Consider the following 111,358-nt stretch of genomic DNA (forward strand, 5'->3'; position numbering starts at 1 on the left):
GAAGGCCGATGAGCGAAACCGGTGATGCCGACCAGACGAACGTCATCGAAGGGACGGAGGGTGGCCCGGAGAACCTCTCCGAGATCGACCCCGACACCGAATCCGACGTCGAACGCGCCGCCCGTCGAACGCCGCCGGGCAAACCCCTCCGGGTCCGCGACCTCAGAAAGGAGTTCGGCGGGCTGACCGCGGTCGACGGCGTGAGCTTCGACATCGAGGAAGGGTCGCTGACGGGGCTCATCGGGCCGAACGGCGCGGGGAAGTCGACGACCTTCGACTGCATCACGGGTGTCCATCGTCCCACCGGTGGCTCGGTCCACCTTCGCGACGAGGAGATCACGGGTCTCAGACCACATCGGATCGCGAACCGTGGGCTGGTTCGAACGTTCCAGATCACCCGCGAACTCACCGAGATGACGGTGCTCGAGAACATGCTGCTCGCGCCGCGGGGACAGCGGGGCGAATCGCTCTGGCGGTCGGTGCTGCCGGGCGCGCGGGGCGGCGTCCGCACCCAGGAACGCGAACTCCGGGATCGGGCTTGGGAGACGCTCGAACGCTTCGAGATCGACCACCTCGCCGAGGAGTACGCGGGCAACCTCTCGGGTGGCCAGCGCAAACTCCTCGAGATGGCGCGGGCGCTCCTCACCGACCCCGACGTCGTCCTGCTCGACGAACCGCTCGCGGGGGTGAACCCCACGCTCGAACGGAAACTCCTCGCGCAGGTCCACGAGCTTCGCGAGGAGGGCTACACCTTCCTCCTCGTCGAACACGACATGGACGTGATCATGGAACACTGCGAGCGCGTCATCGTGATGCACCAGGGTCGCGTGCTCGCCGACGACGACCCCGAAACCGTTCGGGCGGACGAACGCGTGATCGACGCCTACCTGGGGGCGAACGTATGAGCGCCGACTCGACGGACGAATCCGGGGACGGGGATGGCTCCCCGACGACGGACGAATCCACAGCGGCATCGACGACGGACGAATCGTCCGCACAGTTCCCTGGCGACCTGCTCGCGGTCTCGGCGCTCGACGCGGGCTACGGCGACCTCCAGATCCTCTCGGCCGTCGACCTCGCGGTCCACGACGGCGAGTACGTCACCATCGTCGGGCCGAACGGCGCGGGGAAGTCGACGGTGATGAAGACCGTCTTCGGGCTCACGACCTACATGGGTGGGGAGATACGGTTCGACGACGACGACATCAGCGGGCTCGCCCCCGAGCGGATAATCCACCGGGGCGTGAGCTACGTCCCCCAGAACGAGAACGTCTTCGCGGGGCTGTCGGTGCGCGAGAACCTGGAGATGGGGGCGTACATCCTCGATTCGGTGCCCCAGTACCGGCTCGATTGGGTCTTCGAGCGGTTCCCGATCCTCGAAGAACGGCAGACACAGCGCGCGGGCACGCTCTCGGGCGGCCAGCGCCAGATGCTCGCGATGGGCCGGGCGCTGATGCTCGACCCGGACCTCCTGATGCTCGACGAACCCTCGGCGGGGCTCGCCCCGGACCTCGTCGACGAGATGTTCGACCGGATCGACGCCATCAACGAGTCGGGCACCGCAATCCTGATGGTCGAACAGAACGCGGTCGAGGCGCTCTCGCGGTGTGACCGGGGCTACGTGCTGGTCCAGGGCCAGAACCGCTTCGACGACACCGGCGAAGCGTTGCTCGGTAACGACGAGGTGCGCCAGGAGTTCCTCGGCGGGTAGCCGACTACCCGCTGGTGGCGTTCGCGCTCGAATTGCCGCTGGCACCGCTCCCGCCACCGCCGCCCGCGCTGAACTCGACGGTGTCCTCCTGTTCGATGCTGCCGTCCTCGGCGTAGGCGAAGACCTCGTAGGTGACGGACTCGACGTCACCGTTGTCGTCGAAGTTCACGCTGCTCGATGCGCCCTGATAGTTGATCGCCTCGCCGCTGGCGGCCATCCGAACCCCTTCCGCGAGGTTCTCGGGGCCGACGGCGGTTCCACCGGGGTTGGCGACGGCCGCGACGTGCTCTTGGACCGCCGGACCGCTGTTCTCGCCCGCGGCGGCGTTGGCGAGGATCTGGACCGCGGTGGCGTCGTAGGCTTGTGAGGTGAACACGCCGGGTTCGTTGCCGTACTGTTCCTGAAAGGCGTTGGTGAAGAACTCCTGGGCGGGCCCCGCGGCGAGCGGCGCGGTGCCGATCACGTTCGTCATCGACTGGCCGACGTTGCCCGGGAGTTCCGGGTCGCGCAGGCCGTCGGTCACCATGATGGTCGTGTCGCGGCTGTAGTTCGAGTAGTAATCCCGGAAGAGCTGATTGCCGCTCTCGGGGTAGCCGATCACGAGGAGTCCATCGGGACTCGACGACATCGCCTGCTGGAGCTTCGAGGTGTAGGAGGACTGGGCCTTCTCGAAGGAGACCTGCGCTGGCACGTTCCCCTCCCCGAAGGCCTGCACGAAGCTATCCGCGAGCGCCTGGCCGTAGGAGTTGTTGACGTACATGACCGACACCGTCGAGGCGCTGACGCGCTCGTTGGCCACCTGCGCCAGTACCTGCCCCTGGAGCGCGTCCGAGGGCGGCGTCCGGTAGACGTAGCCGTTGTCCTGAAGGTCGGTGATGTCGGGCGAGGTGCTCGCGGGCGAGACCAGCACGACCTGGTTCGGGATCGTGACCTCCTGGGCGACCTGGATCGTGGTCTCGGAGGAGGCCGCACCGGTTATCGAGGGATAGCCGCCGTCGACCAGCGACTGCGCCGCGGTGATACCGGCCTGGGGGTCGGTCTGGGTGTCCTCGGTCTGGGTGTCGATCGGAAAGCCGAGGTCGGAGTCGCTCAGCTGGCGGGCCGGCAACAACGCCGCCTGCTGGATCGGCTGGCCGACCGAGGCGAGGTCGCCCGTCGTCGGCTGGAGGACGCCGACCTTGATCGACCGACCCCCGCTTCCACCACCGCCGCCACCGCTTCCACTGCTCGTACCCCCCTCACCGCCGCTGGTTCCAGATCCACCACCGCCGGTTTCGCCTCCGCCACCGCCGGTCCCTTCGCCGCCGCTTCCGCTGCCTCCACCACTGGTTCCGTTGCCCCCACTCCCGCCGTCGTCGCTCGCACACCCGGCGACGCCAGCGATACCGGCCACGCCGAGAGCCGCGAGAAATTCACGCCGTTTGTGATCACGTGACATGATACCGAAACACTTCGTTGACGAGGTCATAAGTCTTCCCCATCGTTTCGGCTGCTCACGGCCGGTTTCAACCGAAATTACGGCCGTCGGGTCCTACGGTTCGTCGAAGACCACGTCGCGGCCGTCGTGCCGACAGACTTCGAGGGCGTGTTTCGCGGCCATTCCGGCCGGTTGGGCGGTCCGTGCCCGCCCGACCCCGACCTTGAGGTCGACGTCGACCACCTCGCGGACGTGCGCGATGGCGTCGTGGTAGGCCGTCTCGTCGAGGCTCGAACAGACCGCGATGATGTTGTCGCCGCCGACGAAGAAGGCGAGCGAGTCGTGGGCCTCGCGGAGGTAGCGCATGAGTTCGGCGTAGCCCTGCTCGATGTGGATGAAGGTGTCGAAGGCCCCGATCCGGTCGGTGTACTTCTCGGTCGCGTCGTTGACGTCGAAGTGGGCGACCTGGACGTCCTCGGCCGTTCGACGGTCCTCGGCTACCGGCTCGCCGCGCAGGATCTCCCGGCGGTCCTTCGCCTGGGCGCTGCCCGCGTCCTGTAACTGCGTACTCGCCGTGTCGAGCGCCGCGGCGGGGGTCCCACCGGTCGCGACGCTCAGGCTCAGCGTCACGGGATACCGGTTCGCCACCGACTCCTGGACCAGCGCGTGGGCGTCCATCCCGATGCCGTTGGTGACCGCGATCATGTTGTCGAACCGCGAGAAGAAGACGTAGCCGTCGCGGTTGCCGAACAGCTGCGAGAGGTCGGCATAGAGGCGCGACTGGAGCGTCTGGAGGTCGACTTCGCGACGCGGTTCGGGGGTGACGGTCCAGGGCCCGTAGTTGTCGATCTGGATGAGCGTTACCTGCGTGTTCGTCACGGTGGTCGGGCTATGGAAGCCGCCAGTATGCGTCTTTGGATATCGAGGCTCGGCTCAGTCCGCTCTCGAACGCGACTCGGTTCGCAACGGCGGAGCGGACGGCTCCCCCGCCCCGGTGTCAGCCGATCCACCGGCGAGCACCGCGAGGATCACCACGAGTTCGTTCGCCGCGCCGACGAGCGCGAGGTACTGGATGGCGGGGAGCGACACCGACTCGACGCTGCCGGCGAGCGAGGGGAGCACCACGAGCGCACCCGCGATGCCCGCGAGCCCCGCCAGCGCCGCGAAGCCACAGAACGCGAGCCGTAGCCGGCGCGAGAGGGACTCGATACCGAGCAGCGCGGTCGGGATCACGACCGGGAAGGCGATGAACAGCACCCGGGTGATGTTGCGCGCGATGAGCGGCTGGAGGAAGGCGAGCGGCACGACGGCGATCCCGGCGGCGAGGAACGCGGTTCGGCGGTCCACGGACCGCTCGCGAACGACTTTCGGGAGCGTGACGACCCCGTAGAGCGCCGCGAGCACCCAGAGCGTGCCGAAGGCGCTGTAGACCTCGTAGGGGATGTAGAAGACGCTCATCGCGAACTTATCGAGCTGTGCGCCGACCCCGCGGGCGACGATCGCGCCCAGGGTGTCGCCCGAGAAGCCGTAGAACACCCGCAAGCCGAGGTACATTACGCCGGCGGGTATCGCCGCGGCGATGGGACGGACCACGCCACGGACTCCCCGTCGCTGGAGGCAGTAGAGCCCGTAGATCGGGAGGGCGAACAGCACGCTCTCCTTGGTGGCGACGCCGAGCGCGAGGAGGAGCGCGAAGACGAGGAGTCGGTCGCGGTAGGCCGCCCAGAACACGCATGCCAGCATGAACATCGTCACGCCGTCGACCAGCACGAGGTTGGTCGAGAGGTACGCGACCGCCGGCGAGACCACGAACAGCGCGAGGCCGAACGCCGCTCGCCGAACCCCGAACCCGAGGTCGCGGAGGTAGGCGTAGCCCACGACCCCGGCCGCGGTCAGCGCCGAGAGGTTCACGACCGCGAACCCGGTCAGTCGGGAGGTCGGGAGCAACCAGGCGAGGGTCGGCGTCACCACGCGATAGCGAAACGGCGCGGACGGCACGTCCGTCGCGTCGAACGGTGCCCGTGCGATCTGGAAGTACTTCGGCGCGTCGCCGGGTCGCACGACGAGGAGCGGATCGACGAGCAGCGACGCGCCGGCCACCACGAGGCCGACGAGCGTCGCGCTCGCGAGGATGGCGGCGGGGAGTTCGTGGTCGCGCCACACGTTGGCGACGGACTGGCGGGAACTCATCGATGACGCGCCACGAGCGGCGTTAGATCCGTTTGAAGACGCCCTTCACCAGCGTGAGNTCAGAGATGTGTATAAGAGACAGGTCTCGGGGTCGTCGTAGTTGTCGAGATACCATTCGTAGGTCTCGACGAGCGCCTCCTTGTTGGAGTAGCGGGGTTCCCAGCCGAGGGATTTCAGCTTCTCGACGGAGACGTACGAGTCCTCGTGGGCGGTCTCGTAGACCCAGGGGTAGAGCGGGGAGAGGTTGAGTTTGTCGAGCGTGCGGAGCGCGAACACCGTGAGCGGGGTCGGGGTGCCCACGGTGCGCTTGCCGGTGCCCGCGTAGTCGATCGGGGCCTGGAAGTCCTCCTTCATCGTGCCGAACTCCTCGGCACCCACGTTGAACGTGGTGTTGACCTCCTCGTCCTCCTTCGCGAACATGAACTCCATCGCGCGGACGAGGTCGTAGACGTGCATCAGCTGGTACTTGTTGTTGCCCCAGCCGACCATCGGGACGTTCGCGCCGGATTCGATCCAGTCGAACAGGACCTGGAAGACCCCGAGGCGCTTCGGGCCGATGAAGGTCTTCGGTCGGAGGATCGGAACGCACATGCCCTGCCGGCGGAAGTCCCGGCAGATCTGCTCGGCCTCGATCTTGGCTTCGCCGTAGGGACCAACGCCGTCGAGCGGGGACTCCTCGGTGATGGGGTGGTGGTCGTGGGTGCCGTAGACCGCGGTCGAGGAGATGTAGACCACGCGGTCGACGCCCGCGTCCTTCGCGGCCCAGAGCACGTTGCGAGTGCCGTTGATGGTGGTGTCGCGGATGCGCTCGTCGTCCCAGAGCGGGAGCGCCGCGGCGGTGTGGACGACCGAGTCCGCACCCGACTCTTCGAGCGCGGCGGCGATGGACTCCTCGTCGCGGACGTCGCCCTCGATGAACTCGACGCCCTCGATCTCGTCTTCGGGTTTGAAAGGTTTGAGGTCGAGCGCCACGACGTCCCAGCCGCGTTCCTTGAAGTATTCGCAGGTGTGAAGCCCGAGAAATCCGGTGCCGCCGGTGACGAGCAGCGTCCCGGGCTCGGTGAGCCGTTCGTCCGCTTGCTGTTGTGCTTGCATTGCCCCGTGATTCACGATGGGGTTTGAACTATCTACCGATACGGGTCGCGTTTCGGCGCGGGATTTCGGGGATGAAACGTGCTGAAACGTGTCCCGGACGCCGGAAACGATGCGGAACGGTCCGCACCGATCGGCCGTTTTATGGGAGCCCATCCCGCAGAAGGGTGCAATGGGCGAGGCGCAGACACAGCGGAGCAGCATCGTCGACACAGTCGTCGGTCTCGCCTACGAGATCCGTCCGTGGCAGTGGTACAAGCAGTCGGTCCTCCTCATCGGGATCGTCTTCTCGCGGGAGCTGTTCAACCCCGCGGCGTGGAGTCAGGTGGTCCTCGGCGTGCTGGCCTTCTGTGCGATCGCCGGCGCGACCTACATCTTCAACGACATCAGCGACGTCGAGGCCGACCGCAAACACCCCACGAAGCGCAACCGACCGATCGCCTCCGGTCAGGTGAGCGTCACGACCGCGGGCGCGTTCGCGGTCGCGCTGCTGGCCGGCGGGTTCGTGCTGTCGTACGCCCTCGGACGGCTCTTCCTCATCGTCGTTCTGACGTACATCGCACAGAACGTGCTCTACTCGCTCTATCTCAAGGACGTCGTGCTGGTCGACGTGATGCTGATCGCGATCGGGTTCGTACTTCGGGCGGTGGCGGGCGTGGTCGCCATCGGCGTCGCGCTCAGTCCCTGGCTCGTGGTCTGTACGTTCCTCGCCGCCCTCCTGCTCGCGATCGGCAAGCGCCGCAACGAGTTCGAGGCCAGCGACCTGCCCGGCGAGACCCGGGCGACCCTCGAGGAGTACACCCCCGAGACCCTCGACCAGCTCCTCGGGATCGTGACCTCCACCCTCCTGATCTCCTACTCCATCTACACCTTCACCGGCGCGAAGCTCGCGATGATGCTCACGCTCCCGTTCGCCTTCTTCGGGGTCTTCCGGTATCACCACCTGGTTCACACCACCGACTCCGGCGTCTCGCCGGAGGTGCTGTTGATCGACCGTCAGTTCATCCTCAACCTCGCGCTCTGGGGGCTGATCGCGGTGATAGTGCTCTACGGCCGCCCCCGGGCCTGGCTGGTCGGGGCCGGGGTGGTCTGATGGACCGCTACGACCTCCAGGTCCACACCGACGCCTCGCCGTGTTCGGCGACCCCGCCCGAGGACGTGGCTGCGGCCGCGACGGACGCGGGCCTCGACGGCATCGTGGTGACCGACCACGACACCCTCGCGAACGTCGAGCGGGTTCGTGCGGCGGCTCCCGAGGGGCTGGACGTGATATCGGGCGTCGAAGTCACCACGACGCAGGGGCACCTCCTGGGGATCGACGTCGCCGAAACGCCACCGAAGACGGATCCGCTGAGCGTCGTCGACCGGATCCACGACCAGGGCGGGCTCGCGGTGCTCTCGCACCCGTTCGACTCGCTCCGGCAGTACTACGACCGCGACCTCGACGACCTCGCGGCGGCCGTCGACGGGGTCGAGGTCGAGAACTCCCGGTGTGTCCGGGAGTCGTTCAACCGGCAGGCACGCGCGTACGCGAACCATCATGGACTGTCGATGACGGGCGGCAGCGACGCCCACTTCCCGCGGGAGGTCGGTCGGGCGTACACGGCGGTCGAGGGCTCCCTTACGGACGCGATCCGCGAGGGCTCGACCACGCCTCGCGGGCACGGCCGGTACGCGTCGGGCCACGTTCTCACGAAGGTCCAGCAGGCGCGACGGCTGGTCGGGGGCGCGAGGCCATGAGCGGGCTCCCCGACGAAGGTCGACCGGGCGGGGAACCGGCGGGCGAGCCGGACGGGCTCACCGGCCGCGTTCGGCGGGTGGTGAGCGAGCACGGGATCTGGGTGACGGCGGTGCTCACGGTCGTGGTGTTCGCCGGGCTCTTCCTCTTCGGCGACGCCGGCCAAGTCACGAGCGCGCTCGCACAGTTCGATATGCGGGCGTTCGCGGTCGTGATCGGGCTCACGACGGTCGGCTATCTCGTCCGGTTCGTGAAGTGGGAGCTCTACCTCGACGAACTCGACATCGACGTGCCCCGGACGACGAGCCTCACGGTGTTCTTCAGCGGGTTGATGATGGTCGTCACGCCGGGGAAGGCGGGCGAGGTCTGGAAGGCGTGGCTCCTGCGCGACATGGAGGACGTCCCGGCGAGCAAGACGACCCCCGTCGTCGGGGCCGAACGGATCACCGATGTGGTCTCGCTCGCGGTGCTCGCGTCGGTCGGCGTGGTGGCCTACGGTCGGTCGCCCGCGATCCTCGCGGCGGTCGTGGTGGCCTTCGTCGCCGGGCTGGGGTTGCTCCAGTGGCGTGCGGGCTGTCTTCGGATCCTCTCGTGGGCCGAAGGCCTGCCCGTCGTCGGCGAGTACGCCGACGAGTTCGAGACGTTCTACGAGAGCACCTACGTCCTCTTCCGACTCCGGCCGCTGGCGCTCGCCACGGTCCTCAGCGTCGTCGCGTGGGCGCTCGAAGGCATCGCGCTCTGGGTCACCCTCGCCGGGTTCGGGGTCGAGGTCTCGATCCTCGCCGCGGTGTTCGTCTTCGCACTGGGCTCGGTGATCGGCGCGGTGAGCCTCCTCCCGGGCGGGCTCGGTGCGGCCGAGGCCAGCATGACCGGACTCCTGCTCACGTTCTCGGTCGCGGAGCCGATCGCCGTCGCCGCGACGCTTGTGGTCCGGGTGGGGACGCTCTGGTACGCCGCCGTCCTCGGATTCGCCGTGTTCAGCGTCCACAAACTCCTCGGCGGCGAACCGAATCCCGAGGCGTAACCGGATCGCGCGGAGCGGACACCTGATTTATTTCACATGGCCGGAGCGGTTGGCGCGCACTCGCGACCGGTCCGAACGATAGTGAGGGCCGGTCGTGGACACTGTGCGAGGGATGAGCACCGGAGTGAGTGACCAACGGGAGCGAACGAGGAGCGCAGTCGGCTGGGGAGGCGTGTGGCCGGTGCGGGGCGGCGGCGGGAGCGGAGATGCGAGTTGTTGCACCGCGAGCGAGTGAAACGAGCGAGCGGGCGCGAGGGTGACCAACGGGAACCCGATGCGCTTTTGATCCACATTTTGCCAGGGAGCGAGCGAAGCGAGCGACCGCAGCAAAAGGTGGGGGCGTTTTACCACCAGTAGTCGCCGATCAACTGCATGAACAGCGCCTGGCCGAACACCGCGGCGGCGAGCACCGCGCGCCGACGGGTCGTGGCGTCGGCGGCCCTGACCACGGCGGCGACGGGGACGAGCAGGAACGGGTAGACGAACAGCGCGCCGCGGGCGGTCTCGCCGGTGTGGTAGACGCTTCCGAGGAAGAGGCCGCCGAGCGAGAGCACCGCGCCGCCGAACAGGAGCAGCGGCTCGCGGTCCACCCGACCGCCGGCGCGGGCGCTCCGCCAGAGAACGCGCACGCCGCGGACCGCGAGCAGGCAGAGGAAGGGCGTGAAGAACAGCGCGATCTCGGCGACGTTCTCGATCCGGGTGTAGAGGTAGCGGAGGGGCGAGACGAACGGCAGGAAGCCCTCGGTGTTCTGCTGGTCGGACGCCAGCGAGAACGAGTGGAGGTAATCGAAGTCGAAGCCCACTGCGAGGAGGGCGTAGGCGGCCACGAGGCCGACGAGGACCACGACGAACGGGAGCCACTTCTCGCGGCGGGCGAGCGCGAGCACGCCGAGCACGGGCAGGATGAACACGAAGGTGAAGGTCTGGGTGGAGGCGACGAACACGCAGACGAGCGTTCCGAGGGCGGCGACGAGGGGTGAGTCCCTGGTGAAGCAGTAGACCGCCGCGAGCATCACGACCGTGATCATCGCATCGAGGCTGGTGAGGGTGTAGACCTGGACCGCGGGGAGCAGGACGAACAGGAAGGTGGTGTAGTTCGCGACCGACGCGGGGTAGTACGTCCGGAGGAGCCGCGAGAGCAGGAGGGCGGTGAGCGCGAGCGACCCCAGACCGACGACGAGCGAGACCCAGAGCGCCGAGGGGAGTATCGTATCGAGGACGTAGAAGGTGAGCACCGCACCCGGAGGGTGGGTCTGGGCGTGCAGCGGGAGCGAGAGCTGCTGAGACTCGAAGGTTTCGAGGAAGCGAACGGGGTCGGCGACGTCGATCGCGGCGAGGTAGTACCCGCCGGGGTCGAAGATGTCGATCGCCGCCCGTTCGTAGTTGCCGGGGGCCGAGAGCGGTCTGAGGATCCCCGGTCCCACGCCGTGGGTCAGGGTGGTGAGCACGAGCAGCGCCCCGCCGGCGACGACCACCGAGAGGAGGGTGAGGTGGTCGGTCCGGAGAAGAACGACCACGGCGACGGCGAAGACGACGAGCGCGAGCGCGGTGAAGACCGCCGCGTCGGGTAGCGGGAGGCGGGTCACCCGAAGCGCGAACTTGCTGATCGGCCAGTACCTCGGGATCAGCACGTTCTGCGCGTCGAGGAGCTGGCGGTCGAACAGTTTGATGACCAGGTTGCAGAAGACGACCGAGGTGAGCGTCACCCAGCCGATCCCGAGCACCGCACGCACCGAGAACAGTCCGTCCGATCGGCGTGCGGTGTCGGTCCCGGCGGCCATACTCGTCCGTTCAGTCCACGACGCTTAGGTGCTTCCGTCCGTGCCGGCTCAGGCCGAGCTCGATTCGGGACCTTCCGCCTCGGGGTCGTACTCCCAGAGGTCGTTCGTCCGCATGGACTCGCCGACGCGCTGGTGCATCGTTTGGATGTCCTCGATCTCGTCGTCCTCGACGCCGTCGAAGACCGCTTCGAGGCTCACGACCCGCTCGTAGTTGAGCCGGATCGGCTCGTCGCCGTGTTCGGCCACGAACGCGGCGACGTCGAGCGGGAAGTCCTCCCCCTCGTCGACCTTCTTCGCGACGATCGCCTGCCCGTACTTTCGCATTCCCTCGCTGCCCTCCTCGCCATCGGGGTCGTGCGGCCAGTCTGCCATACTTGGTCCTACCGCGCTCGCCGCAAAAGGATTGCCGTCCGTCGGCGCATCGTCGGGAGCGTCGCGCCAGCGTACGGATCGGCCGAACCCCATCCTTTAGCGTCTGTAGCGGATACCATCGACGTGAGACGTTCGTTCGCCAGCAGGGTTCCGCCCGACGACCGCGACCCGGTGGAGGGTCGATGAGCGAGGAGACGCCGTACGACACCAGGACGGTCGTGCTCAGCCTCGTCGTCGGGGTCTTCTTCGGTGGGATGGTCGGCGGGGTGGCGTTCCCGACGCTCCCCCAGCTCGGGAGCATCCTCGGGTTCTCGGCGCTGGTCGTCGGCGTGATCCTCTCGATCAACCGCTTCACCCGAATGGTGCTGAACGCGCCCGCCGGGTCCATACTCGATCGGTTCGGTACTCGCCGTCCGATGCTCGCCGGCTTTCTGCTCGAAGGGCTCGCCCCCGTGGGCTACGTGCTCGGTCTGACGGACGTCTGGACCAACGGCATCGCGACCGCGCTCCCCGTCTCGACCACGGCGGCGAGCGCGGGCACGTTCCTCGTCGCCAGGATCCTCTGGGGGGTCGGCTCGGCGTTCGTGATCGTCGGCGCGTTCAGCACCGTCACCCGCGTCACGACGACCGAGAACCGCGGGAAGTGGACGGGCTACATGCGCGGCGGTCAGACCCTCGGCTTCCCGGCGGGGCTGGTGGCGGGCGGGCTCGTCGCCAACCTCGTGGGGTTTCGGGCGGCGTTCGCGCTCGCCGGCGTCGCCGACGTACTCGCCCTGGTCGTGGCCTACTTCGTCCTGCCCGACCTCCGTGCCGAGGTCGAAGACCGAACGAGACTCCGGGAGGTGCCGCGGCTCGCGCTCGCCGACTTCCGGGTGTTGGCGATCGGACTCACGAACTTCGCCGGTCGATTCCTCTACGCCGGTATCCTGCTCTCGACGATCGTCACCTACGCCGACGCGAACGACATCCGGATCGGCTTCCTCTCGGCGACCGGCGTCAGCGGTGTCGTGATGGCGGTGAGCGCGTTATTCGCCGCGATAGCCACCGTCGTCGTCGGCAACGCTGCCGACCGCCTCCCCGACCGGGCGCTGGCGTCGCTGCCGTCGCTCGTCGTCTTCGGCGCTGGCTTCGCGGTGCTCGCGCTCGTCCCGACGCTGCCCGGTACCCTGGTCGGCGTCGCCGCCATCGGAGCCGGGGTCGAGGGCACGAGTCTGCCGCTACTGGCCTACCTCGGCGACATCAGCCCCGCCGACGACGTCGGCAAACTCGGTGGCGTCTACAACGTCTTCGGCGATTTCGGGGGGACTCTCGGCCCGCTGGTCGCGCTCCCGCTCGCGACACGGTTCGGCTACACCGCCGAGTACCTCCTGTGTGCCGTGATCGTCGTCGTCACCGCCGCGCTCGTTCTGGTCGCTCTGGTCGGCGAGGGCACCTCCACGGTCGACGAGCGGGTCGTCTCGGCCGACGATTGAGGTCGGGTTCGACCGGTGGAATTTTCCTGTATGAACCACGAGTCCGACTCGAAGTGAACAAGGGCTCCAGGTCGAACGCCGTGCGTCGGTAACGTAGCCACACAACGGATTCGACCGGCTCGCCGACGGTGGAAGTTCCGGCGGCCGACCGTGTTCGGTCGCGTTCGCCGGTGCGAGACGCTGTTCGGCACTCGGTTCGCGCGCCGCGTCAGTCGTGCGTGAACCATTCTTCGGTTCCTCTCGACGGGTGCAGCGCGTGGACTGTCCCGTTCTCAGATCCCCATGACCCCCAGCATCCACGCCAATGCCGAACACGCCGCTGACCCGACCGCATCGCTCCTCACAGCACCGCCTCGGCCACCGCCACCGTCTCAGCCACCGCCAACAACACCGCCACCGCTTCCACGACTTCGAACCTGACCCGATTTCGAGAGAGCATCCGGTCGATCCACCCGATGCCCGGCCCGCGCGCACGCTGTGGGGGTGGCGAAAGTGACGGGCGATCCTCGCGTTCTCGAACTCGAATCGCGGGTTTCGGCGTCACGTTCCGTCTATCGGTTTCGTACCACGGACGGGGTTCACTCGAAGCGCTCGTTTCGCACGGCCGAACTCCTGCTTCTCGACGCGCTCTGGGATTCGGCCCTCGGGGACTGCTGCTGTCTCGAAGCCACCTACGGGGTCGTCGGTTGCGTGCTCGCCGGCCGGGTGAGGTCGGTCCGGATGACCGAATCGAGCGCCCGTGCCGCGCGTCTCTGCGAGCGAAACGCGAGCGCGAACGGCGTCGAAGCGGTGACCACGCTCACCGCCGACCCGCGAACCCTCGACGAGCGATTCGACGCGGTGACGTACGCACCGAAACCCTACACACCGCTCTCGATGGGCCGCCAGCGCATCGCGAACGGTCTCGCCGTCCTCCGTCCCGGCGGGTCGTTCTCCCTCGCGGCGGCGAAACACACCGGCCTCACGCGGTACGAGGCCTGTCTTCGCGACCTCGCGGCGAGCGTCGAACGGGTCGCCGAGCGCGACGAGTTCGTGGTGCTCCGCGCCACCCGTCCCCCGACGTTCGATCCGCCACCGTTCGTCTCGCCGCGAACGACCCGCACGATGGTGGACGACACCGAACTGTCGCTTGTCACCCTTCCCGGGGTGTTCTCGGCGGCCGGGCTCGACGATGGGACGCGACTGCTGCTCGAAACCACGACCGTCGAGGACGGCGACCGCGTGCTCGACCTCTGTTGTGGCTCCGGCGCTATCGGGACTTACGCCGCCCGGGTCGCCGACTGCGACGTCCGCCTCACCGACGACGACTGCGTCGCGACGTGCTGTGCGGAGCGCACCCTCGCCGCATCCGGTGTGACGGGATCCGTCGTGACCGCCGACTGTACCGACGGCGTTGCCGGTCCGTTCGACCGCGTTCTCTGTAACCCACCGACCCACGCCGGCTGGGGCGTACTCACGGACCTCTTCGCGGGTGCTCGCGAAGTTCTCGCGCCCGGTGGTGCGTTCGTCCTGGTCCACCATCGCGACCTCGACCTCCGAGCGCATCTCTCGGGATTTGAGACGGTGGAGATACTACGAACGAGTGAGGAACACGTCGTCCTGCGAGCCAGCAGATGAGGGCAGGCTACCCCGCTCTCGTTAGTCGTTCCTAACGATGTTGCGTCCCGCGAAGAACGCGACGACACCGACCACGAGGGCGATGACGCCACCGATGTCGAAGAAGAGATCGGCGAACCCACCACCGAATACGGGGCCCGCCGTCCCGAAGAGCGCCATCGCGAACACACCGAGGAACGGAGCGACCGAGAGGGTGACGACGAATCCCCACGCTCGGCGGTCCCGTCGAGCGTGATATCCCAGCCCGAAGAACAGCGCTGTCGGTACGAACAGTGAGAGAGCCATCCGGGACCCGTCGGTGAGGTTTCGACCGGCGAACACGACCGTGAGAAACGCGACCGCCGCACCCAGCGCCACGACGAGGGAGACCCGCTCGTTGCGTTGCGCTGTCCCGTCTAACCGGCGTGTCAGGAACCCAGCAGTCCCACCGAGCACGAGCACCGTGAAGAACACTATCGACAGGGACTCCGCGGCGAGTTCTGGACCGACGGCGAGCGCGGTGGCGAACAGTCCAACGATACCCGGAGCGAGCGCGTCCGTTGATACGAACGCTAGGTGGGTGGGTTCGAAACCGATCTCATCGGATCCACCGCTCCAGACCACCGCCGAACCGCTCGTCGTGGCCTCGCCGGTCGGTCGGTTCGCGGGGCGATATCCCGGTGGGGCGTGGACCACGATTGTGTCGGCCCGGGTAGTGAGAGATGGACTGGTGAGCGAATCGACGACCACGGCACCGGCCGAGCGACGGGCGAAGTCGGATTCCCGGTAGGTCACGACGAGCGTATCGTTCTCGACGGCGCTTCGAACGCCCGGGCCCTCCATGGCCGAGCGATCGACCGAGTCCCGAACGATGTTCCGTCTGCGCTGGTCGTCTCTCCGGAGGGCGTCCGCACCCGAGCGGAGTTCGACGCGAGCGTGCCAGCGCGCGGAACCGTTCTCCGCGACCCGTATCGAGAGGTGACTCTCTTCGGTCGAGAGCCCTACACCGTGGTCGGCCGCCGAGTCGGTGAGCGAGTCGTCACAAACGCCACACAGCGGCTCCGGTGGCGGGCTCGCTGCAGTCGCGCCGACGACGGCGAGGGAGAGAACGAGGAGAACGACGACGAAAACGGATCGAGAGGACATCGACCTCTCAAATTGCAGAGTGGTTTGGCTTAACTATTTTGGAGACGAGTTCGTGATTCGCGTCGCTCGGCGTCGGTGTTCGTGAGGAACGCGGTGGGGATGGGATTCGAACCCATGAGGCCATAGGCCACCTGTTTTCAAGACAGGCGCAATTGTCCACTCTGCCACCCCACCGCGACCCCGACTACCGCCGCGCGTGTCTAAGACCTGTCGGTATCCGGTCTCGAAATCGTCGGCTCGCCGTCGTCCGTCGTGAGCGTGATCCCGAGGTCAGTGAGACACGCCACGGTCTGCTCGGGAACTCGCCGCCCGGCGCGTTCGCGGGCCTCGACGAGCGCGAGCGCGCCCGCGAGGTCGCCCGGGGATTCGACCACCGGGAGCATCGGCGCGTAGTCCACATCGAGGCCCGCGTCGAGCGCGCGGTCGGTGAGCGTCGTGACGGCGGGGGCGGTGTAGGCGTCCGCGAAGTCGATGGGGGCCCCGAACGCCGCGGCGTAGACCCGGCCGTTGGACGCGGGCCCGAGAATCACGTCGTTTCGGCGGAGCTTCATCGCCAACCCGTCGAGGTCGCCGCGGGCGAGGAACGGCGCGGTCGGCTCGACGGCGACCACGGCGCTCTCGTCCTCGGTTTCGAGCAGGTGCGTGAGGGTGTTGCCGACGCGCCCCGAGAACGTCGACCCGACCTGCGGCTCGAAGCGTGCCTCGTCCGGATCGTCGAGTGCGTCCCTCACGACCGTTCGGAGGTCCTCCGGAGGGCCCTCGTCGTCGGCCCGGTAGTTGACGAGGAGGTCGGCGGCGCTGGCCTCGACCGCACGGACGGTGTCGGCACACATCGCCGCGTAGAGCGCCGAACAGTCCGTTTGCGAGAGCGGCGATCGGTCGAGGTCGGGCAGGACGCCCGTTCGCGGCGGGTCACAGAGCACGGCGACGGTGGTCATGGCGGCCGTCGGCGCGCGGCGGCCTTGAACGACGTGGGTCGGAAAGGGGGCTCCTGTGACCGACCTGACGGACCGCGAGTCTTATTTGCAGCGACGGAGTGATCCACGCAACGACAATGGTCTCCGACAACGCGGCCGGGTCGTCCTCGGGAGCGCCCGGGTGGGTCGTCGGTGGGACGGCCGACGACGATGTCGAGCACCCCGGCGGATCGATACCGCTCTCGACCGGGACCGTCTGCGAACTCATCAGCAACGCCCGCCGACGGGCGGTCATCGAACACGTCGCGACGCTCGACGCCGACGAGGACGTCGGGATGGGCGACCTCGCGCGGACGATCGCGGGCGAGGAACACGACATCCCGCCCGCGACGGTCTCGGCCGAACAGCGAAAGACCGTCTACGTCTCGCTCCTCCAGAACCACCTCCCGAAGCTCGACGCCGCGAACGTGGTCGCCTGGAACGACCGTTCGGGGATGGTGGCCCACGGCGAGTGCGTCGGCAGCCTCGCGGCCCTCGTCGAGAGCATCGACCGCGCGTGCGACCCCGATGGCGGCTGAAATGCGTCCCTCACAACCGCTCGCCGTTCTCGCCCTGTTCCTCACCGCCGTCGTTCTCCTCGCCACGACCGTGACGTTCGTCCTGAGTGGCCCCTCGGTCGCGACGGTCGTGGTCCTCGCGGTGGCGCTCCTCACGCTCGCCGGGGCGTGCGTCGTCGGTGCGGGCTCGGCACGGTGGCGCTCGAACCCGTACTGGTAGACCGGCGAATACGTTTTCGTTGCCCCGGTGCGGAGCGATGACATGACGTTTCTCCCCGGCGACGAGGTCGACCTGGTTCCACTCGACCCCGAAGACGAAGCCCACGTCGCGGCCTACCGTCGGTCACGCAACGAACCAACGATGCGCGCCACCGGATCGTACGGCCGTGGACTCACCGACGGCCATGCCAGCGCTCGCGTTCAGGAACTCCAGAGCGGCGACGAGGACCACGCGCTGTGCGCGATCCGGGCCGAAAACGAGACGGTCGGCTGGGGAACCATCCACACGGTGGACGGACGTTCACGAACCACGGCTGTAGCCTACTACGTCCTTCCCGAGCACCAGGGCAACGGCTACGCCAGCGAGGCCGCTCGGCTGCTCGTCGCGTACGCTTTCGACGAACTCAACGCCCACCGCGTCGAGGCCACGGTCCAGGGTGACAACCCCGCGAGCAAGCACGTACTCGAAAAGCTGGGCTTCGTCCACGAGGGCACGAAACGCGACGCCTACTACAAAGAAGGCGAGTACAAGGACCTCACGCTGTGGGCGGTGTTCGACGACGGATTCGTTCGGGAGACTTTCGATAAGTAGTCGTCAGTCGTCCGTGGGTTCGGTGCTCGTCGCCGCGTCTTCCGGGTCGTTCTCCGGGCTCGATGGGTGGTAGTCGGTGTCGTACTCGCCGACCTCCCCGTCGAGTCGGTCCGGGTTGATCCGTCCACCGAGCAGCATGAAGTCGACCATCGTGAGCGCCGCCATCGCCTCCACGACGGGCACGCCGCGTGGGGGGAGCACAGGGTCGTGGCGACCGATGACCTGGGCCTCCTTCTCCTCGCCCGTCTCCCAGTCGACGGTGGTCTGTTTCTTCGGGATCGAGGTCGGCGCGTGGAGGGTGACTTCCCCGCAGATCGGCTGGCCGGTCGTGATCCCGCCCTGGATCCCGCCGTGGTCGTTGCCCACCGGGATCGGGTCCCCGTCTTCTCCGAATTTCCAATCCTCGTTGCGCTCGCTCCCCCGGTAGCGCCGGGCCTCCCGTCCCAGGCCGAACTCGAAACTCGACGTGGCGGGCACGCTCATCATCGCTTGGCCGAGCCGCGCCGGGACCGAGTCGAATCGGGGGGCACCGAGACCGCGCGGCGCACCCCGGATCTCGAAGTAGATCGACCCGCCGATCGAGTCGCCCTCGCGCTGGTAGTCGTCGATGGCCTCGCGCATCCGCTCGGCCGTCTCGGGGTGGGCACACCGGACGGGGTTCTCCTCGGCGTGCTCGCGGATCGCCTCGAAGCTCACCTCGGGGGCCTCGATGTCCCCGATCTGGTTGACGTGCGCGCGGATCTCGACTCCCTCGCTCGCGAGGATCTTCCGGGCGACCGCGCCCGCGGCGACCCAGTTCGCGGTCTCGCGGGCCGACGACCGCCCGCCGCCGCCCCAGTTTCTCGTCCCGAACTTCGCGGAGTAGGTGAAATCGCCGTGGGAGGGCCGCGGGGCCGTGATGAACGGCTCGTACTTCCCCGACCGTGCGTCCTTGTTCTGGATCACCATCCCGATCGGCGTCCCGGTGGTGTAGCCGTCCTGGAGCCCGCTCTTTATCGACACCGCGTCGGGTTCGCCGCGGCTGGTCGTGATCTGTGACTGACCGGGTTTGCGTCGGTCGAGTTCCCGCTGGACGTCCGCTTCGTCGAGTTCCAGTCCCGCCGGACAGCCCGACACCGTGACCCCCATCGCCTCGCCGTGGCTCTCACCGAACGTCGTGACCCGGAAGAGCCGTCCGAACTCGTTGCCGTTCATGTCCGGTGATGGATCCACGGGGATTTGAAGGTTGCACACGGCGTTCGCTGCTCCGTCGACGACACCGGTGCGACATCGGTGATAGTGATGTGACATCGGTGACGCCGGTGGCGCTCTTCCGTACTACCCCCGAAGCCCTCGACCGGACGACTCGCGCCGCTCGCTGCGCTCCTCGCCTCACTCGCTTCGCTCGTTCGGCTCCGGTGCTTGCGTCGCGGTGCTTCGTCCTCCGGCCTCGCCCTTCGAGTCCACCAGGACTGCACCGCCCACACGCCTCCCCAGCCGACTCCTTCACTCGGGCCGCCGGCCCTCGCTCAGTCGTCCACCGCCAGAGCTCTGCTCTGACGAGCCTGCGCTCGCAGTGCTCGCGCAGACCTCGCACGGCGTTCGCGGTCGGCGCTCGTCGTTGCTCGCACCGACCGCTGCCGCGCGCCGACCGCACTGTGGACCGTGGCGATGCCGATTCGGCCGAATCGACCCTTGCTCACCACGCGTCTTCGAGGGTTTCCTCTATATCCTCCACGGACGGGTCGAATCCCTCGGGACCGTTGTCGAGCGTCGCGTCGTCATAGATGTACTCGGCGACACCCGGGAGTGCGTCGCGCTCGACCGCGTCGAGGTCGCGGAGTTCCGTGGGGAGGTCCATCGAATCCCGCACCTCGGCGACACGCTCGACGACCGCCGCGGCCGTGGCATCGTCGTCCTCCCCGTCTACACCGAGCGCGTCGGCCAGCGCGTCCCGCCGGCCGTCGACCGCCGAAAAGAGGAGTTCGAGCACCGGCGGGGCCAGCACGGCGTGGGCGATCCCCTGCTGGACGCCCTCCTCGCGCAGGCCGTGACCGAAGGCGTGGATCACGGACAGCAGTCCTGGCCCGCGATTCCCCTGCCCGTACTGGACGAGCACGACCCCCGCGACGGCGGCGTCCATCGCGTCGGATGCGGGGAGGTCGGGCAACGCTTCGGCCATCAGTCCCAATCCACGCAGCGCGGTCGCGTCGGTCAGCGGGCTCGCGTGCCGGGCGTAGGGCAGTTCGAGCCCCTTGTCGAAGCCGTTCATCGCCGAGCCGAACAGTACCCCCTCGGGTGTGGTCTCGAACAGCTCCGGGTCGTAGACCAGCGCGTCGGGCATCAATCTCGGGTCGCTGAACCCGGCGACGATGTCGCCGTCCTCCTCGTCGTCGAACGTCACCGATCCGCCCGCCGAGAGGTCGGCCCCCGCGAGCGTCGTCGGCACCGCCACCAGAGAGGCGAGGTCGCCATCGGGAATCGACAGTCGCCCCGTCTCGGCGGCGTGCTCGCGGAGTTCGTCCGCGTCGCGCTCGCCGGCCCCGATCGCCCGCATCGCCCGCGCGAGGTCGATCGAACTCCCGCCGCCGACCGCGACGAGCGCGTCGGCATCGTGTTCGTCCATCGCCGCGACCCCATCGAACGCGCCCGCGGCTGACTTGTCGGGTGTCGTCCCGTCGAAGGTCCCCGCGTACCGCTCGCCGAGCCCGTCCTCGATCGGGTCCATCAGCTCGCGGTTCGCGCCGACGTGCTCGCCACAGACCACGAGCGCGCGCTCGCCGCCCGCCTCGCGCACGAGGTACCCGAGGTCGGCGGCGGTCCCGCACCCGAACGCGATCCGGCCGGCGGCGTTGTCGTACTCGAACGGTTCGATAGGGTCCATACCCCGTCTGCGGCTGGCCGCCGGATAACGATTCTCGTGCCGTGAACTACGGTCGGAGGGCATCGACCCGCGCTGCTGCGAACGGCACCAGCATCTCGTCGGGGGCCATCCCCCCGTGCATTCCGACGTTCGCGAGGGTACCTTCCTCCTCGTCGGCGAATCCCTTCCGTGGCACGACCAGCAGGTCGGGACACCGTTCGAGGAATCGACTCGATGGCTCGCGGTCGCCGAACAGTCCCTCGTCCACGATCGCTTCGCGGTCGAGGATAAGGGGATCGAGCGATGTGAGGCCGTCTTCGAGCGTCGCGCGAAGCGCGTCGCGGTGTCCCTCGCGCGCGTGAAACTGGAGGTTTCGCGGGCCGCCGAGCGCCGGGATCGGCTCGCCGTTCGTGTCCCGGGCGAGATGGGATTCGAGGTCGACCCTTCCGAGGTCGACCCGGTTTTCGGGAACCGTATCCACCTCGCCGTGGTCAGCCGTGAGAAGGAATAGCGTGCGCTCAGCCACGTTCGAGTCGAGCTTTTCGACCAGTTCGCGCTCGATGGCGTGACAGACCGCCCCGACCTGAGCATCGGTCTCGGGGTGGGCGGCCCCGCTCGCGTGCGAGAGCTTGTCGACGGTCGGGAAGTAGCAGTAACAGTAGGTCGGCTCCGTGGCGCGCTCCAGCGTCTCGCGTGCCCGGTAGGCGGCCTGTGCCGGGTTCGTGTAGTTCACCACGCTCGCGCCGCGGTTCGCCTGTGAATCGTACAGCGACGGACCGAAATCGGGCTGAACCAGCACCGAAGCGGCATTGAGGCGTTCGTAGAGCGTCGTCCCATCCAGAAGTGCCGCCGGGTCGGGGTCGTCGCGAACCTCGGTGAGGGGTGTGCGGTCGCGGTCGGCGAACGGGAGGGTTTGAACTGTTCCACCCAGTGCCTCGACATACGCGTTCCAGCCGAGCACGCCGTGTTCGGCGGGCTGACGACCGGTGTGGATGGTCGAGACCGCGGCCGCCGTCTCGGAGGGGTAGCCGCTGGTCAGCGGTGTCACAGTCGCGCGGTCGACGAGGCGTGCGAGCAACGGATGGTCGTCACGGACGCGCTGGAAGTGATTCCAGCCGAATCCGTCGACGAATGCGAGCACCACGTGGTCGATGTCGGTCGCCACGCCCTCGAACACGTCGTCCGGGAGCGGGCCGGTCGCCTCGGGCTCGTCGCCGAGGACCGACAGTACGGTGTCCGGAACGTTGGCGAAGCAGTAATCGTCCCACGCGGGCCGGACGAAGCCCGGCGCGAGCTCGTCGTCCGCGAGGTCGGCGGCGAGGCGGTCGCGAAGCACGGCAGCACTCCAGACGCGACCGGCTAAACGCTGTGGGTGGGGGAGGGCTCAGTCGAGGTCCACGTCGACGCCGATCCCGCGGAGCGCGTCGAAGAAATCGGGGAAGGAGACGTCGACGTGCTCGGCTCCCTCGATGGTGGTCGTGCCATCGGCGACCAGGCCCGCGACCGCGAGCGCCATCACGATCCGGTGGTCGCCGCGACCGTCGACCCGCGCGCCGCGCAGGGTCGAGTCGCCGCCGTGGACCGTGAGCGAATCCCGGTGTTCGGTGACCGCTGCTCCCATCTTTTCGAGTTCGTCGGCCATCGCGCTCACGCGGTCGGTCTCCTTGTATCGGACGTGCTCGGCGTTCACGATCCGCGTCTCGCCGTCGGCGGCGGCCCCGAGCGTCGCGAGCGTCGGGAGGAGGTCGGGCGTGTCGCCGACGTCGACCTCGACGCCCCGAAGGTCGCTCCGCTCGACCGAGACCGTCCCCGAGTCGCGGTCCCACGAGAGCGCCGCACCCATCCGTTCGAGGTGGTCGACGATGGCGGTATCGCCCTGGGCGGTCGGGTAGGCTCCCTCCACGCCGAGCCCGTCGTCGGCGGCGAGCGCACCGGCCGCGAGGAGGTACGACGCCGACGAGAAGTCACCGGGGACGCGATAGCTGCCGCCCGGATCGTAGGACTGGTCTCCGGCGACCGCGAACCCCTCGTCCGTCCGTTCGGCCTCCACACCGAAGTCGGCGAGTAGCTCGCGGGTTATCTCGACGTACGGCGCGGACTTGAGTTCGGTTTCGAGGTCGACGGCGAGCCCGGATTCGGTGCGCGCGCCAGCCATCAGGAGCGCGGTGACGAACTGCGAGGAGACGTCGCCGGGGATCGAGACCCGCTCGCCCGCGACGGGGCCGCCGACCACGAGCGGTGCTCGTCCGTTGTCCCGGGTGCTCTCGGCGCGCCCCTCCAGATCCTCGATGGCGTCGAGCAGGGGGCCGTGGGGGCGCGAGCGCAGCGATCCGTCGCCGGTGAGCACGGTGAGGCCATCGGCGAGCGCCGCCGTCCCGGTCACCAGCCGCATCGTGGTGCCGGAGTTGCCACAGTCGATGACGTCGTCGGGGGTCTCGGGGTTTCCGAACCCCCGTACGACGAACGTGCCGTCGTCGAGGTCGACCCCGCCACCGAAGGCGCGGACCGCGCGTGCGGTCGCCCGCGTGTCGGCGCTCACGAGCGGCGCTTCGACCCTGGTTTCGCCCTCGCCGTAGCCCGCGGCGAGGATGGCCCGGTGGGTGTAGCTCTTCGACGGCGGGGCGGTCACCCGGCCGGCGACCGACGACGGCGCGATCTCGGCGTCCATGCCCGCTCGACGACTGGGGGTGGTATCAGCGTGGCGACCGTCGGCCACAACATTAATGATAGTACGTGATAGAATATCGATCGAGGATGTACAAGATCACCTGCGAAACGTGTGGCGACGTCGGGTTTCACCCGTCGCGGATCGGCGCGGAGTCACGCGCCGAAGCACACGACAACGAGACCGGCCACGACTCGCGCATCGAACCAATGACCGAACCCAACCTCTCGACGTGACGGCGGCGGGGACCACGGGTCGTCCCCGGATCGAACACCGTCGGTGAGCGAAACAGCATCGTTTTGGTCGGAGCCCCGGAACCGACCCCATGGATCCCGACCTCTCGGCGCTCGATACGGCGCTCGACGATGCCGACGCCGACGGCTACCTTCTCAACGCCGACGCCGACGACCCCGACCAGCGCTATCTCTCGGGGTTCACCGCCCCCGACCCGTTCGTGACGCTCTACGACGGCGGGACCCACCTCCTCGTCTCGGCGCTCGAATACGGCCGGGCGAGGGGCGAGAGCCGCGCGGAGACGGTCTCGCGTCACGCCGAGTACACCGACGGCGCGGGGAGCCGCGAGGCGGGCCACGTCGTTCTCGCGGCATTCCTCGACGACCACGACGTCGCCTCGGTGCTCGTCCCGCCCCGGTTCCCGGTCGGGACCGCCGACGGCCTCCGCGAGGAGGGGATCGAGGTGACGGCCGAGGAGGGAAGCGTCGTCACNTGGGCCACGTCGTTCTCGCGGCATTCCTCGACGACCACGACGTCGCCTCGGTGCTCGTCCCGCCCCGGTTCCCGGTCGGGACCGCCGACGGCCTCCGCGAGGAGGGGATCGAGGTGACGGCCGAGGAGGGAAGCGTCGTCACCGACATCCGGGCCGTGAAGGCCGACGAGGAGATCGACCACATCAGGGAGGCCCAGCGCGTCAACGAGCAGGGAATGGCCGCCGCCGAGGACCTCCTTCGGGAGGCCGACATCGAGGACGGCACCCTCGTACTCGACGGCGAACCGCTCACGTCCGAGCGGGTCAAGACCGCGATCGAGACGACGTTCCTCGAGAACGGATTCTCCTCCGGGGAGTCGATCGTGGCCTGCGGGAGCGATGCCGCCGACCCCCACAACCGCGGGAGCGGCCCGCTCACCGCCGACGAGTCGATCATCGTCGACATCTTCCCGGGGAGCGATTCGACCGGCTACCACGCCGACATGACCCGGACGTTCGTGAAGGGCGAGCCGAGCGAGACGATCGGGGAGTGGTACGACCTCACCGAAGACGCGTTCGACGCCGCGATGGACGCGATCGAACCCGGCGTGACGGGCGCGGCGGTCCACGACGCGGTCTGTGACGTCTACGAGGATGCCGGCGAACCGACCCTCCGCGCGGACCCCGAAACCGAGACGGGCTTTATTCATGGAACTGGCCACGGCATCGGCCTCGCGGTCCACGAGATGCCGAGCCTGAGCTTCAACGGCGAGGAACTCGAACCCGGCAACGTCGTCACCGTCGAACCCGGGCTCTACGACCCCGACGTCGGCGGGGTCCGGATCGAGGACTTCGTGGTCGTCACCGAGGACGGCTGTGAGAACATCGCCGAGTACCCGAAATCGCTCCGGGTCGAGTAGCTCCCCGAGAAACCGCCGGCGGGGGTGGTCGTGATCGATCCCTCACCCGTTCTCGAGCCGGCGGATCCGTCGTCTCGGAACGTTTTTCAGGTCCGGTCACACACCGTTTATATGGTAACCAACGGTTCGGAACCCTTCTCGGAGAAGCTTCGTGTCCCGGAAGCGCTCACGTTCGACGACGTGTTGCTCCGGCCGAAGGAGAGCCGGGTCGAACCCGACGAGGCCGACACCACGACCCGCGTCTCACGGTCGGTCGAACTCACCGTCCCAGTGCTCTCGGCGGCGATGGACACCGTCACCGAGAGCGACCTGGCGATCGCGATGGCACGTCAGGGTGGGCTCGGGGTGCTCCATCGGAACATGGACGTCGAGGAAGTCGCCGCGGAGGTCGAACGTGTCAAGCGCGCCGACGAACTCGTGATCCGCGAGGTCGTGACCGCGAGCCCCGACCAGACCGTACGGGAGGTCGACGAGATGATGGAGGCCGAAGGGGTGAGCGGCGCGCCCGTCGTGAACGACGCGGACGAGGTCCTCGGGATCATCTCCGCGACCGACATCCGGCCCTATCTCGAGGTCCGCGACCGCGACGAGGTCCGCGAGGCGATGACCGACGAGGTGATCACGGCTCCCGCGAACGTCGACGCACGCGAGGCGCTCGAACTCATGTACGAGCACAAGATCGAGCGCGTGCCGGTGGTCGACGAGGAGAACCGGTTGAGCGGGCTGGTGACGATGCAGGGTATCCTCCAGCGTCGGGAGTACGACTCGGCCGCCCGCGACGATACGGGTCGACTCCGGGTGGGAGTCGCCGTCGGGCCGTTCGAGACCGACCGCGCGGCGGCGGTCGACGAGGCGGGCGCGGACGTGCTCTTCATCGACTGCGCGCACGCCCACAACCGCAACGTCATCGATTCGGCACGGGAGTTGGCGGCGGGCGTCGAGGCCGACGTGGTGGTCGGCAACGTCGGCACCCGCGAGGCCGCAGCGGAACTCGTGGAGTTCGCCGACGGGATCAAGGTCGGGATCGGTCCGGGCTCGATCTGCACCACGCGCGTGGTCACTGGCTCGGGAATGCCCCAGATCACCGCCGTCGCGCAGGTCGCGGACGTCGCCAGCGAGCACGACATCCCCGTCATCGCCGACGGCGGGATCCGCTACTCGGGCGACGCCATCAAGGCCATCGCGGCGGGTGCGGACGCAGTCATGTTGGGGTCGTACTTCGCCGGCACCGACGAGGCACCGGGTCGCGTGGTCACGATGAACGGCAAGCGTTACAAACAATATCGCGGGATGGGCTCGGTCGGCGCGATGCAGTCGGGCGACGACGGCAACCGCTACATGAAGGACGTCGAAGCGGACGAGGAGTTCATCCCCGAAGGCGTCGAGGCCGCGACACCGTACAAGGGCAGCGTCGAGAGCGAACTCTTCCAACTGGTGGGCGGGATGCAGAGCGGCATGGGCTACGTCGGGGCCGGCACCATCCCCGAGTTCAAGCAGCGCGCGGAGTTCGTCCGGGTCTCCTCGGCGGGCCAGACCGAGGGCCACGCCCACGACGTGGTGATCACCGACGAAGCGCCGAACTACAGTCCGGATAGCTAGCGACGCCGGGTCGAGGTATTCGCTCCTTTTCGGTTGTAGTGACCATCATTCACCGAACGAGTGAGATTACTTAACCAATAACGGACACACGTCCTTGTGTGTCCGGTGATGGTTCGATGACGGGTTTCGATCGTCTGTTTCGTCGGTTCGTCGGTCTCCTGCGGTCGAATATCGACATCACCCTCACGATTGAAGAGTCAGCAAACAGGGATCGATTCGTGGTCAGTACAGTAGATGAGGAGTGTACGACCGATCCCATCGTTCTCGACGATGCTTGTGCTGAGGCTCGCATAGTGCTCGACCATCAGATCGACCTGAACAACGATATCGACGACAAGTCGATGCGGACCGCGAGGATAATCGTCGTATCACTCTCGATCGTTGCTGGGATCGGTAGCTCGCGTTCCGCCGCTGACCTCACGAACCTGCTGAACGGGCTCATGTCCGCTGGTGTTCTGCTGACTGTTCTTTCACTGGTCGTCTTGGTCATCTCCTATTTCGCATCTGACCCGAAATTGGGTCCCAGTTCAGACTATGTTGAAACGAACATCCTGGGTGACGGATTATCGAGACAACAGTATCAGAGAGAACTGCTGGAAGCGTATTCCGTTTGGATAGACCAGACCGGCGACGCCATAGAGCTCAACGGAGCGGTTCTCAGCCTGGGTGAGTCGTTGTTCGCTCTCGGGATCCTCTGTTTCATGGGAGGACTCCTGGAGCGGGTCTGGGAGGTAAGCTTATTACAGTGGTTGTCCTTCCTGTAGATATGGGTCGAAGCGAACGACAGGAGGACGAGCGCCGAAAGCGGCGGCGCGCAGAACTCTCGGAACAAGGGCAGGGCGGAGCGAAAGGGCCGAGGGCCTTCTCGACGGTAGCCGAACTCATAACGCTGCGCGGTTTCTGGAAGTAACAGCCGACTCTCTCGACACGATATGTGGTTGGCGTCCGGTTGTCCACGGCTTCGATGACGACGTAGCGTACCAGCTACCGGCCGTCACACCGTTTTAGAAGTCGCGTCGCATCGCGATCTCGAACCAGGGACAGAGATCCAACTGTCGGTACCAGCGCGGGTTCTCGTGGAGGTGTTCGTAGGGCACCCAGAGCAGGCCCCCGACCTCCTCCTCGTCCGGCGCGAGCGAGGTGTCCGTGAGGGTGGCTTTGAGCACCGTGCAGACCTCCCACTCGATACCCTCGTCGTAGTAGTAGCGCTTGTACTCGAAGCGGTCGGTCGTCCGGAGGTCGTCGTACTGGTCGGGCGTGACGCCGAGTTCCTCTTCGAGGCGTTTGCGGGTGGCCTCGACCTGGGTTTCGCCCTCGCGGGGGTGGGAGGCGACGGTGCCGTCCCAGCAGGTGTCCCAGAGGCGTTTCTCGGGGCTGCGCTGGGCGAGCAGGAGGTTCCCAGACCCGTCGAACAGCAGGGCGGTGAAGGCCCGGTGGCGCACCCCGTCGCCGGTGTGGGCGTCGAGACGGTTGACGAGTTCGCTCGGTTCGTCGTTCTCGTCCACCGCGATCACGTCCTGGGCGGCGTTGGGGTGGGCTTCCCCGTCGGCAGCGGCAGCTGGGTCGGCGTCGTCGCCTGTGGCGGGCGTGCTCATGCTCCACCCTCGGCGAGCGCCCTCAAAGCGGCTTCGACTGCCGGCCGTCGGTGGTCCGACGTGGTACCGGTCATTCGACGGCGGGCGGCGTGGGGTCGTACGCCTCGCCGACGCACAGCGTGACCGCGTTGGGGCGGGTTTCGAGGTCGAGTTCGCGCGCCGAGAGCATCTCGCCGTCGAGGCTGAAGGTGCCGGGTTCGCCTCCGTTAACGGACACCGCGAGCTCCGGGGCTTCGAGCCTGGTGATGTTTCCCGTGTCGCTCCCGAGCAGCCGCCGGAGGGTGGCCTCGCCGACGAGCTTGCCCGTCGGCCGGTCCTCGATGACCGTGACCTCGAACTGGCCGTCCTCCATGTTCGCCTGCGTCCGGCCCTCGACCGGGAACCGCCGGCCGTTGCCTACGAGCACGAACGCCGCTTTCCCGGTCCAGGCGGCCTCGTCGTCGGGCGTCTCGATCGAGAGGTCGAGCCCCTCGAAGTCGGCGGCGGTTCGGACCGTGTTGACGACGTAGGCCAGCACGCCAAGCGAGTCCTTCTGGTCGGCGTCGGTCTCGGAGCTCGCGTCGGCGGTCAGCCCCGCGATCGCGGAGTTGACGAACGGCTGCCCGTTCGCCACCCCGAGGTCGATCGCGCGTCGCTCGCCCCCGTCGAGAACCTCGAAACCGTCCGCGATGCTCTCGATCCCGACGTTCCCCGCGAAGTTGTTGCCGGTTCCCGTCGGGACCACGGCGACCGTCGTCGAATCGAGCTTTTCGGCCTCGTAGAGCCCCCGAACCACCTCGTGGAGGGTGCCGTCGCCCCCGCCGGCCGCCACGAGGTCGGCGTCGGTCTCGCGGGCGAACGCGATGGCGTCGCCGCCCTTCTTGGTTTCCCGAACCGTCACGTCGTACTCGTCGGCGAGGTCGTAGACCTCGTCGGTGTGGCTCCCGTTCCCGCTGACCGGGTTGTAGACGAGGACGCGCGAACCGTCGCCGCCGTCGGTACGGACCGCCTTCGGGCGGGCGGAAGAGGTCATGACCCGGCTTGTCAGCGGAACAGCAAAGGCCTGCCGGGACCCTTCACTGACGTGTACCGGATCGACCTCCACGCCCACACCCGATTCTTCCACGGCCACCGTCGGCTCGGCGACGCCTACGACCCGCTCGGGGTTCGCCTGCTGGCGGGGACCGCGCGCGCTCGCGGGCTCGACGGCGTCGCGACCACCAACCACGATTACTGTCGACGGTTCGAGGGGGAGGTAGCCGGCGTGGCGATGATCCCCGGTATCGAGGTCTCGACCAGCCGCGGCCACGTGCTCGTGGTGGGGCCCGACCCGCCCACCGAGACCCGTCCCGGCGAACTCACCCCCGGGGAAACCGTCGACCTGGCTCACGACCGAGGGTGTGCCGCGGTCATCGCCCATCCCTACCGGAACTCGACCGTTCGCGAGGTCGACGCCGACTTCGACGCCATCGAGGTCAACGGCAAACACCCCCGCACCCGCGAGTGGGTCGAGCGCCTCGCCGCCGACCACGGCCTCCCGATGACCGGCGGGAGCGACGCCCACTACCCCGTCGAGGTCGGTCGGGCCTACACCGCGGTCGACGTCGAGGAACCGACCCCCGAGAACGTCGTGCGCGCGATCCGCGAGGGACGGATCGAAGCCCGCGTCGACGACTGGCTCCCCTACCAGCTCATCGGCCGGCTCTACCGCTCGATCCATCAGGGCAAGGACCAGCTCGATGCCCCCGACTGGGCCACCCCCGGCGTCGGCGCGCCGCCGAAAGACGAGTGACGTCGTTTCCAGGCCCGAACCGAACCGAAGACCCCGTTCCGGTGTGTCATCGCTTCGTCGTTGGCTTCGAGATCGAGGTATCACTCGATACACGTCGAAATGGCTTCATATCGACGGGAAAACTTATACCGGACGGTCGGGAGGCTCTCTGTAGAACCGAGTGTGGACGTCCGTTGTCGCTGGTTCGGTCACGACAGGTACACGACCTCGACGGTCGACGGCGACTACGTCGTCTATCGGTGCGAACGGTGTGGGCAGGAGGTCCTCAGGGGGGACGACGAACCGCCGTTCGACGTGTGAACGTACCGACGTGGGTCGGCCCACGGCGGATCGCTCGATGGAGCCGAGAAACATCGTCGGAGGACGTGAGAGCTAAAGCTGAACGGTTGCGGGGATGGAGTTCCGGGCGGAAACCGTTTTGCCCCGGCGGGGATGGAGGGACGTATGGTTCGCGCCGCCATCCAGTTGTACACCGTTCGCGAGGTCGAGCAGCCGCTCCCGGAACTCCTCGAAGGGGTTCACGAGGCCGGTTTCGAGGGCGTGGAGTTCGCCGGTCGGGTCACGGACGCCGACGCCGACCGAGTGCGGGAAACGCTCGACGAAACCGGGCTCGAACCCGTCGCCGCACACGTCGACATCGAGCGCCTCGAAGCCGACCCCGACGGGACCATCGAGTTCTACCGCTCGCTCGGGTGTGAGCACCTCGTCGTTCCGTGGCTCGGTCCGGAAGCGTTCGAGGCGGTCGAGGCCATCGAGGCGACCGCCGACCGGCTCCAGTCGGTCGCCGAGACGGTCGCGGACCACGGCATGACGTTCTCCTATCACAACCACGACCACGAGTTCGTGCGGGTCGAGGGCGAGACGGCGTTCGACCGGCTCGCGGCCGCCACCACCGACCCCGTCGGGTTCGAACTCGACTGTGGCTGGGTCACCGTGGGCGGTGTCGACCCCGTCTCGCTGCTCGACCGCCTCGACGACCGCGTGTCGCTCGTCCACATCTCGGATGCCGACGAGACGGGCTCGCCGACCGAGGTGGGCGAGGGCGTCCTCGACCTCACCGGCTGTCTGGAAGCCGCCACCGACCACGGGATCGAGTGGGCGGTCTACGAGCACGACGACCCCGACGACGCGATGGCATCGGCCAGCCACGGAGCCGAGGTTCTGGGTCGGTTCTGATCCGCCGACGACCGACGTACCGTCGTCCGAGCCACCGCATCGAACCCGAACGTTCTTCGGCCGACCCGCTGACTGGCAGCCATGGCGGACCACGACCCGGATCCCGAGACGAACGACGGGGGTACGGATACCGAAGTCATCGCGGCGTACGGTTCGGTCACCGGCGAGGGGCCGCTGTGGCATCCCGACGAACAGCGCCTCTACTGGGTCGACATCCCGGAAGGGAAGCTCTATCGCTACGACCCCGCCACCGACACCCACGAGCAGTGTCACGACGGTCGTCCAATCGGCGGGTTCACGTTCGAGGCCGACGGCGCGTTGCTCCTCTTTCGGGACCGAGGAACGGTGACGCGCTGGGCGGACGGCGAGACGCGAACGGTCGTCGAGGAGATCCCGGCCGAACGCGACACCCGATTCAACGACGTCGTGGCCGACCCGAGAGGCCGTGTGTTTGCGGGCACGATGCCGACCGAGGACCGCCTCGGCCGGCTCTATCGCTTCGACCCCGACGGGAGCTACACTTTGGTCGAGGACGACCTCGACATCCCGAACGGGATGGGCTTCACCCCCGACCGAACCGCGATGTACTTCTCGGTCTCCGAGGAGTACCGCGTCTATCGCTACGACTACGACGAATCCAGTGGGGTGCTGGCGAACCGGACGACGTTCCTCGACCTCGACGGCCCCGCGATATCCGACGGGCTGACGGTGGACAGCGAAGGATTCGTCTGGGTGGCTCGGTGGAACGGGGGTCGGGTCGAGCGCTACACGCCCGATGGCGAGCTCGTACGAACGACCGAGGTGCCCGCCGAGCGCCCGTCGAGCGTGGCGTTCGGCGGCCCGGACTACGAGGACCTCTACATCACCTCCGCCCGCGGCGAGGGCGTCGAGGAGTACGGCGACCTCGCGGGCGCGCTGTTCCGGACCCATCCCGAGATCGGTGGTCGACCGGAGTTCCGCTCGCGGGTCGCGACCGAGGAGTGATCTCGGGGGACCACTCGATCCACCTCACCCGAAGCGGACTCGTGAAACGATACGCGACCGACGTCCGCGACGGTGTGCTGTACGTCGAGACCGACGACGACCGGCTCGACACTGATTCCGAGGAGAGGCTCACGTTCGACGTGCGCGAGACGATACGACGTAGCTCTGTACACCGTCGGCCTCGAATTGGACCTGCACGATGTGTGGGTCGCCGCGGTCGTCGCTCGGCAGTGCGACTACTGTCCCGGCAGCCACGGCCACTCCAACGACGAACACGACGGCGGCGTCGATCCCGACGCGTCCGATCGAGAGGTCGAGAGCGCGTTTCGCCAGCTCGCGAAGGAACTCGCGCCCTCGTCGACGGGTCGGGAGAGGAGTTCGAGCGCAAGGCCCGGAAGGTGATGTGCGGTGGGCGATGCAGGGCCGGCAGATAGCAAGCACGACCGTCTTGCACAGAGTGACCGTATCGACATCCCACGTGACCCTGCTATCCTCCACAGCCTTTGGTGGCGTCGTCGGAGTCATTCTATACACCCTCGTTGGCGGGGTGATCTTCGAGCTCCCAGGAACGCTCACTGCGTTTGCTATCACTCTACTCGTCGGCGTCCTCCTCGGTGCTGTCCATTATTTTTCCGACTAGCCCTTTTCCGACCACGGAACCGGCGACCACCCGCCTGCCCGCGCGGTCGCGGCGGTCGTCCATCGGAGAGGGCTCGACATCAGCGAACTGCATAGTTCGGAAGTGTGCTTTCACGATGGAAGGGTCGAGGTCGTGGTCCGACGGTGCTGAGTTCGCGCGCAGATCCCTCAAGTCCGTGGGGCGAGAGATCCTTTGCATGGACGAAGACGACGACAGACTTCAGACGGAGTTCAAGTGCGATGACTGCGGCGAGACCGTCACTACCGAGGACGACACCCCACCGTTCAGCTGCCCTCATTGCGGTGGAGAACAGGGGTTCACCGCTGTCGAATAACGGGATCGTGGTTCGACGGTAGAACACTCCGACCTCGGCAAGTCGCTCGATTTCGTCCCCGAAGTCGGCGGCGTAGCGCTGGTGGTCGTTGATGTCCACCATCTGCGTGTCCCGTATCGGACAACGGGTTGTGGGATACGGAGACTATATTCGGGCGTCCCAGTACGAGACGGAGGCCACGTGGTCGCCCGCCGGCGACCCCATGATGGAGGTGTCGAAGTCGCGGAGGGCGGTCGCCACCCCGTCGGGGAGCTGTCGATACAGCCCGTACGGGAAGACGAAGTCGTGTTCCTCGTGGGCCAGTCGGAGGCCCGCGCCGTTGAGGAGGCGCTCGACTTCCACCCGGGAGTAGAGCCGCGACCCCATCGGGAGGAGCCAGTTGTAGATGCTCCGGGTGCTGAACCGGCGGAAGGTGTCGAAGACCACCTGGTCGCGCGCGACCCGGCGCATCTCGGCGAGGAAGGACGCCGGGGTGTCGGCGAGGTGGAAGAATCGCATCGCCACCACCGTCTCGAAGTGGTCGTCGGGGAACGGGAGTCGGGCGGCGTCCCCGCGCATGAATTCGAGGTGGTCGGCGACGTCCGCCGCGTGGGCCTTCTTCCGTCCCTCCTGGAGCATCGCGGGCGAGATGTCGAGCCCCACGATGTCGGCACCCCGCCGGGCGAGCATCGTGGTGAACCGACCGGTCCCGCAGGCGATCTCAAGGATGTGTTTTCCCTCGACCGGGCCGACCGCCGAGAGCACGGCCTCCTTTTCGCGCTCGTCGATGAGCTGACCGCCGTCCGAGAACCGCTTGTCCTCGTAGGCTTCGGCGACCTCGGCGGTCTGGTACCATTCCTGTCCCTTCACTATCGACGTATTCGCCCGCCGGGGGATAAAACCGTACTGGATGCGTGTGCCGACTACCCCTCGCCCACCGCGACGTCGTCCGGGCGGATCCGGAGTATCACTCGCGGTGACTCCTCCTCGTCGAGGTCGGGATACTCCTCGACACCCATGTAGCGCTGTGCGAGTTCGTTGATGTGTTCGACCGCCCCCTCCTCGGTGAGTTCGTCGACTTCGCCCTGCACCGAGACGAACCGATACGGGTTGTCCGGGTCGACCATCGACACCCCGACCTTCGGTTCGTTGCGCACGTTTCGCTCCTTGCGCCGCCCGCGTGCGGTGTTCACGAGCACCCGGTCGTCCTCGGGATCGTAGTCGACCCAGACGGGGGTCACTTGTGGGGTGCCATCGGGCATGACCGTCGCGAAGTGCGCGAAGGTCTCCCGGTCGAACAGGTCGTGAAACGCGTCGGGGATCGACGACATACGACCCGTCCGACCCCACGGAAAAAAGCGGTTGCGGCGGCGATGTATTATGGATGCCCGTGAAACATTATGACTTCATACAGTACAGCCACATACATGGGCAAGTTTTACCAGCGGTCTCGGCAGAACTGAACGTATGAGCACCACGTCCAACCGGTCAGACGCCGACGACCCGCTCTCACAGACCGAGTTCCGCGACCGGCTCCGCGAACTCCCCCCGAGCGCGAAGCTGGTCGCGAAGGTCCTCGAAACCGAGACCCCGCTCTCGCAGGGACAGCTCGCCGAGGAGTCGCTGCTTCCGGACCGAACCGTTCGGTACGCGCTCAACCGGCTCGAAGAGGACGACCTCGTCGGCTCGCGCTACAGCTTCCGCGACGCCAGAAAGCAGGTCTACTTCCTCAACCAGTAGTCGAATCCGTTTTCGCTCGTCGTCGTTTTCTACTACGAATGACGGCCCCCACGCGAGTCCCGGTTCCCGTCGAGACCGCCGCCCCCGGCGGCGAAACCAATGCCTACGTTCTCGGCGAAGAACGAACACTCCTCGTCGACCCCGCGGCCGCCACGCCCGCACTCGACGAGGCCCTCGGTGGTCGTGCCCCCCACAATCTCCTCGTCACTCACACCCACCCCGACCACGTGGGTGGCGTCGCCGCCTACGCCGACGACGCGACGGTCTGGGCACGCGCCGGTTACGTCGAGCGCTTCGAGCGCGCGACCGGCGTGACGCCCGACCGCGTCGTCCGGCCGGGAACGACCATCGAGACCGACGCCGGCACGGTCGAGGTGGATTCGATGCCCGGTCACGCCCCCGACCACCTCGTGCTCGCGGTCGACGGCGACCGCCTCGTGGGCGACCTCGCGGTCGCGACGGGAAGCGTCGTGGTGGGCCGCGACGACGGGGACATGCGGGCGTACCTCACCGCGCTTCGACGGCTCCACGCCCGGGATCCGGACCGGCTCTATCCGGGCCACGGCCCGGTCATCGACGACCCACGGACCACCCTCGAACGACTGATCCGCCATCGGCTCCAGCGCGAAAAGCGGGTACAGCAGGCGGTCAGTTCGGGGGCGCGGACGCTCGACGAGGTCACGGACGCCGTCTACGAGAAGGACATCTCGGACGTGCGTCGGCTCGCCGAGGAGACGGTCGGAGCCCACCTCGAAAAGCTCGCGGTCGAAGGAGCCCTCGCGTGGGACGGGGAACGCGCAAACGCGCGATAAGAAGTTGGCACCGGTTCGGAGTCGGTCGGGCGGTCGCTACTTGATGAACTCGTTGTTGCGCCAGTCGACACCCTTGCTCGCCGCCGGGCCCTCGGTCGGGTCCTCGACGACTTCGAGCGAGGCGGGTCGCTCCTCGCCGTCGACGATCCGCGTCGCCTTGAGTTCGCCGTTCCGGGCGGCGATCGCCGTGAGGGTGCCCTTCTCGGCGATCCGCGCGATCTCACAGAGCACCTCGAACATCGGGTACTGGACTGCGGTGTTCTGGAGGACGGTCTCGCGGTCGCCCTTGAAACAGGCGTACTCGACGAGTTCGGAGGGCGGGAGTTCGTCCTCCTCGCCGGGCGCGCTCCCCCATCGGGGGCCGCCGGCGGGCGGTTTCTGCTCTTCGAGCGGCTCCTCGTAGACCCGGTTCTCGGTCACGCTGGCCTTCAACTGGGCCGTCGGGGTGTACTTGCTGATGGTGTCGTCGGCGGCGACGGCGCTGACGATCAGCGTGTTGTTTCGGCGGGTGAAGTCGATGGAGTCGATCTCCTCGGGGAGGTCGGGGTTGTCGAGGAAGTCGTGGACGTCTTCGAGGGGCAGTTCGAGCGTCGAGTGGAGTTGGAATACACAGTCATCGGTCATGCTATCACCGGCAGTCGGGCCTGCTGCCGACGGTGCCCGTCTATCCTTGCATACGCATCCCGCACATATATTCCCTGTCCTTCGCGCCCTCGGCGGGCGCGGGTCACTCGCCGGCCAGCGTGGGTTCGAGCTCGCCACGCTGGTCGAGTTCGGCGAGCACGTCGCTGCCGCCGATGAACTCACCGTCGACATAGGCTTGGGGCGTCGTCGTCCACCCGCTGTGGGCTTCGAGCGCCGTCCGATATTCGTCGATCGATTCGAGCACGTCGACGGTCTCGAACTCGTCGCGGTACTGGCTCATGAGCGTGACCGCGCGGTCGGAGTAGCCACACTGGGGCATGAGCTCGTTGCCTTTCATGAACAGCACCACGTCGTTCTCGTCGATGGCGCTGTCGACCCGTTCGGTGACCTCGTCCTGGCTGAGACCGGTCGGGGGTTGGAACGTCACACGGACGTATAGGGCTCGCGCGGACAAAGATGTTGTGCCGCCCCGCCTGCGACGTCGCGGTCGAAAGTCGCCTACTCGGCCGTCCCGCCGTCCGCGTCGTTACGCTCGCGAAGCGCCTTCTCGTCGGTCTTCCCGGTGTCCGTCTGGGGGACGTTCTCGACGACCTCCACCTCGGCGGGGTCGGCGTCGCGCGCGACCCGGCTATCGAGATACTCGACCACGTCCCCGGGGGCGAGGTCGCCATCGTAGTCGGGATCGGGTTCGATGTAGACCCTCACACGCTCGCTACCCGGCCGTTCGGGGTCCGGTACCCTGGTCGTCGCCGGTCGCGAGTCTCCGGACGGCCGCGGTGGCCCGGTTCAGTCGTCCGCTGGGGTGGTGGTCGTGGTGTCGTCCTCGATGCTCGACGGGTACTGCCCGCGGTCGATCGTGAGGTCCGAGAGCGGCCGCGCCATGCAGGTCAGGGCGTACTCCTCGGCTTCCTCCCCGGTGAGCCCGCGGGCGGCGGGCTGGGTCACCTCGCCCTCGACGATCTTCGCCGAACACGCGAGACACATCCCGACCCGACACGAGTACTCCTGGGCCAGCCCCTCCTCGATGCAGCGGCTCAGGATCGTCTGTTTGTCCGAGACGGTGATGGTTTCGTCGGTGGTCACGAACTCGACGGTGTACTCGGCCATGGCCCCCAAACACGGACCCGGGTGAAATCAGTTGCTGTCGGTCGGCGGTCGCTTTGGAGAAGAGTTTTCCACCCTCCCCGCCACCACCCGGGCATGACCACCTACGAACCCGATGTCGCCGTCGTCGGCGCGGGGACCGGCGGGTGTTACGCCGCGGCGACCATCGCACGGGCTGGCTACGACGTCACCATCGCCGAACGCAAGACCGCGGAGGAAGCCGGCCACATCGCCTGTGGCGACGCTCTGAAGGGCGCGGACGCCTTCCCCGAGGCGATCCCCAAGTCCCAGCTCGAACCCGCGATCACGAACACCGTGGTCGACCACGGTCGATTCGAGATCCCCCAGGAGGACGCCGTCCTCGACATCCCCGTCCCGGGCGAACTCGGTGTCATCGACCGCCTGAAGTTCGGGAAACTCCTCATCGAGGGCGCGGAGGACGCCGGCGTCGAGTTCCACTACGACACGGTCGTGAACGAGGTCCACCAGGACGCCGACGGTCGCGTGACCGGCCTCGCGGGCAGACGGCAGGGTGAGGCGGTCGAGTACGACCCCGAACTCGTGATCGACGCCGCGGGCGCGCTCTCGTTGCTCCAGGACAAGGCCGACCTCTCGGCGGGGACCTTCGATACCGACGTCAACTACTCGCAGTTCTCCTCGGCCTACCGCGAGGTCGTGGAGGTCGACGAACCCGTCGAGTGGGACGACGCGCTGGTGTTCAAACCCACCGAACGCGCCGCGGGCTACCTCTGGTACTTCCCGCGGACGAGCACCGAGATCAACGTCGGGCTCGGTTTCCAGATGACCGAGGAGCCGATGAAACTGGTCGAGTCGCTGAAACGCGACCTCCGCGACCGCCCCGAGTTCAAGGGCGCGACGGTCAAGGACAAACTCGGCGCGGCGCTCCCGACCCGCCGACCCTACGACTCGGCGGTCGCCCCCGGCTTCATCGCGGTCGGCGACGCCGCGGGTCACGTCAACCCCACGACCGGCGGCGGGATCGCGGGCGCGGCCTACGGCGGGGAGTACGCCGCCGAGGCGGCGATCGGGGCCATCGAGGACGGCGACACGAGCGAGGAGGCCCTCTGGGAGTACAACGAGCGCGTCATGGACCACTTCGGCGGCCGCTACGCGGGGCTCGACATCTACAACATCTTCGTCGGCGCGGTGGGGATGAACAACCTGACGGGCCTGCTCGCGTCCCTCCCGGCCGAGAAGCTCTCCGACGCGCTCTACTCCGGGAGCGCCGACATCGGCCTGCCGCTCGCGCTCCGCACGGCGGTCAAGAGCTTCGGTCACTGGGGGACGGTGCTCGACCTCTACAAGACCAAGACCCAGGCCGACCGCCTCCTCGACCACTACGACGACTATCCAGACGACCCGGAGGCGTTCGAGGCCTGGCAGGCCCAGCGCGACGGTCTGATGGACGTCATCTACGCGACGGCGGGTGCCGAGGCGAAGTACTGAGTTATCGCAGGCCACACGGTAGCGGACCGCCGGCCTACCACTCCGTCTCGAACGTCATCGTCTCCCCGCCGCCGGTCGCGGCTTCGTACTCCCCCCGAAGGATCGTGAACCGATGCTGGTCGGTCACGGTGCCGTCGGGTCGTGACGAGTGCTGGCGCAGCAGTCCTTCGTGCCGACCTCCGTACTTGGAGACGTACTTTTCGATCATCCGCCGGGATGGACGGTTGTCGGCGGCACACGTCGTGTAGTAGGCATCGAGGTCGTAGCGCTCGAAGGTGAGTTCGACGAACACCGACGCGCGTTCGAGGCCGTACTCCCGTCCCCAGTAGCGCTCCGCGAGTACGATGCCCGACCCGGCACGGCGTTCCTCCCACTCGGGACCGTACGCGGTAGTTCCAACGATTTCGTGGTCGTCTTTCGTTCGGAGTAGATACCGAGCTCCCTCACGTTCGGCCCGCTGTCGTTCGGCGCGGTCGATGAACGCCATCAGTTGGTCGAGCCGTCGAAAACGGAACCACGGCATATGGTCGGTTGCCGCGCCTTGCCAGTCGTCGCGGGTGACGAACGTGTAGAGCTCGAAGGGGTCGACGGTATCGTGGTCGAACCGTTCGAAGACCAGTCTCTCCGTCTCGATTCGCGTCGGGAAGAGTGTTGGTGTCATGACTACTCGACCGCGTGACATCGGAGACCGTCGACGACGTCAATCGAGCTGTTCGGCCGCGTCGCGCTCGACGAGCGGCGTGGCGTTGACCTCGGGGAGGGTGACGACGTCCTCGGCCGAGAGGTGGTAGGTCTGTTCGTCGACGCCGAAGACCTCGCCGACGTCCTGGGTGATCCGGACGGTCGTCCGGTCGGTGTCCGGGTTCGGCGTCTCCCCGCCGGCATCGTCCGCGCCGGCCGGCGCGCGGTCCGCGGCGGCCGACGTCTCGCCCGATCCGGTAGTGGATTGCGGTGACTGTCCACCCATCGCGTCCGCCACGCTGACGCCTTCTTCCGCCGTCGCGGTCCCTCCACCGATCCCGTCTCCGGCGGGTTCGTTTTCACCCGGTCCGTTCTCGGCTGGCTCGGCCCCCACGTCCACGGAGTCCGTGGCTTCTGCGGGTTTCGCTTGTTCTGTGGGGCCCGTGGACTCCACCGCTCCGGTCGCGTCCGCCGTATCGGGCGTGCCGCTGGCGGTGGGGTCGCCGTCGGGTTCGGTTGTCGAGGCGGTGACGTCGACCGACCCGCCGGTCGCGCGGTCGCCGGCGAGCACGTCGTCGAGGACGTGCTCGCGGTTCGATTCGATCGCGTTCACGAGGGTTCCGAAGAGGTCGCTTTCCTCGTCGGTGAGGCCATCGGTCTCGGCGGGCATCCCGGCGGCCGCGAGGCTCGCGAGCTTGACGAGTTTACCGACCCGGCGCTCGTAGACCGCCTCGACGGTGTTCTCGGCGGCCTTGATGTCGTCGGTCAGCCGACGGACCTCGGGTGCGTCGAACGGGTCGTCCGACGCCGCGGCGGCGCGTTCGCGCTCGGTTCTGAGTTCGGCGACGAACGAGCCGACGTCGGCGTAGAAGTCGTCGTGGAGATGCTGGAGGCTATCGCGTTGGCGTTCCTTGCTCCGTGCCGACTGGAGGTCCCCGAGATCCATGCTATGCTTCCTCGCCCTTTTCGGCGCGACCGCGTGCCATCAGGAACACGCCCGCGTATTCACGAACTCGATGTGTGCCCGCCGGGAGTGTAAAGCTGTCGCCCCCGAGTTCGACCTGTGATTCCTCCTCGACCTCGACCGATATCTCCTGGTTTCGAAAGGTGTCGGGGACCGCCTCGGTCAGGGGGTCGAACGCCTCGATCGCCTCGCGGTCGAGCCGTCTGACACACAGCCCGCTCCCGCCGTGGAGGCTTCCCGGCAGTCGGATCAGGCGGTTGGTGTCCGTCGTGACGGGTTCGTCGATCGGCGCGTTGTCCGCCGCGACCACTTCGGGGACCAGCTGGCGCGAGAGCGAGTAGAACGCCGGATGGACGTCGATGTTGCCGGTCGCGATCTCGTCGTAGTTCGTGCGGGCGGCCCGGAGCGCGGCCGTCGCCTTCCCCTCCCCGATCCCCTCGAACTCCCGGAGGCGCTCGACCGCCGCCTCGTCGTCCATCTCCACGAGGTCGTCGACGAACGACATGAGCTGTCGGTGGGCGCGCGCGCTCCACCCGCCCTCCGTGCGGAGGGTGCGCTTTCTCGCCGGGCTCGTCCGTCCGGCGGTCCCGCCGACGGCCTCCTCGTGGATCACCCCTTCGAGGTCGAGCCCGATGCCACGGACGTAATCGACGACCTCCCGGCGGGCATCGCTTTCGAGCGCCTGCACCGCCGAGTCGCGGACGTGGACGTGGTAGCCCCGTCCACCGGAGAACACGACCGTGAGGTCCTGGAAGCCGAAGTCGTTCTCCAGAAAGTCGAGCAATCGAAGCAGCGCGGCTTTGCACTTCTCGAGCATTTCCCCATAGCTATCGACGCCGAGTTCGACGGCTGGGAGGTGGTCGGCGTCGAGGTCGAAGACCAGATCGGAGCCGACCCAACCCTTCTCGCTCATCGACCCCGCCGCGGGGTCGTCGTACCGGCCCGCGGAGAAGTAGACGTGGCGCGGGCGTTCACGCGCGAGGAACGCACCGAGGTCGCCGAGGTCGAGCGTCGACCGGTGCCGGACCATCGTGGTTCCGGGCCCCGACGTCCACGGGATGTACCCCCACTCGCGCGCGTCGGCGTCGGGCGGGAGCACCGGCTCCGTCCGGCGGTAGTGGTCCCGGAATCGCCCCCGGAGGTAGGCGCGCGTGCGCTCTTCCATCAGACCCTTTGCTTCGAGAAACACCGGCATAATCCTACCGTCTCGTCACCGTCACGACTTCCGGTGTCGACCCCGCCGGTTCCGTTGCGCACACCGAGTACATCGGTTGTCACATCCTTCCGGCCGAACGCAGATTTTGTCCGGAACAACAAAATTTAACACCGGTTGGCAGCACCATCTTCGCAGGAATGGGTGGACCANTTGCGCACACCGAGTACATCGGTTGTCACATCCTTCCGGCCGAACGCAGATTTTGTCCGGAACAACAAAATTTAACACCGGTTGGCAGCACCATCTTCGCAGGAATGGGTGGACCACACGAGGGGCGCGAGCGGGACGGCGAGCCACGAGCGGGAACCGAACCGAACCTTTCGGAGCGACCGGCGCTCTCACGCCGACGGATGTTACAGCTGAGCTCGCTCGGCATCGCCGGCGGGGTTCTGGCGACGCCGGCGGCCGCACAGTCGCTTTCGCGAACGCTCACCATCGCGAGCAACGGCGGTCGGTTCTCGTATACGGTTTCGGTCTCCGGTGAGCTGGAGAAATCGAGTGCGAACGGTGCGAGCATCGACCCCAACGACACGATCTCGGGGAGCACGGCGACCGGGCAGGGTGGCGGCGGAGGTGTCGATAGCTACGAGTTCTCGGGTGAACTCGTCGTTTTGGATGTCGATGGAGATGCGACAGTGACGCTCAACGGCGACCGGATCGACTCGGACGACTACTTCGACAGCGTAGTGACGATCGAAGATGGGGGATCTGGAGGCGAGTATACGCTGGCGTCAAGCGGGCGGATGAACCGAACAGGGGCGAACGGCGCGTCGATCGACGGCAACGACGACTTAGTGGGTTCGACGGCGATCGGGCAAGTCGATGGCGACGCGGACAGCTACAAGTTCTCGGGCGCACTGGTCGTTCTAAATACCGATGGAGACGTAACGGTAAGGCTCGACGGTAATCGGGTCGACCCGGACGACTACTTCGACAATGTAGTGACGGTCGAGGATGGCGGGTCGGGGAGTGAATACACGCTGGCGTCGAGCGGGCGGATGAACCGAACGGGGNGACAATGTAGTGACGGTCGAGGATGGCGGGTCGGGGAGTGAATACACGCTGGCGTCGAGCGGGCGGATGAACCGAACGGGGGCGAACGGTGCATCAGTCGACAATAACGATAAGCTAGTTAGCTCGACGGCGACCGGACAAGTCGATGGCGACGCGGACAGCTACAAGTTCTCGGGTGCACTGGTCGTTCTCGATATCGAGGGGGATGCGGCGGTGAGACTCAATGGTGATCGAGTCGACCCGGACGACTACTTCGACAATGTAGTGACGGTCGAGGATGGCGGGTCGGGGAGTGAATACACGCTGGCGTCGAGCGGGCGGATGAACCGAACGGGGNGACAATGTAGTGACGGTCGAGGATGGCGGGTCGGGGAGTGAATACACGCTGGCGTCGAGCGGGCGGATGAACCGAACGGGGGCGAACGGCGCGTCGATCGACGGCAACGACGACTTAGTGGGTTCGACGGCGACCGGACAAGTCGATGGCGACGCGGACAGCTACAAGTTCTCGGGCGCACTGGTCGTTCTCGATGTTGATGGTGATGCAACAGTAAGGCTCAACGGTAATCAGGTCGACTCGGATGACTACTACGACAACGTCCTCACGATCGGAGGTCCCGATTCCGACGCGAACTACTCGCTCTCGACTAGTGGAAGACTCAATCGAACCGGCGCGAATGGGGCGACCGTCGATCCGAATGACACTATAAGCGGGACCACCGCAACCGGCCAAGTCCACGGTGGTGTGGATAGCTACAAGTTCGTGGGCGAACTCACTACGATCGAACTGAACGGCAATGCAACCACTCTGTTGAACGGCGAGGCGGTCACCGATTCGAGCCAGTCTCCGGTCCTCGGCATCCACAGCGGCATCAGCGACACGAACTTCGCGACCATCGACCGGATCGAGGAGTGGCAGGACGCACAGTATCCCGTCCAGACGATCTTCATCCCGTGGAACTCGGACGAGGGGCACCTGAACTGGCTGTTCGACTACCTCCTCCCGCGGATATGGGACGCGGGGCGGATCCCGCTCATCACGTGGGAGCCGTACACCCCAGGGGTGAGCGCTGCATCGGTCGACACGCAGGCCATCGTCGAGAATCAGGAGTACAGCGCCTATCTCGAGAGCCTCGATACCACCACGCCGGACGACATCGAGGTCCGGATCGCGAACGGGGAGTACGACGGCTATCTCAAGACGTGGGTCCGGCGGCTCCGACAGTGGCTCGCGGGTCCCGACGGCGAGCAGGGCACCGACGACGACCGCCGGGCGTACATCCGCCTCGCACACGAGATGAACGGCGACTGGTATCCGTGGTCGCCGACGGTCGGGAACTCCTCGGCGTCGAGCTACGTCGAGATGTGGCGGCACGTCCACGACCAGTTCCGGTACTCGGGGATCGACACCGCGAACATCGAGTGGATGTGGTGTGTCAACGCCGAGGACCAGGGCTCGTACACCGCCGAGGAGCTCTATCCCGGCGACGACTACGTCGATTGGCTCTCGGTCGACGGCTATCAGTGGGGGACGAGTCAGGACTGGTCGAGCTGGCGCTCGCCCGAGGCCGTCTTCGGGAACATGCTCGGCCGGGTCCGAAACCTCGCGGACAAACCCGTCTGCATCGCCGAGACCGCGAGCAGTTCGGCAACGAGTTCCGGATCCGATCCCGCCCGGAAGGACGACTGGATACGCAGCGCGTTCGAGTACTTCGACGACGAAGGCGTCGACATGTGGTGCTGGTTCAACGAGGACAAGGAGACCGACTGGGCGATGTTCAACGGCAGGCACGGCACCGAGCGCGTGAGCTACGACGGCGACCGGGTCAACGCCTACACGGCCTATCGAGAGGGTGTCGACTCCTACTCGGGGGCTGGGGCGGCAACCTCGGGCGCGACACCGCTCACGACCACGTCGTTCAACGGCGAATAGTCACGGTATCGGTGAGAAGACGGGGCGGCTCGGGAAACGGGTCTCGTCACACGGGGCTCGGTGGGGGTAACCCTCGTCACGGCCGCCCGGTCGGGTTATTCGGGATCCGGACTTGTGTCTTTTGTCCGGTCGGCGAGCGCCGCGAGTTCGTCGGCACGGTTAGCGATATCGTCCGGGGCGAGCGGTCCGTCCTCGGTGACGACGGTGACGGCGTCGGCCGGGGTGCGGTCGAAGGTCGGGTTCGCGACGTCGATCGCTTCCTCGCCGTCGTAGACCGCTTCGCGAGCCCCTTCCTCGAAGTCGGGATCGGCGTCGAGACCGATCTTGTCGCTCGACGTGACGGCGTAGACGGGGATCCCCTCGTGGGCGGCGGCGAGGGCGAGGCCGCGCGTCCCGACCTTGTTCACGACGCTTCCGTCCGGCAGGACCGCGTCCGCACCGACGAGCACACGGTCGATGGAGCGGGTCGCGAGGAGATGCGGGAGGGCCGCATCGACCGCGAGCGTCACCGAGCGGTCGGCGGCGAGCGCCTGGGCGACGCCGACCCCCTCGCGTGCGGGCCGTGACTCGCCGACGATCACCGGGACGTCCGTGGCCGCGCGGAGCGCGTCGAGCACGGTTCCCGACCGGGAGAGGGTGACCACGGTGCCGGAAAGCAGGGCGGCCGCCTCGCGCGCCGCCGCGGCATCCGCTTCGGACGCCCGTTCGATACCGTCGATGGCTGCTCGTTCGAGCGCTTCGGCCGTCCCGTCGGCGCTCGCCGCAGCCATCGCGCGGTTGACCCGGTTCCGGACGACCGCCATGCTCGGGCGCGCGGCGCGAAGCGCCTCTGCGAGCGCCACGAGGTCGTCCCACGCCGGTTCATCGTTCTGGTCGTCGTCTGCCGTGAGTCCGCCGGCGCGGTCCCGGAGGACGGCGAGGGCGCTGACCGAGAGCCACGCCGAGCCGTGGTCGGTGTCCGCCGCGACCGTTTCGACCGTGGGCGCAACGCGTTCGTAGGCCCGCTGGAGACCTGGGGCCGTCTCGCGCTTTCGGACCTGAGTCGGGGAGACCCACTCGGATTCGACGCCCTCGGCACCGAAATCGACGGCACGCGAATCGCACTCGAACAGGAACGGGAACAGCACGCGAGAACCTTCCCGCCCGTCCTCGGCCGAGAACGGCTCGCCGGTTCGAACGAGCGAGTAGCCGTTCCCCGGCCCGACCACCGACCGGACCGCGTTTCGTGCCTCCCGTTCGGGGTCGTCCGTGACGGTGTCCGAGACCCCATCCCACCGTCCGGGTTCCCCGTTCACCCCACGCGTCCGAATCAGCAGGACCTCGCCACGGTTTCGGAGGAAACAGACGGTGGAACGGTTGGTACGGGCCGACATGGCTTTCCTCCTGGTTCGTGCACGGACGGGGTAAAACGGTCGGGTCGTGTCGGGACCGGTTCGGTTCCGGGATGGACGAGCGGTCGTCGGGAGGTCCCGGCGGGGTACCGGAACCCATGTCGTGCATGGACAGCCTCAAGTCACGGTAGGTCCGACTACGAGCAAGGATGTACGAACACGACGTCATCGTGGTCGGCGCGGGCGGGGCCGGCCTCCGGGCGGCGGTCGCGGCGGACGAGGAGGGTGCGGACGTCGCCCTCGTCTCGAAGCTCCACCCGGTGCGCTCGCACACCGGTGCGGCGGAGGGCGGGATCAACGCCGCGCTTCGGGAGGGCGATTCGTGGGAGTCCCACGCCCAGGACACGATGAAGGGCTCGGATTACCTCGGCGACGCGCCCGCCATCGAGACCCTGGTCCACCAGAGCCCGGACGAGGTGATCCAGCTCGAACACTGGGGGATGGCCTTCTCGCGCGAGGACGACGGCCGGATGAGCCAGCGCCCGTTCGGCGGGCTCTCGTTCCCCCGGACGACCTACGCCGGTGCCGAGACCGGCCACCACCTGCTCCACACGATGTACGAGCAGGTCGTGAAGCGAGGCATCACCGTCTACGACGAGTGGTACGTCTCGAACCTCGCCGTCACCGACCACGACGACCCGGAGGAGCGCGAGTGTCACGGCGTCGTCGCCTACGACATTCAGAACGGGACCATCGACGCGTTCAAGGCCCGAAACGGGGTCATCCTCGCGACGGGCGGCCCGGGTCAGGTCTACGACCACACCACGAACGCCATCGCCAACACCGGCGACGGCCAGGCGATGGCCTACCGCGCGGGCGTCCCGCTCGAAGACATGGAGTTCGTCCAGTTCCACCCCACGACGCTCCCCTCGACCGGGGTGCTGATCACCGAAGGCGTCCGCGGCGAGGGTGGCATCCTCTATAACTCGGAGGGCGAGCGCTTCATGTTCGAGGGGGGCTACGCCAAGAACGTCGGCGAGCTCGCGAGCCGTGACGTGGTCGCACGGGCGGAGCTCGACGAGATCAACGCGGGCCGGGGCTTCGAGGACGACTACGTCCACCTCGACATGCGCCACCTCGGCGAGGAACGGATCACCGACCGGCTAGAGAACATCATCCACCTCTCGGAGGACTTCGAGGGCGTGAATCCCCTGGAGGACCCGATGCGGGTCAAACCGGGCCAGCACTACGAGATGGGCGGCATCGAGGTCGACGAGAACGGCGAGACCTGTATCTCGGGCCTCTACGCATCGGGAGAGTGCGCCTGTGTCTCGGTCCACGGCTCGAACAGACTCGGCGGGAACGCGCTACCCGAACTCATCATCTTCGGCGCGCGCGCGGGCCGTCACGCCGCCGGCAAGGAGATGAAGCCCGCGGAGATCCAGACCGGTCCCTCGGCGAGCATCGGTTCCGGCGAGGTCGACACGCCCGTCTCGCCGGGTGCGGTCGACACGGCCGACGACGACGTGGTGGCGGACGGTGGCACTGCCTCCGACGGCGGCGCGGTCGTCGGCATGGACGAGACCGTCGAGCACGCGCTCGAAACCGAGCGCGCCCGCATCGAGCGCCTGCTCGAGAAAGACGAGGGCGTCCAGCACGCCGAGGTCCGCACCGAACTCCAGAAGTCGATGACGGCGAACGTCAACGTCTTCCGGAACGAGGAGGGCCTGAAGCAGGCGCTCCGTGACATCCGACAGGCCCGCGAGGACTACGAGGACGTCTACGTCAACGACCCCTCGCGGACGTTCAACACCGACCTCCAGCACACCATCGAGACCCGAAACCTCATCGACCTCGCCGAGGCCATCACCCTCGGTGCGCTCGCCCGTACCGAGTTCCGCGGCGCGCACTGGCGTGAGGGCTACCAGGAGCGCGACGACGAGAACTGGATCAAACACACCATGCTCTCGTGGAACGAGGGCTCGCCGAACCTCTACTACGCACCGGTGATCCTCGAAGGCGAGGAGGGCGAGTACGAGCCGGTCGAACGACATTACTAGCCCCCACCTTTTGCTGCGGTCGCTCACTTCGTTCGCTCCCTGGCAAAATGTGGATCAAAAGCCTCCTCCTTCCCGATGGTCAGTCGTCGGCCTGCTCACTCGCGCCTGCGGCCTCGTTCGCGGTACAGTTACTACCAACACCGCAACCGCCACGCACAGCACCGCCGAAGCCCTCGCGCCTCCGGCGCTCACGGGTCGTTCCTCCCCGTTCGCTTCGTGGCCTCCCTCCGGTCGGCCACGCTGCGCTCGCCCTTCATCTACCAGGTTCCGCCACCGCAGCCGCCGACCGTAACCCCCTCCGACCGCCCAGCACCGCCACGCGGCCGCACCGCCGCCGGGGCGGCGGCCCGCCCCGTTTCCCGCGGCCACACGTACGAACCTATTTCACCCCGACCGGCGAGAACCGACCAATGTCGCACACCGACGACGTTCTCGCGGGTATCGAACTCACCGACGACGAGTACCGGGTCGTACAGTCGCTGGTTCGGAACAAGTACCGGGCCTACGACTCGACGGGCGACGTGGTCCTCAAGGGCTCACAGAAGATGTTCCGGCTGAAGGAGGAGTTCCCGTTCGTCGGCCCGGACGGCGACCCGGTGTTCACCGTCACGGCGGGCGGCATCCTCGACGTCGCCGGCAACTACACCCTCACCGACGACGTCACCGGCGAACCGGTGGTCGTCCTCGACAGACAGTGGACGATGCTGACCGACAAGTGGACCCTCCGCGACCCGGACGACGAGTCCGTCATCGCGCGGATCGAATCCGGGAGCATGCTCGCGGACCTCCTCAGATACGCCACCGACCTCTTCTCGTTCATCCCCCATTCGTACGAGATCACCGACGCCGGTGGCGGCCACGTGGGGTCGATCGACGGTCGGTTCTCGCTCCGCGACGAGTACACCGTCAGGATCGACGACGCGAGCGACGTTCCGAAGGAGGCCGTGGTCGCGGCCGCGATGGTGATCGACGCCATCGAGGGGAACTGACCGACCGCGAATCCCGCTGGTTTCGCGGTACTTATTCGGGCCAGCGGCGAACCGGGCGTATGAACACCGGCCGCCGTCCGTGGAACGGGTGGGGAACGTCGCGTCACGTTCGATTCGACGAGGGGCGAACGGCGTAACGTGGCGTCCGACATCGACCACGGGGCACGCGCGAAGGAGGTTCTGGGCCGGTCGCGCTGGTGGCAGGTCGTCGCCGCCGCGCTGATGATGGGGCTCATCAGTCCCTACCAGTACGTCTGGTCGTCGATCGAGGGCCCGCTCGCCGCCGACCTCAACGTCCAGCTCTCGGCGCTCGGCGTGGTCTTCACGCTGTTCGTCGCGATCCAGTCGCTCTCGCAGTTCCCGGTGGGGATCTGGCGCGACAACCACGGCCCCCGGACCATCAGCCTCGTCGCGGGCGTGCTCGCCGGCGGGGGCTACCTCGGATTAGCCTACGCGAGCGCGATCTGGCAGGTCTACCTGCTCTACTCGCTCGGCGCGCTCGGGGTCGGTATCGTCTACACGGTGGCGGTGAACACCGCGCTCAAGTGGTTCCCCGACAAGCGTGGGCTCACCACCGGGATCGGCACGATGGCCTTCGCCGCCGGGAGCGCCGCGTTCATCCCCTACGTCCGCGCGAACACGGGTATCGGAGCCTACTCGGAGGTCCTCCGGAACATGGGCCTCCTGATCGGGGTCGGTATCCTCGTCGGCGCGCTCGCGCTCCGCGACCCGCCGGAGGACTGGCTGGTCGACGGGAACGAGGACGATACACGGACCTCCGCCGACGGGGGAGTTTCGAACCCGGACACCCGCCGCCAGTACACCCCGCGCGAGGTGCTCCGGACCTGGCAGTTCTGGGTCCTCTTCGTGACCTTCACGTTCGTCAACGCCGCCGGATTGCTGGTGACCGCGAAGGTGGTCTCGTTCGCCCAGAGCTTCGGCCTCGCCGCCGCGGTCGCCACCACCTCCGCGACGGTGCTCGCCCTGGTCGGCGGCCTGAGTCGGGTCGTCGTCGGCGGGGTTTCGGATCGAGTCTCCCGGAAGTGGGCCATCGTGGTGATGTCGCTGGTCTCGGGGTTCGGGTTGTTCGCGATGGTCTGGCTCGGTCGGCTGGGGTCCGGGGTGGGGTTCATCGCCGCCGTCGTCGTCACCACCTTCTTCTGGAGCCCGCAGTTCACGCTCTATCCCAGTCTCGTCGGCGACTACTACGGCGAAGCCAACTCCTCCAGTAACTACGCGCTGGTCTACATGGGCAAGGTCGGCGGCGGCGTGCTCGGCGGCGCGGTCGCGGGCTGGCTGATCGCGGTCGCGGGCTGGACGCCGACCTTCCTCGCCGGCGGCGTGCTCGCGATCCTCGCCGGCCTCATGTCCATCGCCCTCAGACCGCCCGAATGACCGCTACCAATCGCTACTGCTGGTTCCCTCGTCTCGTCGGCCCGCGTCACCCTTGAGGGAGCCGTCCTCGGGTGGCCGGATCGTCGCTGCGGGTCGACGTCGTGTCGTCGAAGATGCCTCCCACACGGGGTTTCGGCGAGCCTGTATCGGGTGTGGATCCTGTACTGAGTGTGGATCGGTGAGTGCTCGACGTGCGCCCCCATCCGAGGGCTGTTCCGCTTTCGATACGTTGGTTCACTCCGTGTGGGAACCCGAAGCCACCGTCGTGAAGAGCATCTCGGGAGTCGGGGGCGCTCTCGTCGAGTTCGAACCCGGAACCGGGGTGGTTTTCGCGGCGGCCATCGCGCTCGCGGTCGTCCACTTGCTCGCGGGCGGGCTCCGTGCCATCGATCGTGTCCCGCGAAGCGGATGGCTCTCGTTCGGGGGCGGCATCTCGGTCGCGTACGTCTTCGTTCACCTGTTCCCCGAACTCGAAGAACGAGGCGAAATACTCGAAGAGAGCGACGTGTTCGTCGCGGCTTTCTTCGAGCATCACGTCTATCTCGTCGCGCTCGCCGGATTCGCCGTGTTCTACGGTCTCGAACGGCTGGTCACCCGCTCACAACAGGACGACACCTCGTTCGAGATCTCGCTGCCGGATGCTGGGGTCTTCTGGATCCATATCGGTTCGTTCGCGCTCTACAACGGGATCATCGGCTACCTCCTCCACGATCGGGCCGGTCCCACGGCGACCGTGCTGTTCGCCGTCGCCATGGGAGTGCACTTCGTCGTCAACGACTCCAGTCTGCGCGAGGACCACGAACACCGATATCACGACGTCGGTCGGTGGGTGCTCTCGTCCGCGGTCGTCGTCGGGGCGGCCATCGGCGCGTTCTTCGAGGTCGGCGAAGCGCTCGTCGCCGTGTTGGTCGCCTTCCTCGCTGGCGGGATCATTCTCAACGTGATCAAAGAGGAGCTCCCGGAGAACTTCGAGAGCCGATGGTGGGCGTTCGCGGCCGGCGCGGTCGGCTACACTGCCGTCTTGCTTCTCGTCTGAGACGTCGGCCACCGCAACGGACAATGGGGGGGATCCCCCCACATACCAGCGTGCTCGCGGCTCACGACGGACTCGTGCGGGCTCAGTAACCGACGACGGTGCCGTCCTTTCGGGGTTCGGTCGCGCCCGAGAGCACGCCCTCACTGTTCCGCGCGATCTGTGCCCCGCCGAACTGCACGGGTGGAAGCACCCGGACGTCGTGACCCATCCGCGCGAGTTTGGTCGTGAGGTTTCCATCCATCCGTCCCTCGATCGCGAGCGAACCGTCCTCCCGGTAGCGCCATCGTGGCAAGTCGAGCGCGGCCTGGAGCGGGAGGTCGTAGTCCACGACGTTCGAGACCACCTGAACGTGACCCTGGGGCTGCATGAACCCGCCCATCACGCCGAAGGCGGCCCAGTCGTCACGGCTCTCGTCGGGCGCGAAATCCACGAGGCCGGGGATGAGGGTGTGGAACGGTCGCTTGCCCGGTTCGAGGCTGTTCGGGTGGTCGGGGTCGAGCGAGAACGACGCGCCGCGGTTCTGGAGGGCGATCCCGGTGTCGCCGGCGACCAACCCGCTCCCGAAGCCCGCGAAGCGCGAGTTGATGAACGAGACCACGTTGCCCGCGGCGTCGGCGACACACAGGAGGACCGTATCGGCGTCCTCGGCCTGCGAGTCGGGCACCCCGAAGGTCACGTCGCTTGCGGTCGCGTCGATGTCGGCCGCGCGTCGCTCGGCCCAGTCGGTGGATGCGAGCGGCGGCACGTCCTCGTAGGTCGGGTCGGTGATGTAGCGGTGGCCGTCGTGGAACGCGCGTTTCGTGGCCTCCGCGAAGGAGTGGACGCGCTCGGGCGAGTCGAGGGGATGGCTCCCGGCGTCGACCTCGCTCGCGATGTTGAGGGCTTCGAGCGCGACGAGTCCCTGGTTGTTCGGCGGGAGTTCGTAGACCTCGGCCCCGTGATAGCGGGTCGAGACCGGGTCGGGGAAGGTCGGCTCGAAGGCCGCGAGGTCGTCCGTCGTGAGGAATCCACCCTTCGACTGGATCTCGTCGGCGATCGCCTCACCGATCCGGCCCTCGTAGACCACGTCCGCACCCTCGGCGGCGATCGCTTCGAGGCTCTCGCCGAGGCGGGGCAGGCGCATGCGCTCGCCGACCCTCGGCGCGCGCCCGTCGTTCAGGTAGGCTTCGGCGGCGTTGTCGTCGGTGAACAGGGTTTCGGCGGCCTGCCAGCTGTCGGCGATGACCTCCGAGACGGGGTAGCCGTCCATCGCATAGCGGATCGCGGGCTGGAGTGCATCGTTCAGTGAGCCACGGCCGAAGCGCTCGACGGTCGTCTCCCACCCTCGCGCCGTCCCGGGAACGGTGACGGCGTGCGGACCGAGGAACGGCATCCCGCGCTCGCCGCCGCTGTCGACCGCCGCCCCCCGATCGGCGGGATACCAGTCGTCGGCGTCCTCGTGGGTCTCGACCGACTCGCGGACGTTCTCGATCGTCGCCTCGGCGGGCGCGCCGCCACAGGACGACATCGCGCCGACCTCGCCGTCGGCGGTGCGATAGAGCGCGAAGACGTCGCCGCCGAGGCCCGTGCTCGTGGGTTCGACGACGTTGAGCGCCGCGGCGGTGGCGACGGCGGCGTCGAAGGCGTTGCCGCCCTCCCGGAGGCTCTCGACGCCCGCTTCGGCGGCGAGCGGCTGGCTGGTGGCGACGACCCCTTCGGTAGCGTAGACGGTCGAGCGCCGCGAGGTGAATCGGTCCAGGTCGGGTGCTGGCATGCCATCACTCCACCGGCCACCATCGTAAATCCCCTGCCGACCGAGACCCCTCGCCGATGAGGGATCGCTCGTCCGCACGCGACGGTTATCAGCCGCTGATGGAGACCTGGTTGAACTTCTGTTTGTAGTCGCCGGCGACCCCGAACGGCGGGATGTCGACCGCCTCGTACCAGAACCGCGGCGTCGTCTCGTGGTAGACCGGGAGGCTCGCCACCGTCTCCCAGTTCGCCTCCTCCATCGTGACGTAGGCGTCGTTGCGGGCCTGCTGGGCTGCGTCGGTCGGCGCGGGGTTGTTCTGGACCGTCTCCCACGCCGAGATGGCGCGCTGGGCGGTCTCGGTGTCGGTGGGCTGGTTCGAGTACGACTCGGGCGAGGCCGCACTGGTGTCCGAGGTCGCCGGGTTCAGGTGTTTGAGGAAGGCGTCCGGCGCGGCCCACGGCACGATCCACCCGAGGGTGAACGCCTCGACGTTGCCGTTCTGTACCTGTTCGAGCAACGCCGAGAACTGGATCTGCTGGATCGTCATCTCGATGTGGGCGCTCGCGAGCTGGTCGCGGAGGAGCTTCGCGGTCTGGAGCCACGTGTCGGACTGGTAGATCGTGAACCCGAGTTCGAACGGGTCGCTCTGGCTGTAACCCGCCTCCTCCATCATCCGGCGGGCCTCGTCGAGGCGTGTCTCGTTGTAGCCGTAGGGGTACTGCTGTTTCGCGTGGCGCTGGTAGGCCTCCGGCCCGCCGGGGTAGATGCTCGGGACGGTGTAGTGGTACGCCGGCAGCCCACGCCCCTTGAACACCTGGTCGACGATGGTGGACTGGTCGAGGGCGTACGCCATCGCCTTCCGGACGGGCGTCGGCACGTTCGGGACGTTGAAACCGATGTAGTAGACCGACAGCGACGGCACTTCGAGGTAGTTCACGGTCGCGCCGTTCCTGAGCGGGCCGTAGGTGCCGTGGCGTCGGCCCTGGTCGTCGGTGCGTTCGATCGTGGCCTTCTCCTGTTGGTACTGGGCGGTCGGGATGTTGAAGACGTCCGCGTTCCGGCCGACCACGTAGTTGTAGATCGAACTCGAGTCCTCGATTATCTGCCAGTTGACCCCCGAGACCTGTGGGACCTCGCCGTGGTAGTTCTCGAACCGCTCGACGTCGACCGCGGTGCCGGCATCCATGCCCGCGAACCGGAACGGCCCCGCGCCGACGGGGTCGTTCGCGAACGCGCCCTGTTCCATCTCGCCGTCGTAGCCCTCGATGTCGCCGACGATCCCCTCGGGGACCGCCGCGAACTGGTTGTTCGAGAGCACCTGGAGCGCGGCGTGGAACGGCTGTTCGATCTCGAACCGGAAGGTGTAGTCGTCGACCGCCTCGGTGGCGAGCGTTCCGGGTCTGTAGGCGTCGTCGCCGTCGGTCTCGTGGGCGACCCCGACCGAATCGAGGATGTCCGCGACCGCCTGGGAGTTCGGCGACGCCGCGAGGCGCTCGTAGCTGTAGACGAAGTCGTTCGCGGTGACTTCGTCGCCGTTGTGGAACTTCACTCCCTCCTTCAGCGAGAAGGTGTAGGTCGTGTAGTCGTCGGAGACCTCGTAATCGGCTGCGATGAGGTTCGTGACCGGTATCTCGCCGTTCGGATAGGTCATCAGCCCGTCGAAGACCTGCGTGGTCACCGCGCCCGAGGCCGTATCGGACGCCGCGATCGGGTCGAACGACGAGACGCTGGCGCTGACGAGGTCGAGCCGACCGCGCTCGTTCGACCCGCCGCTCGCGCCGGCGGTGGCGTTCCCGCCGCTGGCGTTGCCGGCGGTTCCGTTGGGACTACCACCACTGCCGTTACTCGACCCGTTCGAGCCGCCGTCGCTTCCCCCGCCGGAACAGCCCGCGAGCGCGGCCGCGCCCGCCGCCCCCGTCGCCAGAAGGAATCGTCGCCTCGTCGGCCGTTCACTGCTGTCGTTTGTCACGGTATTCGTTATCGCGGAGACGCCCCACAAACCTCTTTCGATAAATTACGTAGCACGACGTATTCGAAAGGAGTAGCGGGGTGTGAGGCGTCGTCCACCGGTTCCATCGGGCAACGGCGACTTTCGCCAGCGTGAAAGATATTTTCCTTCATCGAAAATCGTTGGGGGTGGATGGAAACCATTATCAGGTTCACGGGCCAACCTACCGGTGATAGGAACATGGCACGGCTACAGCTCAAGAACCTTCACGCGAAGGTCGCGGAGGGCGGGGAGAAGATCCTCGACGGCGTCGACCTCGAAGTGTCGTCGGGCGAGATCCACGCACTGATGGGGCCCAACGGCTCGGGGAAGTCCACGACCGCGAAGGTCATCGCGGGCCACCCGGCCTACGAGGTCACCGAGGGCGAGGTGCTGGTCCACCTCGACGAGGACGAGTTCGAGGGGATGACGATCCCCGAGGAGAAACGGATCTGGAACCTCCTCGACCTCGAACCCAACGAACGCGCAGCGGTCGGGGTCTTCCTCGGCTTCCAGTATCCCGTCGAGATCGAGGGGGTCACGATGGTGAACTTCCTCCGGACGGCGCTGAACGCCAAGCTCGAAGAGCGCGACGACCTCTTCGAGGAGGGCGAGGAGGCCGAGACGGAGGAAGAAGCGGAGGACTCGGGCTACGACACCTCACCGATGGAGGGGAACGCCGACGAAGGCGACGTCGGCGTCGCGGAGTTCCAGGAGCTGATGGCCGAGAAGATGGACCAGCTCGACATGGACACCACGTTCGCCCAGCGCTACCTCAACGCGGGCTTCTCCGGCGGGGAGAAAAAGCAAAACGAGGTGCTCCAGGCCGCGATCCTGGAGCCGTCGATCGCCGTGCTCGACGAGATCGACTCGGGGCTCGACATCGACCGGCTGCAGGACGTCTCGAAGGGGATCAACGCGCTCCGCGACGAGCAGGGCGCGGGCATCCTCCAGATCACCCACTACCAGCGGATCCTCGACTACGTCGAGCCCGACCACGTCCACGTCATGCTCGACGGGAAGATCGCCACCAGCGGCGGGCCCGAGCTCGCCGAACGCCTCGAGAACGAGGGTTACGACTGGGTCCGCGAAGAGGCATACGAGACAGCCTGATAAGGCTACGACCACTACCCAATAACGAAACAAACCATGAGTTCAGACCAAGACCACCTGCGCGAGACCGACTCCGAGAAGCGCTTCGAGTTCAAGAAGGACGAGGCCTCCGCGTTCAGAACCGAGAAAGGCGCACTCGACGAGGAGACCATCCGGGTCATCTCCGAGGACAAGGACGAGCCCGAGTGGATGCTCGAGCGCCGCCTCCGCGCGCTCCGCCAGTTCCACGCGATGCCGATGCCGACCGACTGGCCGGGCCAGCCCGACCTCTCGGAGGTCGACATCGAGGAGATCGTCCCCTACATCCGACCGGACGTCGACGTCCGCGGCGGCGTCGACGACTGGAACGACCTCCCCGAGGACATCAAGGACACCTTCGACCAGCTGGGGATCCCCGAGGCCGAGAAGAACGCGCTCTCGGGCGTCGGTGCCCAGTACGAGTCGGAGGTCGTCTACCAGAACATGCAGGAGCGCTGGGAGGAGAAGGGCGTCATCTTCTGCAACATGGACGAGGCGGTCCAGGAACACCCCGAGCTCGTCAAGGAACACTTCATGACGGAGAACGTCCCGCCGTCGGACAACAAGTTCGCGGCGCTCCACGGCGCGATCTGGTCCGGTGGGAGCTTCGTCTACATCCCCGAAGGTGTCACCGTCGAGATGCCCGTCCAGGCCTACTTCCGCATGAACTCGGAGGGGATGGGCCAGTTCGAGCACACCCTCATCATCGCCGAGGAGGGCTCGGAGGTCCACTACATCGAGGGCTGTTCGGCCCCGCAGTACTCGACGTTCAACCTCCACTCCGGCGGCGTCGAGGTCTTCGTCGGCGAGGACGCCCACGTCCAGTATTCGACCGTCCAGAACTGGTCGAAGAACACCTACAACCTCAACACCAAGCGCGCGATCTGTGAGGCCAACGGCACGATGGAGTGGGTCTCGGGCTCGATGGGCTCGAAGGCCACGATGCTCTACCCCTCGACCATCCTGAAAGGCCGCGGCGCGACCGACAACCACATCACGATCGCCTTCGCGGGCGAGGGCCAGAACATCGACACCGGCGCGAAGGTCTACCACAACGCGCCACGGACCAAGTCCACGATCGAATCGAAGTCGATCTCGAAGGACGGCGGCCGGACCAACTACCGTGGCCTGGTCCACATCTCGGACGGCGCGGAGCACTCCTCGACCTCCGTCGAGTGTGACGCGCTGATGTTCGACAACGAGTCGACCTCCGATACGATGCCGTACATGGAGATCGAGGAGTCGAAAGTCGACGTCGCCCACGAGGCGACGGTCGGGAAGATCGGCGACGAGGACGTCTTCTACCTCCAGTCGCGCGGGCTGGACGACGACGACGCCAAACAGATGATCGTCGCCGGCTTCATCGAACCGATCACCGAAGAGCTCCCGATCGAGTACGCGGTCGAGCTCAACCGACTGATCGAACTCGAGATGGAGGGGAGCCTCGGGTAACTCCCGGTCTCGCGACACATGAGTACACAGCTACACGCAAACCTCACCGAGGAGCAGGTACGGGAGATATCGAACCGACTCGACGAGCCCGAGTGGCTGCTACAGCAGCGCCTCGACGCGCTCGGCGCGCTCTCGGAGCTCGACATGCCGGACGTGATCCGGACGCCGGGTCGTAACTGGACCAACCTCTACGACCTCGACTTCGAGTCGCTGGTCGACCCGCTGAACGCGGCCGAGGAGAAGGACCAGGTGGGCCCCGACGAGGTCGAGGTCATGTCGATCGCCGAGGCGCTCGACGACCACGAGGAGCTCGTTCGCGAGCACTTCGGCAGCGTCATCGACCCCCAGGAGAACTACCTCACGGCGCTCCAGACCGCGCTGTTCTCGACCGGAACGGTGGTCGTCGTCCCCGACGGCGTCGACGCCGAGGACATCACGGTGCGGACCCGGATGAACTCCCGGTCGCTGTTCAACTACACCCTCGTCGTTACTGGAAAATCGAGTTCGGCGACGATCCTCGAACGCCAGACGACCGGTGACGAGGTGGACGGCGAGCGCTACTACTCCGGGCTGGTGGAGATCGCGGCGGGCGAGAACTCCAACGTCCAGTACGGCTCGCTCCAGAACCTCGACGAGACGAGCTACGACTACACACTGAAACGGGGTCACGCGGACACCAACGCCACGCTCAACTGGATCGAGGGCAACGTCGGCTCGCGGCTCACGAAGTCCTCGGTCGAGACGCGACTGCTGGGGGAGGGCTCCGAGACCCACATCGTGGGTGCGTTCTTCGGCCACAACGACCAGCACTTCGACGTCGCCTCGCGGGTGTGGCACGAGGCCGAACACACGACCGCCGACCTCGTGACCCGCGGCGTGCTCGACGACCGCGCCCGGTCGGTCTACGAGGGCGTCCAGGACGTCGGCCGGGACGCGTGGAACACGAGTTCCTACCAGCGCGAGAACACCCTGATGCTGAGCGACGAATCGGAGGCCGACGCCTCGCCGAAGCTCATCATCAACAACCACGACACCGAGGCCTCCCACGCCGCGTCGGTGGGGCAGGTCGACGAACTCGACCTGTTCTACATGACCTCGCGCGGGGTCTCGCCGCGGACGGCACGGAACATGCTCGTGGAGGGCTTCTTCGTGCCGGTGCTCGAGGAGATAGCGGTCGAGGAGTTCCGCGACGACCTCTCGGAGCTCGTGGCGGCACGCCTTCGGGAGTAATCGCTTAAGTCCCTGGGGTCCGGAATCGTGCTATGACCGCTTCGGAGGCATCGATTTTCGCGCGCGTTTCGACCGGGTGGTCGGGATGAGCGTCAGCCAACCGGTGGCCTCGGACCACCAGCTCGCACGCCTGCTCCAGATCGCGATGGTGCTGGAGGAGGTCGTGGAGGCACGCGCCAACCAGCACCACCAGTCGTTCGAGGCGGACCTCGACCCCGAGGTCGAGGCGCTGCTCGACCACGCCGCCGCGGAGTCCGCGGACCACCGCGACCGGCTCTCGGCGCTCATCGACGAGCTCGACGCCGAGCAGATCCCGTTCGACCAGATCTCGCCGCTGGTGGCCCAGCACTACGACCACGACCGCGACACCGACGGTGTCCTCTACGACCAGCTCGCGAACGAGGAGACCGCGTACAAGTTCTACGACGACCTCATCGGCGCGATCGAGTCGAGCGAGGCCACGTTCAGCATCGAGCACGACCGACTGGTCGAAACGCTCGCGGGGATCCGCGCCGAGGAGGCCGACGGCGCGGAGAACGTCACGAAACTCATGGAGGCACGCGAATGACGACGTCACAGCACGCACGTAGCTCCGAGATGGGGGATCGATGAACAGCGCAGCGACGTTCCGACCGGCTCACGGCGGCCGCAGGGGGCGGTCGCCGTGAACACCGCCGAACAGTACCTCAAGGCGATCTACCTCGTCCAGCAGGTCGAGAACGGGCCGGCGTCTACCGGTCGGCTGGCCGACTCGCTCGGCGTGAGCCCCGCGAGCGCCAACGAGATGATCGGCAAGCTCGAAGCCCGCGGGCTCGCCGACCACGAGAAGTACAAGGGCGTGACGCTCACCGACGAGGGCATCGAGCGGGCGCGCGACTCGCTCCAGACCTACTGCATCATCGAGCGCTTTCTGGTCTCGGTGCTCGGCGTCGAGGACTACCGAACAGAGGCCAGTCAGCTCGAGAGCGTGATCGACGAGACGGTGGCCGAACGCCTCGACACCATCATCGACCGCGAGTGCGAGTGTCCCGACTGCTTCGCCCCCGACGAGGACGTGTGTGAACTCCTCGACGCCGAACCCAGCGCGGCGGACTGACTTCTCGAAGCGTTCAAGTACGCATCGAGGATAATCGAGATCGAAGTCCCGTGGTGGTGAGCAAATCCGATGGATTTGCGAGGTACACGGGACGAGCGAACGAAGTGAGCGCAGTCCCGTGGTGTAGTGGCCAATCATAACGGCCTTTGGAGCCGTTGACGGCAGTTCGAATCTGCCCGGGACTATCAACTCACTGTCATTAATCCACTTTCGTAGCGATGGGACCGCCGTGGGGGTTGCGTGATGGCGGTCGTCGGGGGTTCACCCCTGGGGACGTGCCCTCGATGTGGGGCTCTCGGCGGTATCGCACTACTCGAAGGGAGCCGTCAGTGTCCCGACTGTGGAAACGTCTGGCGTGACGGCCCGCGCCACGGGGGTCGGCAGTGAGTTCCACTATCCCAGCACCATCGGCGTCTATTTCGCACGTCGACGAGCCCCAGATTCCTGATTACGGTCACCGGACGCCGTGCTCGTGCGGGGCGCTCTCGGTCCGCTGTTACCGGTGTTCGGAGTGTGGTCGCGACCTCGCCGCCGAGGGTGAGCGCAGTAGCCAGCGGACGGGAGGTACGCGATGAGTTCTGAGAATCCACAACACCAAGACAGCGGTGCGTTGGACGTCGAGAGTGGGCAAATCACCTGCGGTAGCAAAGCCCGTCGGAAGCTCTACGAGCTCGAAGGTGTCGACGACCGGGTGACGTTCGTCGGTGACGCTCTCGACGCCGGTCGGCAAGCCGAGGAGAACGAATACCCGCGCGGAGAGTCCGACGACGAGAGCACGGTCGACGTGCCGCGCGGTGAGGTCGACGAGGAAGTCAAGGAGATCGTCGAGCGCGCCCAGGAGGACGGTTCCGATGAGTGAGCGCGAACTCGCGGACCGGGTTTCCGACCTCGAACGCGACGTCTACGGGTACGACACCACCACCTCGCCAGGGAAAGCAGTAGCCGCGAACATCAAGCGTGTGGTCGTGTTCCTCGATGGCGTCGTCGACGAAGACGAGGGCGAAGATGCACCGCGAGGCGTTGCTCTCGAAGACGTCTACGCGGTCGCCGAAGTCCTCAACATCGATCGAGAACTCGCCGAACAGGCCCATGCTCGGCTCCGGCGGATCGGTGAGGTCTACGAGCCCGCTGACGGGAGGACGTGCCCGACATGAGCGAGTCTCCTGCTGCTGTCGAAGAGATGACTCGCGAAGACCTGGAGGACGAGGTCGAGGCCCTCCGAGAGCACACTCGACGGCTCGACGACCGGATCGGCGAGCTCGACCGGAAGAACGCGCTCGTCATCGCGAGTGTTCGGGCTCTCGTTTCGAGTGCCGATGTCGAAGTTGGCGAGGACGATGACCCACTCGTTGCGATGCGAGAGGCGGCTACCCAGGTCAACGATGATTTCGAGGACGTTCAGACAGCGGTGTCGGCGCACGGTGAGCAGCTGAGCGCGATCGCCGACGTCGGCGGTAAGAAGACCTCGAAGGACGAGAAGATCACCGCGATCGCGACGTTCGCGATGCGAAAGAGTGACTCCAACTCCTCGAAGGTGCTCGTCGACGCCGGCGAGATACAGGGCTGTGTCGACTGCTCGCGACGCTACGCCTACGACCTCATCGACGACCTCGCTGAGGACGACCGTGCGGAGTGGGCGTCGCTCCAGAAGGCCGAGAGCGTCCCGACCCACAAAGGACACCGCGAGAAAAAGAAGGCGCTCCGGGTCGACGTCGACGTTCTCCGGGAGAGTTCACAGGACCAGGGGGTTGTGAACAAGTTCACCACACGATCCCCCACAGGAGGGGTCTAAGATGGACCACTATCAGAGAGGTATCCCACCTCCCCTGATCTCCTACGAATCTTAGCTTGTGCTGTGTAGTGTAAGTTAAGGTTCATTACCTGTGGGTGAACTCCCTGTGTGCCGCTATGCGCTTGTCGCATCGCGGTTCACAGACCCCGATTCGTGTGGTGAACCAGTTCACAAGGCTGGCTCATGACACGTCTCCCTGAAATAATCTCGAAATCGCGGCACGACTCCCGAAATGCACGACATCACAACTCACGGCGCGGCGAACCGAACAGGCTTCTACACGTACCTCCTCGCGAAGGGCGGTTCGTGGAAACCGAAGCAGAACACCGAGGATCCCGACCGCATCGAACAAAACGGTCGACGCGCGTCCGGCAAACTCAGCGGTGCCTACCGCGACTCCTACGGATTCGAGGGCGTCCTCATCGACGCGAACTTCGACGGCGGTCTCGACTGCATCACGATCGACGGCACCGACTACACTCCGAAGGAACTCAAGCGAACACTCCCGCTTGATCTCTCCTCGAGCTCGAACGGAAGCGGCGGAACCTCCGGACACGGTGGGAGGTCGGGAACGATTTCGAACCCACCGAGTCGCGGTGACGGCTCCTCGTCGGGTGACTGGGGTGGCACCCCACTCTCACGACGGCGCGAGCTCGCCGGGAACTCGCACGGCCAGAGCACGGTCGAGCTCGCGACGCAAGGCGTGGTCGGCCAGTACAACGAGTTCCTCGAAGAGATGCCGTTCCCGGTCGAACGCGATGCAAGCCTCATCGTCTCGAACGGAGTCTACAACACCGGCGCGGTCCAGGGGACGATCCTCACCTGGGGAGGGAGCCCATCGATCCGCGTGATCGGCAACCCCGAGGATCCCTACGCGGTCGTGATGAAGGGTAACCACAACTTCGTCGACCTCGCGAAGGCCGAGCACTTCATGTGCCGCGGCATGACCTGGGGACGAACGCAGTTCGCAGGCTGTGCGAACCCCTACATGCGGGACATGGTGTTCACCGACCGCTGGGGGAAAGAGCAGTCCTCGATCGGTGGCAAGCCGGCCCGAGGTCGGTTCATCAATTGTGACATCGGTCACAGGAACGCTCCCGACGAGTACGCCGCCTACTACTACGGCGGCGGTGCCGTCCACTTCGACCGCGGCAACACCTTCCGCGCCACTGGTCCGGCCTACATCGGTGTGAACAACACCGTGAAGCTCTACATCGACGGCTCGAATCACTGGGCCTCGGGCGACAAGGAGATCGTCGAGAACTCGGGGATTCGACCCTCGGACCTCCACGGCGGAATGAACATCATCGACGCCGGGGTTAGAGTCGCGTGAACCACCAGACGCTCTTGCGTCGCGCGGGTGGCGCGTTCATCTCGATCGCGCTGGTCAGTGGGGTCTACACGCTGGTCGAGGCGTTCGTCGGCCCGACCGCCGCCGCGATCGCCGCGGTGTTCGTCGTCGGGTTCGCGCTCTACGCCGCCGGCCAGCCGGCCGGGACCGCTCTCGGTGCCGACAACCTGGAGGACCAGTATGACTGACGCGCTCGTGTGCAACCGCTGTGGCGAGGCCGTCCCTCGCGAAGAGTGGAAGCGCAACCTCAACGGCACGATCGAATTCAACTTCCTCGAGGCGGGGACGATGGGGGAGTACGAGCGCGGCCCGAAAACAGCGCATCTGTGTGGTGAGTGCGCGGGTGACTTCGCCGACGAATGTGACATCGAGATCCCGGATAAATGGACTCGTGGGCTCGAAGACGACCAGGAGGGTGACGGTGCCTAACTGCAACAACTGCGAGTCGTTCGTCACCGAGGGCTACGTCCGCGTGTTCGCGCCGAGTCACCTTGATACGGTCCGCGTCTGCCCTCAGTATCCGGACATGGTCCGCGAGGGCGGCGAGGTCCGTGAAGCCCGCTCACCGCGACACCAGGTCGGTGATGACTCGTGAGCAAGACCTGCACCATCTGCGGAAAACCGCTGTCCGCGAACGCGCTCTCGGGACCGGCTCACGGTCGCAAGCACCGCAACGAGTTCGAGCGGAAGGTGGGCCGAGAACCCGAGGACTACAACGAGGTCCGCGCGTTCTTCAGCGGCGAACTCACCATCGGGTACCCGACCGAACAGGCTCAACTGGGGTGCTTCGCATGAGCACCGACTACCCCACTACCGATACCGAGTCCCTCGAGGGCGACCACGTCGCGATCTGCCCGATCTGCGGAACCAGCGCGACCGGTGACACCCACCAGGCGATGTACGAGGCTACCGCCAGGCACAACAAGGAGCGCCACGCCGGCGAGCGCATCGCCCGTCCGGTGAAGCCCTCGCGAAAGCACATCCGGGCGTTCCTGAATAGCATGACTCGGCAGTACGGCAGTGACGTCGCTCGCGAGCTCCGCCGAAAGATGGCTGACGTCGAACCGTGGGGTGCTCTCGATGGTTGAGTGCTATATGAACTTCTACACCATGTGCATTCAGCGATGACCGACGCTCCATCAAAATATGAGCGTTTTAGTCCCGCTACGAAGCGGACTTATGATGCACTTAGTTCTGCAGATACACCATTATCACGGGCAACTCTCCAAAGACGGACTCATCATGCTGAAAGTACTGTTCTTGAATCTCTATCTGTTCTTCGAGAAGCAAACCTAGTTAGTCAGGTTTCAAGGTGGCCTGTCCCGAAGTACGAGATCGTCAGTCAGTAGCACTCCATCACCTCTCGCTTATCTACCAGATTTCGATACTGGGAAGAGCTAGTTATTAGTAGCTGCTATAGTCTCCACATCATACTCCTCTGCAAAATCCATGTTTGAGTACCACGTGTCGAAGTTGTCTTCAAGACTTCTAGAATCCTCATCTCTCAGTTCGTACATCATAGACAAGTTCGAGTCTAGTGAGTTGAACGAGGTGCCTACTGACAATCCACCTTCTGGCGACAGAACAAATCGATCATGGATAGGTGTTGAGTGGTTGCCGGGGACCCATCTTATCGCCAGACTGATTTCTTTCTCCTTGGCTTTAGATACACACTCTTCAAAGCCGGCTCGAGTCGAATCCATATATTTCGGTTTATGTCCGATTAAGATCCAGAACTCTGCATCAGGGCTGGCTTGCTCAACAAAGCTTGAGAGGTCGTCAGGTTGCAGGTATGGGTCCATAATCTTCACTGTAGAGGTGAATCGGCTATATAATTCATCTATTACCTCTTCATAGTCATCATCTGATTCAATAACCCACGTATTTGTGGCAATGGTTGGTCCAAAATTCGTTATTCTTTCTTGCCAAATTGGGGGCCCCACTTTGTGGTCAGATTCCTCAAATATTCTTGTAGGGACCGGTATTTCAGGTTCTGAATCCGTACCCTTCCCTCCTATATTCATGTTAAGGCCAACTCCTCTCACGAGTGGAACAGATGCTTTGTCCAGTGTGAGGCCCCCCTTCTTTACAAGGCAGAACTGTTCCGAGCCTCCTGGAGCAGAGTATTCGGGAACCGGATACCGAACAGTCTCTGTTCCATCATCTACTGCTATAACCGAATTCAAATTTCGACCTCTCGCTAATTCTGCAGCTTCACTATCCGAAATGGCATTCCCAGAACTGACGTCAACAACACTCTCATAGAGAAGGTCGCCGTATTCCTCAGTCCGAATGACTATCTCTATATCCTCTTTTTTCACTTGTTGGAGATCCACTACCCAACTATCAGCTAGATCAAGCAGGGGTTCTTCCTGAGGGATAGAAGGATCGTCATGAAGCTGCTCAATAATCCCATCTTCGGACGACTCTTGAAGATAAACAGTCGCTCGGGGGTCTTCTATCACAATTAGTTGGTTCCCAATCCTTTCCGGATGAACATCAAGTCTAAGACCATACTGGTCAGAGAGAACTTTTATCAATTCAGAGAAATTTTCTGAGTCCCATTGGTTGCCACTCAGACCCTTGGGCCAGTGCTCAAAGCACAATGCAGGAAATTTGGACCCCCATTCACTCATTTCTTCCGACGAACGTCTGGTAACACGTACATCCGTAGTGATTGTGTCACTACCTGATTCAATATGGGGAGGTTCTATCCTCAATTTTGTAGTCCTCCCTAATTCGTCCGGGATGTATTCTAAGAGGTCATCTCTTTCATAGCGAGTGACTACCACTCGCACACCATCGCCTGCATCAAGTTCTCGTTCTTCCAAGTCGCTCGTAGTCACATAAGAAAACACGTTGAGATGCTCACGTCCCATATCCTTCCATACGCTAAGCTCAGAGATCTCGCTCAACGTAGGATGGACCTCGTTGAGTAATCTTTCCGCATTGGATTTCATATTAGAACATACCGAGAGATATTCATAATCTTTTGGCCCCTCCTTACGCAATCCTATAAGGTGAGCCACCTCCCGAACAGTGGTAGCTCCTTATCCTTTGATGTAGCTTCCAGCCTTATTAACGAGTAATTCCCGCCCAGCTGTCGGTCGGGGATGTCCGTTCGACAGCACTCGCTATTCTCTATGAGCCGAACACAAGACTCCGAACAACTGAGCGGCGCGTATCGTTGGGAACCAGAGTTCGACCACGAAACCACGTTCGTCGACGAGAACTGGGACTACCAGCCCGACGACGAACGACTCACCGACGACGACACCCAGAACACCTACACCCCACCCGAACGCGAGTTCGACCAGGACATCCGCGACGGCTCCCTCTTCAAACAGGAGGTCCAGCAGGACGCCGAGATCTGCTCGTCCTGCTTCCTCCCGAACTACGACGTCATCATTCCCCACTCCCCGCGCCCGTCGGTCGACAAGGGGCTCGTCCGGTACTACATCCCGATCGAGAGCACCACCCACTCCGAGAACGGTGCAGCACCGCTCTGCCGAGGCCCACCGAGAGCGTGCCAGTGTGGCCGTATCGGTCCGGCTCGGATCCGCCCACTGGACAAACCCCACGTCGCCGAGTTTGCCCGGAACCTCTCACGTACCCTCACCCGGAAGCAGCGCGATCGAGAGCGCCGCGCTAACGAGGCCGAGGAGTTCGGTGCTCGAGGCAAGGCCCGGAAGCTCCGCGCTGAGGCCACCCGCTTCGAGCACGACCCGCTGCTCCTCGCGTTCCGAGCGCTGCTCCTGAAATCGAAGCACCCGATGAGCGACGACTCGAACCTTGCCACCGCGCTCGACGACGCCCGATTCTCGACGGCCTACTCATGGAGTGACTTACTCCGCGTCGACGGCCAGCAGCGGCGCGCGCTCCCCGCGCCAGCAGGAGATTGATCGATGCTTCATGATACTCACACCCCTGATAGGACTGCAATGGATGGCGAGTAGTGACCCTTCAGACACCGACCCAGTCGAGGCCGTCCGCGAGACAGTCCCGTGGACCAAGCAACTCCGTAAAGTCGTCCTCCTTCTCCTCGGGAGTGCGGCCTTCGGGATCTTCCTCTACATGATGTACCTCAAAACTCAGGGGGCACGGATCCCCTACGAGGACATCTTCATCGTGCTCGGCGTCTCCGGCGCGCTGCTTGGGGTCAACTTCGGGCTCGACCTCTTCGCCGGTCTCACCTCCGAGTACGTCAACGTCAACATCGGCCCCAACACCGATACCGACTCCGACGACCGCGACCGGGGGCGCTAACGTGACCCTCTCCGTCGAGCCGGAGTTCCTCTTGCTCGTCGCGAGTGGGCTGTGGGTGCTGTGCGGTCTCGTCTCCGGCCTCCTCGCCCCGCCGCTCATCCGCCTCGAAGCCGCGTTGCTGTTCGTGCTTCTCGGTGTGATCGGTGGGGGTGCTGGCCTCGCGATTATCCTTCCGTCAGAGGACTCGGGCCTGTTGCTCGTCACCGCCATCTTCGGCTTCGGCCTCCTGCCGTTGCTCGCGACGACCTACCTCATGCTCGTCTTCCCGTCGCGCCTCCAGCGCCGACGGATCGCCAACCAACAGCAGTGATCTAACCCACTATGAAACAGAAACAGTTCGACCGACTCGTACAGCTCGTGATCGCGCTCGTCGTGCTCGTCGGCCTCGGTTGGCTTGTCGCACGCGGCGACATCGCCGGTGAGTCCGCACTGACGTTCGTGGGGATCATCCTTGCCGCATTCGGCTTCGAGGCCGGGCGGCGGGTGCAGTATCGCCGCGAGTGACCGGACCGATCGACACCTGCGAGCGCTGTCATCGAAACTATCTCGTCGCCTATCTCAACGACGACGGGATCTGCTGGCGGTGTGCGGACGAACTCCGCAGCCGCGATCGCGACTAACCACGTGGCCCGCTCGGCCAGGCCGACGCTTCCGGGTTCGACGCTCCGGGGCGGGCACTGAACCACGACATGACAGACGAAGACTTCGACATCTGCGGGAGCACCAACACCTCGACTGGTGAGCCCTGCCAGCGCCCCGCAGGCTGGGGGACCGACCGCGACTACGGACCATGCACCCAGCATCCGCGCGAAGGTCGCCCCTCGAAGTTTACAGACAGCCGCAAGGACCAGGCGATCCAGCGAGCCCGGATAGGGGCCACACTCGAGGGCTGTGCTCGGGCCGCCGGGATCTCCTATCGCACCCTTCGAAACTGGCTCGATCGAGGTGAGGAAAGTGGCGAAGATGGCGACCCGTACTTTCAGTTTTTTCAGGCGTTCAATCGCGCGCGCGGTAGTGGCGAGGGGGACCTCCTGGAGCGCGTCAAAGAACAGAAACCCGAGTTCATCCTGGAGCGCTCGTACGACTACACCAAGACCGAGGAACACGACGTCAACCTCGACGGTGACCTCGAGCACTCCTTCGACGCTACCGAAGGTGTGACGGCTGAGTTCGTGACCTTCGAGAACGAGGACGAAGACGACGATGAGTAGCGCACCGGCCCCCTCCCGTGAACCACTCCTCCCGAAACCTCGCTTCTCGATCTACGACAAACAGCAGGAAGTACTCGAATCGGACGCACGCCATCGGGTTCTCCGGTGGGGCCGACGAGCCGGTAAGAACATCGTCGCCGTCATCGACCTCGAGGAGCGTGGTCGTCACCCCTGGACCTACGAGTGGGGTTCCGACGATCCGGCGAATACGGTCATCTGGTGGGTCGGGCCGTCGTACAATCAGGCGAAGAAATACGGCTTCCAGCCCCTCAAATCGGCGCTCCCCGATAGCTGGATCGAGCGCGTCTCGAATACCGAACCGTTCGAAATCAAACTCACGAACGGCGTTCTCTACGAGTTCCGAACGTTCGACTACCCTGACACGCTTCAGGGTGCGGGCGTCGACCACATCGTCATCGACGAGGGCGACTACATGCCTGACTCGCTGTGGTACAACGACCTCGACCCGATGCTGATGGACTCGATGGGCTCGATGATGGCGATCTCGAAGCCTATCCGACCCCGATCGTGGTTCAACACCTTCTACGAATACGGCCAGTCCGCCGACTACCCGGACTACTTCTCCTCGCACGCCACGAGCTCCGATAACCCGTTCATCGCCGAGAACCCCGAGGACAAGCGCGGTACGGTCCCCAACCACGTCTTCCGGCGTGAGTATCTGGCGCAGCTTCCGGACGACGGCGGCCAGGTGTTCAAGAAACTCGGCGACCGGCTGTTCACAGAGAGCTATCCGCTCAAGGGTGAGGTCGTCGAGGGGATCGGTGAGGTCTCGCGACCGGCTGCCGACTGCACCCCGCCGTTCTCGGTTGGCGTCGACTTCGCTCGCCATCGCGACTACCGCGTGACCACCGCTCTCGATGCCGAGGGCTACGTGGTCTACTTCTCTCGCGACCAGAACGAGGGCTGGGACACCATCCAATCGGACATCGAGGCCGTCCACGCCAGCTATCCAGGGATCGTCGTCCCGGACGCCTCGCGGGACAACAAGATCATCCCCGACCTCGCGATGGAGGGCGTCACGCTGGAGCCGACGTCGTTCTCGCCGAAGACGAAGAAAGAGCTCATCGAGAACCTGATCACGCTGATCGAGACCGGCGAGATCACGGCCTCAAGCACGTCGGCGCTCGACCAGCTCCGCCTTGAACTCCGTCGGATGGAAAAAGAGGTCACGAACAACAGCTACACGCGGTACAACGCGCCGGACAACGGGCACGACGACTGTGTCGACTCGCTCGCACTGGCGGCGTCGAAGCTCGACGACATCCAACTCGCCGCCCGGCGTGGGTGGAACGAACCCGACGCCGCTGAGGACGACGATGGAGGAATCAGCTATGCCTAAAGATACTGACAACGACGACGAGGAGAGCCGCGAAAAGTACGGTATTCAGGGCGGCAAGGAGTTTGTCGACGAGCTCAACGACGACCAGGAGGACGACGACGATGAGTAGCAGCGACTCGGGCTCACAGTTCGACATGGTCGTCAAGACCGAGCTCGGGAACTCCGCCGCGCTCGAAAAGGCCGAGACGTCGACCCAACTCGACGAACGTAACGTCGGCGTCCAGATCGGGGGCGGTATCGATCCGCCGTACGACCCCAGCGTGCTCGCCGCGTTCTCGGAGATCAACGGCACCCATGCCCGTGCCGTCGCGATCAAGGCGAAGTGGGAGGTCGGGTTCGGCTTTAACATCGTCCCGCACCCCCGCGCTGACGACCCTGATCCCGATGGTGACCAGCGAAAGCGCGTCGATGACTTCTGGCACGGCCGCGATTCGACCTGGAAGATTGGACCAGAAGGCACTGCCGCCGCGACGCCTGACGAGGTCCTCGCGATGGGGCGGCGTGACTTCCACTCTCCGGGCTGGGGCTCGATCGAGATCCTCGCTAACGGAGCCGGTGAACTCACTGGCCTCGCTCACGTCCCATCAACCACAACTCGGGTTCGGAAGTCAACCTCCAACGACGGAAAGGAGACGGTCGCCGGGACGGGGTACGTCCAGGTCCGCGGTCGGAACAAACGCTACTTCGGCGAGGCGGGTGCTCGCCATGCTGATAGTGAGGGGGGCGACGGACCGACGTTCGTCGACGCCGATACCGGGAAGACGTACAACCGGGGGTCGAGCGTTCCCAACGACGTCGCGAACGAACTCCTGTTCTTCGTCAACCCCTCGCCGCTCTCGCTCTACTACGGGATCCCTGAGTGGGTGGCCGAGATGCAGACGATGGTCGCCGAGCAGGCGGCGAAGGAGTACAACCGCGACATCTTCGAGCACAAGGCGATCCCCTACCTCGCGGTGATCGTCAAGAACGGCAAACTCTCCGAAAAGTCTCGGAGCGAACTTCGCTCGGTCATCCACGGTTTGAAAGGCGAGAGCCACCGAACGGTGATCCTCGAACCCAAGAAGATCCTCGATGCCGCCGAGAACCCATTGCAAAACAAGGACGGCAGCGAGCCGGAGATCGAACTCCAGCCGCTCGGCCTCACCGAGAACGAGGACATGGCGTTCACCGAGTTCCGCGAGTTCAACGAGCACGACATCGCGAAGGTCCACGGCGTGCCGCCCCAGCTCATCAACCGACTCGGCGACTCCAATCGGGCGAACATCAAGGAGTCCATCCGGACGTTCGCGAATCAGGAGGTCGCCCCTGAGCAGTCACGGTTCGCCGAGCGCCTCTACCGCGTACTCCACGTCGACTACCTCGACGCTCCCGACTGGACGATCGAGTTCGAGCTCCGCGGTGCCGACACTCGACAGCAGGACGCCGAGATCGCGGCGACGAAGCTCAAGAACGCAAAGGAGATCGTGAAGGTCAACGAGGGCCGCGAGATGCTTGGCCTCGACCCGCTTGAGGATCCGATGGGTGAGTGGATGATCGCCGAAGTCGGCGGCATGGGGACCGGCGGCTCGGTCGATCAGGCCATCCAGGACCGCATCGACGAGGGCATGGGTGACACTGAGTCAACGCTCTCGGATAGGTTCGAGCGCCAGTACCTCATGAACCAGGGCGCGAACGCCGACTGATGAGCGCCAGTCCCACCCGGCGTACGCTCGCGAAAGAGGCCGCGGGCTTCCCGCCGGAAGTCGAGCGTGCGCTCCGTGGGTTCTTCGACGACTACACCGACGCGCTCGATCCCATCCAGGGCGACCTCGTCGACGCTCTCGAGGACGGCGACATTGACCCGACCACGATGCGCTCGCTCGACGTCGAGGTCCGCTCAGTGTTCGGCCAGTACACCAACGACATCGAGGTCGTCTACACCAACGGCACCGAGAACGGAGCACACGCCGGGCGGCAGGCGGCCGCGCGGCGCTACCCGATCGACGTCTCGTTCGATGTGGTTCCGCAGAACGTCCTCGATGAGTTCTCGACTTGGTCGTCGGAGATGACCGACCAGGTGATGGAGACGATGACCTCTGATGTGACGAACCTCGTCCGCGGCGCGCACAAAGAGGGGCTGACGATCGACGAGATCACCGAGCAGGTCGACGACGTCTTCGAGAACGACCTGAAGGACTGGCAAGCCGAACGAACCGCGCGGACGGCGACCATCTCCTCGAGCAACGCCGGCCAGCACTCGGCCTATCAGGACGCCAGTTCGGTTGTCGGCACCGAGTGGGTGGCGACCGGCGACGGCCGGACACGCGCCGCACACTCGGCCGCAAATGGGCAGGTCGTCGGCACTGGCGGGACGTTCATCGTCGGTGGTGAAAACCTCCGCTACCCTGGCGACCCGTCCGGGAGCGCGGGGAACGTCATCCACTGTCGGTGTACGACGATTCCATGCTTCACCGACGCGTTCAACCAGTCGGAGCTGGCGACGCTCCAGGCGGGCGGCCGTATTGCTGCATGATGCTCAGGCTAAATTCTCTTTGAAAATAGGCAATCGGTGGGAAACTTTTCCATGTAAGAGGTGGCAGTCCGTATCATGGCGTTCACAATCCAGGAATTCGTCGTCGGCACAGGCGGGCTTCTATCTCGCATAGAGCTTTTCGCTGGAGGGTTGTACGTCTCATTGCTGATGTTTCACTTTTTCGTGATTCTTCTAATGAGCGCGAGAGCAGGAGAAGTCGCTCTCCCTCAGTCAACCGAGATAGTGTATCTCCCCATTATCGCAGTAACATTCATCCTCTCTTGCTGGCTGGGCTTCTCGACTGGCGGATTACTTGCCGCATTAGGTGTAGGAGTGGCTCCAGTTCTTGAGCTGATGACTATCGGGTTGCTGCTGAATGCAGCGGACCTTAACGACCCAGACATTGCTCTCTGGTACCTTGCACTCACATTCCTCGCTGGTGGACTCCTGATAGCGCTTATCGGATTTGTGGTTGGAACTGGCATCCAAATTCTTGGAACTCTCTGAATTTCTGGCAGTATTGATTCGATCTGCGGAGTGCCCGCACTCATTCGGCCAGTAGAACCGTTCCCGATGACCACATGCCCGCCGGGGGCCGCTGTGCGAGGCACTGTCCCCGGCGTTTTGCTCCCATGAGCCCATGAACCACAGCACACCGAGACACTTCTCGAAGACGGTCGCGATCAAGGCGACCGACGACGAGGAGCGCACCGCTACGGGGGTCGTGCTCACCACGAACGAGCTCGATCGCCAGCTGGATTTCCTCGACGCCGATGGCGTCCGGTCGATGTTCAACCCCTCGCCTGATGATGGGGTGATGCACACGAAGTTCCCGGACGGCCACGCCGAGCTCACCCGCAACGAGGTGCTCGACGAGAACGAGGATATCGACGGCCACGCGTTCAAGGCCGACGACTGGGTGATCCAGCGCCACTACACGGACGACGAGCGCTGGGAACTCGTGAAATCGGGTGTGCTGTCGGCCTACTCGATCGGCGGTGACGTCACCGACGCCGAAGAGTACGACGACGTCGACGACCTCCCCGACGAGGTGGAGATTCCCGACGTTGTGGTGCCGGAGTCGGTGCCGGATGACTACTGGCCGATCTCGAAGATCACCAACGGTTCGGTGAGCGAGATCTCCGACGTCGACATCGGCGCGGTGCCGTCGGCTTCGCATGCTGTCGTGAAGTCCATCGGGAAGAACGTCCTCGACCAGACGGACGGCCGCGACGAGTTTCTGGCGCTCATGGAGCAGCGCGGCGCGACGGAGGACGGTGCCAATGACCTCTACGACTACTTGGAGGGCATCGACAAGGACTACGACATGAGCAAATCAGCACCAGACGACGCGACGATCGGCCGCCGAGTCAAACGGATGATCGGCTTCGGTGGCGACGACCCATCCTTCGAGAAGCTCGCGAAGGACCTGACCGACGAACAGGGCCAGCTCGTCCAGCAGGCCATTGACGAGTTCGTCGAGGCTCAGGGCGAGAGCGACGTCGGTACGTTGCGAGACTGGATGTGGAACAAGGGCGACGACCTCGATCCCGACGTACGGACGGCCCTCGAGGCGGCGCTCGACGAGTTCTACGACGACCAGTATCCCAACAATCAGCAGGTCAATAGCGACTTCGCCGAGTGGGTCAGCAGCGAGACGGACATCGAACTCACGATCGACATGACAGACGACGACAACCCTGGGGGCGACGACAAGTCGCTCCCCGAACAGAACGCGGCACAGCTCGAAGAAACGAACCAGAAGCTCGACGACGTCCTCGAGGCCATCGGCAAAGCCGGCGACGGTGACGGCGATGGGGACGGCGACGGCGGCGGGGACGGTGGCGACGACAAGTCGCTCCCCGAGAAGAACGCCGAGCAGATCGAGGACATGACCGAGAAGGTCGGCGAAGTCTCGAAACGCGTCGAGCAGGTCGTCGAGCAGGGCGGCGGCGGTGGCGGCGGTAGCCAGCAGCTCGGCGAGACGAACGAGAACGAGACCACCTCGGAGAAGGCGGACATCCTCGACATCGAACAGGAGATCTTCGGATAATGAGCCAGACTCAGCGACAGCCCCAGCAGGACAACATCGGGTTCCAGAAGACCGTGCGACCCGACGGCCAGCCGGTCGTCAAGACGGCCACCGGCCAGGAACTCAGCAAGGAACAGGCGATCGCCGCTGTTCGCCAGAAGAACAGCGAGATCATCAAGCAGATCACCACCGGCGACTTCGAAAACGGTGGTCGGCTGAACCGCCAGCAGTTCGCTCGCTTCTACCAGGAGGTCATCGCGAACTCGAACATCCTGAACATGGTGCGCGTCGAGCCGGTCGACGGGCCCGACTCCGAGATCGACCGTATCGGTGTGGGCGAGCACCTGCTCCGCCCGGTTGGCGAGAACGAGCGTGTCATCGACCACTCAGTGAACACCGGGAAGGTCGACATCGACGTCTACAAGGCTGGCTTCGGCTGGGACCTCTCTCAGGAGGTCGTCGAGGACTCGATCGAGTACGAGAACACCGCGCAGATCATCCTCTCGATGTTCACCGACCAGTTCGCGTTCGACGTTGCGACGCTGGGCTTCCAGGGCGACGAGGATGCGACGGTCTCCGACGGCAGCGGCGGCACCATGCCCGACCCGTTCTACTCGCAGGTCGACGGCTGGGTAGCCAACGCGACGGACGACGGCGCGGACGTGAAGGGCTACAACGATGCCGTCACGCTCAACGAGGGCGTGATGTTCAACCTCACGCTCCAGATGCCCGACAAGTTCATCGACGCGACCTCGCCAGCGATCATGGCGCACCCGAAGCAGGTCGTCGCCTATCGGCGTTCGCTTTCAGACCGGAACACGTCGCTCGGTGACGAGATGCTCACTTCGGGCCGGATCCCGACGCCGACCGGCTACCCGCTCGTCCCGACCAACGCGATCGGGACGGACACCGTGATGTTCACCGACACGTCGAACCTCATCTACGCGCCACACCGCGATATGAACGTCAAGGTGACGACGGACTCGGAGAAGGTCGTCAAGAACGATCTCTTCGCACAGTACGGCGTGTTCGCCCGCCTCGACTACGCGGTCGAGCAGGGCAACGCGGTCGCGATCGCCGAAGAGCTCGCGGAACCAGAGCCGGTCGACCCGGCGGAGATGTGAGGTGAGCTGATATGAAACTCCAACACAAACCCAACGACTCGCCGAGTACGTACGACGGCCACGGTGTTCGAACCACGCCCGGCGAGACTGTCGACACCGAAGAGATCGACAGTGACCAGGACGCCGACGAGATCGGCGAGACGCTCCTCGAGACGGGCTACTTCCAGCGTGCCGACGAGGGCACGGACGCCAACACCGTCGACGATGGTGCTCCTGACGAGGTCGAGCCACCGTTCGACCCAACTGGGATGACGGTCGCCGAGATCCGCGAACGTCTCACCGACGAGGACTACACCGACGCCCAGCTGGTGGCGATGGCCGACGTCGAACGCGAGGACGGCGACGACCGTGATGGCGCGATCGACCTGCTCTCGGCGTCGCCGGAGAAATGAGTACCACCGGGGGCGATCCCGAGCGCTACCTCGAAGTGAGCGACGTCCAGGAGGAGCTCCCGTTCAACGCGAACGACTTCCCGCTCCAGTCGAGCGACCAGTACGACAACGCCCTCGAACGCGCGCTCGACGCGGCGTCTGGCATGGTCGAGGATTGGACGGACACAGTGTTCGCGACGACCACGCGGACCTCGACGCTCTCGCGGCCCGTCGGCGTCGCCGAACGCGAGCTCCCAATGCCGCATCGGCCTGTTCAGTCGGTGACCTCGGTCACGGTCGGCGGGCTCGTACTCGACAGCGAGGACTACCGCGCCGGCGAGACGTACCTCTACCTCCTGCCGAGCGCGCCGATCTCGGAGTGGCCGACCGACAACCTCGCGATCGACGTGACCTACACGCACGGTCGCGATGGCGTCCCGTCTGAGGTCAAGCGAGCTATCATCCGACTCGTTCGGAACGCGCTCGACCAAATCGAGACCGACGGCATGGAGTCCGACCGTACGGCGAGCGAGTCCTACACCTACCGCCCGCCGGAGGACATCAAGGCCGAGTGCGTGGCGATGGTGAGCGGCTACAGCGCTCCGTCGTACTACGGCGGCGCGCAGGTGATCTGATGGGGCTCTCGAAAGCGGATCGCGAGGCGGTCGAAGAGCTCGTACAGACTCTCGAGGACGCAGGCGCGGATGTCGGGAGCGTCAAGAAAACACGATGGGACGATGACGATCCCATCGATCTCGACATCAGCTGCGAACTCGACCCGGCAGAGTTCCACGAGTGACACCAGCATGACAGGCACAACCTACGAGTGGCGAAGCGACACGCCACGCATCCGACCCGACGGCGAACGCATCGGTGACGGCGACCCCATCGACCCGACCGACCACGAGCTACGGACGTGGCCCGATCGGGTCGTCGCCGTCGAGAGCACCGACACCGAACGCACCGACCGCTCGCTTACACAGACCGCCATCGAAGCCGCGACCGACCGCAAATTGCAGGAAATGGCTAGTCAGATCGACGGCGTGGCTGAGGATCAGAGCGCGGCCGATCTGCGCGCCGAGCTCTACGACCACCCCGACAGTGAAGCCGTCGCCGCGGCGGTCGCGGCGGTCGAAGATCTGGAGACCGACACCGGCACCGAGAACGGAGAGTAACCCGTGCCCCGCCATCGGAATCGCCAGTCGGCCACCCACTACCTCACCGTCGAGCGCGACGGTGAGCAAGAGATCACGTGCTCGGTCGACGACGAGTGTCCACCAGGCTATCACTGCGAAAACGGCATCTGCGTCGACGGCTACGGCGACAAGCCATCGGGCGAGACCACCGTCCTCGACGACGAACCCGTGGAGTACGAGCCCGAAACAACGGCCTACATCCGCACCGGGAGCGGCGAGCGCGTTCAGCGTGCCCCGAAGATCGGCGGTCGCGGGGCGCTCGCCGAGCTCGTCCAGGAGGGCGACGCGCTCACACTCACCCCGATGGCTGATTCGGGTGGTGGCGCGACGCTCACCAACCTTGAGGCGACGGGGATCGACCCCGAGTACGGTCGTCGAGCGCGAGTCGGTCGGACGGCTATCGAACTGGAGCAGAACTAACGATGGTCAAGACCGAGTTCAAATGGAAGCACAACCGCAACATGAAGGATGCGGCGAAGCGCCTGAACGACCTCCAGGATGAGGTCGGCACCTCGCTCAAATCGGCGTGTGAGGAGATCGGTCTGCGAGTCATCGCGACCGCGGTGCGGCTGGTCCACGTCGACACCGGCCGCTTGCGAGCGAGTCTGGAATCGCAGGTCGAAGAGGTCGGAAAGTACGCCGTCAAGGTGTCGATGGGTACGAACGTCCCGTACGGAGCCAACCAGGAGCGGCTGTACCCCTACCTCCGCCCGGCGATCCGCGAGAACGAACAGCAGATCGAGCGGATCGTAAACGACGCGCTCCAAGAGGCCGTTAAACGAGCATCATGACCTCTACATCAGACCGCGCGGCGGGCGGCGTCGCCGACCTCCGACCGGCGATGCTCGGCTGGCTCCGCGACCACCGGCCGCTGACGGAGCGCCTCGAGTGGATCGACTCGGTGGAGGACGGCGCGGATGCCATTCGACCACCGCGATACCTCCAGAGAGCGCGTGATGCGGACGGTGACGCGCCGGACATCGTGCTCACCGTGGAGGTCTGGACGCCGAATGTCACTCGTGCGAACTCGGAGACCCAGCGCACACACTCCGGGCAGGTGGTGCTCTCGCTCCGCTACGGCGTGAGCGAACACCTTCCCGGCCAGTGGGGCGACGAGGTCCGCGCGGAGATCGCGGCCTGCCTCACTCGGTATCGGGAGGGCTGGTATGCGCCCACCGTGACGGGCGGCGATACCGAACTCCAGCCGGTTGATGAGATCAACAGGGAGGAACTCGCTATCACGTACGGTCAAACACATCGCAACTGGGGCTAACGGCCCCGTCGACGACAGTACCGACTGACGACTAACCAGCGGCCAGCGATTTGCGGCGCGACACAACGACAACGAGAGACATCCAATGGCAATCGACGTAACCAGCAAGATCGAAGCGACGGCGAAGAAAGTATCAATCATCCTCGCGGAGTGGAACGAAACCGAGAGCGCCTACGATCGGACGGTAGTCGGGCTCACGATGAAGGACGATCTCACCACCACGATTGACAACGAGGATACAGATTTCACGCCGGGAGACGAGTACCAGACCCGGCGCTACGACGTCTCGGGGACGATGGACCTCGAATTCTCGATGGCGATCGCGAAAGACCTCTCCGGACTCGAAGCACTCGGGATGGTCGACTCGGACGGCAAGATGATCACCTCGGGCACGGAGAAGTGGATCGGGTTTGGCGAGGATCGCCACCTCGAATGGGCGTACTGGAGCGGTGAGCCCGACTACGAGAACGCCGACATCGTGGCGGACTCGGAGATCCTAAATCGCTTTAGCGATGTGAAGCTCGTCGCGCCGGAGTTCGATCCCTCCGAATCCCCCTACTCGGTGTCGATGACTGGGTGGGTAGAGGGCGACTTTTACGTCAACTACCCAGGGTATGATGCGATCAACGGCACTGACGGAGGTACTGGCACATGAGCGACGCTGGTGTGAAGAACCCTGGCGTCGCGAACGAACTCCAGGACCAGCTCGATCAGCAGGTCGCGGACGAGGTGGCGACGATCGGAGCGCTCGACGAGACGCGAAAAGACCTCGAGGGACGCGACCCGCCGCGTGACAACGCACCCGAAACCGCGGCCACGGACGGCGGCGAACTCGAAACCGTCGACGCCGACACCGCCGAGGTTGACGAGACAGCGGGCTACACCATGTCGGTCGACCGCCGCATCGGGAGCACCCATCTCGACGTCGAGTATCACGCACCCGGCGAAGAGGACGCTCGCGAGGCACGCCTACGGTTCGGGAAGCCGAACGGGCTCGCCAGTCGTGAACTGTTCGCGCCGATCGAGGAGGTCGAGGAGAGCGAAGGTCAGTCGGTCAACGAGATGACCGACTACATCTGGGGGACGCTCGCCGAGTGGTGTGCCGAGGAGCACGCCGACGGCGTCGACCAGTCACCCAGTGAGGCCGAGTTCTGGGCGACACGGATGGGGCTCGGCGATGCGATCAGCGTTCTCCAGGACCTCGCCCTCGGCATCGACCCAAACGCGTAGTCACGTACGCACAGTCCGACATCGGCCAGGCCCGCGGGGATCTTTACGAGAAGGCAGGCGTCTCGGGCCCAACGGAGTTCGGGAAGCTCCCTGAACAGGACCGGATCTTCTGGAGCGCCTGGCAAGAAGAACGCCAGGAACGCCAAGAAGAGGAGATGCCGGACGAGAACTGAGTAGCTCTTACTCCCGGCTCGCAGCCCGCTGCGAGAACCCCATTCGATACACACCAAATGGCATTATTCGACAACTTAGAGTCATCTCTCAAACTCGACGCGAGTGACTACGTTCGCGAGGCCGACAAGGCCGAGCGGGCGAGCAAGGACGTCGCCGACGCGACCGAATCGATGGGCGACGCGGCGGGTAATTCTGCCGGCGGTGCCGACCGAGCGAAGCAAGCCGTCGGAGGTTTGGCGGCCGGTGCATCGGCACTCGCGGCGGGTGGTCTCGCGAAGTCCATCCAGGCGGCGACGAGCTTCGAGTCGTCGATGGCCGACGTCGAGAAGGTCACCAGCAAGGGTATCGCCGAGAAGCTGAAGGGGAATTTCCAGTCGCTTGCCGAGGAGATCCCGATCTCCCAGCAAGAGCTCGCCACGCTGGGCGAGCAGGCTGGGAAGTTCGGTGTCAAGGGCGCAAAGAACATCACGAAATTCGTCGAGACGGTCGGCCAGATCTCCTCGGCGACCGATCTCGCGGCTGGCGAGGCCGGGACTCGATTTGCGAAGATCGCTGGCGCGATCGGATTGCCGATGGGCCAGATCGGCAAGCTCGGCAACGCGACCAACTCGCTCGCGGACTCGATGAAGACGGACGCAGGCGAGATCACAGACACCGCAAACCGCGCGGGGATCACGCTCTCGAAGCGCCTGGGGCTCTCGAAACAGTCGGTCCTCGGATTGTCGGCCTCGATGAATGAGGTGTCCCCGAGCGCCCAGCTCGCGGCCTCAGGACTCAAACAGGCTGCCGAGGCACTCCTCGATCCGAAAAAGGTCGGGAAGATCGCCTCGGCGCTGGGGATGACGAAAAGCGAGTTCATCCAACTTCGCGATCAGAGCCCGCAGAAAGCGTTCGATCTCGTCTCGAAGGCGATGGCGAAGGGTGGCGACCGCGCCACCGCGCTCGCCAAAGCAGTTGGAAAGCGCCCTACGCGGGCGTTCTCGGCGCTCGGCCAACAGGTCGGCCGAACTCACCAAGCGATGAAGACGGCCAGCGGGCAGTTCAAGAACGGGACGTCGCTCGCCCGCGAGATGTCGATCCGGACCGGGACGGCTGCCGGGAAGTGGCAACTGTTTAAGAACAAACTCCAGAACGTCGCGATCACGACCGGCGACGCCCTCCTTCCGGTGTTGCTGCGGGTTCTCGACCCGATCTCGAACGCGATCAGTCTGTTCGGCGAGTGGAATTCGAAGCTCGGCGGCATCCCGGCGGTGGTCGCGCTCGTCGCGACGGCGATCGGCGGGCTGGCGGTCGCGGCAGGAGTGTTCATCGGCCCGCTGACGACTGGTGTCACGATGATGGGAGCGCTTGCCGGGGCGGCCTCGGCGCTGCTCTCACCGCTCGCGCTCATCGGAACCGCCCTCGGAGCGCTCCTCTCTCCGATCGGGATCGTTATCGCTGGCGTGGCGGCGCTCGGCGCGGCGTTCGCGACCGACTTCGGAGGGATCCGCACGATGGCGATGCAGCTCGTCGGCATCCTCCGAGGTCAGTTTCTCACGATCTGGACGCAGCTGAAGGCCACTATCCTCCCGATACTCTCACAGATCGCAGCGGCGTGGGACGGCCAGGGCTCGCGCGTCCAGTCCGTCGCGTCGACTCTTATCGAGAATATCGGCGGGAGGCTCGTCCCGATCATCCTCCGATTCGGGGCGATGGCTCGTCGCGCGATCGCGTCGGTGGCCTCTTTTTGGAATACACACGGGTCGACGATCCTCTCGATCGTCCGGCTCCTTTCGACGAACCTCTCGGAGATGCTGATTCAGGCGATGGCGGCCGTTTCGTCGGCTCTTCAGGGCGACTTCGTCCAGATGCGAGGGGCGTTTCAGGAGTTCAAAACGGCCGCACTGAACATCTGGAACGCGATCTGGCCCCGCTTGAAACAGGCGGCGATGGCCGGTCTGCGGATGGCCTGGAACTGGGTGAAGGGGCCGGGCGTCTCGCTGGCGAAGCAGGCACTATCTTTCCTCGCCACCGCGGCCGTCGCGGCGTTCAACTTCGGGAAACAGCATATCCTCCCGGCCGTTCAGTCGGCGCTGCGCTTTGCCTGGAACTGGGTGAAAGGACCAGGCGTTCAGCTCGCGAAGCAAGCCCTCTCGCTGCTGGCGAGGGGTGCGGTAGCGGCCTTCAAGTTTGGAAAGCAGAACTTGCTTCCCGTCGTTCAGCGAGCGATCCGCTTCGCTTGGAACTGGGTCAAAACGTCAGGGGTTTCGCTCGCAAAGCAAGCCCTCGCGTTCCTAGGCCGCCAGGCTATTGCGGCGTTCACCTTCGCGAAAGAGAACATCCTCCCGAAGGTACAGACAGCGCTCACCGCCGCGTGGACTTGGCTCCGTACGTCGGGCGTCCAGCTCGGCCGTCAGGCACTCACGTTCCTCGGAAACCAGGCGATAGCCGCCTTCACGTTCGCGAAAAACAAGATCGTCCCGAAGGTCTCGAAGGCGCTCGGTGCGGCATGGACGTGGCTACGAACGACAGGCCTCCAGAAGGGCAAGCAAGCCCTCATATTCCTCGGAAATCAGACGATAGCGGCGTTCTCGTTTGCGAAGAAGAAGATAGTTCCGAAGGTTTCGAAGGCGATCGGGGCCGGATGGCAGTGGCTTCGGACTAAAGGACTACAGAAGGGCAAACAAGCGCTGATTTTCCTCGGAAATCAGGCCATCAACGCGTTCACGTTCGCGAAAAACAAGATCGTCCCGAAAGTATCCGGGGCGATCGGTGCGGCATGGACCTGGCTCAGAACGACAGGTCTCCAGAAAGGTAAGCAAGCGCTCGGATTCCTCGCAAACCAAGCCGTCAACGCCTTCGACCTCGGCAGTGGTGGCGGTTCCGGCGGTGGTGGCGGTGGCGGTCTACAAGGCAAAGCCGCCTCGGCGCTCTCGGGCGTCGGAGCGTGGCTTCGGAATCAGGGCGTCTCGATCCTGAGAGGTGCGCTCTCGTTCCTCGTCACGCAGGGAGCGAACGCGCTCTCGGCGCTCCAGCAGGCCGGCCGCCGTGTCGTCTCGCAGGCCATCGCCGCGATCTCGACGTACCTCCGAACGCAGGCTACGACGGACGTCAAAAACGCGTTCAAGGCGATCGGCCGCGGGATTAGGGCCGTTCTGGTCGGTCTGTTCAACGTCGGAAAGGGGATCGGGAGGATCGTCAGGCAGGGGATCGGCGCGATCGTCTCCTACCTCCGAAATCAGGCATGGTCCGATCTCAAGGGAGCTGCCGAATTCCTGTTCGGCGCAGCAGTCACGGCCGCGAAGGGACTGTTCGCTCTCGGAAAAGGGATCGGACAAGCGATACGGACCGGTATGGGGGCGATTTTCAGTTACCTCCGAAATCAGGCATGGTCAGACCTGAAAGGGGCTGCCGAATTCCTGTTCGGTGCCGCGAAGGTCGCTGCCGAGGCTCTGTTCAACGTCGGAAAAGGGATCGGAGGGGTCATCAAGGACTTCATGGGGGCGATCGTCTCCTACCTCCGAACCCAAGCGTGGTCTGACCTGAAGGGGGCAGCGGAGTTCCTGTTCGATGCAGTGATGGCCGCCGCAGAGGGCCTCTACCAGGGCCTCATCGGGAATTCACTCATCCCCGAGATGTTCGGGGAGATCGCCTCGTTCATCCGGAACTTCAACCTGTTCGCACCGGTCGACGCGCTGCTCTCGTCGGCCTGGCAACGGTTTGATAAATTCAAAACGGACGCCTTCAACACCGTTTCGAACCTGCTCGGCGAGGTCGTCACGGCGATCCAGAGCTGGTCGCTGCTCCAGAAGGTCAACTCGGCGCTGAAATCCGTCTGGCTACGATTTGACAAGTTCAAAACGGATGCTGTCAACACGATCAAGCAGACCGTATCGGACATCCTGAGCGCTGTCTCGCCGAGGAACCTGAAAAGCAAGCTCAAGTCGAAGATCGGCGGCGCTCTCGATGGGGCGAAAGAGAAGTTCAAATCGCTCTACAACGACGTTGTCGGGAACTCGATCGTGCCAGATATGGCGAGCGATGTGGTCGGCGTCATGGACAAGATGGACATGGCTGGTCCGGCGGGCCGCGAGATGGGACGTGCGTTCGACCAGTTCGCCTGGTTGCAGACGAACGCGAAAAAGCGTACGGACAAGCTCAATCGCGAGACGCTGAACAACATCAAGGCGATGGCGTCGGCGACGTCCTCGCGAGCGAAGTCCTGGGTCGGATCGTTCGTGAAGCCCTTCGGGCAGGCAAAAGACCGCGTCTCGGGGCTGTTCTCCGACTTGCATCACATGGTGGTCGGGGGCTCGATCATCCCCGATATGCTCTCGGATCTGGTCGCCGAGTCGAAGGGCTCCTGGGCAAAGCAGTTCGTGAGCCCGTTCGTCTCCGCTGCGGATCAGGTGGCCGATCGCCTCGGAAGGCTTCGAAAGCAGGCAGCCCGAGCAGCGAAGGACACCGCGAAGCAGGCGAAGAAGGCCGCCGCTGCGGCCTCGGGCGGTGGTGGTGGCAGTAACGTCCGGAAGCGAGCCGAATGGGCTGGCGAGCGCTACAAAACAGTGCGGAAGGGCCGCCTCGCCGGCATCCCGAAGCCGCTCGCGAAGCAGATGCGAGACGTCTACAAGAACCAGGTCAAGGGCAAGCGTTCGTGGGCCTCGTACGTCAAGCGAGCGCGGAACTACGGCGAGAACGCCCGCGGCAAGAAGGGTGTTTGGTACGAGGACACCGCCGTCGCGAAGATGGCGTCCAGTGGGACAGTGCTCTCCGACGGCCTCATCTACGCCCACAAGGGTGAGGACGTCGTCCCGGCGAAGACCAGCCAGCCGTACTCCGGCGGTAGTAGAAACTCGAAGAAAGAGGTTCACTACCACCAGGAGAAGACGATCCTCAAACTCGACGCCGAGGAGACGCGGAAGTTCATGCGTGGCGAGGCGGTCGACGTCGTCGACGAGAAAGAGTCCGAGAAGTCGGAGAGTCTGAACAACGCGAATACGGACAGCACCGACGACGTTTCGCTGTTCTAAGTCACCGATAGTGGACCACACTCATGTCAGCAACCAATAGCACCAGCGACACCGACTCGATCGAACAGTATTGGCGACTCGCGGGCGTCCCGCTCGACCTCCACGACGGTCCCGAGCCCACTATCACACCCGGTACGTCCTACGACTGTACCGCGCTCACGACCCTCCAGTCGGACTCGCCGGAGGGCGAATGGGGGAGCGCCACCGAACGCCATCGGTCGCTGCTGGCGTACGGCGCGCGAGCCGGGAAATATACACTCCACGAGTCGGGCGGACGAGTCGCCTACACCGAACAGCACGATGGCGCGGTGCCGAACGGCACGCTCGCTGTGAGTCTCCGGCCGCCAGTCGACTCGATGTTCGTCCACGGAGGGTGGTTCATCGTCGAGAGCGTCGAGAACGCTTCGCCGAATCCGGAGATGCCTCAGCTCTCGATAGGGTTAGTCTACCTCGCTCCGCTGGACCGCTACCCGACGCGCTCGACGCTCGCCTACGACCTCGAAGCACCCGCGCTGTAAACACAACGGAGAGTTACCACCATGCCCAAATTCAGACAACAGCACCTCAACGACGGATTGTTCACGGCCGACGAGATCGCGAATCGAGACGCCGAGCGTGGCACCTTCGTCCGTTCGGGCGGGGAAATCACGATCGCTGCGTCGTCGTCGGAACCCCTGCTCACTGTCTCGGACATCACGTTTCGCCTCGACGATGTCGAGGACTACTCGATCGCTGAGAGTACGGTCGAGCTCACCCCGAACGCGACGGGCTACCCACGCCGGGACTTGATCATCGCCCGCGGGCCGCCGGATAGCGGTGGGTCGCCGACGTTCGACTCGCTTGAGGGCGACCTCATCGACGGCGACCTGCTCGCCGCTCTCGAAAACGAGAACCAGCTCGGCGGGGCACGCCTCGACGACGAGGGGCTCCCGCTCTGGCCGGCCGAGGCGATGCCGTCGGTCCAACCGCCCGCCGGACGCGATCTCCGTGGCGAGGCCGCTATCATCGGGATGGTCTTCTTGCCTCAGGGGACGGGAACGAGCCAGGACCTCGCAGACGAGTATATCACCGACCTCCGAAAGGAGGGGATCGGTGTCGAGGGGGTTCTCAGGCCGGGCGATGCGCTCGCCGAGCTCGAAGCGGGGGACGACCCTCGAAGCATGAACATCACGGGGACGGCGGGCAACGCCGAGCAGTTCGGCGGGAAGACGCCTGACAAGTACGGCCGCGTCCAGACGGGCGACGCGCTGTATCGCCTTCCCAACGACACCGACCGAACCTCGATCATCAGGATGCAAGCGCCGAACGACCTCGGCTCGACGTGGTCGGTGACCTTCGAGGTGATGCAAGCCGGCGCGACGAGGACGGGGTGGGTTCGAGGAGCCCTGATCAAGGCTCGTGGGAACGCCGAACCCCACATCCGTACCTTCGAGACAGATGTGGATAGCGGCCTCGGAACGCCCTTCTTCGCGTGGACGGACGAAGGCGATAGCGGGCGCGTCCTCGTCCGCCACGATCCAGGGAGCAACGGTAACAACGTCCTCTATCAGCTCTCGTGGGCGAGATACGGCGACATTCGGGGCGGGTTCGTGTCCAGCAACACCGATGAACTCGAAGCGCCGTCGGACCAGCGATGATCACAGAACCAGTCTCGCGGGCGGCAGGATTCGGCCCGCTCAACCCCACGACCTACGGAGGCCCCGAAGCGGGGATCCGTGGCCCTGGGGGACCAGCACCGCCGGCACCGTCGGTCGCGACACGACCGGCAGGTTTCGGGCCCCTCAACGCCACCACGCTCGGCCAGCCCCAGCCCGGGATCCGCGGCGGTGGTGGGAAGTCGGTCGGCCAGCTCCTCGCGAGCGTCGATGGCTACGCGCTCGTGCTCGAACGCGCGACGGGCGAGACGGCGCTTTACGCTGCCGAGGATAGCCCAAGCCGAGCGCTGACGAAGCTCTCGATCACGCTCAACGTGAACGCGCGGTCGTCGTGGAAGGCAGAGATCCCGAGCAACGACGAGCTCTTTCGCTGGAACCTCGCCGACGTGGTAATCGGCCACAACGGTAATCGGCTGTTCCACGGCCAGATGCTCCCCTCGAAGTATTCCTCGTCGAGCGGGAAGGTCTCGGTCGGCGGCTACGGCCGCCTTCGCGAGCTCACCTTCGGCGGCGAGGAGTTCACCGTCGAGAGCGGTGATGGCTGCCAAGCGATCAACGAGTTCTGGCGCTTCATCGCCGGACTCACCGACGGCCGGGTTCGTGGCTACTGCGACCCGCCGCCCGCTGGGACGCGCCGCGAGGTCGGTCCCGACGGCTTCGAGGCGAGCGGCACGCCGATGCAGATCGCGACCGAGCTCCACAACGAGTTCGGCTATGCGTTCGTGATGGACCACTCGGATAGGGCCGGCGTCGTTCACTCGTTCCGTCCCGGAACCGTCGCCCGCGAGCTCGACTACTGGCACAAGGACCACGAGGTGGAGATCGACCCCTCGAAGTATCGCAACCGCGTCGTGATTCGCGGGGCCTGGAACGAGGCGCGAGCCGAGTACTATCGCCACGAGGCGCGTGCGCCACAGGGGGAGATCGACGACCTCGCGGCGGGCAAGCTCATTACCTACCGGCCCGAGCCCGACGACGAGCTCGAGAGCAACGAAGCGTGCGCGGTGCTGGCGCGCTCGAAGCTCGACGAACTCCGCGGCAAGTACTCCATCACGGGGAGTGTGGACGCCGCGCCGGTGCGAGTGGTGCCGGGGTATCTCTACCCCTTCGAGGAGTTCAACGCCGCCGCACCACCCGCTGCGCGCCCCGTCTACACCGGTGTCCAGCAGGTCAAACACACGATGATCAGCGACGCGAAGACGGTGATCGACTGTAGCGAAGAGGGTGGGCTCACACAAGCGATCAACCAGTCGCGCAACCCGCTCGCCGGCGGCATCCAGCGCCAGCAGACCGGGCTGATAGAGGGCGGGATGGCGAGCGAGGCAGTAGACGCCTACACCGACGAATATCCGCACCCCTACCCTGGAGGAAACCAATGACTCTCACACGAACTAACGGCAGCGCCGACTGGGCACTCCTCGTAACGTGCGATGCAAAGGCCGCGCTCGGGACTCACCTTAGCCCAGGCGCTGGTGACGCGGCGCTGTTCGTCTCCCGCGGGACGGGCACGCTCGGCGAGGGCAACGACGCGCTCGACGTCGCCCCTGGCCCAGCCGTCGTGAAAGGAGAATCCGGCAGCCTGAGCCAGGAGCAGTCGGTATCGATCAGCGAGGGTGGCGGCCAGCCCCGCCGAGACGTAGTCTATCTCTCCGAGGAGTTCGAGCTCGCGGTCGAGGAGGGTGCCGAGGGGCCGCTTGACTGGGGCGAGACCGTCTCCGAGAGCCAGGAGAATCTGAGCAACGCTATCCGGCCGGCCCCGCCGGATATGGCCGACATCCCGGGCTTCCCGCTTGCCACGGTCCTGGTGACGGCGAACGCGCCATCGCTCTCGACTGGCGCGCTCGACGACCTCCGCGCCCCCGCACCGCTTGGCAACGTCCGCGAGACGGCCGTCGAGTTCGAGAGCATGGCGACGCCCGGCGGCCGGACGAACCGCGTGTGGGAGATGGACCCCACGACCGAGGACTTCGGGAGTCTGATGAACGACATCCTCGAGTCTGTGGCCGACGGTAGCGTGATCCACGTCCCACCCGCCATCTACGACCAGACGACGGGAGTCGAGGTCAACCTCCCCGACGTGAAGATCGTGGGCGACGGGATCGACGGGGCAGTCCAGCCGGACGCGACCCCGCGAGTCCGCAAGCAGGCCGACGTCGTGGCGTTCGAGGGGTTCGATCGCATGACGATCAAAGGGCTGTTCTTGCGGGCGCAAGTGTCGAATACGACGTCGGGGATCATCGGCCACGAGCGGACGACGGTCCGCGATTGTAACATCCGCTCGATGGGCTCGCACGGTATCCACATCCATCAGGTCACCGAGAGCAACAACCCCACGCAGTCGGTGGTCGACGACGTCGCAGTCCAGTACAACGATGGCTCGGGCGTCTTTCTCGAAGAAAACGCCGGGAACCCGAACACGAACGCGATGAAGGTCTCGCTCCGGTATGCGCGCAAGAACCAGGGCTGGGCCATCGATGCCGACGGGTTCGGGAACCGTTATTTGGTCCAGAACTTCGTCGGTGACGGTGTGGGCGAGGGCGGTATCCGAGTTCGCGAGGGCGGCCACTCGAATAGGGCTGAGGTGACCTACCACGAAGGGAAGACCCGCCCGACCATCCGCCTGGACGGCAACGTGAACGAGGCCGTCGTCTACCGAACCGGCCCGAACAACTACAACCTGTTCGAGGATAACGGGACGGGCAACACCAAACGGCAGTACACACACCTCGATATGCCCGAGGTCCAACGCGGCGGGACGGCGCACGTCGAAGGGCTCTCGGTCGGCATCGGTGCGTGGGAGGACCTACAGAACGAACGGGCCTACGAGACGACCTACCAGAACACCACTGGCGGGATCAAGGAGGTCTTCGTCCGGGCGTACGCCGACGGTTCGTCGGGGAGTCAGGCGATCGCCACGACGCTGAAAGTCGCCCCGACGGAGTCTTTCGGGAGCTTTCCCGCTGGCGTTGCCGACGCGGCCTATCTTCGCGACATCAGCTCGGAGCGGACTATCTCGGTGTCGGCGTTCGTGCCGGACGGGCACTACTATCGAGTTGCGCTCGGTAGTTCCGATGAATCCGAGCTAAACATCTGGAACGAGCGGAGCTGGGTGTGAGCAGATAGTCACCGCCCGCGCTCTCGACTCTTTGGAGAGGCCCGTCACCAGTGGCGACACTACACTCGCGTGCAAAGTGAACAGCAATGTTCAATGCCCGAGATCATACAGGTCGCGTAAGCGCTCTCGTACGCATATACAGAAAGCTTATTACATATCAAAAATCTGCACAAAGCTTATTACAAAAACTCCGAGAGGTGTGAATGGTTATGAAGTCCAACGGCACCTTCCGAAATGCGGATGATTCGCGGTCGGTCGATGTCTCGCGACGCAAATTCCTCGCCGCAAGCGCAGTCGGGATAGCGGGCCTCGGTGCCGTCGGAAGTGCGACAGCGGCTCCGGACAAGCATACACTCGTCATCACGGGGACTGGTCCTTCCACGTCGTACTCGTTTACCGTCGGTGGTAATCTCGAAAAGAGTACGGCCGATGGCGCGAGTATCAACAGTAGCGACGAGATCGTCGGGAACNTCGTACTCGTTTACCGTCGGTGGTAATCTCGAAAAGAGTACGGCCGATGGCGCGAGTATCAACAGTAGCGACGAGATCGTCGGGAACAGCGCCCACGGGGGAGTCGGGAACGGAACGGACGCCTACACGTTCACTGGTCCACTCTACTCGTTCGACTTCGACCAGTCGGGTGCAATCGACGTTGACCTTGATGGTGAGGCCGCTCGAGTTGGGCAGCGGCCCGACCACACCCTCGTCATCGAAGGGACCGCTAATTACTCGTTCGCGACGGAATCGTACCCACTGGTAAGTAGAGCGTATGGGGCAACAATCGACCAGGATGACAGGAGGAACAAGTATGGGGCGGCTGGTTCGGTACAGTCCGGAAAGGATGCTTACAAGTACGATGGAGAGCTGCAAGCTTTCGATCTCGACGGCGAGGCTCGCGTCACCATTGACGGCAAAGCCGCTCACGTCGGGCAGCGCCCCGACCAAGCGGTGATCCTCTTCACCGATGAAGAGTACGCATCTGCGGAGTACGAATTTACCGTCAGCGGCTCGGTTCGAGAGGGGCTTCACGACGACCGGGGCGAGGGGGCTGATGGCTACACCATCGCTGGAAACACGGTCTCCGGTTCCGTGTGGGGTAATACGTATGATAAGGTCGCGTTCGACGGGCAGATCCTGTCGCTCAGTTCCAATCACGATAGCGCCCTCAACGTCTACTCCAACTACGAAAAACTTCAGTAGAGTGAATTAGGGGCCGGCGTAGCTGCGGTGATTCGCGCGTTCGTAGCCCTGTTTTGGAGGTGATGACGCTACGACCTCGGGCGCGACGATCGCGAGCTGGTGGTCCTACTCGACGACGTCCGAGAGCGTGCCGAGTCGGGCGTGGATGATGTGGGTTTCCGTCCCGACCATCGGGTAGCGCACATGGCTGGGGCGGCATGGGCCGCCGTAGAGACGCCCGACCGTCCACTGGCCGTCGTCGGAGTGGCGGTAGACGACCGCCCCGATCGCGCTGCCCTCGTGGAACTCGTCGTTGCAGTCAGCGTTCGTACAGCGGACCAGGCCGTCGTGGCCGACCGCCATCCCGCGAACGGCCTGGAGCGCGGCGCTGGGGTTCATTTGCTACCTCCGAGGAGCTCTGCATGGGTGTCGAGGACGGCCTGGAACCGCTCTTTCGCGGCCTCTCCAACGTGTGCGACCTCGTCGACGTGCCGGCACTCCTCGGGATCGACCCGCAGCGAGCGCGGGATCTCCGAGACCGTGCCGGTCGGCATCGTGATACCGAACTCGCCGTCGTGATGGACGAGTCGTGCGCCCTCGACGTCGCGAGCCAGGTAGGCGTCGCCGGAGCCGACGTACTCCGCGACGACGCGACGTTCGCCGCGTTCGGCGTCGACGTACCCTCGCATCGCGACGAGGTACACCGTCCCGTCAGCGTCGGGGTCGCCCTCCTCGGGAGCGCACGCCTTGATCGTCTCTCGGTCGGGCAGTGAGCCCGCGTGCGTGGGCTCGGCCTGGTTGAGAGCCATCCGGGCAAACGCTCGGTGGAGGTCCGGGCCTGCCTCGGGAGCGTACCGGCCGTTGACGTCGCGCACGCGAGTCATAGCTCCTCGACCCCGCCACAGTCACACGACCCGCTGGTCGGGTACGACGCGCCACAGTCGAAGCAGACCGACTCGGTGCGAGGTGTGTGGTCGACCTCATCGCCGTCGTCGGAGCTCTGCTCTGACGAGGTTCGCCTCGCGTCGCTCGGCTCACCGCCGTCGGTGAGAGCCCGCTTGCTAGCGACAGCGCTCTCGATCGCCGCCGGGTGGTCGTGGTCGCGGGACTCGGCGAGGTGCGCGGCCAGTGGACCGGAGTCACCGAGCGAAGTTTCGGTGGCGAATTCCACGAATCCCACCGGGTACTCAGCCTCGAGGAGCGCGTCGGTGAGCTGCTCTCGGTCGTAGACCGACGTCGACGCGATCGGGAGGTCGCCGACACGGTGGAGGGCCTGGTCGTCGTCGGTGCGCGCGAGCTCGGTGACGAAGACGACGTCGCCGCCAGGCACCTCGATGGGCCGGGCGTCGTCGAGGTCGAGCGCGCGGGTGATCTGCGTCGTTCCATCGTCTAGTTCGCGGCCTTCAAGAGCCACGAGGTCGTGGTGCTGCATGGGTTGTCTGGTAACCCAGAGTCGGTGTCTCAAGCACCGGCTCAGATCTCCTCCGAGCTTTTCCGGGCTACAGATGTTAGTACATTAGCTAAGCACATAACTGTTCGTATTTGCTAAGATTAGCAAATACGATTAGCTATAAGCCGCTGGCTCACTTAGCAAATACTGTAATGGAACGGCCCGAATACCGTGGCATGGCGAAAACTCGCGCTATGCTAACCGAGACGGAACGAGAACAAATCGCAGGCGATCATGGCCGTGATCGGCGGTATCAGGCTACATCTCGTATCCGCCGGCGCATCGGTGACGAGCTCACACGCGACGTCGAGGTTCTCGCCGAGCATAATCCCGAGCTGCTCAAGGAGATTCGTGAGGTAGTATGCGAGGGATAAAAACTGAATCTTCGTGAGGTCATGTCTCGAGAGCCGGTCTAGCTCAGAGATGATGCTTACGCATCGTCCACTCCCGTGAGATGAGGTAGGTTGAAAATCTATATTAAAAGGGAATAACTAGAACAGCATGATTAAATAACACAACGAGGCGTGATAATACGGCGTCTAACGGTGAATTAGTCCGTGAAGTCACTGAGACGGAAATTAGGGTCATGTTGGGTCTGAACACGTCTCTTGAGTTTATCATCGGCAATCTCCCAAACCAATCCTGTAGGATTGTCCTGCTCAAATTCAACTGCTTCGTACTCGTACTCTTCCTCCGAATCCGTCCGCTCTTGGAAGTGATCTAACCCATCTACGTGTTCATTCTTTTGACGATGCCAACCACAGTCATACCCAGATGAATCCGTATAGTGGAATTTGAACTCGGCTTTGTCTGGTGCTGGTTGTGGCCACCAATTTGCGTAGATTTTTGCATCATGATCCGCAATGATTCCGTTGGCAAAAATACCCGTATCGAATGTGGCTACAACTTGATGATCTATCCCTGTGCGTGTTTCAGCGTAGTTGACAATCTCCGTCGAGGGAACCTTTTTGAGCTCCTCGATGATGATAGTCAAGATCCGCGCTCGCTTTCCGCCGCTGGGAGAACTTTCTATCGAGAGAGGGCCCGGCGATCCGCTCGAAGCCGGGCCATTCATTGAATTATACCACCTGTTGCCGGTGACTCATGTTGTGCTGGTCATATCGTTCTAGAGCCTCTCGAGAGATCGAGAGGCGGTAATCCAAAGATTCCCACTCAGATGCTGCTTCGCGAAGCTTTCTCAGTTCATCTGTGGATATGTCTTCATCAGTTACCCGCTCTCGGAGTTGACCAGGCCCACTGGCCTCGTACATCTCCCCAATCGCTTCCGACTTTTCACTCAGCGAGGTGACTCTTTTTTCTAACTCTTCCCGGTCTAGTTCCGTCGCGACGTGGGAAACATCGCGGAATCGGAGATATGCTGAGTTGGGGTAATAGGTAGTAGCCCCTTGCTCAGCAACCGTCAATGCGTCCATCTCGTGAAAGCGCTCCAAGTATTTTCGAGCGGTGTTCTCCGAAACACGGGCTTCCTCACTTATCCATGAGACAGGCCTTGGTTTTTCCAGTGTTAGCGCTACGGAGAGGATTCTATCAAACCCTTCTGTCTTTGCTTCCCACTGTTCAGTGCCTCTTAGCTCTTCTTCCTGTGTCACCATCGTTTTATTTTGTCTGATTGTGGTCGTATCCCTGTGCTTGAGCTCATCAAATAGTTGATGACCCTCTTTAATATCTCTTTTGGCATAGCCAAGGCTACCAGGGGAATGCGATGCCTCCTATGAGATAGCGCGACTACCGCGGCCATGCACCGAAATGTTGGTTGCTCGTCGCCGAGGCGCTCATCGCCTTCGCCGGTGACGCTCGCTCGACGGCCCCACGCGAGCAGCGGGGGTGGGAACTTGCCCTTGTCGTAAGGTGCAGCTGACGGATTGTCTTAGCGGATCACATTCACCGCGCTTGGCGGTCCCTTATCCATCGGCCGATAGAGACATCGCTATGTCCAACGCCCCATCGCTGACGCTCGTCGCCTGTAAAGAATGCTCAAAACGATTCATCGCGCCCTATCTGGAAGCAGGGTTGTGCTTGGGTTGTCGATAGGCCACAGCCACGGACAGTGAATATCGGACGCGCGGAACGCTGGTGGCTCGTTACAATCGACCAGACCGAGCGCGCCGAGATCTACGCCGAGGAAAAGCACCCATCCGAGCGCGCGATCGCGGCGGTCGCCCGCCGGGAGGGAGTCGGCGTCGACGAGCTGCACAGTTCGGAAGTGCGCGTTCGCGACGGTAGGGTTGAGGTCGTGGTTCGACGGCGCGATCAGCAACTCCGCTACGGGCTGAATTCGCAGTAGTTACCCCTCGCCTCGGACTTGGTTTGAGCGAGTGGGGTAACTTCGAGGCGACAAATAGTGATGGGACCTCGGCCCACCGATCAAATTCTACCGTGCCAAGCTAAGTCGCAAACACTCTCCAAGCGGGTCACTTCAAGAATGTTCTCCTCGCGAGATACAGGTTCGTTTCCGTGCTTATCGATGAAGTGGGTGGAATTTGTGGTGCCGATCTCAGTTGGGGAATCCAAGCAGATAGCGATATGATGGGCCTCTAAACAGACTTGCGGATCGTCCCCTTCGTGGATTAGGAGATTCCGTTGAACATCTGGATAACTCTCAATACCTTTGTCCCAGTCAATGAAAAACGATTCCGCGCCCCCTTTGTCCTCAGCAGCGTCCTCCCATACTTCCATGCCCATTTCTTCCAAATCCATTTCGACTTCCACTTTTTGAATCGGCCGGACACGACTCTCATCGCGCTTCTTCTGGTAGTATTTGTTTAGATAACGAAATGATTTCATGTCTCGATCGAGGAGTTCGGCACACACCCATTCAATCGCACTGGGAGTCAGGGGGTCCGACTCCACTTCTTCGACAAAAGCACCACGGTGCTCAACTATTTCCTGATTGAGGTCTTCCCTGATCCCTGTTTTTTTGCGCTCATACTCCGTCCTCACCGTGGGAGAAACATAACAGGGTTCTCCGTTTGTGACGTAATCGAAACAGAGTTCGTGGTGAGAATCTTTCTCAATTGTGACGCCCAGCATCACGCCCGTGTCCAAGACGTTGGCCTCACACATCTGTTTTCACTCGTCGTAACTGTCTCGTGCCATCCGTCTGACGGTGCTACTGTACGAATTAGCGACGTCGTCCAATTTAGAGGTTGGTTGCCGGCTTTCCAGTGCGACCGATCTATATTCAGAGACCTCGGCGGAAAACTCGTCATATTCGTGTTCTCGTTCTGCAGTCCATCTGGCGATTTTCTCACTGGGTATATTATCGTTATGCGCTAATCGAAGTTCCACACGGCTTATCGCTTCCCAGAATCTCAGTGAGAATGCTTCCAGTTCGTCTATTTGATTGTTTTTGGCCAACTGCCGGGTCACGCTATCCCACTGCCGGAATTGTGGCTCCATTTTGGTGTACTCATCTGACGGATAAGTCTGGAGTAGGGCATTCATCTGAGGGCGCAGTGTTTCCATCTTGCCCTCGGATTCCCCAAATGAGCTAGTCAAAGTTGATTGCTGAGTTTCAACTTCCTGAAGAGTCGCGCGGAACGAATTGAATGCCTTTATGAAATCGTTTGGAGCAAATTCGTCATATGAATCATCTATTATTGTGTCTACACCGTACACGTTTTTATAGCGGTTTGCTAGCGATCTGGCGACCCTGACAACGCCTTCGCGAATAGAACGTCCAACGTCGAACGTAGATTCGGATAGCTCTCTGAGGTGTACGATGGTCCCGTCTCCCGTCCGTTCGTAAGAGACAGGATATTCGTTGGTATTAATATCGGCTACGCCCCCCCATTGATACCAGTACACGGGCAACCCAGTATCAATCCCTTCACCTCGAAGGGTATAGTGTGCCATATAGCACAGTTTGTTAAACTCAGTTTCATATATGTCTTTGTCCGACCTCTGCTCCATCTGCTGTAAAATCTGATAGCAGAGATATTCGGCCCCCCCGCAGCCGGACGATGACATAGTGTGGTATTCGCTGCTGCGCGGGATAAGCGTGTTGAAGCCTCCGACGTGCGCACCCTATCATGAATGACCAGAGGGAGTGAGCGGCAGTTTTAGTGTAGATTTTCACGAACCGCGCCGGGCGGCCTGGAGTACGGCCTCCACGTCGACGAGCTGCACGATTCGGAAGTGCGCGCTCGCGATGGCGGGGTCGAGGTCGCCGTCCGGCGACGGCCGTAGGCATCTTACCAAACATTAGAATGCGACTTTCGCTAGATGTTAGGTAAGAACTGCTCCGGACCCCGCGTTTCCGCTGTAACTCGGAAAAGTGGAGATCCGTTATCGGTGCCAGATCAGACGGTTTCGGTTTCGAGCGTTTCCAGCACCCGAATCGAGAACTCCTCTCCCGTTATTTCGCCGTTGTTGTACTGCTCAGCCCATTCGGACTGCACCTCATACGTCCCGATTTCCGAGCCGTCTGCACCGAGGACTGTGACCTGCATATCACTGCTCTCGTATCCGTCGCCAATAGCGAAGGCGTATGCACCAGCTACCATTCCAATCTCACTTGCGAGGTCGCCTTGAGTGGTGGAGATCGTCGTATATTCGAGATACGTACTTCCGGCAGTGGTATCGACAGATTCCACAGCGACACCCTCGTTAGAGAGTCCCGCCTGGATGAGCGTCTCGTAGTACTCTGGTCCCTGATCGCCCGTCTCGGTTTCAATCGCAGTCGGTGTATCGACCTCCGCTTCCGAGACCTGGACAGTGTCCGGCAGTGCCTCGGCCGGGGTCGAGGCCACTTCGGTCGCCGTCGGTGTTGGGGTCGGCGTCTCCGTCGGTGTTGGTGTCGGCGGTGGAGAGTACGCCACGTTTGTCGACCACTGTGTGACCTCGTCGTCGAATATCGCGTCGCGATCGACCAGTATCGCAGTGACATTGAGATCCGTCTGGCCCCAGCCCGAGAGCACCGACCGGTTCATTGGCACCGTAATATTGGCGTTGTCCGCTCGGTCGACTTGCCCGGTGGCTGTCACCTGCTCGCCGTTGATATTGACCCGGAAGTACGGCTCGCCGTTGTCACCTTCCGCGTCGTAGTTGAGGAGTGTCGTGTTAGCGTGAATACGGACATCGAAGGACTCCACGCCGTTCCCCGAATTCGACGGTACCCTATTCACGATCTCCACGCTCGAATTCGCTTGTGGGTCGGATGGTCCGCTACTTTCGCTCTCGTTCCCGCTCGCCGAGCTCGCGTTGGTGGCGGCCGACGTCGCGGTCGATGTGGTGGGTGTCTCGGTCGAAGCGTTCGCTGTCGATTCAGCAGCGGCGACTGATTCATTCTCGGTTGCTGAGGAATTATTCGTACCGGTATCAGACACTGGAACTACCGCGCTGGCGATCCCGATAATGAGCGCTAAGTAAACAAATGCGGCCAGACCTGCCTTCCAACCACCTGACGAAAGGCCTGGAAGGGCAGACGCCCGCGAGTTCGCTACCCGATCGCCGGATCCTCTGATATTCAGCGCGATCGCGACCGGGACTATGATCATCAGGAACGGCAAAAGGGCGATAATCAAGACCATGAGTACCGCGCCAATAGCAACGTTCCGGCCTGTAGCTCCTGGTTTCATACCAGGGATTTTGTCAGCAATAGCCATGTGAACAATCATGAACTGCCATTATCATAATGTTTCGCCCCCTATGGATAGAGGGTGCCTGGTTAACCCATTTACCCGCGCGTTGACTCAGATTGTAGGATGACTCCCACAGGGTCCCGCTACGCCCGTCACTCGCGTCTTACCAAACATTCGAACGGGAGGCTCGTCTGGCGTTAGGTAAGACTTGACCGGAGCCCGCCGGGACCGCCACAATTGCCAGAAGTGGAAAGTGGAAACGCGGCCCCAGGTATTATGGCGGCTCAAATTGCACCAATAGTCCATCGCAATATTCTATTTCACTCCACTTCTGGAAGGTTGCCCCAGATTCTTATCCCGCGTGCAGGTGGCTGGTTGTACGCTGATGAATGGCAGTAGAGAACACAGGCTACTCGTCGTCTTGGAGATCCTCTGGTGAGAGTTCGCCAGCGAGATACTGGCGTCCGAGGTCGGAGAGTTCGTAGACGCCGCGCTCCCCCTCAATACGGTTTAGTAACCCGTGGTTGGCGAGGATCGGGCACCGGTGTGACGCGGTTTCGTAGGAGTAGGCGATGTTCAAACCGATGGTGTGCGGAGTTTGCTTGCCAGCATGGGAAAGCCACTCTAAGATGTAGTTGTCGGAAGGTTGCATCCAGTCGACTTCCCGGTGCACACCTTCCAAATACGAAGGGGGTTCTAAATCACCGGCGTTCCCGTTCATCTGCACACTCATCGTTGTTCTGTATTACACCTCCAAGAGCAAAAGTTATGTGGGTCGCGCTCTTGGTGGTTCAATAGCAAGCACTGGTCACATGGCTCCCCGTAAAACGGGGCCGGAGGTGTTCCATCACCTCCGACCAGGCTTGCGGCCCTCACCAGGGCTTGAACGAGTCAAGCGGACACGCAAGCTATGATCAAGTACGTTCCGAGGTATCTTAAATCCGATACCTTCACGACGACGGTGCGGTGTAACGAACGACGAACCCGCGGCTCGACAGTCAGCGAACACAGGAAAACGGGGGTTAGGGGAGCTAACCGCCGTTTCAATACCCGAGCGCACGCAGCATATACCCTACGGAGGGTCGCCCGATGACCCGATGGAACAGCTGGCCCGGCGAGTCGAACGGCGACGCGAAGCCCAAAGACCAGGACAAAACCAAAACCCCCGAGAATTGCCCTCTGTGCGACGAGCCGATCGAGGGCTCGTACACCGACCACATCCGCCACGAGTGCGAGGGCAAACAGCACGCCGCAGGTGGCGAGACCGTCACCGATGGTGGTCGCACGGATCGCGACATTCTCGCCGGGCTCGACGAGGGCGACACCGTCCAGTTCGAGGCGACGAAAGACGACGGTCGGTTGCTCGCACAGATGCACCACGGGCACGTCTCGGCCATCCTCGACCCGCGAAACGACGTCCAGCGCGTCGACGTCGAGCCCCACCGCGACGATGACCTCAAGCTCACCTCCAACGTCCGCAACCGCGACCGGCTTCGGCTCCGTTTCGAGATGGGTGCTGTCGCCGTCTACTCGCTCGACCACGACGGAGCACGAGGGTACAACCTCGGGGATACTAACGGCACCCTCGATACCCCCGACATGGGTGGCGGGTCGACGGTGCTCGTTGCCGACGGTGGCACCGGCGAGGATCCGCTACTCGCGAAGGTCGATCCCGGCCACTGGCCTGAGCACGCACGCCGTGTGCGAGGTGATTTGCGATGAGCCTCCAAGAAGCCAGCCCAACGAAGGCGATCCTCCACGTACTCGACGAAGGTCACTCCGACGGCGTCGAGCGCGTCGACGTCATCGACCGCGCGGCGGCCCACAGCCAGGCAACCCGCGAGAACGTCGAGGCCGCGCTCGAAGACCTCCGCAAACGCGGCGAGATCTACGGCTTCGACGGGCTCGTGAAGAAAACACCTGGTGGCTCGAAAGAGGAACGCTGGGGTGGGTTCTCGTGAGCGCGCTCGCGCTGCTCACTGATCTCGGCGCGCTGTTCGTGCTAATGTACGCGGTGTACGTCGTCGTCCGGTTCATCACTGGTCGTCCGAAGCGGTTCGTCGACAGCTGGGAGCGCGAGGAACTCGGTGGTGAAAGTCGATGAGCCAGATGGCAGCCCGCGGTATCGACGCGCTCACCGACGAGGACTGGGAGCGCATGGAGAAGATGGCCGAGGAGTACGACGACGAGTTCGGTGACCTACTCAGCCAGATGGTCAAAAACCACAACGAAGGGGCCAGTGATGAGTAGCTCAGTCGAGCAGTGCATTGACATCGGCAGGGTCGACGTCGGCCGCCGCGGCGATCTTGGTGAGTGTCTCCCGGTTCCCGGGGTCGTCCTCGTCGACGGTGTGGTCACGAGCGCCCGACTTGACGCTCTCGAGCTTTTCGCGAGCTGCGTCGTCGAAGGCGAGACCACACTGCTGACAGAAGTGAGCACCAGGTCGAACGCTCGTCCCGCACTGCGGGCACTGTTCGAGGTCGGGCGTTCGAGCAGTCCCCTCCTCGATCCCGTAGTGTTCGAGGATGGATTCGTTCATCTCGCGGTCCTCGAGCGGACCGTATCGCGAGAGCATATCCGAATCCTCGACGTGGTGCGACCGGTGTTTGATCTGCTGGTCGGAGAGCCCGTCGAGCTTCCAGTCGGCGATCGTGGTATCCCGCCAGTTGTGCGGGCGGACGCGCTCGCGATCGATGTCGATGTCAGCCCGATTGGCAGTCGTGTAGAGCATCTTCCGGACGGCTCCCGTCGAGAGCGCTTCACCGGGACCGGAGACGATGTTGTCGTCGTCGGACTTGGTGAACAGCGGGGCATCGTCATCGTTCGGCCTCGGGTGGACACTGAGCCAGTTGACCAGGAGTGCGCGAGCCCAGGTGAACGGCCGCGTTCCCTCGGCATCCTTGTTTCCGGGGAGGTCCTGGACGGTGTACTCGCCGGCGCTCTCGGTGAACTCCACGTCGTGGATCCGAAGATTACAGAGCGCGCCGACGCGCATCCCCGAGTCACGGAGCATCGCCATGATGGCCTTATCGCGGGCGGCGTTTCGACCACCCGCGGCGGCGTCGAGCATGGCACTCACCTCGTCGTCGGTGAGGAGCTTCGAGGGGTCGATGGTGTCGTTGGCGGTGGCGACCCTGCCGATGACGACCTCCTCGGCCCAGTCGAGATCGGTGTGCTCGGCGTAGCGTTTCAGCGCTTTTCGGTAGTTTCGGAGAGTGCCGTCGGCGAGGTCGTGGTCGAGTTCGAGGGCGTCGTGAAAACCGTAGTAGTCGTCGACGTCGAATTCGATGAGGGGCTTGTGGGCGCGCTCGGCAGCGAGTCGGCACCGGTTGAGCGTGCCGACGTTGGTCGACTTCTGGATACCGTTGACGTTGCGCTGCTGGACGAGCGATCGAATATTCTTCCGATCGCGTTCATCGATGTCGGCCGATCGGAGCTTTTCGAGCTGCTGACTGTACGCCTTTTCGAACCCCTGGACGTCGCCGATCTCGGCCATCGTGGATCGAGCGATGGACGGGTGGACTATGAACGTCTAGTGCGTAGTCTGCCCGGGACTATTCAACTGTTGTACAAAATCCCTCCCGCTAATAGCCGTTGTTCTTGGGGTGTCACCTGATATCGTCGATCCGAGTCGGACGGCCATCTTCCGCCGTCGTCGACAACCGACCGTATCCGGAAGCTATCGGGACTCCATCTCGGGCGCGTCGACTTCGAGGATCCGTGCGCCGCACGCGACACAGGAGACGGCGAGCACGTCGTGCGACCGACAGCAGGAGCGAACGGTGCTTTCGCCGAAGACCACCTCGCCGCCGCAGGTCGGACAGCGATCCAGGAAGACCCGGAGACCGTTGACGGCCTGACTTCGGCCTTCTACCGGGAGTCGACCCCAGCCGTCGTATCGCGACGAGAGTTCGACCGCGGCAGCGAGGTCGGCGAGGAACGCCGCGCGGGACTCCCAGTAGCCGACCGGTCTGGTTTCGGTGTGCGCCATCACGACGCCGTCGGGGTTCTCGTCGTCGAGGTGGACCGCCTCGTCGATGCCCAACAGCGTCTGAAGGGCGCGTTTTTCGGTTCCCTCGGTTCGGATCCGGTCGATGCGCTCGTGCCACGCGGTACGGAACGCCGGGGTGAGGCGGAGGTCGTCCGCCTCGGGGTCGGGTTCGACGGCGTCGGCCGCCGACAGCACCGCCTCGGGGTCGTCGAGGAGCGTCGGCTCCGAGGCTTCGGTCGGTCGATCGGCCGCCGGTCGGTCGGTGGGGGTCGTTGGATACGAGTCGGCTTTGTCGAAGGCGCGAAGCACAGGTTCGGGGAAGTAGCGCCGGGTGAACGTCGGCGTCCCGGGGACGAGGTATCCCCGGAGGTAGATCGCGAGGAGACCGAACGCGAGCACGCCCGCGCCGGCGGGAGGCCAGACGAGCGCGACTACCGCGCCGGCCACGGCCGCGATGCCGACGTTGGTCGCCGTACACGGGAGACACCGGTTCTCACCGGTGTACTCGGGTCGACGGAATCGATCGAGCGAGAACGCTGAGCACACGGTCGTTTCCCGTTGTCGCCAGCGTCGTATAAACGTAGCCGCCCGATGGTCGGTCGCGAACGGATCCCGATCCCGTCGCTGGAGACGTCGACGACACGGCTGCGGCCCGACCGTATATCCCTCGTTTCCCGGTCCTTATCCGACGGACGGCACTACGATCGACCGATGACTGATGGCTCCGATCGCTCGACCGAGACGGTCCGAAGACGATCGAGCGTCGCCGACCACACCGCGGTCGTCACGGGCGGGTCGAGCGGCATCGGGCGCGAGATAGCCGCGACGTTCGTCGCCGACGGGGCCGACGTGGTGGTCTGTTCGCGCTCGCAAGCGGACGTCGAGACCGTCGCCGACGAGCTGAACGGCCAGGACCTCCCGGGCGAGGTCCTTCCCGTCGAAGCCGACGTCACCGACTGCGAGGAGGTCGAAGCGCTCGCCGAGGCCACCGTCGAGGAGTTCGGCGACGTCGACGTCCTCGTGAACAACGCGGGCGGAGGCGGCGACCTCTCGCATCTCGACTCGCTCGACCCCGACGAGTGGGACCGCCTCGTTCGGGTGAACCTCACCGGCACCTACAACGTAACCCGTGCGTTCGCCGACGCGCTCACCGACGGCGGCGGCGCGGTGGTCAACGTCGCGAGCATGGCGGGCGAGTACGGGATCCCGGGGATGTCGGCCTACGGCGCGGCGAAGGCGGGTGTCATCTCGCTCACCCGCACGCTCGCGAACGAGTGGGCCGCCGAGGACGTCCGAGTCAACGCGGTCTCGCCGGGCTACGTCGCCACCGAGACGATCAAAGAGCGGATGGGCGTCGACGACCCCGACCGGAGCGACGTCGACCGCGAGATCGGGACCCCAGGTGAGGTCGCGGACCTGGTCCGTTTCCTCGCCAGCCCGGCCGCCTCGTTCGTCACCGGTCGTTCGGTCGTGATCAAGGGTCCGCCCGTGACGCCCGCCGACCCGGACTCGGCGTAACGAATCCACCGCGTCGACCCGACCGCTTATCCCGATTCGGCGGATCGTCCCGGTATGGCAGACGTGACCATCGACATGGACGACCGGGAGCTCGAGGACGCCGCCGCCGAACTCGCCACCGCTCGCGACGGCCTCGGTGCCGACGGCTCGCTCACCGTCGACCTCTGGAACCTCGACGCGCCGACCGCGTTCGCCTTCTTCGAGGGGGCGCTCGACGCGGGCTACCGCCCGACGATCACCGGCCTCGACGCCGAGCCGACCGGCAATCAGAGCGTCCTCGGGATGCTCCAGGACGACGAGAAGGTCCACATCGACCGGCTCTCGCTCGAACTCGGGGCCTGAGGACGCGGAACGGTATTTTACCCGTCTCGGGTGCGTACGCCGAGCCATGACCGTCACCGAGCGAAACCGACTCGATAACGAACGCAGTCCCTACCTCCGCCAGCACGCCGACAACCCCGTCAACTGGCAGCCCTGGGACGACGACGCGCTCGAGGCGGCCCGCGAGCACGACGTCCCGATATTCCTCTCGATCGGCTACTCGTCGTGTCACTGGTGTCACGTCATGGCCGACGAGAGCTTCGAGGACGAGCGGGTGGCCGAACGGCTCAACGAGGACTTCGTCCCGATCAAGGTCGACCGGGAGGAGCGGCCCGACCTCGACAGGCTCTACCAGACCGTGATCGGGATGGTCTCCGGACGGGGTGGATGGCCGCTGTCGGTCTGGCTCACGCCCGATGGCCGGCCCTTCTACATCGGGACCTACTTCCCGCCGGAGGCGAAACGCGGCCAGCCCGGGTTCCTCGACCTCCTCGATTCGATCACCGAGGCGTGGGAGACCGAGCGCGAGGACATCGAGGGACGCGCCGACCAGTGGGCCGATGCGATGACGGGCGAACTCGAAGCCACCCCGGAACCGGGCGACCCGCCGGGGAGTGAACTCCTCGAAACGGCTGCGAGGAGCGCCGTGCGAAACGCGGACCGGGAGTACGGTGGCTCGGGTCGGGGTCAGAAGTTCCCACAGACCGGCCGGCTCCGGCTCCTGATGGAAGCCGCCGACCGGATCGACGACGAGGAGTTCGGGACCGTCGCCCGTGAGGCGCTCGACGCGATGGCGGATGGGGGATTGCGCGACCACGTCGGCGGCGGGTTCCACCGCTACACCACCGACCGCGAGTGGACGGTTCCCCACTTCGAGAAGATGCTCTACGACAACGCCGAACTCGTCCGGGCCTACCTCGACGGCTACCGGCTGTTCGGCGACGAGCGCTACGCCGAGGTCGCCCGCGAGACCCTCGGCTTCGTCGAACGCGAACTCACGAGTCCCGAAGGAGGATTCTTCAGTACGCTCGACGCCCAGAGCGTGGACGAATCGGGCGAGCGCGAGGAGGGTGCGTTCTACGTCTGGACACCAGACGAGGTTCACGATGCAGTCGGCGACGACCGCGCCGCCGAGCTGTTCTGCGAACGCTACGGGATCTCCGAGTCGGGCAACTTCGAGAACGGAACGACGGTGCTGACGCTGGCTGCTGACGTCCAGGGGCTCGCCGACGAATACGACACCACCGTCGAGGAGGTCGAGGCCGACCTCGAACGCGCCCGCGAGGCCGTGTTCGCGGCGCGCGCGGAGCGCTCGCGACCCGACCGCGACGAGAAAGTGCTGGCGGGCTGGAACGGGTTGATGGTCGCGGCGTTCGCCGAGGCGGGGCTCGCGCTCGACCCCCGGTTCGCGGAGACCGCAGTGGCGGCGCTCGACTTCGTCCGCGAGGAGCTCTGGAACGAGGAGGAAGAGCGGCTCTCCCGGCGGTACAAGGATGGCGAGGTGAAGATCGACGGCTATCTCGAGGATTACGCCTTCCTCGCGCGCGGCGCGCTCGCCTGCTACGAGGCGACCGGCGACGTGCACCACCTCGGGTTCGCGCTCGACCTCGCGCGAGCCATCGAATCGGAGTTCTGGGACCCCGAGGAGGGGACCCTCTACTTCACGCCGAGCAGCGGCGAGTCGCTCGTCGCACGCCCACAGGAACTCGACGACCAGTCGACGCCCTCCAGTACCGGCGTCGCGGTCGAGACCCTGCTCGCGCTCGACCACTTCGCCCCCGACGAGGAGTTCGCCGGGATCGCCGAGAGGGTGCTCGAAACCCACGCCGAGACAATCGAATCCTCGCCGCTCGCACGCGCCTCGCTCGCGCTCGCGGCCGAACGTCGTAGTGCGGGATCGCTCGAACTCACCGTGGTCGCCGATTCGCTCCCCGACGCGTGGCGCGAGCGGATCGGTCGGGAGTTCCTCCCCGGCCGGGTGCTCACGCGCCGCCCGCGGACCGACGACGACCTGGGGACCTGGCTCGACACCCTCGACCTCGCGGAGTCCCCACCCATCTGGGCCGACCGAACCCAGCGTGACGGCGATCCAACGGCCTACGTCTGCCGGTCGTTCACCTGCTCGCCGCCACAGACGGAGATCGAGGAGGCGCTGTCGTGGGTCGAGAAACTCGGTCCTCAGGACGGATCTGACCCCGAATCGGAACTCGGCTTCGACGGGAACTGAGAACGATTCTCACCACCTGATTCACTGGTGACCCGAGACGGGCACCGGCCCGTAGGGCTCTTCGAGGTATTCGATGTCGCTCTCGGCGAGCGAGATGTCGAGCGCCGCCACCGCGTCTTCGAGGTGTTCGACGCTCGTGGTGCCGACGATGGGCGCGTCGACCCAGTCCTTGTGGAGCATCCACGCGAGCGCGATCTGGGCCATCGTCGCCCCTTCGTCTTCGGCGAGCTCCTCGACGCGTTCGTTGACCTCCTGGCCGCCGTTCGCGGCGTAGGGGTGTTCCTTCGCGTAGTCGTCGGTCTCCGCCCGAGTGGTGGTGTCGAACTCCTCGTGGGGACGGGTGAGGTAGCCCCGCGCGAGGGGACTCCAGGGGATCACTCCCACGTCTTCCTTCTCACAGAGGGGTAGCATCTCGCGCTCCTCCTCGCGGTAGGCGAGGCTGTAGTGGTTCTGCATCGTCGCGAACCGTTCGAGGTCGAGCGAATCGCTGGTGTGGAGGGCCTCCGCGAACTGGTGGGCCCACATCGACGAGCCGCCGATGTAGCGCACCTGATTCCGGCGGACGGCGTCGTCGAGGGTCCGCAGGGTCTCCTCGATCGGCGCGTCGTAGTCCCAGCGGTGGGTCTGATAGAGGTCGATGGTGTCCATCCCCAGCCGGTCGAGGGAGTGCTGGAGCTCCTGTTCGATGGCCTTGCGCGAGAGCCCCTGGGCGTTGGGGTTGTCGTCGTCCATCGGGTTGAAGACCTTGGTGGCGAGCACCAGCCAGTCGCGGTCGTAGCCCGAAAGCGCGTTGCCGACGACGCGCTCGGACTCGCCTCGCGAGTACATGTTCGCCGTATCGAAGAAGTTGATCCCGAGATCCACCGCTCTATCGATGATCTCCTGGCTCTCCTCCTCTTCGAGCACCCACTCGCGCCAGTCCGAACTCCCGAAGCTCATACAGCCGAGACAGATCTTGCTCACCGTCATGCCCGTGTTACCGAGGGTCGTATATTCCACGCCGTTCGTTCGGTGGCAGCCCGCAAAAACCTATGCGGGCCGGCGGGCTACTCCGTATCTATGCCGCCCGAAATCGAGCGGACCACGGACGGCCGCCGACTCGTGGTCTCCCGCTCTATCGAGGTGCCAGCCGATGTCGTCTGGCGAGTACTTACGGACACCGAGCGCTGGCCCGAGTGGGGACCGTCCGTCGCGGCGGTCGAGTGTGCCGACCGGTTCGTCACCGCCGGGTCGCGTGGCTACGTCCGACCCCCTGGCCCGGGATCTCTCCTCGGTCGCGGTTCGGGCTCGATGGGGCCTCGAATACCGTTTCGGATCGTCGATTGCGAGAACCACCGCTGGACGTGGCGGGTCGCGGGGATCCCGGCGACGGGCCACCGGGTCGAGGAGGAAGGAGAGACCTGCCGGGTCGCCATCGAGGTGCCGATGCTCGCCGCCGGCTACGTGCCGGTCTGCCGGCGAGCGCTCGGCGAGATAGCGCGGGTCGCGCTCTGCGAGCGATGACCGACTATCGGGCGGAGACGAGCACGTCGCCGACGGAGTGGAGGTCCGCTTCGAGCCCCTCGCCCTCGCAGTCCTCGTTCGGGCACGCGAACCGCCAGCCGTCCGTCGTCGCCGTTCGTTCGGCGAATCGGTCGCCACATACCTCACAGAACAGCTGGGCGTCCGAGCAGCCGTCGCGGTGGAGTTCGAGTTCGAGTTCGCTCCCGAAGGTCCGCTTGCAGTTCCGGCAGGTGTGAGTCATGCCGAACTCGTCGACCCCCTCGGATATATGCATGCCGCTTCTCCCACGAAACTGACACGATAGCGAGTGATTCTCTACCGTGGTTCCGATCGGAGAGCGTCACCCACGGGAGACGAGGGGTTTTGGTGGACGAGGCCCTCCATCGGCCATGCCGACCTACCAGCACGAATCGCGGATCCGTGCCCCGTTCGAGGACGTCTGGGACTTCCACTCGGGTATCGAGGGGCTCACCGCGGTCACGCCCGAATTCATGAACCTCCGGGTAGAGGCGTCGCGCGGCCCCGACGGCGAGCCCGACCCCGATGTTCTTGAGGAAGGGGCCACGGTCGACCTCTCGATGCGACCGTTCGGCGTCGGGCCGCGCCAGGGCTGGACCTCGACCATCGTCGAGCGTCGCGAGGAAAGCGGGGCGGCGCTGTTCCGCGACGAGATGACCGACGGGCCGTTCCCGAGCTGGACCCACACCCACAGCTTCTACGCCGACGGCGAGGCGACCATCGCGCGCGACCGGGTCGAGTACCGGCTCCCGTTCGGCGAGCTCGGCCGTCTCGCCGGCCCGTTCGCCGTCGTCGGGTTCGAGCCGATGTTCCGGTACCGGCACGCCGAAACGCGACGGCTGCTCGAATAGTCGGCGTCGGCGGACGGTAGCGACCAATTATTAGTCTGCGGCCATCTCGATTCGTGTATGGACGTCCGTCTGCTCGAAGCCACCGACGACCCCGAGCGCGTGATCTGTACCGCGGCGCGATGCGATTACTCCGCGGAGTACGTCGGCGACCAGCCGTTCGAAGAGCTCATGTCGACCATCGAGGGCGACGACCTCGACGAGAAGAAACGAACCCTGATCGGCCACCTCCTCTCCCATGGGCACTTCGGCCCGTTCGAGCATCCCCAGGCGACCTTCGCGGTCGAAGGGATCTCCCGGTCGTGCATGGCCCAGCTCCCCCGCCACCGCCACGTCTCCTTCGACGTCCAGTCGATGCGCTACGTCGCCTTCGACGAGGTCGATCCCGACGAAGTGCGCGAGGGCGCGATGGTGGTGACGCCGCCCGCCGTCACGGACGCCGACTGGATCGGCCGTAACCAGCGGCAAACGGATACCGACGAGGCGACGGTCGAACGGCGGCGGGAGGTCTTCCGCGAGTCCGTGACCCAGTCGGTCGAGTCCTACCAGGAGCTCCTCGATTTGGGCATGGCCCCCGAGGACGCACGGTTCGTGCTCCCCATCGGGACGGAGGTCAACCTCGTCTTCTCGCTCAACGCCCGGATGTTGATGCACGTCGCCGACATGCGTGCCGCCGCCGACAGCCAGTGGGAGATCCGAGAGCTGACGGAGTCGATTCTCGACCTCGCGGCGGAGTGGTGTCCGGTGACGTTCGAGTACTACGACGAACATCTGAAGGGGCGGAAGAATCGCTTGGCTCCGTAGGTGTGAGACCCACCATGGTGGTCACAGTGTTTTTATATAGCGGTGCGGTGGTGTTGAATAGATGAACCGGCTGTGGGCGTTCGGCCTCGTCGCGATGGTTCTGGTGGGAGGCCTCGCCCTCGCCGGACCGGCGGCGGCCCAGCCGGGGGCGACCAACGCGTCGAGCCCGTCGTTCGGCGAGACCCAGTTCGTCGTCACGGTCTACGAGAACGGCTCGGCCCGATGGACCCAGCGGTACAACCAGCCGCTCGCGAACGAAACCCGAACCCAGCAGTTCCGGACCTACGCGGAGGAGTTCAACACGGAGGAGACGCCGCTCTACACCGACTTCAGACAGCGGGCGACGGACCTCACCGCCGCCGGGTCGAACGCCACCGGGCGCACGATGAGCGCTCGGGGGTTCACCCACACCGCCGAGGTCACCTCACAGCCGAGCACGACCGGCGTCGTGGAGATGTCCTTCCTCTGGACGAACTTCACCGCGCCGAGCGACGGTGGTGTGACGGTCGGGGACACCTTCGAGAACGGCATCTACCTCTCGCCGAACATGTCGATCGAGCTCCAGGCCGGCCCGAACCTCGGGGTCGACTGGTCGTCGGTGGAGCCGACGCCCGACGCCTCGACCAACGGGTCGGGAAACACCTCCGACTCGCTGACCTACTTCGGCGAGACCCAGTTCGCGAGCGGCCAGCCCCGGGTCACGTTCACCGAGTCCTCGGACCCGGTCGGGGGGCAGTCGATGCTCACCTCGCCGCTCCCGTGGGCGGTGCTCGCGATCGCCCTCGCGGTCGTCCTCGGTGCAGTGATCGTCCGGCGTTCGTCGGGGCCGGTGTTCGGCTCGGCGGACGAAGGGGAGACCCCACCCGCCGAAGCGCCGGCGGGAGCAGAGTCGGCGACGCGCAACGGGTCGGGGAGTGACGCGGACGCCGACGACCCCGACGGTCCGGCCACGCCGGCGGTGACGAGTGCCGACCTCCGGAGCGACGAGGACCGGATCGTCGAGATGCTCGAAGCCAACGGCGGGCGGATGCAACAGACCGCGATCGTCGAGGGGACCGGCTGGTCGAAATCCAAGGTCAGCACCCTCCTCTCGGAGATGGCCGACGACGGAACGCTCACCAAACTCCGGGTCGGCCGCGAGAACATCGTCAGCCTCGCGGGCCACGAACCCACCGCCACCCGGTCGCCGTTCGACGACGAATGACCGGGCGAAAACACAACGGTTAAACGGGATTCGTCGTTATCACGGAATGCACTCGGACGCCCGCGACGGACGGGCCGATTGCGCTCCGGTGGTGTAGTCCGGCCAATCATATCACCCTCTCACGGTGATGACCAGGGTTCGAATCCCTGCCGGAGCACTGAACGATTCACGAGCGAAGCGCGCACGGCGTGGATTCGAGCCAGCGAGTCACAGCGGTCGTGCGACCGACCGTCTCGCCCGATTCGAATCCCTGCCGGAGCAGTTCTTCACGTTCTCCACGAGTCGAGCAGTAGCACGACCGCTCTTCGGGAACGAAAGGGGGAAGGGTGGACCACGGGGGAGTGCTGCAACGGTGATGCCACGCAACGCGTCCCTCGCGAGTCCTACATCAACGATCATGGCTAACTGTAATAAGCGTTGTGCATCGATCGGTTCGAACGAACGGCTGTGTCGAGCGCGCTCGTCCCTCGGTACCGACACTCGTTACGGTTTTATTACAAGTGTGGGTGTGTCACAGTGTATGACGGGAGACGACCCGCTCGGGTTGGCAGTCTACGACCACCATCGCGGCGAACGGGACGAACCGCTGGTCGACCGCGACGGCACCGCGACCCGCGAACAGCCGATCCAGCGGTTCTACTTCGACGCGCGCGACCCCGAACGCGAGGCCGCCGAGTGGGAGTCGTCGTGGCTTTCGGGCCCCGCGCTCGACATCGGGGCCGGTGCGGGCCGGGATACGCTCCACTTCCAGGCGGAGTTCGAGACGGTGGCGCTCGAAGTCAGCGAGCGCCTCGTCGGGACCATGCGCGAGCGCGGCGTGCGGGACGCCCGGCTCGGCGATATGTTCGCGCTCCGCGAGGCGTTCGAGCGCGACCGGTTCCGCTCGGCGTTCGCGTTCGGCACGCAGGTCTGCCTCGCGGGGTCGATGCAGGGCCTCCGGCGGTTCCTGGGCGACCTCGCGTTCGTGACGA

120 protein-coding genes, 3 tRNA genes and 2 pseudogenes (2 of these 125 only partly in view) are annotated in these 111,358 nt (G+C 65.0%); 82 read left to right on the plus strand and 43 right to left on the minus strand.

Going from position 1 to position 111,358, the window contains the following annotated elements; translation table 11 throughout:
• The 3 genes in view from C447_RS09445 to C447_RS09455 are tightly spaced (each overlapping or abutting the next) and all read left to right on the plus strand, a layout consistent with a single transcriptional unit that may run on beyond the window.
• On the plus strand, positions 1-12 hold the final stretch of the coding sequence (locus tag C447_RS09445) for a branched-chain amino acid ABC transporter permease (protein ID WP_007693270.1). 1,326 nt of this gene lie to the left of the window's left edge; only the last 12 of its 1,338 coding nucleotides appear in the window; the start codon falls outside the window, past its left edge; its stop codon occupies positions 10-12.
• Positions 9-905: an ABC transporter ATP-binding protein gene (locus C447_RS09450; RefSeq protein ID WP_007693271.1), complete on the plus strand. Its 897-nt coding sequence runs from the start codon at positions 9-11 to the stop codon at positions 903-905. The genes C447_RS09445 and C447_RS09450 overlap by 4 nt, the downstream gene beginning before the upstream one ends.
• Entirely contained in the window at positions 902-1,711 is an 810-nt protein-coding gene (locus C447_RS09455; RefSeq protein WP_007693272.1) for an ABC transporter ATP-binding protein, read from the plus strand. The genes C447_RS09450 and C447_RS09455 overlap by 4 nt, the downstream gene beginning before the upstream one ends.
• Positions 1,712-1,715: 4 nt before the next feature.
• On the opposite strand, the gene C447_RS09460 is transcribed toward C447_RS09455, so the two are convergent.
• The 4 genes and pseudogenes from C447_RS09460 to C447_RS09475 form a co-directional block, all read right to left on the minus strand.
• Entirely contained in the window at positions 1,716-3,149 is a 1,434-nt protein-coding gene (locus C447_RS09460; RefSeq protein WP_237713431.1) for an ABC transporter substrate-binding protein, read from the minus strand.
• A gap of 93 nt (positions 3,150-3,242) precedes the next feature.
• Entirely contained in the window at positions 3,243-4,007 is a 765-nt protein-coding gene (locus C447_RS09465) for a GTP cyclohydrolase III (RefSeq protein ID WP_007693276.1), read from the minus strand.
• Between the two features lie 54 nt (positions 4,008-4,061).
• A complete protein-coding gene (locus C447_RS09470) occupies positions 4,062-5,318 on the minus strand; it encodes a hypothetical protein (RefSeq protein WP_007693278.1) in 1,257 nt (418 codons plus the stop codon).
• 22 nt (positions 5,319-5,340) lie between these two features.
• Positions 5,341-6,413, minus strand: a pseudogene (locus tag C447_RS09475) (NAD-dependent epimerase/dehydratase family protein).
• A gap of 169 nt (positions 6,414-6,582) precedes the next feature.
• On the opposite strand from C447_RS09475, the gene C447_RS09480 reads away from it, so the two are divergent.
• From C447_RS09480 to C447_RS09490, 3 genes are read left to right on the plus strand one after another with little or no spacing between them, the layout of a single operon-like run.
• Positions 6,583-7,503: a UbiA prenyltransferase family protein gene (locus C447_RS09480; RefSeq protein ID WP_007693281.1), complete on the plus strand. Its 921-nt coding sequence runs from the start codon at positions 6,583-6,585 to the stop codon at positions 7,501-7,503.
• A complete protein-coding gene (locus C447_RS09485) occupies positions 7,503-8,150 on the plus strand; it encodes a PHP domain-containing protein (RefSeq protein ID WP_007693283.1) in 648 nt (215 codons plus the stop codon). Before C447_RS09480 ends, C447_RS09485 begins: the two co-directional genes overlap by 1 nt.
• Positions 8,147-9,172, plus strand: a complete 1,026-nt coding sequence (locus C447_RS09490) for a lysylphosphatidylglycerol synthase transmembrane domain-containing protein (protein WP_007693289.1) — start codon at positions 8,147-8,149, stop codon at positions 9,170-9,172. The genes C447_RS09485 and C447_RS09490 overlap by 4 nt, the downstream gene beginning before the upstream one ends.
• Positions 9,173-9,516: 344 nt before the next feature.
• Here the strand turns inward: C447_RS09490 and C447_RS09495 are convergent, their stop codons facing one another.
• Both C447_RS09495 and C447_RS09500 read right to left on the minus strand, forming a co-directional pair.
• Positions 9,517-10,953, minus strand: coding sequence for a hypothetical protein (locus C447_RS09495; RefSeq protein WP_007693290.1), 1,437 nt, complete (start codon positions 10,951-10,953; stop codon positions 9,517-9,519).
• A gap of 48 nt (positions 10,954-11,001) precedes the next feature.
• Positions 11,002-11,325, minus strand: coding sequence for a DUF5785 family protein (locus tag C447_RS09500; RefSeq protein ID WP_007693291.1), 324 nt, complete (start codon positions 11,323-11,325; stop codon positions 11,002-11,004).
• A gap of 182 nt (positions 11,326-11,507) precedes the next feature.
• On the opposite strand from C447_RS09500, the gene C447_RS09505 reads away from it, so the two are divergent.
• Entirely contained in the window at positions 11,508-12,797 is a 1,290-nt protein-coding gene (locus tag C447_RS09505) for an MFS transporter (protein ID WP_007693292.1), read from the plus strand.
• Positions 12,798-13,289: 492 nt separating this feature from the next.
• Positions 13,290-14,414 carry a methyltransferase gene (locus tag C447_RS09510; protein ID WP_237713430.1) on the plus strand — a complete coding sequence of 375 codons (1,125 nt, stop codon included), beginning with the start codon at positions 13,290-13,292 and terminating at the stop codon, positions 14,412-14,414.
• A gap of 21 nt (positions 14,415-14,435) precedes the next feature.
• On the opposite strand, the gene C447_RS09515 is transcribed toward C447_RS09510, so the two are convergent.
• From C447_RS09515 to C447_RS09525, 3 genes are all read right to left on the minus strand, one after another.
• Positions 14,436-15,539 carry a DUF4153 domain-containing protein gene (locus C447_RS09515; RefSeq protein WP_007693294.1) on the minus strand — a complete coding sequence of 368 codons (1,104 nt, stop codon included), beginning with the start codon at positions 15,537-15,539 and terminating at the stop codon, positions 14,436-14,438.
• A 91-nt stretch (positions 15,540-15,630) separates the two neighbouring features.
• Positions 15,631-15,713 (minus strand) — tRNA-Ser (locus C447_RS09520).
• A gap of 26 nt (positions 15,714-15,739) precedes the next feature.
• Positions 15,740-16,477: a hypothetical protein gene (locus C447_RS09525; protein WP_007693295.1), complete on the minus strand. Its 738-nt coding sequence runs from the start codon at positions 16,475-16,477 to the stop codon at positions 15,740-15,742.
• Between the two features lie 116 nt (positions 16,478-16,593).
• Between C447_RS09525 and C447_RS09530 the strand changes: the two genes are divergently transcribed.
• Genes C447_RS09530 through C447_RS09540 form a run of 3 tightly spaced genes read left to right on the plus strand, consistent with a single transcriptional unit; the run spans position 16,594 to position 17,824 of the window.
• A complete protein-coding gene (locus C447_RS09530) occupies positions 16,594-17,034 on the plus strand; it encodes a DUF7344 domain-containing protein (RefSeq protein ID WP_007693296.1) in 441 nt (146 codons plus the stop codon).
• 1 nt (position 17,035) lies between these two features.
• Entirely contained in the window at positions 17,036-17,233 is a 198-nt protein-coding gene (locus C447_RS09535) for a hypothetical protein (RefSeq protein WP_237713429.1), read from the plus strand.
• Positions 17,234-17,275: 42 nt separating this feature from the next.
• Positions 17,276-17,824 carry a GNAT family N-acetyltransferase gene (locus C447_RS09540; RefSeq protein WP_007693300.1) on the plus strand — a complete coding sequence of 183 codons (549 nt, stop codon included), beginning with the start codon at positions 17,276-17,278 and terminating at the stop codon, positions 17,822-17,824.
• A 3-nt stretch (positions 17,825-17,827) separates the two neighbouring features.
• Here the strand turns inward: C447_RS09540 and aroC are convergent, their stop codons facing one another.
• The 4 genes from aroC to aroA all read right to left on the minus strand — a co-directional run bounded on the left by aroC (position 17,828) and on the right by aroA (position 23,334).
• Positions 17,828-19,018 (minus strand): chorismate synthase, encoded by a 1,191-nt coding sequence (gene aroC / locus C447_RS09545; RefSeq protein ID WP_007693301.1) that lies wholly within the window; start codon positions 19,016-19,018, stop codon positions 17,828-17,830.
• A gap of 484 nt (positions 19,019-19,502) precedes the next feature.
• Entirely contained in the window at positions 19,503-20,687 is a 1,185-nt protein-coding gene (locus tag C447_RS09550) for an iron-containing alcohol dehydrogenase family protein (protein WP_007693302.1), read from the minus strand.
• Positions 20,688-20,733: 46 nt separating this feature from the next.
• Positions 20,734-22,002 (minus strand): alkaline phosphatase family protein, encoded by a 1,269-nt coding sequence (locus C447_RS09555; protein WP_007693303.1) that lies wholly within the window; start codon positions 22,000-22,002, stop codon positions 20,734-20,736.
• A gap of 48 nt (positions 22,003-22,050) precedes the next feature.
• On the minus strand, positions 22,051-23,334 hold the full coding sequence (gene aroA, locus C447_RS09560; protein ID WP_007693304.1) for a 3-phosphoshikimate 1-carboxyvinyltransferase: 1,284 nt from the start codon (positions 23,332-23,334) through the stop codon (positions 22,051-22,053).
• An 86-nt stretch (positions 23,335-23,420) separates the two neighbouring features.
• On the opposite strand from aroA, the gene C447_RS18180 reads away from it, so the two are divergent.
• From C447_RS18180 to C447_RS09575, 4 genes and pseudogenes are all read left to right on the plus strand, one after another.
• Entirely contained in the window at positions 23,421-23,567 is a 147-nt protein-coding gene (locus tag C447_RS18180; protein ID WP_169316560.1) for a hypothetical protein, read from the plus strand.
• Between the two features lie 89 nt (positions 23,568-23,656).
• A pseudogene (locus C447_RS09565) lies at positions 23,657-24,957 on the plus strand (M24 family metallopeptidase).
• A gap of 111 nt (positions 24,958-25,068) precedes the next feature.
• A complete protein-coding gene (gene guaB / locus C447_RS09570) occupies positions 25,069-26,556 on the plus strand; it encodes an IMP dehydrogenase (protein ID WP_007693305.1) in 1,488 nt (495 codons plus the stop codon).
• Between the two features lie 98 nt (positions 26,557-26,654).
• Complete coding sequence (locus C447_RS09575) at positions 26,655-27,320, plus strand: hypothetical protein (RefSeq protein ID WP_239639167.1); 666 nt, start codon at positions 26,655-26,657, stop codon at positions 27,318-27,320.
• A gap of 240 nt (positions 27,321-27,560) precedes the next feature.
• Here C447_RS09575 and C447_RS09580 read toward each other — a convergent pair whose 3' ends face one another.
• Positions 27,561-28,151: an NUDIX hydrolase gene (locus tag C447_RS09580; RefSeq protein ID WP_007693307.1), complete on the minus strand. Its 591-nt coding sequence runs from the start codon at positions 28,149-28,151 to the stop codon at positions 27,561-27,563.
• Between the two features lie 70 nt (positions 28,152-28,221).
• Entirely contained in the window at positions 28,222-29,163 is a 942-nt protein-coding gene (locus C447_RS09585; protein ID WP_007693308.1) for a diacylglycerol/lipid kinase family protein, read from the minus strand.
• A 51-nt stretch (positions 29,164-29,214) separates the two neighbouring features.
• Here C447_RS09585 and C447_RS09590 point away from each other — a divergent pair, with 51 nt between their 5' ends.
• The 4 genes from C447_RS09590 (at position 29,215) to C447_RS09600 (ending at position 32,082) form a co-directional block, all read left to right on the plus strand.
• Positions 29,215-29,922 carry a CehA/McbA family metallohydrolase gene (locus C447_RS09590; protein WP_007693309.1) on the plus strand — a complete coding sequence of 236 codons (708 nt, stop codon included), beginning with the start codon at positions 29,215-29,217 and terminating at the stop codon, positions 29,920-29,922.
• Between the two features lie 162 nt (positions 29,923-30,084).
• On the plus strand, positions 30,085-30,222 hold the full coding sequence (locus C447_RS17935) for a hypothetical protein (protein WP_153300709.1): 138 nt from the start codon (positions 30,085-30,087) through the stop codon (positions 30,220-30,222).
• 144 nt (positions 30,223-30,366) lie between these two features.
• Positions 30,367-31,098 carry a sugar phosphate isomerase/epimerase family protein gene (locus C447_RS09595; RefSeq protein WP_029601957.1) on the plus strand — a complete coding sequence of 244 codons (732 nt, stop codon included), beginning with the start codon at positions 30,367-30,369 and terminating at the stop codon, positions 31,096-31,098.
• Between the two features lie 81 nt (positions 31,099-31,179).
• Positions 31,180-32,082, plus strand: coding sequence for an SMP-30/gluconolactonase/LRE family protein (locus C447_RS09600; RefSeq protein ID WP_007693311.1), 903 nt, complete (start codon positions 31,180-31,182; stop codon positions 32,080-32,082).
• Between the two features lie 129 nt (positions 32,083-32,211).
• Here C447_RS09600 and C447_RS18330 read toward each other — a convergent pair whose 3' ends face one another.
• From C447_RS18330 to C447_RS09620, 4 genes are all read right to left on the minus strand, one after another.
• Complete coding sequence (locus C447_RS18330; protein WP_193361381.1) at positions 32,212-32,607, minus strand: hypothetical protein; 396 nt, start codon at positions 32,605-32,607, stop codon at positions 32,212-32,214.
• 194 nt (positions 32,608-32,801) lie between these two features.
• Positions 32,802-33,158, minus strand: coding sequence for a hypothetical protein (locus tag C447_RS18335; protein ID WP_193361380.1), 357 nt, complete (start codon positions 33,156-33,158; stop codon positions 32,802-32,804).
• A gap of 42 nt (positions 33,159-33,200) precedes the next feature.
• Positions 33,201-33,905: a class I SAM-dependent methyltransferase gene (locus tag C447_RS09615; protein ID WP_007693314.1), complete on the minus strand. Its 705-nt coding sequence runs from the start codon at positions 33,903-33,905 to the stop codon at positions 33,201-33,203.
• A 53-nt stretch (positions 33,906-33,958) separates the two neighbouring features.
• Positions 33,959-34,366, minus strand: coding sequence for a pyridoxamine 5'-phosphate oxidase family protein (locus C447_RS09620; RefSeq protein WP_007693316.1), 408 nt, complete (start codon positions 34,364-34,366; stop codon positions 33,959-33,961).
• Between the two features lie 136 nt (positions 34,367-34,502).
• Here C447_RS09620 and C447_RS09625 point away from each other — a divergent pair, with 136 nt between their 5' ends.
• Together C447_RS09625 and C447_RS09630 are read left to right on the plus strand one after the other, a co-directional pair.
• Complete coding sequence (locus C447_RS09625) at positions 34,503-34,775, plus strand: MarR family transcriptional regulator (RefSeq protein WP_007693318.1); 273 nt, start codon at positions 34,503-34,505, stop codon at positions 34,773-34,775.
• A gap of 38 nt (positions 34,776-34,813) precedes the next feature.
• Positions 34,814-35,587 carry an MBL fold metallo-hydrolase gene (locus C447_RS09630; RefSeq protein ID WP_007693321.1) on the plus strand — a complete coding sequence of 258 codons (774 nt, stop codon included), beginning with the start codon at positions 34,814-34,816 and terminating at the stop codon, positions 35,585-35,587.
• 36 nt (positions 35,588-35,623) lie between these two features.
• Here C447_RS09630 and C447_RS09635 read toward each other — a convergent pair whose 3' ends face one another.
• The 4 genes from C447_RS09635 to C447_RS09650 form a co-directional block, all read right to left on the minus strand.
• Positions 35,624-36,211 carry a DUF7110 family protein gene (locus tag C447_RS09635; protein WP_007693322.1) on the minus strand — a complete coding sequence of 196 codons (588 nt, stop codon included), beginning with the start codon at positions 36,209-36,211 and terminating at the stop codon, positions 35,624-35,626.
• Between the two features lie 103 nt (positions 36,212-36,314).
• Positions 36,315-36,659, minus strand: coding sequence for a glutaredoxin family protein (locus tag C447_RS09640; RefSeq protein WP_007693324.1), 345 nt, complete (start codon positions 36,657-36,659; stop codon positions 36,315-36,317).
• Between the two features lie 71 nt (positions 36,660-36,730).
• Entirely contained in the window at positions 36,731-36,937 is a 207-nt protein-coding gene (locus C447_RS09645; RefSeq protein ID WP_007693326.1) for a hypothetical protein, read from the minus strand.
• A gap of 81 nt (positions 36,938-37,018) precedes the next feature.
• Positions 37,019-37,339, minus strand: a complete 321-nt coding sequence (locus tag C447_RS09650; protein ID WP_007693328.1) for a 2Fe-2S iron-sulfur cluster-binding protein — start codon at positions 37,337-37,339, stop codon at positions 37,019-37,021.
• A 93-nt stretch (positions 37,340-37,432) separates the two neighbouring features.
• Between C447_RS09650 and C447_RS09655 the strand changes: the two genes are divergently transcribed.
• The gene (locus C447_RS09655) at positions 37,433-38,803 is read left to right on the plus strand and encodes a geranylgeranyl reductase family protein (protein ID WP_007693330.1); all 1,371 of its coding nucleotides are present in this window, start codon (positions 37,433-37,435) and stop codon (positions 38,801-38,803) included.
• A 34-nt stretch (positions 38,804-38,837) separates the two neighbouring features.
• Here C447_RS09655 and C447_RS09660 read toward each other — a convergent pair whose 3' ends face one another.
• The 3 genes from C447_RS09660 to priS are packed head-to-tail and all read right to left on the minus strand — an operon-like array spanning position 38,838 to position 41,613.
• On the minus strand, positions 38,838-39,464 hold the full coding sequence (locus C447_RS09660) for a GNAT family N-acetyltransferase (RefSeq protein ID WP_007693332.1): 627 nt from the start codon (positions 39,462-39,464) through the stop codon (positions 38,838-38,840).
• 39 nt (positions 39,465-39,503) lie between these two features.
• Positions 39,504-40,430: a hypothetical protein gene (locus C447_RS09665; RefSeq protein WP_007693334.1), complete on the minus strand. Its 927-nt coding sequence runs from the start codon at positions 40,428-40,430 to the stop codon at positions 39,504-39,506.
• A gap of 1 nt (position 40,431) precedes the next feature.
• The gene (gene priS / locus C447_RS09670) at positions 40,432-41,613 is read right to left on the minus strand and encodes a DNA primase small subunit PriS (protein ID WP_007693336.1); all 1,182 of its coding nucleotides are present in this window, start codon (positions 41,611-41,613) and stop codon (positions 40,432-40,434) included.
• Between the two features lie 1,411 nt (positions 41,614-43,024).
• Here priS and C447_RS09685 point away from each other — a divergent pair.
• The gene (locus tag C447_RS09685) at positions 43,025-44,611 is read left to right on the plus strand and encodes a glycoside hydrolase family 26 protein (protein ID WP_007693341.1); all 1,587 of its coding nucleotides are present in this window, start codon (positions 43,025-43,027) and stop codon (positions 44,609-44,611) included.
• 95 nt (positions 44,612-44,706) lie between these two features.
• Here C447_RS09685 and C447_RS09690 read toward each other — a convergent pair whose 3' ends face one another.
• Positions 44,707-45,984 carry an initiation factor 2B-related protein gene (locus C447_RS09690; RefSeq protein WP_007693343.1) on the minus strand — a complete coding sequence of 426 codons (1,278 nt, stop codon included), beginning with the start codon at positions 45,982-45,984 and terminating at the stop codon, positions 44,707-44,709.
• Between the two features lie 167 nt (positions 45,985-46,151).
• Between C447_RS09690 and C447_RS09695 the strand changes: the two genes are divergently transcribed.
• From C447_RS09695 to C447_RS09710, 4 genes are all read left to right on the plus strand, one after another.
• A complete protein-coding gene (locus C447_RS09695) occupies positions 46,152-48,002 on the plus strand; it encodes an FAD-binding protein (RefSeq protein WP_007693345.1) in 1,851 nt (616 codons plus the stop codon).
• Positions 48,003-48,412: 410 nt separating this feature from the next.
• On the plus strand, positions 48,413-48,991 hold the full coding sequence (locus C447_RS09700) for an LURP-one-related/scramblase family protein (protein WP_007693347.1): 579 nt from the start codon (positions 48,413-48,415) through the stop codon (positions 48,989-48,991).
• A gap of 138 nt (positions 48,992-49,129) precedes the next feature.
• Positions 49,130-50,386: an OFA family MFS transporter gene (locus C447_RS09705; RefSeq protein ID WP_007693350.1), complete on the plus strand. Its 1,257-nt coding sequence runs from the start codon at positions 49,130-49,132 to the stop codon at positions 50,384-50,386.
• Positions 50,387-50,627: 241 nt separating this feature from the next.
• A complete protein-coding gene (locus tag C447_RS09710) occupies positions 50,628-51,422 on the plus strand; it encodes a ZIP family metal transporter (protein WP_007693352.1) in 795 nt (264 codons plus the stop codon).
• Positions 51,423-51,504: 82 nt separating this feature from the next.
• Here the strand turns inward: C447_RS09710 and C447_RS09715 are convergent, their stop codons facing one another.
• A complete protein-coding gene (locus C447_RS09715; protein ID WP_007693354.1) occupies positions 51,505-53,175 on the minus strand; it encodes a gamma-glutamyltransferase family protein in 1,671 nt (556 codons plus the stop codon).
• 88 nt (positions 53,176-53,263) lie between these two features.
• Positions 53,264-55,123, minus strand: coding sequence for an ABC transporter substrate-binding protein (locus C447_RS09720; protein WP_007693355.1), 1,860 nt, complete (start codon positions 55,121-55,123; stop codon positions 53,264-53,266).
• Between the two features lie 219 nt (positions 55,124-55,342).
• Between C447_RS09720 and C447_RS09725 the strand changes: the two genes are divergently transcribed.
• From C447_RS09725 to C447_RS09790, 15 genes are all read left to right on the plus strand, one after another.
• Complete coding sequence (locus tag C447_RS09725) at positions 55,343-56,254, plus strand: ABC transporter ATP-binding protein (RefSeq protein WP_007693357.1); 912 nt, start codon at positions 55,343-55,345, stop codon at positions 56,252-56,254.
• 36 nt (positions 56,255-56,290) lie between these two features.
• Positions 56,291-57,724, plus strand: coding sequence for a Fe-S cluster assembly protein SufB (gene sufB, locus C447_RS09730; RefSeq protein ID WP_007693358.1), 1,434 nt, complete (start codon positions 56,291-56,293; stop codon positions 57,722-57,724).
• 18 nt (positions 57,725-57,742) lie between these two features.
• Positions 57,743-58,954 carry a Fe-S cluster assembly protein SufD gene (gene sufD / locus C447_RS09735; protein WP_007693359.1) on the plus strand — a complete coding sequence of 404 codons (1,212 nt, stop codon included), beginning with the start codon at positions 57,743-57,745 and terminating at the stop codon, positions 58,952-58,954.
• An 85-nt stretch (positions 58,955-59,039) separates the two neighbouring features.
• Positions 59,040-59,522 (plus strand): ferritin-like domain-containing protein, encoded by a 483-nt coding sequence (locus tag C447_RS09740; protein ID WP_029601846.1) that lies wholly within the window; start codon positions 59,040-59,042, stop codon positions 59,520-59,522.
• Between the two features lie 96 nt (positions 59,523-59,618).
• Positions 59,619-60,050: a metal-dependent transcriptional regulator gene (locus tag C447_RS09745; protein ID WP_007693361.1), complete on the plus strand. Its 432-nt coding sequence runs from the start codon at positions 59,619-59,621 to the stop codon at positions 60,048-60,050.
• A gap of 112 nt (positions 60,051-60,162) precedes the next feature.
• Positions 60,163-60,235, plus strand: a tRNA-Gln gene (locus C447_RS09750).
• A 386-nt stretch (positions 60,236-60,621) separates the two neighbouring features.
• Positions 60,622-60,909 carry a hypothetical protein gene (locus tag C447_RS09755; protein WP_237713365.1) on the plus strand — a complete coding sequence of 96 codons (288 nt, stop codon included), beginning with the start codon at positions 60,622-60,624 and terminating at the stop codon, positions 60,907-60,909.
• Positions 60,902-61,204 carry a hypothetical protein gene (locus C447_RS09760; protein WP_007693363.1) on the plus strand — a complete coding sequence of 101 codons (303 nt, stop codon included), beginning with the start codon at positions 60,902-60,904 and terminating at the stop codon, positions 61,202-61,204. The genes C447_RS09755 and C447_RS09760 overlap by 8 nt, the downstream gene beginning before the upstream one ends.
• Positions 61,201-61,842 carry a hypothetical protein gene (locus tag C447_RS09765; protein WP_237713366.1) on the plus strand — a complete coding sequence of 214 codons (642 nt, stop codon included), beginning with the start codon at positions 61,201-61,203 and terminating at the stop codon, positions 61,840-61,842. Before C447_RS09760 ends, C447_RS09765 begins: the two co-directional genes overlap by 4 nt.
• A gap of 232 nt (positions 61,843-62,074) precedes the next feature.
• A complete protein-coding gene (locus C447_RS09770; RefSeq protein WP_007693365.1) occupies positions 62,075-63,175 on the plus strand; it encodes a hypothetical protein in 1,101 nt (366 codons plus the stop codon).
• Positions 63,172-63,381, plus strand: coding sequence for a hypothetical protein (locus tag C447_RS09775; protein ID WP_007693367.1), 210 nt, complete (start codon positions 63,172-63,174; stop codon positions 63,379-63,381). The genes C447_RS09770 and C447_RS09775 overlap by 4 nt, the downstream gene beginning before the upstream one ends.
• Positions 63,374-63,622, plus strand: coding sequence for a hypothetical protein (locus tag C447_RS09780; RefSeq protein ID WP_007693369.1), 249 nt, complete (start codon positions 63,374-63,376; stop codon positions 63,620-63,622). Before C447_RS09775 ends, C447_RS09780 begins: the two co-directional genes overlap by 8 nt.
• Positions 63,615-63,788, plus strand: a complete 174-nt coding sequence (locus C447_RS18185) for a DUF7563 family protein (RefSeq protein ID WP_010612184.1) — start codon at positions 63,615-63,617, stop codon at positions 63,786-63,788. Before C447_RS09780 ends, C447_RS18185 begins: the two co-directional genes overlap by 8 nt.
• Positions 63,785-63,988, plus strand: coding sequence for a hypothetical protein (locus tag C447_RS09785; protein ID WP_007693371.1), 204 nt, complete (start codon positions 63,785-63,787; stop codon positions 63,986-63,988). Before C447_RS18185 ends, C447_RS09785 begins: the two co-directional genes overlap by 4 nt.
• Positions 63,985-64,281, plus strand: coding sequence for a hypothetical protein (locus C447_RS09790; RefSeq protein WP_237713367.1), 297 nt, complete (start codon positions 63,985-63,987; stop codon positions 64,279-64,281). Before C447_RS09785 ends, C447_RS09790 begins: the two co-directional genes overlap by 4 nt.
• Before the next feature lie 309 nt (positions 64,282-64,590).
• Here the strand turns inward: C447_RS09790 and C447_RS17655 are convergent, their stop codons facing one another.
• Complete coding sequence (locus tag C447_RS17655) at positions 64,591-66,153, minus strand: hypothetical protein (protein ID WP_152416142.1); 1,563 nt, start codon at positions 66,151-66,153, stop codon at positions 64,591-64,593.
• A 183-nt stretch (positions 66,154-66,336) separates the two neighbouring features.
• Between C447_RS17655 and C447_RS09795 the strand changes: the two genes are divergently transcribed.
• From C447_RS09795 to C447_RS09910, 25 genes are all read left to right on the plus strand, one after another.
• Positions 66,337-67,095 carry a hypothetical protein gene (locus C447_RS09795; protein WP_007693374.1) on the plus strand — a complete coding sequence of 253 codons (759 nt, stop codon included), beginning with the start codon at positions 66,337-66,339 and terminating at the stop codon, positions 67,093-67,095.
• 43 nt (positions 67,096-67,138) lie between these two features.
• Positions 67,139-67,459, plus strand: a complete 321-nt coding sequence (locus C447_RS09800) for a hypothetical protein (RefSeq protein WP_007693376.1) — start codon at positions 67,139-67,141, stop codon at positions 67,457-67,459.
• Position 67,460: 1 nt separating this feature from the next.
• Complete coding sequence (locus C447_RS09805) at positions 67,461-67,769, plus strand: hypothetical protein (RefSeq protein WP_007693378.1); 309 nt, start codon at positions 67,461-67,463, stop codon at positions 67,767-67,769.
• 11 nt (positions 67,770-67,780) lie between these two features.
• Positions 67,781-67,963 (plus strand): hypothetical protein, encoded by a 183-nt coding sequence (locus C447_RS09810; protein WP_007693380.1) that lies wholly within the window; start codon positions 67,781-67,783, stop codon positions 67,961-67,963.
• 185 nt (positions 67,964-68,148) lie between these two features.
• On the plus strand, positions 68,149-68,670 hold the full coding sequence (locus tag C447_RS09815) for a helix-turn-helix domain-containing protein (RefSeq protein WP_007693381.1): 522 nt from the start codon (positions 68,149-68,151) through the stop codon (positions 68,668-68,670).
• Positions 68,663-70,030 (plus strand): hypothetical protein, encoded by a 1,368-nt coding sequence (locus C447_RS09820; RefSeq protein ID WP_007693383.1) that lies wholly within the window; start codon positions 68,663-68,665, stop codon positions 70,028-70,030. The genes C447_RS09815 and C447_RS09820 overlap by 8 nt, the downstream gene beginning before the upstream one ends.
• Before the next feature lie 101 nt (positions 70,031-70,131).
• Positions 70,132-71,712 (plus strand): phage portal protein, encoded by a 1,581-nt coding sequence (locus C447_RS09825; RefSeq protein WP_007693386.1) that lies wholly within the window; start codon positions 70,132-70,134, stop codon positions 71,710-71,712.
• Positions 71,712-72,542, plus strand: a complete 831-nt coding sequence (locus tag C447_RS09830; protein ID WP_007693388.1) for a phage head morphogenesis protein — start codon at positions 71,712-71,714, stop codon at positions 72,540-72,542. The genes C447_RS09825 and C447_RS09830 overlap by 1 nt, the downstream gene beginning before the upstream one ends.
• Before the next feature lie 75 nt (positions 72,543-72,617).
• Positions 72,618-73,049 carry a hypothetical protein gene (locus C447_RS09835; protein ID WP_007693390.1) on the plus strand — a complete coding sequence of 144 codons (432 nt, stop codon included), beginning with the start codon at positions 72,618-72,620 and terminating at the stop codon, positions 73,047-73,049.
• Between the two features lie 133 nt (positions 73,050-73,182).
• A complete protein-coding gene (locus C447_RS09840) occupies positions 73,183-74,595 on the plus strand; it encodes an XkdF-like putative serine protease domain-containing protein (RefSeq protein WP_007693392.1) in 1,413 nt (470 codons plus the stop codon).
• Positions 74,595-75,698 (plus strand): phage major capsid family protein, encoded by a 1,104-nt coding sequence (locus C447_RS09845; protein WP_007693394.1) that lies wholly within the window; start codon positions 74,595-74,597, stop codon positions 75,696-75,698. The genes C447_RS09840 and C447_RS09845 overlap by 1 nt, the downstream gene beginning before the upstream one ends.
• Before the next feature lie 11 nt (positions 75,699-75,709).
• Complete coding sequence (locus C447_RS09850) at positions 75,710-76,090, plus strand: hypothetical protein (protein ID WP_007693403.1); 381 nt, start codon at positions 75,710-75,712, stop codon at positions 76,088-76,090.
• Positions 76,087-76,704, plus strand: a complete 618-nt coding sequence (locus C447_RS09855; protein ID WP_007693405.1) for a hypothetical protein — start codon at positions 76,087-76,089, stop codon at positions 76,702-76,704. Before C447_RS09850 ends, C447_RS09855 begins: the two co-directional genes overlap by 4 nt.
• Positions 76,704-76,868 carry a hypothetical protein gene (locus C447_RS17940; protein WP_153300666.1) on the plus strand — a complete coding sequence of 55 codons (165 nt, stop codon included), beginning with the start codon at positions 76,704-76,706 and terminating at the stop codon, positions 76,866-76,868. The genes C447_RS09855 and C447_RS17940 overlap by 1 nt, the downstream gene beginning before the upstream one ends.
• 7 nt (positions 76,869-76,875) lie before the next feature.
• Positions 76,876-77,244: a hypothetical protein gene (locus tag C447_RS09860; RefSeq protein WP_007693407.1), complete on the plus strand. Its 369-nt coding sequence runs from the start codon at positions 76,876-76,878 to the stop codon at positions 77,242-77,244.
• 3 nt (positions 77,245-77,247) lie between these two features.
• Positions 77,248-77,685, plus strand: a complete 438-nt coding sequence (locus C447_RS09865) for a dickkopf-related protein (protein WP_007693409.1) — start codon at positions 77,248-77,250, stop codon at positions 77,683-77,685.
• Between the two features lie 2 nt (positions 77,686-77,687).
• Positions 77,688-78,056, plus strand: coding sequence for an HK97 gp10 family phage protein (locus C447_RS09870; protein ID WP_007693411.1), 369 nt, complete (start codon positions 77,688-77,690; stop codon positions 78,054-78,056).
• Positions 78,053-78,538, plus strand: a complete 486-nt coding sequence (locus C447_RS09875; protein WP_007693412.1) for a hypothetical protein — start codon at positions 78,053-78,055, stop codon at positions 78,536-78,538. The genes C447_RS09870 and C447_RS09875 overlap by 4 nt, the downstream gene beginning before the upstream one ends.
• 85 nt (positions 78,539-78,623) lie before the next feature.
• The gene (locus C447_RS09880) at positions 78,624-79,193 is read left to right on the plus strand and encodes a hypothetical protein (protein WP_007693414.1); all 570 of its coding nucleotides are present in this window, start codon (positions 78,624-78,626) and stop codon (positions 79,191-79,193) included.
• Entirely contained in the window at positions 79,190-79,768 is a 579-nt protein-coding gene (locus tag C447_RS09885) for a hypothetical protein (protein ID WP_007693416.1), read from the plus strand. Before C447_RS09880 ends, C447_RS09885 begins: the two co-directional genes overlap by 4 nt.
• Before the next feature lie 230 nt (positions 79,769-79,998).
• On the plus strand, positions 79,999-84,951 hold the full coding sequence (locus C447_RS09890) for a phage tail tape measure protein (protein WP_007693418.1): 4,953 nt from the start codon (positions 79,999-80,001) through the stop codon (positions 84,949-84,951).
• Positions 84,952-84,974: 23 nt separating this feature from the next.
• Positions 84,975-85,469: a hypothetical protein gene (locus C447_RS09895; protein WP_007693420.1), complete on the plus strand. Its 495-nt coding sequence runs from the start codon at positions 84,975-84,977 to the stop codon at positions 85,467-85,469.
• A gap of 21 nt (positions 85,470-85,490) precedes the next feature.
• On the plus strand, positions 85,491-86,588 hold the full coding sequence (locus C447_RS09900; RefSeq protein WP_010612687.1) for a hypothetical protein: 1,098 nt from the start codon (positions 85,491-85,493) through the stop codon (positions 86,586-86,588).
• Positions 86,585-87,985 carry a hypothetical protein gene (locus tag C447_RS09905; protein ID WP_007693422.1) on the plus strand — a complete coding sequence of 467 codons (1,401 nt, stop codon included), beginning with the start codon at positions 86,585-86,587 and terminating at the stop codon, positions 87,983-87,985. The genes C447_RS09900 and C447_RS09905 overlap by 4 nt, the downstream gene beginning before the upstream one ends.
• Complete coding sequence (locus C447_RS09910; RefSeq protein WP_007693423.1) at positions 87,982-89,721, plus strand: hypothetical protein; 1,740 nt, start codon at positions 87,982-87,984, stop codon at positions 89,719-89,721. The genes C447_RS09905 and C447_RS09910 overlap by 4 nt, the downstream gene beginning before the upstream one ends.
• Before the next feature lie 1,305 nt (positions 89,722-91,026).
• On the opposite strand, the gene C447_RS09920 is transcribed toward C447_RS09910, so the two are convergent.
• From C447_RS09920 to C447_RS09930, 3 genes are read right to left on the minus strand one after another with little or no spacing between them, the layout of a single operon-like run.
• On the minus strand, positions 91,027-91,299 hold the full coding sequence (locus C447_RS09920; protein WP_007693426.1) for a hypothetical protein: 273 nt from the start codon (positions 91,297-91,299) through the stop codon (positions 91,027-91,029).
• Positions 91,296-91,784, minus strand: coding sequence for a hypothetical protein (locus tag C447_RS09925; RefSeq protein WP_007693428.1), 489 nt, complete (start codon positions 91,782-91,784; stop codon positions 91,296-91,298). The genes C447_RS09920 and C447_RS09925 overlap by 4 nt, the downstream gene beginning before the upstream one ends.
• Positions 91,781-92,332 carry a hypothetical protein gene (locus C447_RS09930; protein ID WP_007693430.1) on the minus strand — a complete coding sequence of 184 codons (552 nt, stop codon included), beginning with the start codon at positions 92,330-92,332 and terminating at the stop codon, positions 91,781-91,783. Before C447_RS09930 ends, C447_RS09925 begins: the two co-directional genes overlap by 4 nt.
• Positions 92,333-92,526: 194 nt before the next feature.
• Here C447_RS09930 and C447_RS18945 point away from each other — a divergent pair, with 194 nt between their 5' ends.
• Positions 92,527-92,724 carry a hypothetical protein gene (locus C447_RS18945; protein ID WP_079255082.1) on the plus strand — a complete coding sequence of 66 codons (198 nt, stop codon included), beginning with the start codon at positions 92,527-92,529 and terminating at the stop codon, positions 92,722-92,724.
• A gap of 176 nt (positions 92,725-92,900) precedes the next feature.
• On the opposite strand, the gene C447_RS18340 is transcribed toward C447_RS18945, so the two are convergent.
• Together C447_RS18340 and C447_RS17665 are read right to left on the minus strand one after the other, a co-directional pair.
• A complete protein-coding gene (locus tag C447_RS18340; protein ID WP_193361391.1) occupies positions 92,901-93,344 on the minus strand; it encodes a hypothetical protein in 444 nt (147 codons plus the stop codon).
• A gap of 85 nt (positions 93,345-93,429) precedes the next feature.
• Positions 93,430-93,963, minus strand: coding sequence for a DUF7342 family protein (locus tag C447_RS17665; RefSeq protein ID WP_152416143.1), 534 nt, complete (start codon positions 93,961-93,963; stop codon positions 93,430-93,432).
• Positions 93,964-94,418: 455 nt separating this feature from the next.
• Between C447_RS17665 and C447_RS18435 the strand changes: the two genes are divergently transcribed.
• Complete coding sequence (locus tag C447_RS18435; RefSeq protein WP_007693432.1) at positions 94,419-94,655, plus strand: hypothetical protein; 237 nt, start codon at positions 94,419-94,421, stop codon at positions 94,653-94,655.
• An 80-nt stretch (positions 94,656-94,735) separates the two neighbouring features.
• Here C447_RS18435 and C447_RS09940 read toward each other — a convergent pair whose 3' ends face one another.
• The 4 genes from C447_RS09940 to C447_RS09950 all read right to left on the minus strand — a co-directional run bounded on the left by C447_RS09940 (position 94,736) and on the right by C447_RS09950 (position 98,674).
• Positions 94,736-95,434: a hypothetical protein gene (locus C447_RS09940; protein WP_007693433.1), complete on the minus strand. Its 699-nt coding sequence runs from the start codon at positions 95,432-95,434 to the stop codon at positions 94,736-94,738.
• Between the two features lie 6 nt (positions 95,435-95,440).
• The gene (locus C447_RS17670) at positions 95,441-96,340 is read right to left on the minus strand and encodes a hypothetical protein (protein WP_007693435.1); all 900 of its coding nucleotides are present in this window, start codon (positions 96,338-96,340) and stop codon (positions 95,441-95,443) included.
• A 332-nt stretch (positions 96,341-96,672) separates the two neighbouring features.
• On the minus strand, positions 96,673-97,977 hold the full coding sequence (locus tag C447_RS18560; RefSeq protein ID WP_237713473.1) for a hypothetical protein: 1,305 nt from the start codon (positions 97,975-97,977) through the stop codon (positions 96,673-96,675).
• A 385-nt stretch (positions 97,978-98,362) separates the two neighbouring features.
• Positions 98,363-98,674 carry a hypothetical protein gene (locus tag C447_RS09950; RefSeq protein WP_007693438.1) on the minus strand — a complete coding sequence of 104 codons (312 nt, stop codon included), beginning with the start codon at positions 98,672-98,674 and terminating at the stop codon, positions 98,363-98,365.
• Positions 98,675-99,042: 368 nt separating this feature from the next.
• On the opposite strand from C447_RS09950, the gene C447_RS09955 reads away from it, so the two are divergent.
• Genes C447_RS09955 through C447_RS17950 form a run of 4 tightly spaced genes read left to right on the plus strand, consistent with a single transcriptional unit; the run spans position 99,043 to position 100,203 of the window.
• On the plus strand, positions 99,043-99,675 hold the full coding sequence (locus C447_RS09955) for a hypothetical protein (RefSeq protein WP_007693440.1): 633 nt from the start codon (positions 99,043-99,045) through the stop codon (positions 99,673-99,675).
• Complete coding sequence (locus C447_RS09960; protein WP_007693443.1) at positions 99,672-99,914, plus strand: hypothetical protein; 243 nt, start codon at positions 99,672-99,674, stop codon at positions 99,912-99,914. Before C447_RS09955 ends, C447_RS09960 begins: the two co-directional genes overlap by 4 nt.
• On the plus strand, positions 99,911-100,057 hold the full coding sequence (locus C447_RS17945) for a hypothetical protein (RefSeq protein ID WP_153300723.1): 147 nt from the start codon (positions 99,911-99,913) through the stop codon (positions 100,055-100,057). The genes C447_RS09960 and C447_RS17945 overlap by 4 nt, the downstream gene beginning before the upstream one ends.
• Complete coding sequence (locus tag C447_RS17950) at positions 100,054-100,203, plus strand: hypothetical protein (RefSeq protein ID WP_153300722.1); 150 nt, start codon at positions 100,054-100,056, stop codon at positions 100,201-100,203. The genes C447_RS17945 and C447_RS17950 overlap by 4 nt, the downstream gene beginning before the upstream one ends.
• A 1-nt stretch (position 100,204) precedes the next feature.
• Here C447_RS17950 and C447_RS09965 read toward each other — a convergent pair whose 3' ends face one another.
• A complete protein-coding gene (locus C447_RS09965; RefSeq protein WP_007693444.1) occupies positions 100,205-101,449 on the minus strand; it encodes a tyrosine-type recombinase/integrase in 1,245 nt (414 codons plus the stop codon).
• A 183-nt stretch (positions 101,450-101,632) separates the two neighbouring features.
• Positions 101,633-102,490 carry a hypothetical protein gene (locus tag C447_RS09970; protein ID WP_007693446.1) on the minus strand — a complete coding sequence of 286 codons (858 nt, stop codon included), beginning with the start codon at positions 102,488-102,490 and terminating at the stop codon, positions 101,633-101,635.
• 165 nt (positions 102,491-102,655) lie between these two features.
• Here C447_RS09970 and C447_RS09975 point away from each other — a divergent pair, with 165 nt between their 5' ends.
• Genes C447_RS09975 through C447_RS09985 form a run of 3 tightly spaced genes read left to right on the plus strand, consistent with a single transcriptional unit; the run spans position 102,656 to position 106,010 of the window.
• A complete protein-coding gene (locus C447_RS09975; protein WP_029602002.1) occupies positions 102,656-103,462 on the plus strand; it encodes an SDR family NAD(P)-dependent oxidoreductase in 807 nt (268 codons plus the stop codon).
• Positions 103,463-103,516: 54 nt separating this feature from the next.
• The gene (locus C447_RS09980) at positions 103,517-103,804 is read left to right on the plus strand and encodes a hypothetical protein (protein ID WP_007693453.1); all 288 of its coding nucleotides are present in this window, start codon (positions 103,517-103,519) and stop codon (positions 103,802-103,804) included.
• A 46-nt stretch (positions 103,805-103,850) separates the two neighbouring features.
• The gene (locus tag C447_RS09985; protein WP_007693455.1) at positions 103,851-106,010 is read left to right on the plus strand and encodes a thioredoxin domain-containing protein; all 2,160 of its coding nucleotides are present in this window, start codon (positions 103,851-103,853) and stop codon (positions 106,008-106,010) included.
• Positions 106,011-106,031: 21 nt separating this feature from the next.
• Here the strand turns inward: C447_RS09985 and C447_RS09990 are convergent, their stop codons facing one another.
• Positions 106,032-107,009, minus strand: coding sequence for an aldo/keto reductase (locus tag C447_RS09990; protein ID WP_007693458.1), 978 nt, complete (start codon positions 107,007-107,009; stop codon positions 106,032-106,034).
• A gap of 60 nt (positions 107,010-107,069) precedes the next feature.
• Here C447_RS09990 and C447_RS09995 point away from each other — a divergent pair, with 60 nt between their 5' ends.
• Positions 107,070-107,513 (plus strand): SRPBCC family protein, encoded by a 444-nt coding sequence (locus C447_RS09995; protein WP_007693460.1) that lies wholly within the window; start codon positions 107,070-107,072, stop codon positions 107,511-107,513.
• A gap of 4 nt (positions 107,514-107,517) precedes the next feature.
• Here C447_RS09995 and C447_RS10000 read toward each other — a convergent pair whose 3' ends face one another.
• Positions 107,518-107,754, minus strand: coding sequence for a hypothetical protein (locus tag C447_RS10000; RefSeq protein WP_029602001.1), 237 nt, complete (start codon positions 107,752-107,754; stop codon positions 107,518-107,520).
• Positions 107,755-107,902: 148 nt separating this feature from the next.
• On the opposite strand from C447_RS10000, the gene C447_RS10005 reads away from it, so the two are divergent.
• From C447_RS10005 to C447_RS10025, 5 genes are all read left to right on the plus strand, one after another.
• A complete protein-coding gene (locus C447_RS10005; protein WP_007693463.1) occupies positions 107,903-108,382 on the plus strand; it encodes an SRPBCC family protein in 480 nt (159 codons plus the stop codon).
• A 57-nt stretch (positions 108,383-108,439) separates the two neighbouring features.
• Positions 108,440-109,183 carry an FAD-dependent thymidylate synthase gene (gene thyX / locus C447_RS10010; RefSeq protein ID WP_007693465.1) on the plus strand — a complete coding sequence of 248 codons (744 nt, stop codon included), beginning with the start codon at positions 108,440-108,442 and terminating at the stop codon, positions 109,181-109,183.
• A 61-nt stretch (positions 109,184-109,244) separates the two neighbouring features.
• Positions 109,245-110,387 (plus strand): helix-turn-helix transcriptional regulator, encoded by a 1,143-nt coding sequence (locus C447_RS10015; protein WP_007693467.1) that lies wholly within the window; start codon positions 109,245-109,247, stop codon positions 110,385-110,387.
• 82 nt (positions 110,388-110,469) lie between these two features.
• Positions 110,470-110,544: transfer RNA gene (locus C447_RS10020), tRNA-Glu, on the plus strand.
• A 363-nt stretch (positions 110,545-110,907) separates the two neighbouring features.
• A protein-coding gene (locus tag C447_RS10025) for a methyltransferase domain-containing protein (protein WP_007693470.1) crosses the window boundary here: on the plus strand, positions 110,908-111,358 show its 5' portion. 269 nt of this gene lie beyond the right edge of the window; the window shows 451 of its 720 coding nt (coding positions 1-451); the start codon lies at positions 110,908-110,910; the stop codon falls past the right edge of the window.

The sequence above is a fragment of the Halococcus hamelinensis 100A6 genome, assembly GCF_000336675.1.
In the GTDB taxonomy this organism is placed as follows: domain Archaea; phylum Halobacteriota; class Halobacteria; order Halobacteriales; family Halococcaceae; genus Halococcus; species Halococcus hamelinensis.

Excerpts from the sequence above, each read along its gene's own strand:
- C447_RS09450 (WP_007693271.1), top strand. The coding sequence starts at position 9 with ATGAGCGAAACCGGTGATGCCGACCAGACGAACGTCATCGAAGGGACG.
- C447_RS09455 (WP_007693272.1), top strand. The coding sequence starts at position 902 with ATGAGCGCCGACTCGACGGACGAATCCGGGGACGGGGATGGCTCCCCG.
- C447_RS09460 (WP_237713431.1), bottom strand. The coding sequence starts at position 3,149 with ATGTCACGTGATCACAAACGGCGTGAATTTCTCGCGGCTCTCGGCGTG.
- C447_RS09470 (WP_007693278.1), bottom strand. The coding sequence starts at position 5,318 with ATGAGTTCCCGCCAGTCCGTCGCCAACGTGTGGCGCGACCACGAACTC.
- C447_RS09480 (WP_007693281.1), top strand. The coding sequence starts at position 6,583 with ATGGGCGAGGCGCAGACACAGCGGAGCAGCATCGTCGACACAGTCGTC.
- C447_RS09485 (WP_007693283.1), top strand. The coding sequence starts at position 7,503 with ATGGACCGCTACGACCTCCAGGTCCACACCGACGCCTCGCCGTGTTCG.
- C447_RS09490 (WP_007693289.1), top strand. The coding sequence starts at position 8,147 with ATGAGCGGGCTCCCCGACGAAGGTCGACCGGGCGGGGAACCGGCGGGC.
- C447_RS09495 (WP_007693290.1), bottom strand. The coding sequence starts at position 10,953 with ATGGCCGCCGGGACCGACACCGCACGCCGATCGGACGGACTGTTCTCG.
- C447_RS09500 (WP_007693291.1), bottom strand. The coding sequence starts at position 11,325 with ATGGCAGACTGGCCGCACGACCCCGATGGCGAGGAGGGCAGCGAGGGA.
- C447_RS09505 (WP_007693292.1), top strand. The coding sequence starts at position 11,508 with ATGAGCGAGGAGACGCCGTACGACACCAGGACGGTCGTGCTCAGCCTC.
- C447_RS09515 (WP_007693294.1), bottom strand. The coding sequence starts at position 15,539 with ATGTCCTCTCGATCCGTTTTCGTCGTCGTTCTCCTCGTTCTCTCCCTC.
- C447_RS09525 (WP_007693295.1), bottom strand. The coding sequence starts at position 16,477 with ATGACCACCGTCGCCGTGCTCTGTGACCCGCCGCGAACGGGCGTCCTG.
- C447_RS09530 (WP_007693296.1), top strand. The coding sequence starts at position 16,594 with ATGGTCTCCGACAACGCGGCCGGGTCGTCCTCGGGAGCGCCCGGGTGG.
- C447_RS09535 (WP_237713429.1), top strand. The coding sequence starts at position 17,036 with ATGCGTCCCTCACAACCGCTCGCCGTTCTCGCCCTGTTCCTCACCGCC.
- C447_RS09540 (WP_007693300.1), top strand. The coding sequence starts at position 17,276 with ATGACGTTTCTCCCCGGCGACGAGGTCGACCTGGTTCCACTCGACCCC.
- aroC (WP_007693301.1), bottom strand. The coding sequence starts at position 19,018 with ATGAACGGCAACGAGTTCGGACGGCTCTTCCGGGTCACGACGTTCGGT.
- C447_RS09550 (WP_007693302.1), bottom strand. The coding sequence starts at position 20,687 with ATGGACCCTATCGAACCGTTCGAGTACGACAACGCCGCCGGCCGGATC.
- aroA (WP_007693304.1), bottom strand. The coding sequence starts at position 23,334 with ATGGACGCCGAGATCGCGCCGTCGTCGGTCGCCGGCCGGGTGACCGCC.
- C447_RS18180 (WP_169316560.1), top strand. The coding sequence starts at position 23,421 with ATGTACAAGATCACCTGCGAAACGTGTGGCGACGTCGGGTTTCACCCG.
- guaB (WP_007693305.1), top strand. The coding sequence starts at position 25,069 with ATGGTAACCAACGGTTCGGAACCCTTCTCGGAGAAGCTTCGTGTCCCG.
- C447_RS09580 (WP_007693307.1), bottom strand. The coding sequence starts at position 28,151 with ATGAGCACGCCCGCCACAGGCGACGACGCCGACCCAGCTGCCGCTGCC.
- C447_RS09585 (WP_007693308.1), bottom strand. The coding sequence starts at position 29,163 with ATGACCTCTTCCGCCCGCCCGAAGGCGGTCCGTACCGACGGCGGCGAC.
- C447_RS09595 (WP_029601957.1), top strand. The coding sequence starts at position 30,367 with ATGGTTCGCGCCGCCATCCAGTTGTACACCGTTCGCGAGGTCGAGCAG.
- C447_RS09600 (WP_007693311.1), top strand. The coding sequence starts at position 31,180 with ATGGCGGACCACGACCCGGATCCCGAGACGAACGACGGGGGTACGGAT.
- C447_RS18330 (WP_193361381.1), bottom strand. The coding sequence starts at position 32,607 with ATGACTCCGACGACGCCACCAAAGGCTGTGGAGGATAGCAGGGTCACG.
- C447_RS18335 (WP_193361380.1), bottom strand. The coding sequence starts at position 33,158 with ATGGTGGACATCAACGACCACCAGCGCTACGCCGCCGACTTCGGGGAC.
- C447_RS09620 (WP_007693316.1), bottom strand. The coding sequence starts at position 34,366 with ATGTCGTCGATCCCCGACGCGTTTCACGACCTGTTCGACCGGGAGACC.
- C447_RS09625 (WP_007693318.1), top strand. The coding sequence starts at position 34,503 with ATGAGCACCACGTCCAACCGGTCAGACGCCGACGACCCGCTCTCACAG.
- C447_RS09630 (WP_007693321.1), top strand. The coding sequence starts at position 34,814 with ATGACGGCCCCCACGCGAGTCCCGGTTCCCGTCGAGACCGCCGCCCCC.
- C447_RS09635 (WP_007693322.1), bottom strand. The coding sequence starts at position 36,211 with ATGACCGATGACTGTGTATTCCAACTCCACTCGACGCTCGAACTGCCC.
- C447_RS09650 (WP_007693328.1), bottom strand. The coding sequence starts at position 37,339 with ATGGCCGAGTACACCGTCGAGTTCGTGACCACCGACGAAACCATCACC.
- C447_RS09655 (WP_007693330.1), top strand. The coding sequence starts at position 37,433 with ATGACCACCTACGAACCCGATGTCGCCGTCGTCGGCGCGGGGACCGGC.
- C447_RS09660 (WP_007693332.1), bottom strand. The coding sequence starts at position 39,464 with ATGACACCAACACTCTTCCCGACGCGAATCGAGACGGAGAGACTGGTC.
- C447_RS09665 (WP_007693334.1), bottom strand. The coding sequence starts at position 40,430 with ATGGATCTCGGGGACCTCCAGTCGGCACGGAGCAAGGAACGCCAACGC.
- priS (WP_007693336.1), bottom strand. The coding sequence starts at position 41,613 with ATGGAAGAGCGCACGCGCGCCTACCTCCGGGGGCGATTCCGGGACCAC.
- C447_RS09690 (WP_007693343.1), bottom strand. The coding sequence starts at position 45,984 with ATGTCGGCCCGTACCAACCGTTCCACCGTCTGTTTCCTCCGAAACCGT.
- C447_RS09695 (WP_007693345.1), top strand. The coding sequence starts at position 46,152 with ATGTACGAACACGACGTCATCGTGGTCGGCGCGGGCGGGGCCGGCCTC.
- C447_RS09700 (WP_007693347.1), top strand. The coding sequence starts at position 48,413 with ATGTCGCACACCGACGACGTTCTCGCGGGTATCGAACTCACCGACGAC.
- C447_RS09715 (WP_007693354.1), bottom strand. The coding sequence starts at position 53,175 with ATGCCAGCACCCGACCTGGACCGATTCACCTCGCGGCGCTCGACCGTC.
- C447_RS09725 (WP_007693357.1), top strand. The coding sequence starts at position 55,343 with ATGGCACGGCTACAGCTCAAGAACCTTCACGCGAAGGTCGCGGAGGGC.
- sufB (WP_007693358.1), top strand. The coding sequence starts at position 56,291 with ATGAGTTCAGACCAAGACCACCTGCGCGAGACCGACTCCGAGAAGCGC.
- sufD (WP_007693359.1), top strand. The coding sequence starts at position 57,743 with ATGAGTACACAGCTACACGCAAACCTCACCGAGGAGCAGGTACGGGAG.
- C447_RS09740 (WP_029601846.1), top strand. The coding sequence starts at position 59,040 with ATGAGCGTCAGCCAACCGGTGGCCTCGGACCACCAGCTCGCACGCCTG.
- C447_RS09755 (WP_237713365.1), top strand. The coding sequence starts at position 60,622 with ATGAGTTCTGAGAATCCACAACACCAAGACAGCGGTGCGTTGGACGTC.
- C447_RS09760 (WP_007693363.1), top strand. The coding sequence starts at position 60,902 with ATGAGTGAGCGCGAACTCGCGGACCGGGTTTCCGACCTCGAACGCGAC.
- C447_RS09765 (WP_237713366.1), top strand. The coding sequence starts at position 61,201 with ATGAGCGAGTCTCCTGCTGCTGTCGAAGAGATGACTCGCGAAGACCTG.
- C447_RS09770 (WP_007693365.1), top strand. The coding sequence starts at position 62,075 with ATGCACGACATCACAACTCACGGCGCGGCGAACCGAACAGGCTTCTAC.
- C447_RS09780 (WP_007693369.1), top strand. The coding sequence starts at position 63,374 with ATGACTGACGCGCTCGTGTGCAACCGCTGTGGCGAGGCCGTCCCTCGC.
- C447_RS09790 (WP_237713367.1), top strand. The coding sequence starts at position 63,985 with ATGAGCACCGACTACCCCACTACCGATACCGAGTCCCTCGAGGGCGAC.
- C447_RS17655 (WP_152416142.1), bottom strand. The coding sequence starts at position 66,153 with ATGAAATCCAATGCGGAAAGATTACTCAACGAGGTCCATCCTACGTTG.
- C447_RS09795 (WP_007693374.1), top strand. The coding sequence starts at position 66,337 with ATGAGCCGAACACAAGACTCCGAACAACTGAGCGGCGCGTATCGTTGG.
- C447_RS09800 (WP_007693376.1), top strand. The coding sequence starts at position 67,139 with ATGGCGAGTAGTGACCCTTCAGACACCGACCCAGTCGAGGCCGTCCGC.
- C447_RS09810 (WP_007693380.1), top strand. The coding sequence starts at position 67,781 with ATGAAACAGAAACAGTTCGACCGACTCGTACAGCTCGTGATCGCGCTC.
- C447_RS09815 (WP_007693381.1), top strand. The coding sequence starts at position 68,149 with ATGACAGACGAAGACTTCGACATCTGCGGGAGCACCAACACCTCGACT.
- C447_RS09820 (WP_007693383.1), top strand. The coding sequence starts at position 68,663 with ATGAGTAGCGCACCGGCCCCCTCCCGTGAACCACTCCTCCCGAAACCT.
- C447_RS09825 (WP_007693386.1), top strand. The coding sequence starts at position 70,132 with ATGAGTAGCAGCGACTCGGGCTCACAGTTCGACATGGTCGTCAAGACC.
- C447_RS09830 (WP_007693388.1), top strand. The coding sequence starts at position 71,712 with ATGAGCGCCAGTCCCACCCGGCGTACGCTCGCGAAAGAGGCCGCGGGC.
- C447_RS09835 (WP_007693390.1), top strand. The coding sequence starts at position 72,618 with ATGGCGTTCACAATCCAGGAATTCGTCGTCGGCACAGGCGGGCTTCTA.
- C447_RS09840 (WP_007693392.1), top strand. The coding sequence starts at position 73,183 with ATGAACCACAGCACACCGAGACACTTCTCGAAGACGGTCGCGATCAAG.
- C447_RS09845 (WP_007693394.1), top strand. The coding sequence starts at position 74,595 with ATGAGCCAGACTCAGCGACAGCCCCAGCAGGACAACATCGGGTTCCAG.
- C447_RS09850 (WP_007693403.1), top strand. The coding sequence starts at position 75,710 with ATGAAACTCCAACACAAACCCAACGACTCGCCGAGTACGTACGACGGC.
- C447_RS09855 (WP_007693405.1), top strand. The coding sequence starts at position 76,087 with ATGAGTACCACCGGGGGCGATCCCGAGCGCTACCTCGAAGTGAGCGAC.
- C447_RS17940 (WP_153300666.1), top strand. The coding sequence starts at position 76,704 with ATGGGGCTCTCGAAAGCGGATCGCGAGGCGGTCGAAGAGCTCGTACAG.
- C447_RS09860 (WP_007693407.1), top strand. The coding sequence starts at position 76,876 with ATGACAGGCACAACCTACGAGTGGCGAAGCGACACGCCACGCATCCGA.
- C447_RS09870 (WP_007693411.1), top strand. The coding sequence starts at position 77,688 with ATGGTCAAGACCGAGTTCAAATGGAAGCACAACCGCAACATGAAGGAT.
- C447_RS09875 (WP_007693412.1), top strand. The coding sequence starts at position 78,053 with ATGACCTCTACATCAGACCGCGCGGCGGGCGGCGTCGCCGACCTCCGA.
- C447_RS09880 (WP_007693414.1), top strand. The coding sequence starts at position 78,624 with ATGGCAATCGACGTAACCAGCAAGATCGAAGCGACGGCGAAGAAAGTA.
- C447_RS09885 (WP_007693416.1), top strand. The coding sequence starts at position 79,190 with ATGAGCGACGCTGGTGTGAAGAACCCTGGCGTCGCGAACGAACTCCAG.
- C447_RS09890 (WP_007693418.1), top strand. The coding sequence starts at position 79,999 with ATGGCATTATTCGACAACTTAGAGTCATCTCTCAAACTCGACGCGAGT.
- C447_RS09895 (WP_007693420.1), top strand. The coding sequence starts at position 84,975 with ATGTCAGCAACCAATAGCACCAGCGACACCGACTCGATCGAACAGTAT.
- C447_RS09900 (WP_010612687.1), top strand. The coding sequence starts at position 85,491 with ATGCCCAAATTCAGACAACAGCACCTCAACGACGGATTGTTCACGGCC.
- C447_RS09905 (WP_007693422.1), top strand. The coding sequence starts at position 86,585 with ATGATCACAGAACCAGTCTCGCGGGCGGCAGGATTCGGCCCGCTCAAC.
- C447_RS09910 (WP_007693423.1), top strand. The coding sequence starts at position 87,982 with ATGACTCTCACACGAACTAACGGCAGCGCCGACTGGGCACTCCTCGTA.
- C447_RS09920 (WP_007693426.1), bottom strand. The coding sequence starts at position 91,299 with ATGAACCCCAGCGCCGCGCTCCAGGCCGTTCGCGGGATGGCGGTCGGC.
- C447_RS09925 (WP_007693428.1), bottom strand. The coding sequence starts at position 91,784 with ATGACTCGCGTGCGCGACGTCAACGGCCGGTACGCTCCCGAGGCAGGC.
- C447_RS09930 (WP_007693430.1), bottom strand. The coding sequence starts at position 92,332 with ATGCAGCACCACGACCTCGTGGCTCTTGAAGGCCGCGAACTAGACGAT.
- C447_RS18945 (WP_079255082.1), top strand. The coding sequence starts at position 92,527 with ATGGCGAAAACTCGCGCTATGCTAACCGAGACGGAACGAGAACAAATC.
- C447_RS17665 (WP_152416143.1), bottom strand. The coding sequence starts at position 93,963 with ATGGTGACACAGGAAGAAGAGCTAAGAGGCACTGAACAGTGGGAAGCA.
- C447_RS09940 (WP_007693433.1), bottom strand. The coding sequence starts at position 95,434 with ATGTGTGAGGCCAACGTCTTGGACACGGGCGTGATGCTGGGCGTCACA.
- C447_RS17670 (WP_007693435.1), bottom strand. The coding sequence starts at position 96,340 with ATGTCATCGTCCGGCTGCGGGGGGGCCGAATATCTCTGCTATCAGATT.
- C447_RS18560 (WP_237713473.1), bottom strand. The coding sequence starts at position 97,977 with ATGGCTATTGCTGACAAAATCCCTGGTATGAAACCAGGAGCTACAGGC.
- C447_RS09950 (WP_007693438.1), bottom strand. The coding sequence starts at position 98,674 with ATGAACGGGAACGCCGGTGATTTAGAACCCCCTTCGTATTTGGAAGGT.
- C447_RS09955 (WP_007693440.1), top strand. The coding sequence starts at position 99,043 with ATGACCCGATGGAACAGCTGGCCCGGCGAGTCGAACGGCGACGCGAAG.
- C447_RS09960 (WP_007693443.1), top strand. The coding sequence starts at position 99,672 with ATGAGCCTCCAAGAAGCCAGCCCAACGAAGGCGATCCTCCACGTACTC.
- C447_RS17950 (WP_153300722.1), top strand. The coding sequence starts at position 100,054 with ATGAGCCAGATGGCAGCCCGCGGTATCGACGCGCTCACCGACGAGGAC.
- C447_RS09965 (WP_007693444.1), bottom strand. The coding sequence starts at position 101,449 with ATGGCCGAGATCGGCGACGTCCAGGGGTTCGAAAAGGCGTACAGTCAG.
- C447_RS09975 (WP_029602002.1), top strand. The coding sequence starts at position 102,656 with ATGACTGATGGCTCCGATCGCTCGACCGAGACGGTCCGAAGACGATCG.
- C447_RS09980 (WP_007693453.1), top strand. The coding sequence starts at position 103,517 with ATGGCAGACGTGACCATCGACATGGACGACCGGGAGCTCGAGGACGCC.
- C447_RS09985 (WP_007693455.1), top strand. The coding sequence starts at position 103,851 with ATGACCGTCACCGAGCGAAACCGACTCGATAACGAACGCAGTCCCTAC.
- C447_RS09995 (WP_007693460.1), top strand. The coding sequence starts at position 107,070 with ATGCCGCCCGAAATCGAGCGGACCACGGACGGCCGCCGACTCGTGGTC.
- C447_RS10000 (WP_029602001.1), bottom strand. The coding sequence starts at position 107,754 with ATGACTCACACCTGCCGGAACTGCAAGCGGACCTTCGGGAGCGAACTC.
- C447_RS10005 (WP_007693463.1), top strand. The coding sequence starts at position 107,903 with ATGCCGACCTACCAGCACGAATCGCGGATCCGTGCCCCGTTCGAGGAC.
- thyX (WP_007693465.1), top strand. The coding sequence starts at position 108,440 with ATGGACGTCCGTCTGCTCGAAGCCACCGACGACCCCGAGCGCGTGATC.
- C447_RS10015 (WP_007693467.1), top strand. The coding sequence starts at position 109,245 with ATGAACCGGCTGTGGGCGTTCGGCCTCGTCGCGATGGTTCTGGTGGGA.